We start from the raw sequence: 111,882 nt of genomic DNA, 5'->3' as shown, positions 1-111,882 counted from the left end.
TATTCGAAGAGGTCAGTGACCGTAGGCGATCAGTGAGCGTAGGACAGATCGAAACCACGGCCGAAGTAGTTCTTGTCGCCGATGAGAGTCCGGCTGTCAGCTCCGGTCTGTCTCACTGGGCTGCCGGGCCGGTGCTGAAGAACTCAACCATCTGCTCCAGGCCCCGCTTGCCGAACATCGTGTCCAGGCTGGCGGCGGACTCGGCGGCGGACGCCTCGCTGCGCGGGAAGAGCACCGCCTCGTAGGCGGACAGGGCGGCCTCGGTGTCGCCGGGGTGAGCGGCTATGGCCAGGGCGAGTTCCGCGCCGTCGAACATGGCCAGGTTGGCTCCCTCCCCCGCGAACGGGGACATCACATGGGCCGCGTCACCAAGCAGCGTCACGCCCGGGACACGGTCCCAGCGGTGCCCGACCGGCAGGGCGTGGATGCGGCGCGGGCTGATGGTCTCCGCGTCGGCGACCAGGTCGCGCAGGCCCTCGTCCCAGCCCTCGAAGTGGGCGAGGACCGCGGCCTTGGCGGCGGCGTGGTGGGTGAAGTCGATCGTGTCCAGCCAGTCCTCGTCGGCCTTGAGCGCGGTGTAAACGTGGAGCGAGCTGTCGGTCTCGCGGTGCGCGAGGAAGCCGCGCTCGTGTCCCAGGGCGATGAAGAACCCGCCGCCGACGAGCGCGGCGCTGTGCGGGTGGCGGGTGGCGGCCTCGAACAGGTCGGTCTCGACGAGGGAGATGCCGGTGTAGACGGGCTTGGCGTCGGAGACCAGCGGCCGTACGCGCGACCAGGCGCCGTCGGCGCCGATGAGGAGGTCGGTGGTGATGACCGAGCCGTCGGTGAACGTCACCTCGTGGCGCCCGTCGGCCAGCGGCCGGGCACCGATGACCTTCCGGCCCCAGTGGATCGTGCCGGCGGGCAGGGAGTTAAGGAGCAGATCGCGCAGGTCGCCGCGGTCCACCTCCGGCCGGCCGCCAGTGCCGTCGTCCTCCTCGGACACGTGCACCGTGCCGTCGGGGCTCAGCAGGCGCATGGCCTGGCCGCCCTCGTGGACGAGCTTGAGGAAGTCGTCGTGCAGGCCGGCGGCGTGCAGGGACTTCTGCCCGTTCTCCTCGTGGATGTCGAGCATCCCGCCCTGCGTACGGGCCGCCGCCGACGCCTCCAGGTCGAAGATCGCCGACTCGATGCCGTGGACGTGCAGGACGCGGGCGGCGGTCAGACCGCCGAGACCGGCGCCGATGATCGCGAGGGGGAAGTGGTCGGTGCTCATGGCGAACCTCTTCGAAGAAGTGAGGGATGCGTGTGCGCACCGGGGAAACGGCTACCGACACCGGCGCCGCCCATGGGCGGGACGGCACTGCACGCTGTTCGAGAAGCGATCCCACCGGCCGCTCCTACCGTAGCGAACATGTTCGTTGCGAACAAGTTCGCGAGGTGTCGCATGTGTCGACACGACGTGCCGGGACAGTCCCGGGCCCGGCGGGCGACGCCCACCGGCGTGGCGGTCGGCCCGCGGGGCTCAGTCGGCCGGGACGGGTACGGGAGTGCGCGTGATGCCGTTGACGAGGACGTCGAAACTCCAGCGCATCCGGTCCCGGACCGTGCCACTGATCAGGTCCGGCATGTGCGCGGTGATCGCCGGATGCGTGGTCTCGTCCACGGCGTGCAGCGCGCGGACGGCGGCGTTCCAGTCGTCCTCGGAGGTGGGGTCGTGCTCATGCGTCGCCTGCTCGGCGGCGGTGGCCGTCGCGTCCTGGAGAAGCTTGTCCACCCCCCAGGCGACCTGCTCGCGGCCGGCACCGCTGCGTGAGAGGAGGTCGAGGATGCGCTCCACCAGCCGCAGGTAATTCTCACCGCTCGGCCGGGCCACGAGCGCGGACCGGGCGAGCTGCGGGTGCTCGAACAACACGAGGGTGTACGACGTCATGACGGCGCGCAGCTGGCCGCGCCAGTCGTCGCCGCCGTCCCGGCCGGCCAGGTCGACCTCGCCGAGAAGGGCATCCAGGACGGCCGCGTGCAGCTCGGCGGTGTTGGCGACGTAGACGTACAGCGAAGCCGGGCCGGTGTCCAGTTCCTGCGCCAGGCGGCGCATCGTGACCTTCTCCAGCCCTTCGGCCCGCATGATCCGCACGGCCGTGTCCACAATCCAGCGCCGGGACAGGGCGGGCTTCGCCGGACGCTCCCGGCGGCTGATCGGCTCTCTTCTCGCACTCATGACATTGATCGTAACGAACGTGTTCGCAAAGGGGGGATGTCCGGTGCAGCCTCCGCTCGGCGGGTCACCTTCGCCGTAGCCTCGCTTGCCGCCCTGACCACCCAGGCCGCCGCCATGTTCGCCACGCAGGCGAAACACCAAGGCGGATTCCTGACCCCAGGACCCTCCCGGGCCGACCCCTACCGAGGCAGCTTCGAGGTGCGCTCCGGGTGGGCGGCGCCGACGTAGCGCATGGCGGTCTGCTCGGTGATGCCGAACAGACGCATCAGCCTGAGGGGATCGGCGCTCTCGGCTGCTTCATTGAGGATGCGGTCCTGACGCAGGCCGCTGAGCGTCAGCCCGCGGGGCAGGGCTCCGCTCAGGAGGCCGGTGCTGACGGCCGGGTGGTCGGGGTCGACCGCGGTCTTCTGGCTGACCAGCAGGTGGGGGTTGCTCTCAGCGACCTTACGGCGCCAGCCCGCAGTCAACCCGTGCTCGGCCTCCATCGCCTCGATCACCTGCCGGGCCTGCTCCCACCCGGTGACCGGCCGGCCGACGATCGCGCTGACCGTGGCGTCGCCCAGCACCCGGGGCACGGTGAAGAGCGGGAGCTGGCCGTGTACCTGCGCTTCCAGCACCGACAAGCCAGCGGGAGCGGCGCGCTGCTGCCGGAGCTTGGTCCACCACTCCCCCCACACTCAGTCCGTTCTTGGTAGGTCGGCGCAGCGGCCGGGCCGACAACGACCGGTCGCCGTGGGTGCCGCCGGCTATGAGCTGAACCGGCCGCGGCCGCGCCTCCTCGAGGCCCAGAGCCCACTCGGCGTCGTCCTCGGCCCGGATCGCCATGAGACACGGCTTGCACAGCCCGTCCGTGTTGACGTGGGCCTCGTGCCGACACCGCGGACACGCCCCACCCTCGGGGTACTTCCTCGCGCAGGGGCGGCATCCGTCGCACACCCGGTACCAGTGCACCACCAGCCACCCCAGGCACACCGGGCAGCTCCGCGCCAGCCCCGTCCCACGATCCACCGCCACCGGCCCGCTCCTCAGCTCGGCGGGAGCGAGCGCGGGCCGGCACCACGACGGCCGCGCGGCACCGGCCGCACCGGGCCCGATCCAGGCCCTTGTTCGGCACCGACCGCACGCTGACCGGATTCCGGCGCGGCCTGCCCGCCGCGAGCGGCTCCGCCTGGAGCAGATCGGCGACCGTGCAATTCAGCGCGGCACACATCTTGTCCAGGGTCATCGAGCCGCACCGTGACCGGCGTGCCACTCCACAGCGCGGCCACCTTGCTCAGCGACGGGTTGAACCCGACCTGCTGGAAGGCGGCGAGGACCTCGGTAGGCCGCCATAGGTCCGCTGGGCGGCCACCATCCGCAGATTCCCCTTCATCGAAGGTCTCCCTTGTCCATCACCAGTCGCTGGGCCGCCCCGGAGCTGGCCGCCAGATTCGCCAGCTCCGGGTCAGCATGCGCGGTCGCCATGTACCGAAGAGTCGTAGTTGCCCAGTCGTGTCCGAGGATCTTTTGGACCTCCCAAAGTGTCATCCCACGCTCGTAGTTGTGGGTCGCGCAGGCATGCCGCAGCAGATGCGGAAACAGGTCGGCGACCGGACCCGTCAGGTAGTGCGCGGCCGCGGTGTGCAACGCCTTCCGAAACGTCGAAGGCACGATCGCCGGTGCGATCGGCACGTTCAGGTCGGCGACCGCCTTCGACTTCCGCTCCGAAGGCCACAGCGGCGCCCGCGGATGTTCGGCGTCGTCCCCGAACTCACCCCGGATCTCTTCGATGTACCACCACAGCAGGGCACGGCCCTCCTGGATGAGGTATGCCTCCCGCGGCCGCGGGCCGGAGCCCCGCGCGCCCTGTAGCCCCGAGCCGTGGTTCGAGGCGGCGGTGCGGCACTCAGACGGTGGGACGGGAATGCACGCTGACGGCGTAGCCGCCGCCTGGACGGTAAGGGTCGCCGGTCCAGGTAGAGAAGCGCTGCCGCAGCGTCAGTCCGGCCTCCGCGCACCAGTGGTCGAACTCGGTCAGCGTCACTGTCGGTTCCGGCAAGGGCAGGTGTTCCGCGTCCAGTCCCATGCCGGTGATCAGCAGTCCGTCGGCGCGCAATACGGCGGCAAGTTGCCGCACAACTGCTGGTTCGGTACCGGGAGCCAGCAAAGGGATGACGTTTCCCGCAGCGAGCGCTAGGTCGAAGCCGGGGTCCAGATTGAGGGTGTCCAGATGTGCCAAGTCACCGTGGAGCCACTCTTGCGTGGGGGCGTCGCGGCGGGCGACGGCGAGCATGGAGGGGTCGACGTCCACGCCCGTGCAGAGGTGACCCAGCTCGGCGAGACGGATCGCGATCCGCCCAGTGCCGCAGCCGGCATCGAGTACCCGGGCCGCAGGTTTCAGTAGTGCGTCGCAGAAGGCGGCCTCGCCGTGGATGTCGTGGCCTGATGCAGCGAGCCGCGCAAACCGCCGGGCGTAGTCCTCTCCGGCTTGTCCGCCTGTCAGTTTCGCCCAGCGGTCGCGTTGGCTGCTCATGGTTTGCGTGCCTTCCGGTAGACAGGACGAGGACGGTGCCATCGCCTTCCAGGCGTTTTCCCGAGGCACAGCCCCGTCAAGGTGGCGATGCGATCAGTCCGACTCATCGCTCCTGGAACGGGACTGAGGGGCGATACGCAGGTATGCCCGATAGAGGCCGGTCAAGGAGATCACGTCGCCCAGGCCCTCGGCCACCTCGCCGTTCGCCAGGGCGCCCCTGTCCGCTTCGCGAAGACCGGCCGGATCCTCGCGGACCTGGCCGGCGGCCACGCGGACCGCACCTGGGACAACCGGATCCGCGAACTGGTACGGCCCGACGTGCTCATCCTCCACGACGACTGCGCCAGGCGCCAACTCGGAGCGTCTCAGGCTGACGACCTCTACGAGCTCGTCTCCGAGCGACAGAACAGGCCCCTGATCATCACCAGTAACCGGGCCCCCGGCCGTCACCGGGGCGAGCCGAAAGGCAAGGCTTTCCTGCCCGAATCGGCGCTCTGCCCTGTCGTGGCCGCCTCAGGCGTCTGGGAGTTCGGGCAGCTCCCCATTACGGCTCAGCACTGCCAGCGGGTCTTCGTCCTGGGCTCCCGAGTAGTGGAGCCAGATGCGCCACGCCGTTGGCAGGGCGTCCTCGATCCACTGCTCTCCCACGCCGGAGCGGTTGGTGGACGCGACCAGAGTCTGGCTGGCCCCGACGCGCCGCACCCTGCCTGCACGGCGACGAGCGGATGGCCGCCCTGGAAGCGGAGTGCGAGCGCCTCGTCGGTCACGGCTTCACCCGCTTGCTCCGCGACGAGCCGGCGCCTCCTACCAGCGCGGGCTACATCGTGATGGCCGATCCGGAGGGAAACGAGTTCTGCCTGGACTGAATGACGGGGAACTTCACCCCGGTGAGGTCTTCGGAGACGGCCCACAGCCGCTGCTGGACGGCTACCTCGTACGACTCCGGGCTGGAGGTGACCAGCCGGGGGTGGCCCTTGACCTCGTTGCGTCCGCCGGGACCGTAGTACTGGCCGCCGAACGCGGCGGGGTCGGTGGCGGCGCGCAGGGTCGGCAGCGCGCCCATCGCCGGCGTCTGGGTGATCAGCGGCGCGAGCCAGGTGAGCGGAAGCCGGAAGGCCGCGGGGATGTTGCGGGCGAGCTCGGTGCTGGACATGCCGGGGTGCGCGGCCACCGCGACGGTGGTGCCGTGCGTGGCGAGCCGGCGCTGCAGCTCGTACGTGAACATCAGGTTGGCCAGCTTGGACTGACCATAGGCGGCGGCCCGGCTGTACGACCGCTCCCACTGCAGGTCGTCGAAGTGGATCGCGGCCCGGATGCGGTGGCCGGTGCTGCTGACCGTCACCACGCGCGAGCCGGGTACCGGCAGCATCAGGTCCAGCAGCAGCCCGGTGAGCGCGAAGTGGCCGAGGTGGTTGGTGCCGAACTGCATCTCGAAGCCGTCCCGGGTGGTCTGCTTCGGGGTGTACATCACGCCGGCGTTGTTGATCAGCAGGTCGATCCGGTCGAGCCGGGACCGCAGCGCCGCCGCCGCGGCCCGGACGGAGTCGAGCGAGGTCAGGTCCAGCGCCTGCACGGTCACGTCGCCGGTCATGCGGGCCGCGGCCTGCTCGCCCTTCTCGACGTTGCGCACGGCGAGCACCACGGACGCCCCACGCTCGGCGAGCGCCTTGGCGGTCTCGTACCCCAGCCCGGTGTTGGCCCCGGTCACCACGGCCACCCGCCCGCGCTGGTCGGGAATGTTCGCCGTCGTCCACTTCTCGCTCATGTCAGGCTCCCCACTAACTAACGTACCGAAGGTATCTTGCGCCGACGACGTTAAAGTACTTTCGGTACGTTGTCAACGTACCGCAGGTACGTAAGTTAGGCTGGTGATCGTGACTTTCCAGCGGGCGCGAACCGAAGAGCAGCGGGAGATCCGCCGACGGGCGATCCTCGACACGGCGTCGGCGATGCTCGACGAGATGCCTGTGGCCGCGGTCACCCTGAACGAGCTCAGCCGCCGGGTCGGCCTGGCGAAGCCGAACGTGCTGCGCTACTTCGAGTCCCGCGAGGCGGTGCTGCTGGAACTGCTGGACCACTTCCTGCGGGAGTGGCTGACGGAACTGGCAGGCGAGTTGGCCGCCGGCATCGACGAAGATCTACCCATGGCCGAGCGGGCGGCAGCGGTGGCCGAGATCCTCAGCCGTTCACTCTCCGGCCGAGTGGTGCTGTGCGACCTCTTCGGCGCACAGGGCGGCGTCCTGGAACACAACGTCTCCGTCGAGGTCGTCACACGCTACAAGCGCGCCTCCCTGGACCGCCTGACAACCATGACCGCCCTGATCCAGAAGTACCTGCCGGAGCTGGGCGAGAACGCCACACTGTTCAGCCTGCAAACCATGGTCATGGCCGGCGCGCTGTCGGCGTACAGCACACCCCCACCCAGCCTGCAGGCGGCCTACCAGGCCGAGCCCGATCTGGCCCGCTTCCACCTGGAGCTGAAGGACTCCTTGAAGCTGGCCCTGACCGCGACCCTGCTGGGCGTGCTACCCCGCCGCTGACCGGCGTGGCACTGGACAGGCCAAAACCTCTGTATTTCTCGCGCTCGGACGGAGGAGGGGCCGGGGGCCCAAGCTCGGGCCGCCGGCTCTGACCACATCGGACTCCGCGTCAACGCTCTTCCTCGGGCCCGGCGGCGGCTGAGCCGTCACGCCGACGACGGCGGCAGCGCCCGGCGGACCGGTCGACCGAGGCGTGCAGAGCCGCGGCGAGCGCGGCCGTCTCGGACACGCTCACCGCCCGCTTACCCTGCTCGAGGGCGGCGTAGAGGCTGCGGCTGATGCCCAGCGCGGCAGCGACGTCGTCCTGGGTCAGCCCCAGTCGCGCGCGCATCGTGACCAGCGTGACCGGCATTCCGGGCGCCAGCAGCTGCAGCACGTCGACGCCGAGCACGGCCGCCGCGGGCGTCGACATCCTGCTCGTACCGGTCCACCCCAGACGGGCCAGACCTGGACCCCCGGCAGCTCGACTGCGCCGGCATACCTGGTACCGGTACCCCTGCCGCTGGGGGCGTGGCTGTGGCTGGTCTGTCCCCCAGCCCTACTTGCCGGTTCCCGCGTCGGGCCGCATACCCCACGACGTCCTCCGCGACGACCCGCTCCCGCTGCTCGCCAACCACCCCGCCGCGCTGCCGTCCCGTCGTCCCGTCGTCCCGTCGTCCCGTCGTCCCGCCGCCCCGCCGCCCCGCCGGTGAGCGTGACGCTCCATCAGGTCCTTGGCTGTTCCACGCCGTTCTTGGCTGTGCGCGGTGACGGTGCTGTTGTGAAGGCCGATGCACCGTTCTGAGATTCCCTCGTGTTCGCCGGGATCGACGACGTGGACGTCGATACGGTGACCGCTGCCTTCGCTCCGTCGATGGTGGCGAGAGGCCGGGCGGCCGAGGCGGCAGTCCGGACTGCGGTCGCTTCTCGGGCCGGGTGCACGACTGCTATCAGCGCAGGTTGAAGGATCTCCCGCTCGGTGAGCAGAGCGTCGTGATCCTCTTGACGGTCCGGCGTTTCATCTCTGGCACGGCTGACTGCCGGCGCCGCACGTTCGCCGAGCCGTTCACCCAGTTGACCGCCCCGTGCGCACGGTTCACCACTCGCCTCAACCACGTCCTGGAGCGAGCCGGGCTCGCGCTGGCCGGACAGGCCGGCGCCCGGCTGGCCGCCCAACTGGGCGTCGGCGCAGGGCGGATGTCCTTGTCGCGCGGGGTCCTGACCCTGCCCGATCCGCAGTTCAGCCCGCCGCGCCTGCTGGGCGTGGACGCCTTCACAACCCGCCGGGGTCAGACGAACTCCACCGTTTTGACCTGCGGAGAATCCCATCGCGTGGTCGACGTGCTCCCCAGAGGCGAAGCGGGGCCACTGGCCGGCGGGTGACCAGCCACCCGGGCGGTGAAATCATCTGTCGGGACCCGGCAGGTGCCTACGCCGAGGGTGCCCGACGCGGCGCCTCCGAAGCTCTCCAGGTTGCTGATCTGTTCAGTTGTGGCAGGGCCTCGGCCGTGCAGTGGAGACCTGTGTCGCCTCCCACCGTGAGTGTCTGCGTGCTCCGACGTCGCCCGAGCCGTCGAAAGTTGACACGCTGCAAGGCGACGCGGGCCGCCCGGCCCGGATCTGTCGGCCGACGGGCTGAGCTCAAGAAGGCCGCACACGCACTGGTCCACGAGTTGCTCGTCCAAGGCCACTCCCGCCGGGCGATCGCCCGGCGCCTGGGCTGGGGCCTCAACACCGTGCTCCGGTATGCGCGCGCCGCACGTTGCCAGGACACGTTCCGCGAGAACCGGCCCCGTTCGCGAGGACCGGCCCGGTCCAGCAGGCTGGACCCCTACGAGCCCTACTTGGAGCGACGGTTCACCGCGGGATGCACGAGCGTCACCCAGCTGCACAGCGAGCTGCTTACCGAGTACGCCGCGGTCACCTACGCCATGGTCCGCGCTCACATCACCACCCTGCGCACCGCCCCGCCGGGCACGCCGCCGTCGGTGCGGCAGGTGACCAGCTGGCTCACCCACCACCCCACGGCCCTGAGCGAGGAGGACCGCGCTGACTTGAAGGACGGGTCGGCGAGCAGGCTGATCATCGCGGTGGTGTAGACGTGAGCGGTGCCCACCGACATGCCGAAGCCGACGGCGATCTGGGCGAGCGTGTCGTGCTTACGCAGGTACGTCAGGCCGACGAGCGCACGCTGGTGCGGCGGGAGTTTGCAGGGTCGGTCACCCTCGCCGGTGACGATGAGCATGGTGACCCACTCGACCAGGGCATGGGGCAGGTCGAGTGCGGCAGGATTGAGAACCAACTGGGCTCCTGTGCCAGCTGGTTGAGACCTCGAACACCTCCCTCAACGGCACGGGAGCCTTGTCCGTTGCGGACACCGACGCCATCACCCGATCAGCGGCCGCGCTGAGAGCTCACTCATAGGCAAGTGCGATCTTCGCAGTACGGCCAATGGAAATTCGCCTTGGTCCGAGCCAGGGCGGCTTCGAGTTCCATGGTTGGGGGCTGGTTGGCGGTTCGTGGTGGTGGGGGGTGGGGGTGGGGAGCAGTGCAGGTGCGGGGTTCGTGATCATTGTGGTGTCTAAGGGGCCTGTGAAGGACTTTCACATGCGAGGTGCCTTGCTGTGAGCGGCGGATGGAAGCGTAGGAACTCCCATTCTCGCAGGTCAGCGGTTACCTCTTCTCATTTCGCCGTCCACAGGCCGACCCGACATGTCAACGAGCAACACCCCTGCCATCGCAGGGCGTTGCTCGAGATGGTCTGTTTCAGGATGCCTTTTGGTCGGCGGGCTTCTCGATCTCGGTGGTCACCCGTGCCCCTCGGAAGAGCACCGGGAGCCACAGGAGACATGCCAGCAGGGGGACCGCGGCGTAGGTGGCCATGCCCACACTGGAGCCCAGCCCGTCCATGAGCGCGCCGAGGACGAGATAGCCGATGCCGATGAGCACCGACTCCACGAATGCGATCATCGACAGCAGGCTCGCCCGATGGCGCGACGGCACGGCCTCGTTGAACACGTTGTCCACGATCACGGCGGTGATCTCGGGAATCCCGACCAGGGCCAGGAACGCGGCGATGGTGACCCAGACAAGGCCGAGGCCGCTCAGGCCGAGCGCCGCGGCGAGCGTCAGGAGAGACACCGGGACTATGACCCGATACCCGATGCGCCGGTTCGCGCGGTCCGACAGCAGCGGAGTGAGCCCGCCGGCGAAGAATCCCGCCGATATGACCACGCTGACCAATGCGGTGCCCGCTCCCTGATCGGAGAGGGTCTTCTGCGTAAAAATGATGTACGGCGTCAAAGTCGCATGCATCAATCCGGACACCACGACAAGCGTCACGAGCGCCGGCGTGGCGACCCGAAGCATCGCCCGCCATGCTGTGGCGTCGCCGTGCTCCTCCTCGGCTCCGTCCTGCTCGTCCACCGCGTCCGCGCCGCGGATCTCGGGCACTCGTGACATCAGCACCACCACGGCCAGGACGAGGCACGCCGCCGAGCCGACGTAGACGACTCCCCAGGAAATCTGCTGCAGTTGGCCGCCGAGGACGATGGCAGCTCCCGAGGTGACCGTCCCGAGCATGGTGAACCGGGATTTGATCTTGACATAGTGCCGCATCAGGCATCGTTCGCCCTGTTGTGACGCGCCGTCCGGGTGTCGGTCCGGGCGGCGCGGACACGCCATGCTGTCCTCGTGGCAGAACGAGTACAGGTTCGGGAGATCGATGACGACGAGGGCCGGCGGCTGCTGCGGATCATCCGCAGAGGCACCGGGTCGGTGGTGACCTGGCGGCGGGCCCAGATGATCCTGCTGTCCGCGCAGGGCATGCCCGTGGCGAGGATCGCCGAAGTGTCGTTCACCAGCGACGACCGGGTCCGCGATGTGATCCACAACTTCAACACCGATGGCTTCGACTCCCTCTACCCCAAGTACAAGGGCGGCCGGCCGAAGACCTTCACGCTGCCCGAGCGCCGCGAGATCAAGAAGATCGCCAAGTCCAAGCCCACCGAGCACGACCTGCCGTTTTCCACCTGGAGCCTGACCAAGCTGGCGGACTTCCTGGTCGCCGAGGGGGTGGTCGACGACATCAGCCACGAGGGCCTGCGCATCCTGCTCCGCGAGGAAGGCGTCTCCTTTCAACGCCTGAAGACCTGGAAGACCTCCCGAGACCCGGACTACGCCGCCAAGAAGGCCCGCGTCGAGCACCTCTACGCGATCGCCGACGGCGAGGTGATACCCGAGGACGACGAGCCCGAAGTGGTCTTCTGCATGGACGAGTTCGGTCCGCTCAACCTGATGCCCCACCCCGGCCGGCAGTGGGCCGAGCGCGGCGGCAGGCACAAGGACCCCGACCGCGACCCCCGCCGCAGACGCCGGGCCACCTACAACCGCTACGGCGGAGTACGGCACCTGTTCGCCGCCCTGGACCTGGCCAAAGACAAGCTCTACGGCCACATCAAGCCGATCAAGAGGCGGACGCAGTTCCTGGAGTTCTGCCGCTACCTGCGCACCCTCTACCCGGTCGACGTCCGCATCGCGATCGTCTGTGACAACTTCTCCCCGCACCTGACCACGAAGAAATGCCAGCGGGTCGGCACCTGGGCGGCCGCGAACAACGTCGAAATCGCCTACACCCCGACCAACAGCTCCTGGCTCAACCGCATCGAAGCCCAGTTCACCGCCCTGCGCTACTTCACCCTCGACGGCACCGACCACGCCACCCACAAGGAACAGGGCAGCATGATCCGCCGCTACATCATCTGGCGAAACCACCACGCCGACGACCAGCGCCTACGCGCCGTCGTCGACAGGGCGAACGTTGCCTGACGCGGCAATAGCTGGCGGTTGCACCACGACGCACGAGCAGGTCGTACAGCAGGGCGGTGTCCGAACCGGACACACATGCCATGCCCACGCCCTGCCCGATGAACAGCGCCAGGAACACCCAGTAGTTGGAGGACGTCACCTGACCGAGCAGGCATCCAGCTATCAGCACCTGGCCGATCACGATGCTGGCACGCCTGCCGATTCGGTCGGCGATGACTCCCGTCGGCAACTCCGCAAGTCCGCTGACCAGGTAGAGCAGTGTCTGCAGTAGGGCCACCTGCCCGGCGGAGAAACCCCGCTGATAAAGGAAGAGGACGAATACGCCACGCTGGAACAGCGAGTTGGCGAGCACGGCGTATACGTAGAACGGGCGCGTGACACTTCGTGCTGCATCGTCGACTGCAGCCGACCTGCCAAGGGCCTCCGTGGTGCCGGTCATGCTGCGGGCTCCCCCTGGTGACTCCGGTGATCATTAGTGTGGGGTCTCCGCCGCCGACCGGAACCTCCAGTGCATACTTCGCGCAGGATATTGGGCGGTGTCCAAGCCTGATGATCATGAGAGTGTCCTGTACCTGCTGTTGGATCTTCCCCTATCCCTGCCATGCTGGAGACCCTGGGTCCGCTGGCCGAGGGCCGGGGCCCCGTCGCGCCGATCGCTCAGGTCGAGTTCGGGTCGAAGAGGAACGAAACCCGGCACTTCCGCCCGTTGCTGGCGCCCCTGGAACTCGCGGGCACCATCGTCACCTTCGACGCCCTGTACTCGGTCAAGGCCACCATCACCTGGCTCGTGACGGCCAAGAAGGCCCACTACATCGCCGTGATCAAGACGAACCAGCCCACGACCTACCGGCAGCTCGCCGCCCTGCCCTGGACGCGATCCCGGTGCAGCACACCGCCTCCACCGCCGCCCAAGGCCGACACGAGTCCGCTCGATCAAGACCTGCGCCATCGCCGACAACCTCGGCGGCATCAACTTCCCCCACGCCCGCCTCGCCCTGCGCCTGCACCGGCGCCGACGATCCGCCGGCCAGCGGGAGACTCGTACGACCGTCTACGCCGTGACCAGCGTCGACGCCCACGAGCCCCGCCGGCCCAGCGAACGCGATCCGCGGACACTGGGGAATCGAAAACTCCTACCACAACATCCGAGATATCACCTTCGCCGAGGACGCCTCCCGCGTGCACACCGGCACCGCACCCCGCGCCCTGGCCACCTTGCGCAACCTCGCCACCGGCGCCCTGAAGATCCTGGGAGCCGACAACATCGCCAAGACCACCCGAGCCATCCGCAACGAACCCACACGAGCCCTCACATCCTCAGCATCGCCAACACCCAGACCAGTCACGGAACTTGAAACCGCCCTGGGTCCGAGCGACAACACCCCTCTACGAGATGGCCAGGCGTCGGAAGCGACTGTTGTGGAACACCAGGGGTTCTCGCTCGGGCTCGGCCTTCAGACCGTGGATTTCCAGAAGCACGATCGTGTGGTCGCCTCCCGGAAGTTCGGCGTGCAGTGAGCAGTTCAGCCAGAGACTTGCGCCGTGGATGTAGACACCGCCCTCCTCGTCGGCATCCCAGTCCACGCCCACGAACCGGTCGCCGGCCTTGCCCGCCAGTGAGCGGAGGAAGGCCGGCTGGCCGGCCGCCTGACTATCGGGTGCTACGCGGCCCTGACGCCCTTTCTCATCCCGCCCCTGGTGGACGGGTTCAGGCAGGTCCACCCGGCGGTCGACCTCGAACTGATCGAGAGTCAGCTGGACGAGATGCGACAGGCTCTGCTCCAAGGCGCATGCGACCTGGCCCTGTTGCACGAGTTCGGCGCCCAGCCCGGTCTGTCCTGCACGACGCTGCGCTCCAGCCGTCCGTATGTCATCGTGTCCGCCGGTCATCCGATGACAGAGCGCAAGGCCGTCTCACTCGCCGAACTCGCGGACGCACCTTTGATCATTTACTCGGAGCCGCCGGCCCGGCAGAACGCGGACCACTGGTTCTCCCTCGCGGGAGCACGCCCGAACATCCGGTACCGGACCTCAAGCATCGAGGCGGTCCGCAGCATGGTCGCCCGCGGCCTGGGCTTCGCCACGTTGATCCAGTCCTGGCCGACCGACACCAGTGTCGAGGGCCTTCCCCTGGCATCCGTGCCCCTGAGCGACCCGCTGGACGAAGTCGAGCTCGTGATCGCCCACGCGGCACACATCACCCCCACCCATCGGGCGCGTGCCTTCCTCCAGTACGCCAGGGACACGCTCGCCGGTCCGGACATCCTGCGGACAACAGACTGACCACCGTCGGACGTTGAGCCTGGGGTGGCTCGTACACAACGTGCATCGGTCACCTGCCGTCCGCAGCGGCATGACGGCAAGCCTGTTCCCCTCGACGCCGGAACCGCGGAGCCCGAGGACCGTGAACCGACTGCCGCGTCAGCCGTCGCGTTCCGCGCCGACGAGGACGAAGGCCATCGTGACCGGTCGGTCGCTGCGGTTGCGCCACCCGTGGCGGGTGCCGTTCTGGATCACGATGTCCCCGGCGCAGAGGTGGGTGCAGTGGCCGTCGTCGAGCTCAAGGACGATCTCGCCCTGCAGCACGATGCCGTAGTCCACGGTCGGCGTGGTGTGCATGCCATCGGGCTCCATGAGGTCGGCGATGCCGGGCGAGTCGGCCCGCTGCTCCCGGTCGAAGGCGATGGGGTCGAACGCCGGGTCGGCCATCGCGGTGTCCGGCGGGAAGGTCAGCACGAGGAACCGCGTGCCGCCGCGTGCCGGGAGCAGGCTGGTGACTTTCGGCGTGGGGTCCTCCCCGGTCCGGCCGACCGGTTCACCGGGTTCGGTGGCCCACGGCAGGCGGGACACCGAGCCCGGCAGGCTCGCGGACTCCCGGCTGCGCGGGACGGGACCGTCGCTGACGACGACCGACCTGCCGTTCTCGTCATGGCCGGTGACGACTCTGCGCATGTATCTCTCCTCGTTCGCGTCAGTGGGGTCGGTCCGTGGGATCGGCCAGGGGCGCCGGATCCGCCGGATCCGCCGGATCCCCCGGATCGGTCGGGTCAGTCGGGTCGGTCGGGTCGGTCGGGTCGACCGCTGCCGGGCGCGGTCGAGGGCCCGAGCTCGGTCGCCCAGGCGTCCAGGACGTCCGCCATGGTCGGGGCGGGTGCCCTGAGCAGAGCCGATGCCACCGTGCGCACGAACAGCCGGTGCCGGTCGTCCGTGAGGTACTCCACCGGGGACTTGCCGTCCACCCGTGCCAGCAGCAGCGCCGGCAGCAGTGACGCGGCCCGCGCCTCAAGGGCCGCCCGGGGCTCCCAGTCGACGCACCGGACGTACTCTCCGGCCAGCACCCGGGCGGACCTCAGGAGATCGCCGCGGTGCTCGGGCACCACCAGGCACTTGAGGAGCAGATGGTTGACGCAGAAGGCGAGGTCGAACGCCGGGTCTCCGTACCAGGCGCACTCGGCGTCCAGCAGCACCGGCCCGGACGGTCCGACGAGGATGTTCTTGGGACTGACGTCACCGTGCACCAGGGCCAGGTGCGTCGTGGCCGTGCGGTCGGCGAGGCCCTGCAGGACGTCGCTCAGACCGGGGTGCGCGGCAGCGGTGGCCAGCAGGTACGGCTCGATGCGCAACGCGTGGAAGTTGTCGTCGGTCGCGAACTCCGCGGCGAGGGCGGCGTCGTCGGCGCTTGCCGCGTGCAGGTTGCCGAGCAGCTCTCCGACGGCAGCCGCGGTCGCCGGCCGCACCTCGCCACGAAGCAGCTGCGCCTTCCACAGGGGGTAGTGCTCGGGGGGCAGGAACGCCATCGCGAAGAGGCCGGCTTCGGGGTCGTGGGTCAGCAGTTCGGGCACGCTGTCCGGGCGGTGCCGGGACGCGAACCGCATCCACGCCCACTCGTAGGCGTTGCGCGACACCGGTGCCTGCCAGTCGGCGGCGACCTTCAACTGGGCCAGGGCGCGTTTGACGCAGAGGGAACGTCCCGGCAGGTCCACTCGCCACAGATCGGACGAGACACCGCCGGTCAGCGGCGTCCACCGGGCGGCTTCGCCGGGTCCGGCGAGCCCGTGGGCGGTCAGGAAGTCGGCCAGCGCGCTGTCGGGCACGGGGCCCGGGCTCATCTGTGTGGAGGTCGGGCTCATCACCGGTCACCCGACCCGGTGGTTGGGCCGAGGGGACTGTTGCGGGCGTGGGCCGGTGCCTCACCCGCCAGGATCCGGACGACCTCCTCGGCTGCGCGTCGGCGCAGTTCCGTGACCGAGGCATCGGAGGAGAAGGCGATGTGCGGGGTGAGGAGCGCACCCGGCTGGTCCAACAGGGCGGCGGGGACGTGCGGTTCGGTCTCCAGTACGTCGAAGGCGGCTCCGTCCAGGTGCCCGCCGTCCAGCGCCTTGACGACCGCGTCGGTATCCACCAGGCCACCCCGGCTGACGTTGACCAGCAGGCCGCCCGGTGGCATCAGCTCCAGCTGCTCGGCACCGATGATGTGGTGCGTGTCCGGTGTGAGCGGCACGTGGAGGATCACCACGTCGCTGCGGCGCAGCAGCTCCTCCAGGCCCACCATCTCCACTCCGGGAGCGTCCTTCGGCGGATGCGGGTCGTGGGCCAGAACCCGGCAGCCGAACGCGCCCAGCTTGCGCACGGTGGCGCGTCCGATGCGGCCGAATCCGACGACGCCGCAGGTCAGCGTCGACAGCCTGCGCAGCCGGGCGCCGGCGGGGTCCCAGCGGCCCGCCCGGACCTGTCGGTCGGACACGGCCAGGCCCCGCGTCCAGGCCAGCACCATGCCGACGGCGTGATCGGAGACTTCCTCGACGCAGTAGTCCGGCACGTTGGTGACCCACACACCCCGCTCGGTGGCGGCGGCCACGGCGATGTTGTCGAGTCCGACGCCGAGTCTGGCCACGATCCGCAGGTCCGGCGACGTGCCGATCGCGGTGGCGGAGACGGGGGCCCAGCAGGTCAGGATCCCGGCGGGCCGGTGCTCGGCCACCAGTTCCTCGATCACCTCGGCGGAGGCGGGATCGGCAGGGCCGGTCACCAGGGTGTGGCCCGCCTCCTCGATGACCGATCGCTCGACGGAGTCGTCGGGCCAGGCGTAGTCGGTGAGCAGCACGGCGCCTGGGCGGCTCGATGGTTTCATGGCAGGTCGTCCTCGCAGAATCGTGCGGCCGCAGCGGACGGCCGGGCGTCATGCCCGGTCGCATCCGATGAGCGGGTCTGATCGCCACCCGGAAGGGCGGCCGTCGGCTTGTCCGGTTGGGCCGTCGGCCGCCAGGGGTGGGGTGGAGGGGTTCACTGGGCTCGGTCGGTGTCGCCGGCACGCGCCGACTTGTGGTCGGGCGGGCGCCGCAGGATGCCCCTGGAACGGTTCACGAGTATGTCGGGGCACGTCGAATCACTGTGTCACAGCCACGTCGTGCTAACGATAGCATTCCGGGCCTTCGGCACGTCAATAGTGCGACGCGCACCCGATCGCCGGCACCCCTGCCGCAGGGCCCGATCAGCGCCGAAAGGCCCGTCACCACGGGAAATCGAGAAACGCCGAAGAATTCCGGTGTTCACATCTTGACGCGCAGGAGACTTCGCCCTCATGGTTTCTGCCAGCGCCGACCGTGTGACCGATAAGTGTCCGCACGGGGTCCGGCTGTCGAAGACGCCATAGCCACGGACGTCCCCGACGGGCGATACACGGCTGAATTCCGCATGCGGTGTCCGACCGCGCGGCAGCCCGTCGCCCTCATTTCACCAGCCGACGACCGCCTCGCCGTCGTCGACTCGAGTCCGTGTTCAGCTCACCGCTTCTCGCCATCGCCCGTACGGCCCCGTACCGGCGATGGATCCGCCGCGGCCTGCCGTGGCCCATTCCTCCTCAGGAGCCGCTATGACTCACGCAGCGCAAGTCGACACCAGTGCGGTCCCCGCAAGCGAAACGCAGGAAAAGAGCCCGGCCCCCATTTCCCGCCCCATGATCGGGGTGGGGTTCCTGGTCGTGGTCCTCTCCTACATGGTCAACGCGATGGACCGTCAGGTCTTTCCTCCCCTGCTGCCCAACATCCGCGCGGAGTACGGGTTCTCCCTGGAGCAGGGAGGGTTGCTGGCGACGAACTTCACCCTCGGTATGGCGCTGGCCGGCCTGCCCGCGGGCTATCTCCTGGACCGCTTCCGCCGCAAGACCGTGCTGCTGGTCAGCATGGTGATCTACTCCCTGGGCACCATGGCCACGCCACTGGCCACCGGTTTCGCCGACATGACCGTCTACCGGGTCGTCTCCGGCTTCGGAGAAGGCATGCAGTCCGCCGCCATCTTCGCGGCGATCGGCGCCTTCTTCGCACACCGGCGGGGCCTCGCTTTCGGCGTCATCGGCATGGGCTACTCGATCGGCGTGTTCATCGCACCGCTCATCGGCGTCCAGCTCGTGAGCATGCACGGCACCTGGCACTCGCCCTTCTACCTGTTCGGCGCGGCCGGGCTGCTGATCGCGGCCGCCGCCGTCTTCCTCGTGAAAACGGGTCTGACCGAGCGCTCCGCCGAGAAGGTCGTCTCGACCAGGACCTGCGAGTACATGCCGGCCTCCGCCTACAACCGCAACACCATCGCACTGGCCGTCCACTCGGTTCTCAGCGGTGTGGCGATCTACGGGTTCCTCGGTCTCTACCCGACGTTCCTCATCACCTCGCTGCACTACACCTCCGGGCAGGCCGCACTGGCCATGAGCCTGCTCGGTTTCGGCGGCATGACGGCCGTGTTCGGCGGCTGGCTCGGCGACCGCTTCAACCAGCGCAACCTGCTGATCCTGAGCATGCTGGCCGTCTCCGTCATCAGCGTGTGCATCTACGAGACGCATGCCGGCGTCGGCATGCAGTGCGTGTTCGCCTTCCTCATGGGCGCGTTCGGCCTGGGCTTCATCTACCCCAACACCAACAGCGCGATACAGCGGGCCGTCCGTCCCGCGCAGATCGGACGCGCCTCCGGACTCTTCGTCACCAGCTACTACGGACCGGCGGCCTTCTCGGGCCTGCTCTTCGCCGCCCTGGTGGACTCCTTCGGCTGGGACAGGGCCGGGCTGCTGCAGGTGACCGTGCTGCCGCTGGTGGGCGCCCTGGCGCTGACCTTCGTCCGCCCCTCGAAGTTCAACAACGCGGTCGTCCGCTAGCGAGTCGGTCCGCAGGATCTCTGCCGCCGTGTCGCACCGGGAGCCCGCCCGGTGCGACACGGCGGCATTCCTCCGACAGGACACGCAGGCCGGCGCCGACACGCCACGGGGCCTGCCCACCGCCGAGCGGTGAGCAGGCCCCGTGGCGACATCGCCCGGCAGACGTCCGAGGTCAGAGGCTCTCGGCCACGACCGGATTGCGCAGGACGCCGATGCCCTCGATCTCCACCTCGATCTCGTCTCCGGGGCGGATCGGTCCGACGCCGGACGGCGTACCGGTCATGATCGCGTCTCCCGGAAGCAGTGTCAGATAGCGGCTGAGGTAGCTGATGATGTCGGGAACGGCGAGCAGTAGGTCGGCGGTGCTCGCCGACTGCGCGACGACGCCGTTCACACGGGTCGTCAGCGACAGTGCCGAGGGGTCGAGTCCGGTCGCGATGACCGGCCCGAGGGGAGCGAACGTGTCCTGCCCCTTGCCGATCAGCAGCGTTCCGAATGCGCTTTCCCTACGCTGGATGATGCGGTCGCTGACGTCATTTCCGCACGTGTAGCCGAGGATGTACTCATGGGCCTCGGAGGGCTTCACATGGCGGGCTTCCTTTCCGATGACGACGACCAACTCGCCTTCGAAATGGATCAGTTCACCATCCGCCGGATAGACGATCGCGTCATCCGGTCCAATCACGGCAGTGCTCGGCTTCATGAAGCACACGGGAACTTCCGGAACCTCGCGGTCGGTCTCGTCGACATGCGAGGCGTAGTTGTAGGCGAACCCGAAAATCCGGGGTCGCTCCAGCGGCGGGAGAACGACCACGTCGTCCACTTCGTCGACATGCCCCGCAGCGGACAGTCCTGTGAAGGGATCACCTTCGCATCGCGCGATTCTTTCGCCGCCGGATTCCAGCTCTCCGTAGTGACACACGCCGCCGACGGCATACCTGACGATCCGCACGGAAACCTCCGCAACTAGGCAGCCGCAGGCGGCTGCACGGCCCACACAGCAATGCTAACGTTAGCACAAAGGTGGTGACCAGCCTGTCGCCCCCACCTTTCCGACCACGGAGCGCGACGAGAATGCTATCGTTGGCATACGGAAAGTGACGACAGCGGGATCAGTCAGCTCGAGGGGGCCCTTACGTGATCACGACCAAGGACATCGCCGAACGCCTCGGTATCTCCGTCTCGACGGTCGGCCGGGCACTTTCCGACGATGCCCGCATCAGCGAGGAGACCAAGTTCCGGGTCCGCCAGGCCGCTTCCGAGATGGGATACGTCGGCAACCGGGCGGCACGGATGATGCGCGGAGCGTCCAGCAACGTGGTCGCACTGGTGATCCCGGACATCCGCAACAGCTTCTACTCGACGATCGCGCACGAGTTGTCCAAGAACATGGAAGCCGAGGGCTTCCAGCTGATGCTCTCGGAGACCGACGACGACCGGATGGTGGAGCTGCGCCATCTGCGCGAGCTGTCCGCCAACCGCGTGGCCGGCGTCATCATCGTCCCCACCGCACGCCCGCACGGCGACTCCGTCAAGCTCCTGCGCGGCCTGCCGCACCTTCAGTTGCTGCGCCGCCACCCGTCGCTCGGTTCCCAGTGGTTCGGTGTGGACGACCACGAGTCACTGCGCGAGGCCACGGCCCACCTGGTGACCCAGGGCCACACCCGCATCGCGTACCTGGGTGGTCCCACGGAGTTGCCCACGGGCGCGGAGCGTCTGCGCGGCTTTCACAGCGCCCTGAGCGAAGCCGGCCTGCCGGACGACGCCGGGCGCACGGAGCTGGGGCCGCCATCGTCCGTGGAGTACGGCCGCGAGGCGGTGCGCCGGCTACTGGAGGGCCCGGACGCGCCCACCGCTCTCGTCCTGGGATCGATCCAGCTCACCCTGGGGGTCCTGGAGGAGTTGTCCGAGCAGGGCGTGCAGGTGCCCGGGGAGCTGTCCGTGGTCGGGTTCGGGGACGAGCCGGGGTTCTCCTGGTGGGGTCCGGGACTGACCACGATCGGGCTGCCGATCCAGGAGTTGGCCACCGGCTGCGCGCTGTGGCTGATGCGCCGGCTCAAGACCAAGCCGGAGAACGACGGCCCGTACACGTCGGTCTCCCCCGGATCGTTGGTCCTGCGCGGCAGCACGGCGCCCCCTGACGGAAAGGCTCCGTCCGGCTCCGCCTGAGCCGGGGCCGCGTCACCCGGGAACACCGAAGGCGCCCGGAGCGATGTGCTCCGGGCGCCTTCGCATGCGCGGCGCGGGTGGGTCAGTACGTTCCGCTGCGCAGCCGCCGCATGACGCGGGCGGTGCGCGCGAGTTCGTCGAGCACCTGCTCGGCAGCGGCCTCGTGGATCTCGCCGGGCGTCAACTTGACCCGGCCCTGAAGGGCCGGGCTTGGAGGTAGTGCCCAGCTGGCTGCTGGGGTGGACTCCTCCGTCCAGACACCCCGTTATGGGGTGGCAGGGACGCGTGACTCACGCCCCGCATTCCACACGCTCTCGCCACGGGTGGCGATGTTGTGGGAAGCATTCCGGTCGGCGTGGGCAACGACCCCGCACCCCCGGCAGATGAAAAGCCCCTGGTCGACACGGTTGCGTTTGTCGACGTGGCCGCACTCGGCACACGTCTGCGACGTGTACGCGGGATCAACGAAGACCAGGGGTACACCGGCCCGCTTGGCCTTGTAGACGATGAAGTCTCCGAGCTGGGCGAACGCCCAGGAATGGAGTGCGACCCGTTGGGGCTTGCGGAGCCGTACCCGGTTGCGGATGCCCCCCAGTTCTTCGAGGGACAGGCCGCGCCCGGTGCGTTCAGCCTCGGTCACGATCGTCTTGGAGATGATGTGGTTGGTGTTCGCGGCGTGCCGCGCTTCCTTGCGGGCACGTGCCTTGAGCCGCCGCTTGGCGCTCTTGGTGCGCTTCTTCTGGAGCTTGGCACGCAGGGCAAGCTGTCGCTTGCGGTACCGGTTGAGCCCCCGCCCGGCGGCGAGGTAGCCGGTGGAGGCGGTGGCGATGTTCTCGATGCCGAGGTCCACGCCGATGAAGCCGTCCGGCTCGTACTGCTCGGCCTCGGGCACGTCACAGGTGGCGACGAGGTAGAACACGCCGTCGCGCTCGATCAGGTCGGATTCGCCCTGCCGGTGCGCCTGGAGCATCTTGAGCGCGTCGGCGGAGCACACGAACGGCACGTTCTTGACCCGGCCGTCCACGGTCCAGATGGACACGGTCCGCTGGTCGTACTGCCAGCTCAGGCACCGGTCGTCATACGGCTGGGCGGCCACGGGGCGAAAGGTGATCGGCTTGGACTCGGCCTTGCGGCGACGCTTAGAGCCTTCCGTGCCGAGGTTCCCGGCTCGGATGTTGGCCTTGAGCGTGGTGTACGAGTCGCGCACCTTCTTGATGACGTGTTGCGCGGCCTGCGCTCCCAGCCCCCGCGCTTTGAGTTCGGCGTAGGTGTGCTTGCGCAGCTCGTACTCACGCGGCACGCCGTGCTCGAACGTCACCTCCGATACCCAGTTCGCGGCGTCATTGACCGTGCGCAGGGTGCGCTCAAGCACGGATGCCTGCACGGCATCCGGTGTGAGTTTGACCTGCGTCACGATCTTCACGGGCGTGATCGTAGCATTGATCTATGTCACCACGCTGGGAGCCAAACCCCGATATCCGCAGGGGCCGTAGCGTCGTCTACACCCTCCACGCGCACTTGGTCTTCACCCCCAAATACCGGCGCGGACCATTCTCCGACGAGATCCTTCGGCGCTGCGAAGAGGTCATGCGCGACGTGTGCACCGACTTCGGCGCGGAGCTGCGGGAGTTCAACGGCGAACGCGATCACGTCCACCTCCTCGTGCACTACCCGCCCAAGGTCGCCATCTCCCGACTCGTAGGCTCCCTCAAGGGTGTCTCCGCCCGGCGCCTGAGGCAGGAGTTCCCCGGCCACATCCGCAAGTACCTGTGGGGTGAGCACTTCTGGTCGCCGTCCTACTTCGCCGCCTCGTGCGGGGGCGCCCCGCTCGCTGTCATCAAGGAGTACATCGAGAACCAGAAACGTCCCGGCTGAGGTCAACAGCGCAGCCAAGTACACCCGCGCGGGTCAGAGCAGCGTTAAGAAGCGCTTCCTCCCGGGCGTGAACGCCCGGGGTTCCGCGCTAGATCACGCTGAAATCGCCCTCGCCGACGAGTTGGCTGACGAACGGGATGCTCACGGTCGGACCGATCGGCAGCATCCTGAGGTTCGCCACGACCTGCTTGCCCATCTGCACCGCCCGGGTCCCCGCCGAGACGCCTCCGTAGCTGACGAACGCGGCCGGCTTGTGCTGCCACTCCACCACGAGGTAGTCCCACGCGTTCTTCAACGGGGCGGGGAAGCCGCCGTTGTACTCCGGGGTGACGAAGACGGACGCCTCCGACGCGTCGACGATCCGGCTCCATTCGCGGGTGTGGCTCTTCATGTACTGCCGCAGGGCCGGAGAGTGAACCAGTCCGCGACGGATCTGCCCACACGCCCGGGGCGAGTGCTGGCCACAACGGTGGTGAGGGTCATGGGCGCCACGGAGGGCTGGAGTGTCATGTCGGGCTCGCTTTCCTGTCGGCCGGGATCCGGCCCGACGGACCCACGCCGCCTGTGCTGTCCGTCCGTCCAGGAGAGCGCGGGTCCGCCGGAGTTCTCGCCGGAGCACCAAGGGCTGTGCGAACGATAGCATTGAGGTCTCGGCGAGTCAAGAGGGTGCAAAGCGCCACGATCACCGGATCGACTAGGACCCCCCTCTTGACAGAGCAGTCGCCGCTTTGCACGATTGCGCTATCGTTAGCACGAGAAGAGCCGCAGTGAACGAGCAACCCTCGCCGTCACCTTCTCGCTCGCGCCCGACGGCCGACGAGGACTTCCCCGTGCGCCGTCCGTCGCCTCCGGCCGCGGGGACACCCCCGAGCACAGGCACGGGCATCTCTCATCGACCCGATCGTCCGAACTCCGCCCTCCGAACCGAACTCCGAAAGGTTCCACCGCAATGACAGACGCGCGGATCGCCAAGCTCCACGGCCGCAGGGTGTGGGACTCCCGCGGTCGGCCGACCGTCGAGGTCGAGGTACACCTCGCTAACGGCGCGACCGGCCGGGCCATCGCACCGGCAGGGGCCTCGACGGGCCAGGGCGAGGCACTCGACCTGCGCGACGGCGGCAGCCGCTTCGGCGGGCTCGACGTCCAGCGCGCGGTGGGCTCGGTGAACCGCGAGATCGCGCCCGCCCTCGCCGGTCGTGACGCGGGTGACCAGGAGGCCGTCGACCGTCTCCTGGTGGACCTCGACGGCACCCCCGACCGCAGCCGTCTGGGCGGCAACGCGATCGTGGCCACGTCCATGGCGGTCCTGCACGCCACCGCCGCGTCGGCGGGCGTGCCCCTGTGGCAGCACCTGGCGGGCGGACGGCCGGTCCGCATCCCACTGCCGGAGATCCAGATCTTCGGCGGCGGAGCCCACGCGGACCGCCGCGTCGACGTCCAGGACTTCATGGTTGTCTGCCCGGCGGCACGGAGCTTCTCCGAGGCCCTGGACTGGACGGCGGAGATCTACCGGGCGGCCGGAACCCTGATGCGGAAGGCCGGCAAGGCGCAGGGCGTGGCCGACGAGGGTGGGTTCTGGCCCGCGTTCGACTCCAACGAGGAGGCGCTGGAGATGCTGACCCTGGCCATCGAGAGCGCGGGCTTCGAGCCCTCCTCCCAGGTGGGCATCTCGCTGGACGTCGCGGCCTCGCAGTTCGGCAGCGGCGGTCAGTACACGCTGGCCCTGGACGACCGCACGCTGGGCACCGAAGCCCTCATCGACATGCTGGGCGGCTGGATCGAGCAGTATCCGATTCTCTCCGTCGAGGACCCGGTGGGCGAGGACGACCACGAGGGCATGATGGAGTTCACCCGGCGCTACGGCCGACGCTGCCAGGTGATCGGCGACGACTACCTGGTCACGAACGCCAAGCGGGTGGAGGCGGCGGCCACCAGCGGGGCGGCGAACGCCGTACTCGTCAAGCCGAACCAGGCCGGTACCGTCACCGAGTCCTTCCAGGCCCTGCGCGCCGGAAAGGACGCCGGATTCGGCACCATCGTCTCGGCGCGTTCCGGCGAATCCGAGGACGTCACCATCGCCCATCTGAGCGTCGGCTGGGACGCCGGTCAGCTGAAGGTGGGCTCGTTCACCCGCTCCGAGCGAATGGCCAAGTGGAACGAGGTTCTGCGGATCGAGGAGTCCCTCGGCGAATCCGCGGAATTCAGTGGATGGTCCGCATTCACATTCGCCGGGGCCGGGCCCTCGACGACCAGGCCGTAAAACGGCGTCGGGATACTACGTCTCACGGCACCGAAATCCAGATTCGATCCGAGTACGGAGACCAGCATGCTGCCACCCGTCAATCTGCGCCCGAGTTTCAACATCACCCGCTCCAGTCACGTTCGCCTCACGGTCGCGGATCTGGCCGAGAGCCGGAACTTCTACGTGAACGTGCTGGGGCTGGTCGTCAGCGACGAGGACGAGCGCACCTGCTACCTCCGCGGCCTCGCCGAAGCCTGCCACCACAGTCTCGTGCTGGAGCTGGACGAAGAGGGCGGCGGCACCTGCAGGAGGGTCGGCTACCGGGTCTTCTTCGACGAGGACCTCGACCTCGCGTACGCCTGGTTCCGTGAGCGGGGGCTGCCCGCAGAGTGGGTCGACGTCCCCTACCAGGGCCGCACCCTGCACGTCAGCGACCCCATCGGCACGCCCCTCGAGCTGTGCGCGCACATGGAGACCCGGCCCCGGCTGCACATCAACTTCGAGCTCTACAAGGGTGCGCACGCCCAGCGGCTGGACCACTACCAGATCTTCGCGCCCGACACCTACGAGCTGTGCGCGTTCTACAGCGAGCTCGGCTTCCGCAACTCGGAGTACCTGGAGCACGGGAACAAGCTGCTGGGTGCCTTCATGTACCGCAAGGGCACCTGCCTGGACCTGGCGATCATCGAGAACACCGGGCCCGCCCTGCACCACTTCGCCTACACCGTCTCCGAGAGCCACGACATCTTCACCGCGTGCGACTGGGCGGGCATCCAAGGCTACGGCGACGGCGTGGAGCGGGGCCCGGGACGGCACGGACCGGGCGGGATGCTCTTCGCCTACCTCCGCGACCCCGACGGCCACCGGGTGGAGGTCTTCAACAGCCACTACCAGACGATCGACACCGAGATCGAGCCCGTGCGCTGGGACGCGGCGGCACTGAGCACCAACGCCCGCTGGGGCCTGCCGGCCCTGGAGAAGTGGTACTTCGAGGCGTCGCCCTTCGTCGGCGTGAAACAGATCCCGCCGGCCGAGCTGCCCAAGCCGATGTCGATGGAGCGGTACCTGCTCGAACAGTCCGCCCACTGACCCTTCGTACGATCACGTCCCCCCGAGGAGACACCATGGCACGAGTCCCCTACCTGCGTCGCGAAGACGCGGACGAGGCACAGAAGCCCCTGTACGACCGGCTGGAGGCCGAACGCAAGGTACCGACGGCGAACATCTTCCTCGCCCTCACCCATGCGCCGACCCAACTGGACGCCTTCCTGACCTACGCCAACTCGCTGCGCGCCGCCGACCTCAGCCCCAAGCTGCGTGAGCTGGCGATCCTGACCGTGGGCCACGCGACCCGGTCCGTGTACGAGGTCGCGCACCACCAGTCGCACGGGCTGGGGGCCGGGCTCACCGGGGAACAGCTCGCGGCGGCGGCCGACTTCGAGTCGTCGGACCTGTTCGACGGGGTGGAGAAGGCGGTGATGCGCCTCGCCAAGGAGTCCACGCTCCAGGTCGAGGTCTCGAAGGAGACCTGGAGTGCCGCGGCCGAGCACCTGACGGACAAGCAGATGGTCGAACTGTCGTTGTCCATCGCCTGGTACAACTCCGGCGTCCGCATCATGGGGCTGCTGGACATCGACCTCGAAGCCAACTACCCGAATCCTTTCGCGAATTCCTAGGTAATTCTCTTTTCAGGGTCTCCGCCTCCGGCCGCCTGGACGGAGCAGTTCCAAGGAGTATTTCAATGGCGAAAATGCTCGCTGCACGACTGCACGCGCTCGGTGAGCCGATGTCGATGGACACCATCGACGTGCCCACCCCGCGGCCGACCGACGTGCTGGTGCGGGTCAAGGCGTGCGGGATCGTGCCGAACATGGCCAATGTGATCAACAACTGGCCCACATGGTTCCCGCACCAGCCGTTGCCCAAGTTCCCCGCCGTCTTCGGCCTGGACGCCTCCGGTGTGGTGGAAGCCGTCGGCGAGGCGGTGCTGAACACCAGGCCCGGCGACCGGGTCTACGTCAATCCCCTGCGTGGCTGCGGAAGTTGCCAGGTGTGCCGGGGTGGTGAACAGAGCCGGTGCCGCTACTTCACGCTGAACGGCTACTTCAGCACCTCCCGTGACGGCCAGCGGATCTTCGACCTGTATCCGTACGGCGGTTTCGCGCAGTACATGACCGCCCCGCAGTCCTCGATCGTCAACATCCCGGACACCATGACGTTCGAGCAGGCCGGCAAGCTCGGCTACATCGGGACGTCCTACGGAGCCCTCAAGAACGCCGCGGCCGGCCCCGGCCAGGTCGCGCTGATCGACGGGGTCACGGGAACCCTCGGGGTCGCGGCGACCCTGCTCGCGCTGGCCTCCGGCGCCTCCCGGGTCCTCGGTACCGGCCGCAACGAGGAGCTCCTCAAACGCGTCAAGGAACTGGCCCCGGACCGGGTCGAGGTCTTCCGGCTGGGTGACGGTTCCACCGGCGAGTGGGCGAAGTCCCGCACCGGCGGCGAGGGCGCGGACTACGTGATCAGCGCCCTGGGCGCCAAGGCACCGGTGGAGACGATGCTCGACTCCATGCAGGGCGTGCGCAGGGGCGGTCGGGTCGTCAACGTCGGCGGCGTGGCCGACCGGCTGCCCCTGGACGTGAAGTGGCTCATGGACGAACAGGTCCAGCTGATCGGCTCCAACTGGTTCAGCACCGCACAGGGGCAGGAACTCGCCGACATGGTGGGCGCGGGCGTCCTGGACCTGTCCTACCTGCAGGCCAAGCCGTTCCCACTGGCCAGGGTCAACGAGGCGATCTCGGGTCTTAAGGATCGCGACGGCGGGTTCAGCAACTACGTCGTCATTCCCTGACAGGCAGGCCCCAGCGGGCGTGCGACGCCCCTTGGCCGGGCATGCCCCTGACGCCCCGTATTCACCCCGCGGCGGACTGTTCTGCCCTGACGCCGCCGCGGGGTGCTTCACACAAGCCGTGCACACGGTCGGTGCTCTCGTCAGCGCAGGCCCGGCAGGATGGAGGAGCCGGTGGAACTGCGCTGGCTGGAATCGTTCGTCACCGTCGCGGAGGAACTGCACTTCGCGCGGGCGGCGGACCGTCTGCATCTTGCTCCGTCGGCGCTCAGCGCCCAGGTCCGGGCGCTGGAGTCGCACTTGGGCGTGCGGCTGATCGACCGCGGACGGCGCAGCCGTCCGGCGCTGACCAGTGCCGGGCGGCTGTTTCTCGAAGAGACGCGGCTGACCCTCGCCCAGGTCTCCCGGGCCGAGACGGTGGGCCGGCGTGCCGGTCGCGGGGAGTTGGGGCACGCCCAGATCGGGTACGTCGCCTCGGCCACGTTCTCCGGAGTGCTGACCGACGTCCTCACCCGCTGCGCGGCTCCCGGCACCGAGCTGACCGTGCAGGTGCGCGAGCTGGAGACACCGGCCCAACTGGAAGCGCTGGCCTGCGGGGACATCGACGTCGGCTTCCTGCGCTGGAGGCCGGAGTACCCGCCCGAAGTCACGGCCACCCGCCTGCTCACCGAGGACGTCGTCCTGGCGCTGCCGGCGGGCGCGCCGCTGGCGGCGTACGAGGCGATACCGGCGGCGCAGCTGCGCGACGAGCGGTTCGTGGCCCCGCACTTCGACGAGGAGTACGGCTGCCGCGACCAGATCCTCGAGGTGGCGCGGCAAGGCGGGTTCAGCCCGCGGTGCGCTCCCCCGGTGCGGGACTTCATCGCGGCTCTGACGCTGGTGGGCGGTGGTCTCGCGGTGGCTCTGGTCCCTGATTCCCTGCGCCGCGTGCACATCCCCGGGGTGGCCTACCGTCCGCTGGCGGACGTGTCGCTGACCACGCGGCTGGTGGGTGCCTACCGCAGGGGCGAGACGTCGCCCGCGGTGCGCGGCCTGATCCGCCGCCTGCAAGAGGCCGCCGCCACGGTCACCGCCGGCTGAAGCCGCTCCTGCGTGCGGCCGACGCGGACCGCACTCCGTGATCCGCAGTCTGTCCAGGGTGTCTCCCCCCTCTCACCGACAGCGCCGCCAGGTCCGTCCAGGAGTGCCGTCCTCGACGCCTGCGACCGTCTCCTCGTGCCCGCCTCTCCGGCCGTCCGGCTCGCCCTGTTCGGCGTCGGCGTGCTTCTGCGCGACACGGCCGGCCGACGACGAAACGGCGCATGTTTGTGCGCGGATGACGCACTGTCGGAGCAGGTCAGAGGGGGTGTTCCAGGCCTACGCTCAACACGGCACCACAGACTGTGGCGGCGTCCATCGACTGCCGCCGGGCGGAAAGACAGGCGGAGGAACACATGACATCGATCAAGCGCGTGGGGGTCGTCGGCGCGGGGCAGATGGGCCGGGGCATCACCGAGATCTGCGCCCGGGCCGGACTGCACGTCACCTTGTGCGACGTGACCGAGGACAGGGCTCGTGCCGGACTCGCAGGTGTGGCGGATTCCCTGCTCAAGGCGGAGAAGCGCGGCACCATCGTCCCCGGAGACCGCGCGCATGCCCTGGCCCGGATCTCGGTCTCCGCCGATCTCTCCCGCCTGGCTGAAGCCGACCTGGTCATCGAGGCCGCCGTCGAGGACGAACAGGCCAAGACGGCGCTGTTCCGGCAGCTGGACGAGATCGTCACCGACCCGGACGCCATCCTGGCCAGCAACACCTCCTCGCTCCCCATCGCCCGGCTCGCGGCGGCGACGGGACGACCGCAGGCGGTGGTCGGCCTGCACTTCTTCAACCCTGTCCCCCTCATGCCACTGGTCGAGGTCATCCCCTCGTTGCAGACCTCGAAGGCCACGGAACTGCGCGTCCGTGCCTTCGCGGGCGAGACCCTGGGCAAGCAGACGATCGTCACGGAGGACCGTGCGGGGTTCGTGGTGAACTCCCTACTGGTGCCCTACCTGTTGGCAGCGGTGCGGATGGTCGGCTCCGGCACCGCGACGGCGGAGGACATCGACACGGGAATGACCGCCGGCTGCGCTCACCCCATGGGCCCGCTGCACCTCGCCGACCTCATCGGCCTGGACACCGTGGCGGCGATAGGCGAGGCGCTGTACGAGGAGTACCGGGAACCGCTGTACGCCCCTCCTCCGTTGCTGCGCCGCATGGTCGAGTCGGGGCTGCTGGGCCGTAAGTCAGGGCAGGGATTCTTCAGCTACCAGGCGGCCTGAGGGCCTGCGGTGACGCGGTGTTCCACGTGCCCCGGCTGCTGTACGTCCACCGTCGTCACCGCGGTCCAGGGCAGGACCGGCGAGGTCGGGCGGGCATCGCGCGAGACGTGGGTCCCCGGATCCGGCCCGAGACGGTACAGCCCTGTTCCGCCTGCGGCTCGTTCCGGTAGCGGCGGCAAATGCGATGGCGGCCGCACCGCCCACTGGGCTCAGCCCGGGGTGGGTTGGCCGCCGCTCAATGGGACCGAAGACGCGCCGGGCGAGCAGGTCCGGGCCTTCGTCCTCGGCTGCCGGGTCCGCCCCGGCTCAGTTCACGAGCGGGGTGCCGATCAGGTCGATCACGTTGGCGTCCGCGAGGCTGTGCGGTTCGGCCGTCATGAGCGGCATCTGCATCGGGCCGAATGGAGCGGCGCGCAGTCAGGCACGGAAGTCGGCGCACCCGCACGGCGGACCCTCAGCGGCACGAGGTTGCGGCTGAGGGCATCCCGTCAGCGGTCCGGCCTTTCGGCGTCCGTGCCACCGCTCGGCGTGATGATCCGCGGTATGGAGCTTTCTTCTGGCGTCTTCGCCCCCAAGGAGATGGACTGGGACGTCCCTCCTCCTCGCGGGAGGGTACTTTGCGCGGGGGCACCCCCAGAAGCGTCCGTCTCGGGTCGCCCGTCTCAGCCGACTGCGCGGCGGGCGGCAATTTCCTGCGTGAGCTGGGGAGCCACCGAGAAGAGGTCGCCCACCACGCCGTAGTCGGCAAGGCCGAGGATCGGTGCCTCCGGGTCCTTGTTGAACCGACCTGGTATTGGTGCGGGTAGTGCCCGGTGTCGACCGCGGCGCGCGAGGCGCCACGGCACCCCCAGAGCGTCTGCCAACTCCTCCACGACCTTGAAACCGCCCGCTCCTGCGACACCGCGGCCTCCGGAGACCACGACGGTCGCCTCGGTGAGTCCGGGTCGGTCGCCCGCAGGGGCGGCGCGGCGTGCGGTGCTGCGCGCGGACGCCGCGGGGGCGATCGGTGGCAGTTCCAGCTTCCGCTCCCCCGCCTCCACAGGGTGCTCCTCCGGCTCGAAGGCGCCCGGCCGCACGGCGATCACCGGTATGCCGTGGGTGACTTGTGAGCGCACGGTGCAGGACCCGCCGAAGACGATCTGGGTGACCACCCCGGACGAGTCCAGGTCGACCGCGTCGACCAGCAGCCCTGCGACCAGCCGGACGGCGAGACGCCCGGCCACCTCCCTGCCGTCCGTCGTGGCGGAGACCAGAACGGCGGCGGCAGCGGTTTCCCGGACCGCCAACTCCAGGGCGTCCACGGCGGGCGTGACGAGAAACTCGGCGGCGTCGGTTGACTCCGCCGCATGGACGCTCGTGGCGCCGTGGCGGGCGAGAGATTCCCTCAGACGCGTCGCTGTACCGGGAGTTCCCACGACGACGGCGGCCGGGTCCCCCAACCGCCGTGCGGCGGCCAGGAGTTCGTATATTGATTTGTTGACTTGTTCCCCATCGTGGTCGACGAGTCCGAGGACTTCGGCATGAGGGCCTGTTACCTGGTCGGGCGATTCAGACGAGCTTCTGGGCGATCAGGTACGCGGCGAGCGGCGGCCGGCCGAACCGTCGTCCGTAATTGTGTCCACCGGCTTCTTCTTGGCGGCCATGATCCCCTTGAAGGAGGGGTAGTGCGGCTCGTTGATCTTCTCGGTGACGCTGACCAGCGCGGGCAGCGGAGCGTCCAGTGTCGTCTCGCCGTCCTCGGTCTCGCGCTCGGCGCGCACCCGTCCCGCGTCCACGTCGAGCTTGCGCACATGGGTCACCTGCGGCAGGCCGAGCAGGTCCGCGACGACGGCGGGCACCGCGCTCGCGCCACCGTCCGTGCTCGCGTCGCCGGCGAGCATCAGGTCGACGTCCGCCACGGTCCGCACGGCCGCCGCCAGAACCTTCGCGGTGGTCAGCACGTCGGCGCCGCGCAGCCTGTCGTCGCAGATGTGGATCCCCCGGTCGCCGCCCATCGCCAGTACCTTGCGGATGGCGTGGAGCGCGGAGTCGGGTCCCATGGAGACGACGGTGACGTGAGCGTCCGTCGTCTCCTTCAGCGTCACCCCTCTTCGGTGGCACGCTCGTTGATCTCGTCCAGGACGAGTTCGGCGTCCTCGCGGTCCAGGGTGTGGTCGGCCTGGGACAGGGTGCGTTCGGCACCGGAGTCCGGGACCTGCTTGACCAGCACGACGATGTTCACGGGTGCCTTCTCTCAGCCGTCACGGTCAGCGTCGCGGCCGGCGTCCTGGTCAGCGGAACGCCGCCTGGCCGGTGATCGCCTGCCCGACCACCAGGGTGTGCATCTCGCTGGTTCCTTCGTACGTCAGCACGGACTCCAGGTTGTTGGCGTGGCGCAGCGGCGAGTACTCCAGGGAGATGCCGTTGGCCCCCAGGATGGTGCGGCACTCCCGTGCGATGGCGATCGCTTCCCGTACGTTGTTGAGCTTGCCGACGCTGATCTGCTCGGGCCTGATGCGGTGCTGGTCCTTGAGCCGGCCCAGGTGCAGGGCGAGGAGCGCGGCGTTGCCCAGGGACACGCTCATGTCGGCGAGCTTCTTCTGGGTGAGCTGGAAGCCACTGATCGGCTTGTCGAACTGGACTCGGGAGTCGGCGTACTGAATGGCTGCCTGGATCGAGTCGCGGGCCGCGCCGACCGCGCCGAACAGGATGCCGAAGCGGGCCTCGTTCAGACAGGACAGCGGTCCGCGCAGGCCTTCCGCGAGGGGCAGCCGCGCCGAGTCGGGCAGCCGTACGTTGTCGAAGTAGAGCTCCGAGGTGACGGAGGCGCGCAGGGACATCTTCTGCTTGATGTCCTGCGTGGTGAAGCCGGGCACCCCGCGGGGCACGAGGAAGCCGCGGATGCCGTCCTCGGTCTGTGCCCAGACGGTGGCCACATCGGCGATGCCGCCGTTGGTGATCCACATTTTGGAGCCGTTGAGGATCCAGTCGTCGCCGTCGCGGACGGCCTTGGTGCGCATCCCGGAGGGGTTGCTGCCGAAGTCGGGCTCCGTCAGGCCGAAGCAGCCGATGGCCTCACCGGCGGCGAGCCGGGGCAGCCACTCCTGCTTCTGCTCCTCCGAGCCCCACTTCCAGATGGAGAACATCGACAGCGAGCCCTGCACGGAGACGAAGCTGCGGAAACCGGAGTCCGCCGCCTCCAGCTCCAGACAGGCCAACCCATAGCTGACGGCGCTGGTGCCGGCACAGCCGTACCCTTCGAGGTGCATGCCGAGAACACCCAACTTGCCGAGCTCCGGGACGAGTTCGCGAGCGAAGTGGGCGTTCTCGAACCACTCGCCGATGTGCGGGCGCACCCGGTCGGCGAGGAACTTGGCGACGGTGGCCTGGATCTCGCGCTCCTCGTCGCTGAGGGTGGAGGAGAAGTCAAGCAGGTCGAGAGGGTCCTTCATCGGCTTGGCGCCGCTCATGGTGAGCTCCTGGAGGTAGCAGTGATCGGTTCGGTCGTGATGTCCGTGCCGGGACAGGTCAGGTGTCCGCTTCGTTCGGCGCGGAGACGTGGTCGGAAAGGCGGTGAAGAATCTCCGCGGTGTGCTGGCCCAGGCGCGGCGGCGGCAGGAGGTACTGCGCCGGGGTACCGCTCAGCGCGATGGGGCTCGCGACCTGCCGGGAGGCCGAGCACTGAGCTCCGGCTGCGGTGTCGGCGGGTGCGGCGGGGATGTCGACGATGCCGGGCAGGCCGAGCTTCTGGGCGAAGGCGAATGCCTCGTCGAGGGTGTTGACCGGTCCGGCGGGCACCCCGGCAGCCAGCAGGACGGCCGACCAGTGGTCTGCGCCGGCGCTCCTCAGCCGTTCGGTCAGGATGTCCCGTAGGGCGGCGCGGTGTGCGACCCGGTCGGCATTGGTGCGGAAGCGGTGGTCGGCGGCGAGACCGGGATCCCCGACAACCTCGGCGAGCGCCGCGAACTGCCGGTCGTTGCCCACGGCGAGCGCGATCGGGCGATCGGCCGCCGGGAAGGTCTCGTACGGCGCGATGCTCGGGTGCGCGTTGCCCATGCGGCCCGGAACCACACCGGCGACGGCGAACGCGGATGCCTGGTTGACCATGGCCGACAACAGCGAGCCGAGCAGGTTCACCTCCACCCGCTGCCCCTCCCCGGTGGCGTCCCGGTGCCACAGTGCCGCGAGGATGCCGAGCGAGGCGTGCAGCCCGGTGACCACATCGACCAGGGCCACGCCCGCCTTCACCGGCTCTCCGGCCGCGTCGCCGGTCACGCTCATCAGCCCGCCGACGGCCTGCACCAGCAGGTCGTATCCGGGGATCTCCGCACCCTCGCCGCTGCCGAAACCGCTGATCGAGCAGTAGATCAACCCCGGGTGCAGCGCACGGAGTTCGCGAGGGCCGAGCCCCAGCCGCTCCATCGTGCCGGGACGGAAGTTCTCCACCAGCACGTCGGACTCGGCGACCAGGGCTCGGGCCTGTTCGACGCCGGCGTCGGTCGTGAGGTCCAGGACGACGGACCTCTTGTTCCGGTTGACGCCGAGGAAATAGGTCGACGTGCCGTCGGGGTCCGCAGGAGGGTGCCAGGCCCGGGTGTCGTCTCCGATGCCCGGCCGTTCCACCTTCACCACGTCGGCGCCGAGGTCGGCGAGGAGCATCGTGGCGTAGGGTCCCGCGAGGACCCGGGAGAAGTCGGCGATGCGCAGACCGTCCAGTGCGCCGCGCCCCGCTCCGCCGGGAACACCGGCCCGTCCGTCCGGTGCGTTGTGCTGGGTGCCCACGCACCCTCCTCTCTGATCGTCGTGTGGGTGCGAGGTGCCTGTGTCTCGGCCGTTTCCCGCTATCACCAGCGCTCCAGAGGCGGTGCCGGCCGGCTGAGCTCGACGAGTAGCAGGCCTTGGCCGAGAGGGGCGGCGGACCGTACGACGCTCACGCGTGCCCCCACCGCGACCGCGGCCGGCGCCGACCCGGTGACCTGGCAGAGCAGGTTGAACCCCTCGTCCATCGCGACGAACCACGTGTTGTGCGGGACATGGCCGTACCGGCGCACGACGACCCCGGAGCCCTCGCTGCGCTCCCGTTCGAAGGCTGTGGACCCGCAGGCACGGCAGAACGAACGACGGTAGGCCGAGGTGCCGCACCACAGACAGCGCTGGAAGAGGAGATCGCGGAAGACCGCCGGCGCGTTCGGCGTGGCGGCCTCGGCCGTGACCGCAGCAGCGGCCTCGTCGTCGTCCGCGAGTTCGGTGTGTTCACGGGTGTCCGTCCGGAGCATCACGGCCTCCTGCACGCAGTTCGGTGACCGGAAAACGGCTGGTCGGGATCCGATGTGGCTCCCTCACCCTGACCCTGTGGCGGACCGCCGGTCAACGACGTACTGACGCATCTTTGTGCGCGGAATACGCGCCATTCGGTGAGGTCAGAGCGGGTTTCCCCGCGCTACTCTCCCCGGTGGGGGTTCTCGGAGTACACCCGGTGCGCGTCCCGTGACGCAAGACCGGTACCGCCTGGGTGGGAGAACCATACGAAGGGCTCGCCCCCTCCCGGTCATCAAGGTAGGGAAGGTTGAGTGGCTGGATCTTCCGGAGAGTGAGAGCCGCTCCGCCTGCCCCATCACTGTGCCTTCGCATGACCCACTCCGAGATCGAGATCACCTCAGGCCTGATCTACGACCTGCTTCAGGAGCAGCATCCGGACCTTGCAGGGCTGACCATCCGCGAGGTAGCGGGCGGGTGGGGCAACCAAATGTGGCGCCTTGGGGACGAGTTGGCCGTGCGCATGCCGCGCACAGAGAGTGCCCCGGACCTGCAGCGCAAGGAGTGCCGGTGGCTGCCTGTCTTGGCTCCGCGCCTGCCGCTCCCGGACCGGCTCCAGGACAGCGCGCCCGCATGGAGGCGACCACCAGCATCTCCCCCTGATCGTCGCCCGGCGCCGCACCCCCCGTCGGCTCCGGGCGACCACCACGAAGCCCTCGGCGGCCCGCTCTGCACCAGCGGTCGCCGGGGGCTTCTCATTGACTGCCGGGTCAGCTTCCGGTTGTGCAGCAAACGGACATCCACACCGCGCCGACCTGCGTTTTTAGGTCAGAAGACAAGGACCTGGCTGGGCATGCGCCTGTCAGACCATGCTGTGCGGAAGTGAGGGTGGGGGGCACACCGCTCCTCCGAAGCCCGCTGATGAGGAGACTCCATGAAGCGCATCCGCAATGCCGCCGTGTCGACCGCCTTGACCGCGATCGTCATAGCCGGTGGCACCGTACTGGCGGCCAGCCCGGCCTCCGCCGCGCCGGCCCGCGACGTGGCCGCCTCCGGCCCTGTCAATGCGTCCGCCTTTTACTGCGGCTACGACAACCGTGTGACACCGCCCACCATCCGCTACGGCAGCTCCGGCAACACGGTCCGCGAGGCCCAGTGTTTGCTCATTTCGCTCGGCTACTCCGTCGGCTCGTCCGGGATCGACGGCCAGTTCGGTCCCGCCACCCGGTCCGCCGTCTACGCCCTGCAGGCCGACTACGGGCTCTCGTACGACGGCATCGTCGGCCCCCAGACCTGGAACTGCCTGCGCAACTGCTGATCGCCGCGCGGCGAGCCGCCCCGGTCCCCCGGGGCGGCTTCCCCCGTTCCGCCACACCGAGGAAGGAAGCGCTCATGCCATCCCTACGCTCGATTGCGGTGGCCGCGGCAGCCGCCGCCCTGACCGCCGGTCTCGGCACGCCGGCCGCCGCCCTCACCGCCGCCCCCAACGCCGCGCCCGCCGACGTCCGGCCGGCCGCCTGGTACTGCGGCTACGACAACCGTCCCACGCCACCCTCCGTAAGCCCCGGCAGCACCGGCAACACAGTCCGGGAACTGCAGTGCCTGCTGACCCAGTGCGCCTACTACACGGGTCCCGTCAACGGCGTCTTCGACAGGGCGACAGCGGCCGCCCTCCGCGCCTTCCAGAACGACCACGGCATCCCCTATGACGGTGCCGTCGGCCCCCAGACCTGGACCGCGCTGCGCACCTGCGACGTGGCCTAGGTGTATTGCCCTGAGAGGTTGGGGACGCGGCTGGCGGGTGGTTGGCCTTTCAGCGCGGTGTGTCCGCGGTGGTGATTGTAGGTGTGCAGCCAGTCGGGGAACGCTTGGCGTCGTTCGGTCTCTGAGTGGTAGGGGCGGGCGTAGGCCCACTCGTCGAGCAGGGTGCGGTTGAAGCGTTCGACCTTCCCGTTGGTCTGCGGCCGGTAGGGCCGGGTGCGCTTGTGGGCGATCCCGGCTGCGGTGAGCAGGTCGCGCCAGTCTCGTGAGCGGTAGCAGGAGCCGTTGTCGGTCAGGACCCGTTCGACCGTGATGCCGGCCTGGGTGAAGAACGCCTGGGCACGGGTCCAGAAGCCGGTGGCGGTCTCCTTCTTCTCATCCGCGTGGATCTCGCTGTAGGCCAGTCGGGAGTGGTCGTCGACGGCGGTGTGGAGGTAGCTGTAGCCGGCGTTCGGGCGGTTCTTGCGTCCTGCTTGGCGGCCCAGCACTTTGTGTCCGCCGCCGTCGGGGATGTTGCCGAGCTTCTTGATGTCGACGTGCACCAGCTCGCCGGGACGTTCACGTTCGTAGCGGCGTATGACGCGGCCGGTGGCCCGGTCCAGGTGGGTGAGGCGGGCCAGGCCGTAGCGGGTCAGCACACGGTGAACGGTCGAGGGCACCAGGTGCAGCAGGTGCGCGATGCGGGCCGGTCCCCAGCGGCGCAGGACACGGACCTTGATGATGCGCCGCTCGGTGCGGGTCGGCGTCCTGCGCGGGCTGGTACGCGGGCGGCTGGAGAGGTCGCTCATGCCTGCTTCGCCGAACGTCCGGTAGCGGTCGGCCCAGCGCTGGGCGGTGGTCGGCGAGACCTGGAAGCGTTCGGCAGCCCGGCGCAGGGGCCAGCCGTCCTCGACCACGCAACGGGCCAGGCGCAGTCGTCCGGTCTCGGTCAGGGGTGCATTACGGTGGGACACGAGGGCCTTTCGGTCGGTGTCGACGTCGCAATCCACACCGAACTCGAAAGGCCCTCACCTGTTCAAGATCCCTCAGCTGAGACCTGCCTCACCGTCCACAACCTCCCGGGACAGAACACCTAGGCGTGGCCTAGGCGTGGCCTAGGCGTGGCCTAGGCATCAGGAGCCGGACGCCCTGAGCAGCGCCGATCCCAGCGGGGTCGGGGTGTGCACCACGGTGTTGCCCCGACGCGTCGAAGTGGTCAGGCCCGCCGCCCGCAGCGTCGTGGCGTGAAGACTCGCCGTGGGCGCGGTGACCCCCGTGCGGCGGGCCAGTTCACCTGTGGTGCAACTGTTTCCGATGGCCGTGAGGCACGCGGCCCTCGTCGGTCCCAGCAGATTCGCCAGCGCCCGGGCCCCGGGGGCGTGGTCGGGGCCTGACCACCGCTCCGGTCCCCGCTCGACCGGATACATCAGCACCGGCGGCAGCCCCGGGTGGACGACGGTCACGGGCCAGCGCCAGCAGAACGCGGAGGGCGCCAGCACCAGCCCCCGCCCGGCCAGCCGGATCTCGCGCTCGACCGGGTGGCCCACCTCAAGCACCGGTGCCTGCCACAGCATCGCCGGCCGCATCGCGGCCAGCAGCCCTTCGGTCCCGTGGTCGAGCACGGTGCGGGCCCGTGCGGCGCGTTCCGCGTCGACGAGTGACCGCACCCGCGGCCAGAAGGGGGCGATCGCCACGTGGTGGTACGCACGAAGTGCCGCGCCGAGCCGCGCCAACGCTGCCGGCTCGCCCTCCGTCAACGGCCGCAGCCACGACGGGGCCCCCGGCAGCGCCGACAGCTCCCGTCTCAGCCGGACGCGCGGAGTGCCGAGCACCGCTTCGATCCCCGCCTCCAGCCCCTGCCCCGCTCGCTGCGGAGTCAGGAAACCAGGGAGGTCGCCCGCCGGAGACACCAGATGGCGCAGCAGTCGCACATACCGCTGCGGCAGTTGACAGAGCCGGTCGCGGACCTGCGCCCGCCACGGGTCGAAGACAGCACCGCCCCAAGTGCCGCGGAGCAGCCTGATGCTCATCACGGTTTCCCATAGGGGGTCCGGTCCGCTCGCGAACCTGACCCGGCTGAGATCCTCATTGGTGATATGCACGCGCAGCATTGCATCCCCCGCAACACGGCTGTCCCCCGGCTTGCCGCGGCTCACTGTGCACCACATTCGTCACGGCCAGGAAGCTCTTTTACGCCACACCTGTCGGCGTACGGGCTTCTTTGGCTCTGGAAGATTTCTGTAGGGCGGAGATCATCTGAGTGCGGCGGTTGCCGGAGCCGCGTAACGGCGGCGTAGGTGGGCGATGAGCACGACGCGGTGGTGGAGCAGGGGAATCCCGGCGCGTCCCGCCATGGTGCGTTTCGGAGCTTGACGTCGGTGATGTGGCCGTCGTGACACCGGAGTTGTAGGGAGTGGTGATGAGCGTACCCGGCGACTCTTTGGAGCGATATCGATAGAGTCCCAGGGACCACTGGCCGATTCGCGCGCCGAGTTGGAGCATCCGTGCGCCGGATGCGTGGGACCGGCTGAGGACGGACCACAGCACTGTGTTGCGCCCCGCTCCGGCTGGATGATCATGATCTGCCAGGCCCTGGCGACCTCACGTACGGCCCGCCGGTCGCACGCCGGCGGGATTCGGTGCACCGCGCGGGGCGACACCCGGTCCCCATCCCAGTGTTGATCCGGGGCCCACCACTGTTGTGACGTCGACCGCGCCCTTTCGCCGTTCTCCTCGACGCGACTTCCCGGCCGGTACGTCCGTAGCCGTCCCATTCCCCGCGCGGCCGCGCCCCCGCAAGCCGGTCGACCACGACCGCCTCGGCCGACGCGCGGTCCGGCGCCGCGCGAAGGGATGACTGCGGCCGCCGTCGCGGCGGCCCTCAAGGACGCCCGCTTCGACGCGCGCCAGGACTCCCGCCACGAGCCTCTGGCCGGCGACGAACGCGTCCGGGCGAAGCTCACGGAGTGGGAGCGCATCAACCAGCTGCTCGCCGCCACGGCCCTGGACACCGCCTACGACCCGGACACCGGCCCGCGCGCCCAAGGGGCGCTCGAGCCCATGAATGGTACGGAGTGAGGACTCACTCATTGACGGAGTGAGTCCTCACTCCGTACTCTTGCGGTCATGACAGCGCCGAAGGAGAACCAGACCACCCGCCGCCGCGCCCCCGCCATGTCGCCGGAGCAGCGCCGCGAAATGATCATCCAGACCGCGATCCCGCTGATCACCGAGTACGGAGCCGCGGTGACAACCGCGAAGATCGCCCGCGCCGCGGGCATCGGCGAGGGAACGATCTTCCGGGTCTTCGCCGACAAGGACGAGCTGCTGCAGGCCTGCGTGGCCGAGGCACTCTCTCCCGAGCACGCGGTCCGCGAGCTCGACGCGATCGACGTATCCCAGCCGCTGCCCGACCGGCTCGCGGAGGCGGCCGAGGCGCTGCAGGCGCACCTGTCCAGGATGGGCGCGATCGCCGGCTCGCTCGGGCATGGCGGCGGCAAGCACCCCGGCACGGTGCGCGGCGCGGGCCGCACCGAGTCGACGACCCGTATCCGCGCGGCCCTCGCGGATCTGCTGGAGCCCGACAAGGCCATGCTGCGCCGGCCGCCGGAGCAGATCGCGGCCCTCTTCTTCGGGCTGCTCTTCACCCAGCCGCGTACGGAGGACGAGCCCGACCTGACCTCGCAGGAGCTGGTGGAGGTCTTCCTGCACGGGGCGTTCTCGGGAGGCGCCAAGTGAGCGCGCGGAGAAGGCGCCTGAGGGTTACCGCCCTGGCCGTCCTGGCCCCCGTCCTGGTGTGGCTGGTCGCGGACCCACTCCTGGGGCACCGGCTGCGGATCGCCGACGGCGAGCAGACGCTCGACATCGGCGCCGTGGCCGTGGCGGTACTCGCACTGCTCGCGTCGCTCTCCGGCTGGGGACTGCTTGCCGCCCTGGAGCGGTTCGGGGCGCGGTGCGCCCGCGCCCTCTGGACCGGGCTGGCCGGCACCGTACTGGCCGTGTCCTTCCTGCCGTTCCTCGGCGACGGCATGGACGGCGGCACCCGGGTCTCCCTCGCTCTGATGCACCTGGCGGTGGCGGCGGTGCTGATCCCGGGGCTACGCGGCAGGTCCCCCGGGGCGCAAGCCGGTCCCGCCAGGGGGTGACCGCCAGACCAAGTGCGCCGCGAACAGCACCAGATGGAGGCAGCCTGGCTGAAGGTTGCCCCGCAATGTCCAGCTGCTTGTTCCCGATGGCTGCTCAGGGGTGCAGTCGCGGTGCCTCTTGGCCTGCAGACGTCCTGGCATGGTCAGAGGTGTCCAGCCAGGCACGGATGAGTGTGATGGCTTCGTCCACGAGGGTGGGTGGGGCGCCGGAGGACTCGATCGATGTGCGGGCTATTGCGGCGAGTTGGTGGTCGCTGAGGGCGAAGGCTGAGCGGGCCGTTTCGTACTCCTCCAGCAAGACGGGGCCAAACAGGAGGGGATCGTCGGCGTTGAGGGTGCAGCGGATGCCGGCGTGCAGCAGCAGCGGGAGGGGGTGGGCGGACAGGGACTTCACGACGCCGAGGGCGACGTTCGAGGTGGGGCAGACGTCGAGGACTACGCCTTCCGCAGCCAGGCGGGTGAGGAGTGCCGGGTCCTCCACCACTCGTACGCCGTGGGCGATGCGCCGCGCGCCGAGGACGTCGAGGGCGGCGCGTACGCTCGCCGGGCCGGCGAGTTCACCTGCGTGCGGGGCGGAGATCAGCCCGACGTCACGGGCGATGGCAAAGGCCCCGGCGAACGGCTCCGGAGAATACCGGGCTTCGTCCCCGGCAAGGCCGAAGGCGACCACCCCGTTGTCTGCCCGGCGGGCCGCGAGCCGGGCGGTCTTGATGGCCTCGGAGGGATCGGCGTTACGCCGGGCGAACACCACTACGCCGAAGCCGATGCCCAACCGGGCAGCCGTTCGGCGTCCTTCGTCGATCACCGCGTCCAGCACGTCGAGCGCGGCATGCGGATCGGCCTCGTAGGTCAGGGGGTCGGGAGCTGCTGCCGGTTTACTGAGTATGAGTGACTTCTGGTGAGCGGGAGTGAGTGCCGGGGCTGGATGCGGTTGTTCCGCTGTGCGTCAGGGGCTCCTGTGGCCTGGGGTGTGCTGTAGGCCTTCGCCCTCGGGAGGGGAACGGGAGTTCTTGGGTCCAATGGGTGACCTTTGTGGCGGTTGCTCGTTGACTGTGGTGACGGGGATCTTCGGCTGGGCGGGTTGCGGGAGGTGGCGGCGTCGTTCGTGGTGCCCGGTCCGGTTGGGGTGGCTGTTCGGGACCGGCTGCGGGTGAGCGCCTCGGATGCGGCGGTGCTCGCCGAGGTCGGCGTGTACTTAGGGTCGCTGGCCGCGGGTGATCTGGCGGAGCGTTCCCGGCAGGGGCTGGCGCATGATGCGGCCGGGTGGGCGGTGCGCAAACGAGGGCTGACGGGGAGGTCGTCGGCGCGCTGGGCGGGCAGTATCACCAAGGCCACGCACGACCAGTGGGCGCTGGCGAGGCGCGGACAGGCCGCGTATCTGGGCTGGCTGCGCGGGCAGATCGCGTGCATCGAGGCGCGGCTGGCCCGGCCGCTGGGCGCCAAGGCCGACAAGCGGGAATGCCTGCCGCGCGGATATGCCTCGCGTGGTGAGTGGCATGCCAAGTCCCGCCGCCTGCAGGGCTTGAAGGACCGGCTCGTGGTGGTGGAGGCGGACTGGAAGGCGGGCCGCGTACACGTGGTGCGCGGCGGCAAGCGCCTCGCGAACACCCGCCACCACCTTGAGGCGGCCGGGCTGGACGCAGCGGCGTGGCGGGAGCGGTGGCGGGCGGAGCGGATGTTCCTGGCCGCCGACGGCGAGTCGGGCAAGCGGTTCGGCAACGAGACGATCCGCGTCGCTGACACCGGACAGGTCTCGGTCAAGCTCCCGGCCCCGCTGGCCCATCTGGCCAACGCCCCGCACGGCCGCTACGTCCTGGACGCGGCCGTACGGTTCCAGCATCGCGGGCAGGAGTGGCGTGACCGGGTCACCGCGAACCGGGCGGTGGCTTACCGCATCCACCACGACACCGCGCGCGGGCGCTGGTATGTCACCGCGTCCTGGCAGCGCACCGCCGCCCCCATGCTGCCGCTGGAGGCGGCGCTGGCGCGGGGGGTGGTGGGGGTGGACATGAACGACGACCACCTCGCCGCCTGGCAGTTGGATGTGCACGGCAACCCGGTCGGCGAACCGCAGCGCTACTTCTACGACCTCTCGGGCGGTGCGGAGCACCGGGACGCGCAGATCCGGCACGCGCTGACCCGGCTGCTGCACCACGCACGCCGGTGCGGGGCCGCCGCGATCGCCATTGAGGACCTCGACTTCACCGACGGCACCAGCCGCGAGAAGCACGGCCGCAACAAACGCTTCCGCCGCCTGCTGTCCCGTTTCCCCACCGCCAAGCTCAAGGCCCGGCTGGTGTCGATGGCCGCCGAACAGGCAGTGGCGATCGTTGCGGTCGATCCTGCCTATACCTCCCGCTGGGGTGCCCAGCACTGGCAGAAGCCGATGAGCACCCCACGACGCAAGACGTCCCGGCACGATGCGGCGAGCATCGCGGTCGGGCGACGCGCCCTCGGACACCCGATCCGGCGACGGACGGCACCGCCCCCGCATCACCAGAGTGATGGTGCGGGGCATCGGACCGCCCAGGCCCGACCGGAAACCCGACGGCGTGAGGAAACCCGCCCCCACCTTCCCGGACCGCGCACCGGATGCGCGCCGCCCGGTGGTGGAGCGAAAGCGGGCGACCAGGGTGCCCAACACCGTTCGGGACACCCGGTTGAGCAGCAGTCCTGGCAACAGGACTCACAGTGATGATTGCGGTGGCACCGCTCGGAGGTCTGACTCAAGGACTCACTGGCGCTTCGGCTGTCTGTCGGGAGAACCGTCGGCCTGTCGGGCGGTGCCACCGCGCGCGCGTGCCGGTCAGGCGTTCGTGACCTCATAGGAGCCCGGCCAAAGGTCCCATCACTGTCTTGTCCGTCCGCCCGACCGGCGCGTGCCCTCCCTGATGCGTCGTACGGAAGGACAGCACGTCCAGCATGGCAGCAGATGAGATAGCGGTCATTGGCGGGATCGACACCCACACCGACCTGCACCAGGCGGCCGCGATCGACACCGTGGGCCGGCACCTGGCCACCGAGCCGTTCCCGACCGGTCCCGCCGGCTATGAGCAGCTGCTCCACTGGCTGCGTTCGCACGGCGAGGTTCTGGCGGTAGGCATCGAGGGCACCGGCGCCTACGGGGCCGAGATCGCCCGTTTCCTGACCACAAAGGGTGTCACCGTCATCGAGGTCGACCGACCCGACCGCAAGGCCAGGCGGGACAATGGCAAGTCCGACCCGGTTGACGCCTACGCCGCCGCGACCGCCGTGCTGTCCGGCCGGGCCTCGGGCATTCCGAAGACCCGCAACGGGATCGTGGAGGCCATCCGCACCCTGCGGGTGGCCCGCAGTTCGGCCGTCAAGGCCCGCACCCAGACCATCAACCAGATCCGCACGCTCATCATCACCGCACCGGCCGCGGTGCGCGAGAGGCTGCGCGGCCTGGCCACCGGCGAGCTGATAGACGCCCTGGCCCGGTCCCGGCCCGTGGGCGACCTCGCGGATCCGGACTGCGCGGTCAGGATCACGCTGCGACGGCTCGCCCGCCGCTGCCAGCGGCTGGAGGAGGAAATCGCCGAAGCCGACGCGGACCTGGGCCCGCTGGTCACCCGGGCCGCACCACGGCTGATCGCTCTGCCCGGCGTCGGCCCCGAGAGCGCGGGCCAGCTGCTGACCACCGTCGGCGACAACCCGGACCGCCTGCGCTCGGAAGCATCCTTCGCCCACCTGTGCGGTGCCGCCCCGCTGCCGGCCTCCTCCGGCCGCACCAACCGGCACCGCCTCAACCGGGGCGGAGACCGCCAAGCCAACCGGGCCCTGCACACGATCGTGCTGGTCCGCATGCGCCACGACCAGCGCACCCGCGAGTACGTCGCCAGACGCACCGCCGAAGGCATGACCAAGAAGGACATCATGCGCTGCTTGAAACGGTTCGTCGCCCGCGAGGTCTACCAGCATCTACCCCGCCCTCACATCACCGCCGAACAGCTCAAACAAGCCGCTTGACGGTCTATAGGAGCTTCTCCCACTCAGTCTTTAGGAACGGTTCACGTGTGGCTCGATCCAAACCGCTCCGTCCGCGGCGGCGTCCTCAACTACTTCCCGCACCGACCGCAGCAGGTTCTCCCGCGGGCCCTCGCGGACCAGCCGCGCGGCGACACGGTACAAGGGCATGAAGTCCTCGAACGACGCGAAGTCGCCGGGCAGAACCGGCGGTTGGTCGCCATGCTCGTCGGCGAGTTCCGCGAGGGTGGCAGGGCGCATCGCGCCCTCGAGATGCACATGGAGATGGGCCTTCGGCAGACCGGCCAGGCTTCGCATGGTGTATCACTCTACGGTCATGTCGATGAGGGTCATTTGACGTACGACGGTCACCATGTGACCGGTGTGATTACGGTGTCGAAGCCTTCCTGGACAGCCCCGTTCACCAGGTTGAGCCCGCAGTTGTTCCGCAAGCTGATGACCGCACTGCGCCGTGAGGACGTTGGTGCAGTGCGGCCGGGCAGCCCCTGGAGCCTGCCGTTGCAGGACCGCGTGCTGCCGGTGGCCGCCTACTGGCGCACGACCCTGGCATGCGGCAGCTTGCTCCGCTCTTCGGCGTCTCGACACCGCAGGCCAGCAGGCATGCCGGAGATCAATCACGGGACAGTCTCAGCCCGGCTCACCAACGCCTGCCCTGTAACGACTCAACTGGCCGCGCGCATCCGGGGCTTCGTCCAGCACTTGTACGACGCTGCGAGAAGTCTGCTCAGCAGATCGCCGGCCTGTTCGGAGTGCCGAAATCCACGGTGTACGGCCCCCTTGAGACAGCCACTGGGCGCTTCGCCAGCCGATGGGCCCTGTTGGCGAAGGCACGTCCTCATCGGGCACCGCCCCGTGATCCAGGATGGTTCGTCGGGCATCGTTCAAGGTGCAGCCACGGCCTCGGCCTCGGCCAGCGGGGGCAGATGCCGGATGGTGCGGCTCAACGTGGCGCCCAAAGCCACGACCGCCATGACGGACGCGATCGACAGCAGAGCGGCCGTCACACCCCAGCGGTCCAGGATCAGTCCCGAGGCGAGCGGCCCGACCGGGGTCACCGCGCTGCCGATGAGGGCGAGGCTACTGATCACTCGGCCCTGCAAGTGGTCGGGCGTGATGGTTATCTGGTAGGTGTACAAGATCGCGTTGGCCGCCGGGGCCAGGAAGAACGCCACGGCCAGCAGCGGCCCGATGGCCCAGGCGGTGGGATGGACTGCCATGGCGGGGATAGCCGCGGCCGCCACCCAGAACATCGCCAGGACGACCGACGCCGGGTTGCGCCGCTGCAGCCGGGGGGCGGCCAGCGCGCCCAGTAGTCCCCCGGCGCCGGAGATCGCCATCATCAGGCCGACATCGGCCGGTGCGGCGCCGCTCTGCCGGGCGGCGACGATCACGGTGAAGGTCAGCGCGGAGAACACCAGGCTGAAGCCCGCGGCCGTCACCAGCAAAACGCGCAGGAACCGCTGCCGCCAGGTCCAGCGCAGGCCCTCGGTGATGTCGCGCAGGAGAGTGCGCGACCTGTCCGCGACCGGGGCGGCGGGCGTCGGGGATTTGATGGCGAGGACCGCGGCGAAGGACAGCAGGTAGGCCAGGAGCTCTCCGGCAAGAGGGACTGTTCTCCCCAGGTTGAACAGCAGGCCGCCCAGCGGAGGGCCGGCGATCGAGGCTCCGTACTGGCGGGCTTCGTTGTGCGCGAGGGCCTGAGGCAGGTGTTCGGCGGGAACCACCCGCCGTAGCATCGCCGTCTCCGCCGGTTGGAAGAACACGCCGCAGGCGCCGCTGATCACAGCCGCGGCGAGCAGCATCCGCCAGTCGAGCAATCTGAGCAGCGAACCGGCGACGGTGGCGGCGAGAAGAGCAGCTCGCATGAGATCGCAGCTGAGCATCGTGCGCCGCCGATCCCACCGGTCGACCAGGGCGCCCGCCGGCAGGCGCAGCGCGATGCCGGCGGTCATTGCGGCGGATCCGATCAGCCCGGCGTGGACGGCTGAACCGGTCAGCTCCAGCGCCAGCAGAGGGTAGGCAACGGAGGCGACCTGGGAGCCCAGCGTCGAGGCCAAGGCGGCACTCCAGAGGAGGACGAAGTCGCGGTTGCGGCGCAGTGGCTCAGCCATGATCGCGATTATGTACAATCTTTAAAGAAGGTACAACTAAGAGTGGTGAGGAACTGCCGTCCTGTGCAGACATCGATGCCACCGCAGTCCCCTTCACCGAGGCGAGTGGATCGTGCTCAGCCGCCATGGCAAGCCGGTGGTCGCTTCGGTGTCGATCGCCGATCTGGGAGGGCTTCAAGCGACGTCCAAACGGCGGCTGAGCAGGTCATCACCCCGGGGCGGTCGTCGTTCGTCCGTGACCGGCCGCCCCCGCGCTCCGCCACGCCGTTTGGACATCGCGGCCCAGGATGTCCGCCGGGCGACGCCTCCTGCTGCAGCTCGACTAAATGTGATGCAGCAGGACGTTGGTTCCACGAGGTCCTCGAACGTGAGCTGCTGCGGGACGGTGCCGAGGTGTTCCGGCGGATGGTCGAAGGTAGGTGATGCGGTAGTCGCTGCCGGAAGGTCGGCTGATCGGCGGCTTCCCGCCGAGAGCGGTGTGCGGGCGCTCACTACATCGTGAAGGTCTCGCTCGCCGACAAGGATGGCAAGCAGATCGGCACCTCCAGCACCGTCACCACGACCGTGCTGCCCGGGGTGAGTGTCGAGGAGCGAATCGTGCCGGTGGCGAAGGATGTGAGCGGTGGCAGCACCGCGGACACCAGCACGGCCACGGTAACCGTGGTGGACCGGCTGCCCACGCCGTAACGGTCGAGACGGTTACCGCTCCCGGACTGCGTAGGTCAGGTGGGTCACCCGCTGCGTCGGCTGCGCGCGGACCGGCTCCAGGGCCACGCGGCCCGCGTCCACGCCCTCGAACAGGCGGATTCCGGAGCCGAAGAGCACGGGTGAGAGCGCGATCGAGAACTCGTCGACCAGGCCGGCGTTCACGTACTCCAGGATCGTTGCGCCGCCGCCCGCGATGCGGACGTCTCGGTCGCCGGCGGCCTCGCGGGCCTGGTCGAGCGCGGTCCCGATGCCGTCGTTGACGAAGTGGAAGGTGGTCCCACCCGGCCGCTCCCACGGGTCACGCTTCTCGTGCGTCATGACGAAGACCGGCGTGTGGAACGGCGCCTCCTCCGGCCACGCCTGCTCGCCGAGGTCGAACATGCGCTTGCCCATGACACTCGCGCCGGTGCGCTCGAACGTCTCCCGCGCGACGTCATTGTCGCGCCCTTCCTCGCCGCCCTCGCCGAGCTTCAGGTTCTCCCGGAAGAACCGCTGCGGGAATATCCACTGCTGCAGTTCCATCCACTGCGCCGCCCAGCGCTGGAGCTGCGGGTCGTCCTGCCGCTCAGGCGAGACGACCCCCTCCAGCGACTCCGGCGCGATGAACCCGTCCAGCGACATCGACACGCTGAAGAACACCTTCCCGGCCATCAGCCCTCAACGCCCTTCCGAACGGTCTCGGTGACATAGGCAGCCAGGTTGCTCAGGGTCTGCTGGCCGCCCTCGATCGCGTGGTACTTCTCGACCGCCTCGTCGCGCAGTTCCTTGGTGGGGAACACCGTGCGCATCTCGATCCGGGTCGCCGCGCCGTCGGGCGCGAACGTGAGGACCGACTCGAAGGCGTTCGGGTCGCCGCGGGACTCACCGTGCAGCAGCGCGATCCCCTCCGGCGGGACGATCTCGGTCCAGGAGATCCACTCCTGGTAGTCCGTCCCGTCCGGCCCGTGCATCACGAAGTCCCACACCCCGCCGACGCGGAACTCGAAGGACCGCGTGGTGGTGCTGAACCCCTCCGGACCCCACCACCGCGACAGGTGCCGCACCTCGGTGAACGCCTCGAACACCAGCTCCCGTGGGGCGTCGATGACCCGGGAGATCACGATCTCGCGGTCGGCCGTCGGGGACTGCGCCGGCACTCCTCGTTCCGTCGCGCTCATCAGCTACTCCTCCTGCCTTGCCTGCTTGAGGTCCTGCACATACGCGTCCAGCCGGTCGAAGCTCTCGTTCCAGAACCGCTCGAACCCGCCGGTCCACTCGTGAACCGGTCGCAGCCCGCGGGCGTCAAGGCCGTACAGACGCTGCTTGCCTGCCTTGCGGTCCCGCACCAGCCCGACCTCCCGAAGCACCCGCAGGTGTTTGGACGCCCCCGGCTGGGTCATCCCCAGCTCCTGGGCCAACTCGGTCACCGGCCGCTCACCCGCCCGCAGCAGCAACAGGATCTCCCGGCGCTGCGGCTCCGCGATCGCGTTGAAGACGTCCGACGTCGTCGCTGCTCGTGCCATGGCAGCCATCATATTCCCATATCGGCATGCGTCAAGCCGAGAGGAATCAAGCGGGTCCTGCCGGATGACGATTGCAACCCTTGTCAGCGGCTGCGGGAAACGCGTATCCCGCAGATTGCACGGGCGACGGCGCCAGGGAGCGCGATGGGCGACCAGCACCCCACCGGCTGGCGCCCTACGCCACGGCCGGCGTCATCGCGAGTCACAGGCGCGACCCGCCCGGGCAACTGTCGACGGACTTCACGCCCACCCAATGCACCAGGCGCCCAGCATGTTAGGGCCAGGGACCCCTGATCTTCGGTGCTGGTGACAACTAGGCTGCTTCGACCGGTCCCATACGCCAGCTCATCCGGCCCTGCCGGTGACAACTCTGAGCTCCGGCTCAGGATCATGCGACCAGTCGGCGCCGCGCACGCACGCGGCCGGCCGGGCTAGAACAGGCGGTCTGGGTAGTCGGCGACTTGCCGGCAGGGAAGCGGCGTAGCGCTGGGGAGGTCACACACCGCTTCCCTGCTGCTTGCCGAAAACGGATGGGTAGATCCGCCTGCCGTGCGGGGTGCGGCCAGAATCACCACCATCAACTCAGAGACACCTTCCGGATCGCCATCGGCTCGATCGGCGGCACGTTGGCCTTCGGTGGCATCGGAAAGCCGCTGACTGCGTCGGCTGGAGGAGGAGCTGGAGCGATGAACGTTGAGCATCGTCCCTGGTGTTGCTGCCGCCGCGGGCCAAGGACCTCGCACACTAGCCGTCAGCGGCGGGGGTGGCCCTCTTCCAGCGGTCGTGGACGGGAGGGTCAGCCGGGCCAGGTGCCTGTGAGGCGGCGGGTGGCGGTGGCGCCGCCGCGGTCGACGGCCGCTTTGACGCCGGCGAAGATCGCGCCCTGCAGGACGGCTGCCGACACCACCTCGCGCCAGGTGCGGTGCTCGTCGGGGGCGTCGGGGGCGTCGGGGGCGTCCTCATCGTGCCCGAGCTTCTTCTCCGACCGGCTTGTAGGCGATCTTCGAGGCTTTCATCGGTGCCTCCTGGAACGGCGGATGAGCAGTACCGCGATGAGTGCGCCGGCGGCGAGCAGCGGGGTGCGCTTGTCTCGCGCCGCTTGCATGCCCTGGCCGGCCTTCTCGCGTACCGGTTCCGGGGCCTTGTCCCGGGCCAGGTCCGCGACGTGCACGGCCTGGCCGCGGACCTGCTCGGTGGCCGCGGCGGCCTTGGTACGCACCGGCTCGGGGGTCCTTTCCTGTACCGCGTGGGCCGCGTGCGCGGCCTTGTCCCTCAGCTGGGTCCTGACCTGGGTGGTCTTCTCGGTGACCTGCTGTTTGACGGCCGTCGTCTTCTCCTGGGCGCGGGTCTTGATGTCGCTCTTCGCCGCGAGCGCCTCGACGGTCTCGCCGAGTTCCTCGCGGGTCGCCTCCACCCGCTCCCGCAGTTCCTCAGGGGAAGGGGTTGCCTCATCGCCCGGGTGCGGCTTGTCCTTGGTCATCGCTGTGCCCTCTCCTTGATCTCGGCCGCATCGGCCTTGACGCTGTCCACGGTCCGCTGGGGCGTCGGTGGGGATGCCTTGCTGACTTGCTGCTTGCCGAGCGCCGCCATCAGCGCGGTGACGGCGGCCAGGACGCCGGTGACGATCAGCGCCGCCATCCACACATCCATGGCCAGCGACAGCGCGGCGATCACGGTGGCCACCAGGGCCTGCAGGGTGAGCACACCCATCAGGCCGGCGCCGCCGAACAGGCCACGGCCCTTGCCGAACCGCTTGCCCTTCTCGGTCATCTCCGCCTGCGCCAGCCGCATCTCGTCACGGACCAGCTGCGACAACTGTGAGACTCGTGGGGTGCCGCCGGGGGCCGGAGCCTGACCCGTGCGACAACTGGCCTCAGCTGCCTTGGAGTAGATCTGTCGGTTCCGGCCCCCCGGCGATGCTTGCTGCCGCCGGACCGGCGGGCGTGTCCCGATAGGGGCCTTGCCCTACAAGGCACCATCACAGTTCTGACCGCCCACCCGGCCCGGCGTCGGCCATCAGCCCCAGCCGATGAAGGAGCCGCGTGACCGTCACCAGCATGCCCCAGCCGACCCTGCCCGCACAGCGGGCAGCACAGCCCGCGGAGGACGTGATCCTCGGGGTCGACACCCACAAGGACGTGCACGTCGCCGCAGTGATCACCGTGCTCGGCGCACTGCTGGCTCACCAGGAGTTCCCGACCACCGCTGCCGGATACCGCCAACTCCTCGCCTGGGCCCGCTCCTTCGGCATCCTGCACCGTGCCGGAGTGGAGTGCACCGGATCCTACGGAGCCGCCCTGGCGCGCTTCCTGCGGCAGGAGAACATCCAGGTCATCGAGGTCAACCAGCCTGATCGTGCCACCCGGCGCAAGCGGGGCAAGACCGACGCCGTCGACGCGGACGCCGCTGCCCGTGCCGTTTTGTCCGGACGCGCCACCACCACGCCGAAGACGGGTGAAGGCCCGGCCGCGGACCTGCGCGTCCTCAGACTGGCCAAGGAACCGGCCGTCAAGGCCCGCACCCAGGCGATGAACCAGCTCAAAGCCGTACTCCTGGGCGTCGACCCCGTACTGCGCGAGTCCTTGTCCGGACTCAGGAACCCGGCGCTGATCGCGCGGTGCGCGGACGGCCTTGCCGACAGCAACGACGCGGCCGCCTTCACCCTCCGGCTCCTGGCCCGCCGCATCCAGCACTTGACCTGCGAGGTTAAGGATCTCGCCCGCCGAGTCACCCGGGCCGTCCGCGCACACCGCCCGCAGCTGCTGGAGATCGTCGGCATCGGGCCGGACAGCGCCGCAGCCCTCCTCGTCGCCGCCGGCGACAACCCCGACCGGATCGCCACCGAGGCGTCATTCGCCGCTCTGTGCGGCGTCAGCCCGGTCGAACAGTCCTCCGGCAAGACCCAGCGCCGACGGCTAAACCGCGGGGGCAACCGGCAGGCCAACGCCGCCCTCTACCGCATTGTCATGACCCGCATCCGCTGGGACGAGCGCACCCGCTCCTACCTGGAGCGACGCACCAAACAGGGCATGTCGAAGCGTGAGATCATCCGCTGCCTCAAGCGCTACGTCGCCCGCGAGATCTACCACCAGATCCAGCCGAAGACGGTCACCCCAAATCCCTCTCCCGCAACTTGACGAAACATAGGGGCATCTACTGCGAGGCACGCTGGACCAGGTCGCCCACCGGTTCCTGTGCTCCGGCATCGGTGCGGTGGGAGCTGTCTGCTGTCATGGGTGCTCACCTGCCCTTCGGCGGCGTGTGCGGCAGGCCCGGCGGCCGTTCGTTCGCCCTCGCGCGGTCATGGCCTGCCCGGTGGTTGGACCGGCTGTCCGAGTACCCCCACGTCAGCACATCACCGCCCGTCAGAACAGCCCGATCGCGCCCCCGCCGCCACGTCGGAGAGGTAGCGGGCACCGCTGTGCACCCGCTCGGCGGCCACCGTCAGCGCCGGCACCCCACAGGCGGCACCGGCTGCCGGCCACACCGGCGCGACGGCACCCAAGAAAGCGAAGGCCGCGCCGGTGCGCCCGGAAGGGAAGGAAGAGCTGTCCGGGCACTCCTGGAGTTCCTCCGCCGGGACCCATTCCCGTGGCGGACGGCGCCGCCGGTACAGCTTCTTGGCGACCGCATTCGACAGCACCTGGGCCACCGTCATGGCAGCCACCCCCGCGGCTGCAGCCGTACGGCCGCGCCACCCACCGAAGGCGGCCATCGCTGTGGCCGTCACCCACCACAGCTCGGTGTGCTCTGGCCGCTTCCTGCACCGCGGGCGCGAAGCGCCGCGCCCAGAGCGGTCCCGTCCGCTGCCATGGTCGACAGGCTCGCGGTCTTCCTGGGGTGGATGCACCATCACGGTCTCCGGCGGCTCGGCACGCAGGACCACCTCCGACTGCCCGGAGGTCTGCATCATCCCGGAACCCGCTCTCTCAGGTGACTCCCGAACGGACCTGCCAGGCGGGAGGCAGCCGTGCCACCCTCTGAGACGGATGCAGACATATCATCCGAAAACTGGCAGGCTGTGAGACCGTCACTCACCACGCTGAGGACCCCACCGCATGGCTCACGAAGCCCCGCCCACCCCTTCGGCCCCAACTCCTCGCCCCGACCTTGCCCTGGCTCAGAACTGCAGGCACTGCCATGAGTGGGGCACCGTCGTCACGCCCGCGGGCCACCACGAGCTGTGCCCGGCCTGCCAGCACCGCACCAGCGAAGTCATCGACACACGGCTGCCTGAAGAACCGGTCGACCGCGCGTCCGCCCACCCGTAAGTCGCCGGCGCGCAGAGCGGCGTCCACGTCGCCCGCCTGAGCCGCGGCCACGAATCGCTCGTTGGCCGAGCGCATCATGGCCGACACCGCCTACCGTCTGCTGCCCGCCAGACGGCCCCTGCCTAGGACGGCGCAGCCCCTGCCGACCGCCTCCAGCGAGGTAGCTGATCTCACCGCAGGCGTCGGTCAGGCGGTGAAGGGCGGCGTCTGCTGCCGTGTCTGTCACGACGACCCGCACGTCAGCCCGTTCCGCGATGCGATGACGACAGCCATCACGAGCAGCCACCCCACCGAAGCCTGCGCCAAGCGCAAGGCCGATAACAACCGCATGCGACACGCCGACCGAGACCTGGCCGAGCAACTCGACTTCGCCATCAGGCGGCTCAGCGGCTCAGCATTGGCAACGATCGCCTGTGACGTGGTCGGCGTTTGCCGCAGGCGACATCACTGCCTCTCCTCTTCGAGTGCAGTCTCGGTCGGCAGAACTGCCCTGCGCGACAGGCAGTTGCGGCCGCACGGCCGCCGGGCCGCTCACACGGCGGGCTGCAAGTCATGACAGCTGTGTTGCTTGAGGGCGGCAGGATTCGCCGTTCCACGACAGTGTTTCGGTAACGGCGATGCCGAACACGGCACATCCCTGGATTGGGCAGCTATGCCAGAAAGCTGGTGATCACGGGCGTCCCCGTCTTCCTCTGTGGATCAGTCGGGGTTGCTCACACCCCAGGGTCTCAGGGGCGCTCGGCGAAGTGGCCGCGCTCGCAGCGGGCTCCGGCGCGGACAAGAGCCACAAGGTGAATCCTGTTCACGGTCCGCCGACCGCAGGCCGACACGGCGATCAGCCGTGAATGGTGTTGAGGACAGAGGCAAGCTTTTCGGGCGCACTGATCATTGCCATGTGACCGGTGTCGAGATCGATGACGTCGGGCCGAAGCAGCGCGATGGATCGCTGCTGGAGTTCCTCGACGTAGCACTGGTCCCGCGTGAGGTGCACGTACGTCCGAGGGATCTCGCGTCTGTAGCCGCTCAGGTCCACGGTCTCGCTCAGCAGTGCGGCCGAATCGTCGGAAAGCCGGTCCAGGGTGGACGTGGCAGTCGCCTCGTCCATGTCGTTGCACAGCATTGCGGCGGCGCCCTCGCGGGTCTGATGGTAGACGCCGTCGACGATGGACTGCTCCACCAGATCCCGGACTTCGGGATCGATCTGGTCAAGCACCCGGGATCTGTCCGTCGGCACCACGGCCGACACGAGGACGACGTAGCGGATCCGGTCGGGTATGAGATCCAGGACGCGCGGGATCGTGACCCCCGCGAAGGAGTGACCGACCAGTACAACGTCCCGCAGGTCCTTTGCTTCGACATCCTCCCGGACCGCATCGGCGCAGTCCGCGAGAGTGACCGTGCCCAGGTCGACTTCGGCCCTGCTCCCGCGCCCCGGAAGATCGACTGCCAACGCTTCCGCACCGAGATGGGGGATCAGCTCGTCCCAGCAGTTCGCACCGAAGCTTGCACCGTGGATGAGAACAAACGCCATGGTTGACCTCCTCGTCAACGACTTTAACCGAACCTTAAGTGAATTCAGTTCTATTGGGGAGCTTTACGACAGAGCGAATGAGAGACGAGACGGAGCGGTTGGGGTTGCTCATGCCGCCAGGGTCTCGGAGGGCTCGACGAGGTGGCCGCGTTCGATGCGGACCCCGCCGCCGACGAGGGCGACGAGGTGGGGTGCGTTCACGGATCGCCAGCACGCCTGGGCGGACTCGACGAGTTTCAAGACCATCGCGCGAGCGGCGGCCGCACTGCCTGCTCCCTCGGTGACCTTGGTCCAGATGCCGGAGTTGATGCGCCAGGCCGAGAGTCTGCGCGAACTGCCGGCGCGGCGGCGGCTCGAGGACCGCGAGCGGGTACGCAGCTCCCCCAGCAGTGCATCCACGGCACCCTCGCGAGGGCGCGCCGGTGGGTACGGCACCGATGCGGGCGGCGAGCTGGGCAAGCTGGTCAGGGATGAGGGCGGGATCCTCGGCAGCAACCACCAGGCGAGGTCATACTCGCCGGCGAAGAGGTGCGCGTACCCGCCGGCGAGCCGGGTCTCGCCGATCCCACGCCGGTCGTGCAGGGCTGGACTGCTACGCGGCCGCCGGCCGCGAGGGTCTGGCGTAATCAGGTGACCGGCTGACTCACCCGCCGCATCGCCGCCGACGGTGCGGCAGGTGACCGGCCGGCTCACCCGCCGTCCCACGGCCCTGAGCGAGGAAGACCGTGCCGCACTGAAGGACGTCCCGGCCCGCCGCCCCGAGCTGGACACCGCCTCCGAACACGTCCGAGCCTTCGGCGAATTCCTGAGCGACCGACTCGGCGCCACGCTCCCTACCTGGATCAACGCCGTCGACGCCAGCCAACTGCCTGGCCTCACCAACGTCGCCCTCCACCTGCTCTGCGACCTCGGCACCGTGACCGCCGAACTCACCCTGCACTGGAGCTCCGGCGGTACCGAAGGCGCCGCGAACCGCACCAAAAGGATCAAAGGGCAACTCCACGGGTGAGCCGGATGCGAACTACTCCACAAATGATCTTGCTTCAGTGGCACTCCGCGAGCCGAACTGGCGCTACTCAGGCCGGGGTTGAGTACGTGTGCTCATACCCGGTGCCCCCTGCGCGGCCAGTATTGGTGCAACGGCGCAGCCGAGAGCGCCGGTCCGATCCAGCTAAGCCTGTTGGGGGAATTTCTCATGTCGCGACGTATCGTTTTGTCCGTGACCGCCGGTGTCGCCGTGCTCGCAGGTGCCGGAGCATTCGCCGTCGCTTACGCCGGGGACCAGCCGCTATCTGTGGCGCACAGCACCACCCGCTACGCCGCCCCCGACGGCGACCGCGGCGGCTCGTTCACCTTCACCACTGACGTCACGGCGTCCTCGGGCATCAAGGACGTGAAGGTCCTGGCCTGGCCGGCGAACTCGTCGTTCGCCAAGCAGCAGCTGACCGCGAAGGATATGGCCGCCGTGGAGTCGGCCGTCTGCAAGCCGTCCGGTGAGGACACCGTTCACTGCACCTATACCGTCACGGTCACCCGCGCCGAAGCCGACGCGTCGCCGCGCGGTCTGTGGCACGTCGCCGTCCTGGCCACCGCCAAGGACGGCGACACGACCCTGGACACCAAGGCAGCCGACTTCACCGTTGAGTGAGCCTGACACGCAGGTGATCGTGACATGGGTCCAGTTGGGGCCCATGCGCTCCCATCTCCGGGGCAGAGGAAAACAGGTCACGATGTCGGCGGACGAGCCGTAGCGGATGTCGGTCGACGGTGGGGAGTTCGAGGTCAGCCAGCCGGACGGCAGCCCGAGCGCCTACGACTCCACCCGGCTGACCGGGCCGACCCACAGGGGCCTCGGCCGAGGTAGCGAGTCCTTCAGGCCGACCCGCGAGGCGGACACCGTGTGCCTTCGTTCCCTTCAGCTGAGGCGGATGATGTTGGTTCCGGCGGCTGTAAGCACGTGCGGACGTACGTCTTGGCCAGGCGCCACAGTAGCCCCGATGGCGCAGGCCATGAGCGTGGACCGGTTCGGAGACAGTGGCCTCGCAGCCCGCGCGGATGGCATGGCGCTGCTGCCAGTGCCGGCCCTCAAGATCGAGACAGACCAAACGGAGTCCTACTCGCTAGTGTGCTGCGACCGGGAAGCTTCGCCGGTTTGGGCCAGGGCTGCGGCCAGCAGGGCTTGCGCTGACTCACGCATGAGGGTTGCGGCCTCCACCTGTGACACACCGGCGATGTCCACCATCCAGACCCACGCCTCGATTCCGCAGCCGGCGCGAATAGCGACAGCGAGCCGTCTGCGGTCGATGTGCGGGTGCGACTCGGCCAGCGGTGCCAGGGCGTCCTCGATCCATGCGATGGCCCTGCCTTGTCGCAGCACTGGGCGGGCCTCGCGCGGCGTCTGTGGTTCCTGATCCAGGGACAGCCGCAGTGCGGCTCGCAGCTGCGGCTCCCACCTGCGCAAGATCTCCGTCTGCTCGGCCATGACCAGGTCGAGGCGTGCGTGGACGTCATCGGGTGCGTCCTGGTCGAGCAGGCTGGGCCGGTCGATGGTCGGTATCGCGGCCAGGAGCAGGTGTCTCTGGTTCGGGAAGTAACGGTAGGCCGTGGTACGGGAGATGCCGGCGGCGTCAGCCGACTGTTCAACGGTCGGGGTGTGTCCGCTCTCCAGCAGAGACCGGGCGGCCTCGACGAGAGCGTCGCGAGTGCGCTGCTTCTGCCGGATCCGTCCCGTCGACTCATATGGTACTGCCATACCGTCATGGTACATTAGTCCCATGAATGATCCTGTGGTCACCGACCCGCAGCTGTACCGGGTCGTGTGGGAGAACGAACGTGTGCGGGTGTTGGAGTACCGCGATACGCCGGGCGATGCGACGCACCGGCATGCCCATCCGGACACCGTCATGGTGACCCTCTCCTCGTTCCAGCGGGTGATCTCGGCCGGAGGCCAAGACGTCCCGGTCGCCCTTGAGGCGGGACAGGTCCGCTGGCTGGACGCACAAGAGCACCAGGGCCGCAATGTGGGCCAGACGGTCACCCATTCCATGTTCATCGAGCTCAAGGAACCCCGGCCCGGCGCCCCGCGCACAGATGCCGCATTGGGGCCGTCCGCCTCCTGAACACGGCTCGTCACCCCTCAGGCACGGCGTGCCCAAAGGGCGGCCGCGTTCGGATGCGAGCGCGTTCCTTGCGTTCGGCGGCCAGGAGGTCGCGTTGGCGCTGCGCCAGCGCAGGCAGGCGTGCAGGGCCCGAGTCTGCACGGTGTGATTGGGATGGTCAGAGTTGGCGGGGGGCAACTGCCTCAGCAGTCCGAAGTGCATCTCGATCGGGTTCGCCCACGAGGCGTAGGCCGAGGTGAGGCACAACTCGCCCTTGTGCGTCTTCGCCAGCGGCAGATGCCGCCGCCCTTGTGGGCGGACTCAGCAGTCCGCGCAGAGCGGTTGCCGCTCCAAGCAGGCTGTTCGAGTACGGGGCTGCGATGCCTCCGGCGAACCGGTCCGTGAGAAGCGCCGGCTTGATCAATCGCCGATGTCCTCCACGATGTCCTCCACGATGATGTCGCCGAAACGGGCGAGTGCCCGCGGGCGGGAGCGTGAGCGGGAACAGCGAGAGCGCGGGGTGACCTTCGCCACATCGGAGGTCTTCCCGCGGGCAAGTGGTTTCATCCTGCACTTGTTCCCCGCCTGTTGCTCCTGGCGCACCGTTCCCGCACGACGGGCACGTGTCACCCGATCTCTGACACGACGTCAAATCAGCGCTCCGGAGCAGGAGTAGGCCGGAACGTCTTCGTCCGAGAGATCGGCGACAGTTGCCGACAAGAACTCTCATGGGCCGTTTCAGCCTCTAGTCTGCTGCCAGACCCCCCACAGGGCCTTCCCCCGCGGCGTGGGCGGGACTCCCGCCCGTACCACCGAGAACAGGCGGCCGAGGGCATGCAACCACTGCACCCAGAAGATCCCGAGCAGCTAGGGCCCTACCGTCCCGTGGCCCGCCTTGGAGCAGGCGGGATGGGCCGGGTCTATCTGGCCACCTCGCCGGCCGGCCGCACCGTCGCGGTCAAGGTCATCCGTCCCGAGATGGCCGAGGACAAGAACTTCCGGATCCGCTTCCGGCGTGAGGTGGCGGCCGCGGCGGCGGTCGGCGGCGCGTACACGGCGTCCGTGGTGGACGCTGCGCCGGACGACGAGACGCCATGGCTTGCCACCGCCTACGTACCCGGCCCCACCCTGGCCGAGGCGGTCGCCGCACACGGGCCGCTGCCGGTGGAGACGGTCCTCGCGCTGGGCGCGGGCATCGCCGAGGCGCTGATCGCGGTGCACGCCGAGGGGCTGGTGCACCGCGACCTCAAGCCGTCCAACGTGCTGCTCGCCGCGGACGGTCCGCGCGTCATCGACTTCGGCATCGTCCGGGCCCGGGACGGCTACCAACTCACCGGCTCCAGCGGACTGTTCGGCTCGCTCGACTACGTCTGTCCCGAACAGGCCACCGGCCATCCGGTGGGACCGGAGGGAGACGTCTTCTGTCTCGGCTCGGTGCTGGCGTTCGCGGCGTCGGGACACGCGCCGTTCAACGGGTCCGCCGCGGCCACCCTGCTCTACCAGGTGGTCCACGGTTCGGCCGATCTGACCCTGGTGCCCGAGCCACTGGACAAAATCATCAGCCTCTGTCACGCCAAGGACCCGTCCCTTCGTATCGACCCCGACCGGCTCTCTGCGGCCTGCGCGCCCGGCGGTGCCGAACAGGTGCTGACGGAGGGCTGGCTGCCCGCGCGGGTGGCCGCGATGGTCGACGACCGCCGGGCGGCCGCGACGGATCTCGACCGCCTCGCGCGGACCCTGGCACCCGCACGGCCCGCAGCCGACGCAGCCGACGCCGGGGCTCCCACCGCGTCCGCCCGATACGGGTCGGGCCGGACGCCGGTGGGGCCGTCGTCGCACGGGACCGACGGCGGAGTCGGCGTGGCGGACCCGGACCGCGTCCTCCCGGCCGGAGACGCCGACAACCGCGCCGCCGATGGAACCGGAGCCACCGGTGGAGCGCCGCCCACCGCCGAGCCGCCGGAGCGGAGACCCCCGGCGGCCGCAGCCGACTCGGCGGAACTGGCGGAACCGGCGGAACCGGCGACGGAACGTTCCGCCGCGGCCGCACACCGCCGTGCTCCCGAACGCTCCCATGTCGGCCGGCGCACCCTCCTCGCCGTAGCCGCCGGCGCGGCCCTCGTCGGCGGCACCGCCCTCGTCGTCAGAGGAAGAACCGGCGGGCAGCGGGCGCGTCGGCCCGGCCCCGCCCCCGAGCCGACCTGGGTCTACCGCGGCGGCCCGCTGCTCCAGACCCCAGCCGTCTTCAACGACGGCACGGCCCTGCTGAAGAGCCGCCCGGGCAACATGATCTGCCTCGACATGAGGAACGGATCCCAGCCCAAATGGGTCTACCAGGGCATCAGCCTCTCCCCCAGTCCCGTCCTGCTGGCCAACGACGCCGCGGTCGCCCTCGGCACCGGCGCGACTCTGATCGGCGTCGACCTGGCCGACGGCGCCGAGAAGTTCACCCTCAACTTCGGCCAGGACTTCCAGTTCGACCAACTCCTGGGTGGATACGACGGCCATGTCGTCTCTGTCCTCGGCGCCAGGCTGGAACGCCGGTCCGAGGAGCAGGGCGTGGCGACGTCCACCAGCGCGGTCTTCGGCGTCGACCTCAGGGCCCGCCGGGCCGTCGTCATACCGATCGACCCCGAGGACGTCGGAGTTCCCCTCAAGCCCGTCATCACTTCCGACTACTTCGTCTACGCCGACGGGCTGCGCAATGTCACGGCCCGCAGCACCCGCGATGGCGGTGGCCTGCGCTGGCGGTACCCGGTGGGCTACGACCTGCGGCCGGGTCTCGCGGTGCTCGGCGGAACCGTCTTCGCCATCGGCTCCGAGTTCATCGCCCTGGACCTCGCCACCGGAAAGCTCCGCTGGAAGGCGAAGGCGGAACGCGGCATGTTCGCCTCCCTCGGGACGGGCGGCAACACGGTCTACGCCACGGGCACCGATCCCTACGGCGTTCACGCCTTCAACGCGGCGACCGGCGCCCGGCGCTGGTTCTGCGAGACCCCCCTCCTCAACGTCAACCACCCGATCGCCGTGGGGGCGCACGCCGTCCACGTGCCGGCCTTCGAGAACAAAAACGGCTTCTACGCGATCGACACCGCCTCCGGCCGTCTGCTGTGGAACTTCACCGACGGCCGCGAGACCGGCGTCAACGACTGGCAGCTCTCCTGCGACGGGGCCGGACACCTCGTGGCCCAGCACTTCGACCGGACCTACGGACTGCCCGTCACCTGAGGACCGGGACCGGGACAGCCGGATCGCACCTGAACGGCTCGCCGCTTTCAGCGCCGACACCTGGGCCAGGGACGAGGCAATGCCGCCCGATGAGGAGATCACTCGTGTACGGCGGCTGATCCGGCGCGTCCGCACTGACCTTGACGACCTCTCCGACGAGGACCGAACACAGATCCAGCAAGCCGTCACAGTGATCTGCCGCAGCCGCCAGGTCGTCACCCTCGGCATGCCCCGTTGACTGAAGGCAGAGGTGCGGATTCCGGGCTCGGAGCGTCGGCCGATGTTGATCACCTCCAGCGGCGGATCACCACGCTGGAACAGCAGTTGTCGAACAAGCAGGGCGAACTCGACGAACGCACCGAAGAGCTCGAGGCGGCTCGTGCGGCCAATCGTGAGATGCCCCGGTCGCCGAGCCACCGCCCCGCTCGTTTGTGACTCCACATGGTGTCCGTCAACGATGCTGCAGGCAGACTGCCAAACACTATGTCAGGGCTCAGGGCTCAGGGCTCAGGGCGGCTGCAAGACGTGCAAGGGCCAAGGCACGGTTGAAGCCGCCGGAGTCGACGACTGCCAGGAGATACTCCAGCTCACGCATTTCCATCAGTCCTCCCCCAATGCATCACGACAGCGCCGGTCGCCGCGCGTCACGTCACGCGAATGCCCTCGCGGTCTTCGAGGGCGCTGATGGCCTGGCGGTGAGGCTGTGGGTGATGTGGCCTCGCATCAGCTGGGCGGCTTCCGCGGCGCGGCCGTCCACGATCAGGGAGACAAGTTGGTGGTGCTCCTGAAGGTCCCGGGTGCGGGGTTCGTCACCGGGCGGGAGTTCGAGGCCGAGGCGCCGGTAGCGGTCGGACTTGTCCCACAGGTCGTCCAGGAGACGGATGAGGACATCGTTGTGCGAGGCCCGGTACACCGCCTGGTGGAAGGCGCGGTGGGCCGTGAGTGCCTCTCCCCCCATTGGCAGGTGACGGGGAGGAGCTTGTCGACGGCGCGGCCTGCATCGTGGCGATGTCGTCGTCAGTCCGTCGCTGGGCGGCAAGTTCCGCGGCGGTCGGGTCCAGGGACAGGCGGACCTCGAACAGCTGGCGGGCCTCTTTCGAGTTCATGACGGAGACCCGGACGTCGCGGTGGGTGTCGACGTCGCGGTGAGTGTCGACGGTGACAAGTCCCTCGCTGCTGAGGCGGCGGATGGCCTCGCGCAGGGGCGTGATGGAAGAGTGCCAAAGAGGATCCGATCGCGGAGTTCTGCGTAGGCGAGGTCGCTCTTGCTGAAGAACAGGTTCTGTCCTGCCATAGCCCCCTGACCGTTCCTTTCTCCGCAGTGAAGATCACCAACTCTACGAAGGCGTCGTTCCGATCAGCTCCTCGATCCGCAACGCCTGGATCGACTCGCCCGCCAGTTCAAGGCCCTGGACGTGATCAGCCATGGCCGGGCCGGCTGGAACGCGGTGACCACCTCCGACCCCGCCGCCACGGCGAACTTCGGCGCGACGATCCCGCCGCGCGCGGAGAAGTACGAGCGTGCCCACGAGGTCATCCAGATCGTGCAGGGGCTGTGGGGCAGCTGAGAGAAGGACGCCTGGCTTCTTGATGTCGACGGCAAGCGGTTCGCCGACATGGACAAGATCCAGCCGGTCAACCTGCAGGGCAAGCACGCCGCCTCCTGCGGCCCGCTGCCCATCCCCCCGTCCGAGCAGGGCCAGCCAGTCATCTTCCAGGCGGGCGGCGGCAGTTACGGCCTGGAACTCGCGGGCCGTTACGCCGGCGGCGTCTACGCCAACCCGTACACCATCGAGGACGCCCGGGCCCAGCGCCAGGCCCTGCGGGACGCCGCCAAGCGCGCCGGACGCGATCCGGACGAGGTGAAGATGCTCGCCGGCTTCATACCGACCATCGCCCCCTCCCGCCAGGCCGCCCTTCAGCGGCGCCGTTTCCTGGACGAGGGCAGCCAGTGCGAGCCGGTCCGGGCCCTGAACCAGAACGGAGCCGCGCGCCGCTCGGTCTGGCCGGCCCGGTCGTCCAGCTTCCAGTCGAGGTAGCCCTTGGCCGCGCAAGGCGCGCCCCGGCCGGCGCCTCCCGCTTCGACCGCTGCCCCGAGGAGACCGACGCGACCGCGACCGATCTTGTGCGACCCGAGCGGCAGCAAATACTTGGCCAGCCACGCGAATACTTGGCCAGCCACATGTTTACTGGTACCTTGATTATGTGTCCAGCCACCTAACTGGGTGGTGACACGAAAGGAGTCGTCATGAAAGCCATCCTGTTCGACCGTTTCGGAGGCACGGAAGTGCTGCGTGAGGCCGACATCGAGGTCCCGCAGCCCGGCCCCGGGCAGGTCCGCGTCCGCGTCAAGGCGGCCGGGCTGAATGCGCTGGACGGCAAGATCCGCTCCGGGGCCATGGAGGCCGTGTTCCCCACGCCGCTGCCCGCCATCCCCGGTGGCGAGCTCGCCGGCGTGGTGGACGCCCTGGGTGAGGGCGTGCAGGACGTGCAGGTGGGCGATGAGGTGCTGGGCTGGTCGGACACCGGCTCGTACGCCCAGTACGCGCTGGCCACCACCGTGGCCCCCAAGCCCGCCGGCCTCGACTGGCAGCACGCGGCCGCGCTGCCCACGGCGGGCGCGACGGCCGAGCGGGTTCTTGACCTGCTCGGCGTCGTCGCCGGGGAGACCGTACTGATGCACGGCGCGGCCGGAGCGGTCGGCACCCTGGCGGTCCAGCTCGCCACGGCCCGCGGAGCACGTGTCATCGGCACCGCCGGCCCCGCCAACCAGGAATACCTCACCGCACTCGGCGCCACCGCGACCCTCTATGGCGAGGGCCTGGTGGAGCGCGTCCAGACGCTCGCCCCCGACGGTGTGGACGCGGTGTTCGACCTGGCCGGGAAGGGAGCCCTTGAGGACTCCATCACCCTGCGCGGCGGCACCGAACGCATCGTCACCATCGCCGACTTCAGCGCGTACCAGCTCGGCATCACCTTCTCCAGCAGTCCCCGGGAACGCTCCGCCGCCGACCTGGCCGCGCTGGCCCAGGACGCCGCGACCGGCAAGGTCGTCACCACCGTCACCGCCTACCCGCTCGCCCAGGCCGCCACGGCCCAGCAGGTCAGCGACGCCGGGCATGTCCGGGGCAAGCTCGTCCTCACCGTCGACTGATCACGCCCGCCACTCCTTCCGCCACGCCCCTGCCTTCCCAAGCCACCACATGTTCATCACCGCCCGAAGGATCATTCATGCTGAACTCCCTGTGGACATCGACCACCGTCGGTGACATGTCCCTCCAGCACCGCCTGGTCATGGCCCCCATGACCCGTGACCGCTCCACACCCGAAGGCGTACCGACCGAGCTGAACGCCGAGTACTACGCCCAGCGGGCCTCGCACGCACTCATCATCACCGAGGGAACCCAGCCCTCCACCGACGGCCAGGGCTACCTCCTCACCCCCGGCATCCACAATGACGAGCAGATCGCCGGGTGGCGCAAGGTCACCGACGCCGTGCACGCGGCCGACGGCCGGATCGTCATCCAGCTGATGCACACCGGACGCATCGCCCACCCCGACAACACTCCACACGGGCGCCAGCCGGTCGCCCCTTCGGCGATCCGGCCGGAAGGCGCGATGTTCACCGCGTCCGGGCCCCAGGAGATGCCGACACCCCGGGCTCTGTCGACGCAGGAGATCGCGGCGACCGTCGACGACTTCCGCCGCGCCGCGGCGGCTGCCGTCGTGGCGGGCGCCGACGGCGTGGAGATCCACGGCGCCAACGGCTACCTGGTGCACCAGTTCCTGTCCGACAACACCAACCAGCGCACCGACCACTACGGCGGCTCCCTCGACAACCGCATCCGCTTCGCCGTCGAGGTCGCCGCTGCCGTGGCCGGCGAGATCGGCGCCGACCGCACCGGCCTGCGTATCTCCCCCGGCAACCCCTTCAACGACATCGCCGAGTCCGACACCGCCGAGCTGTATCCGGCGCTTGTGCGCGCCCTCAGTCCGCTCGGTCTCGCCTACCTGCACGTGATGCACGCGGGCGACGACGCTCTGCTGGGCACCCTGCGCGCGCTGTGGCCGACCGCGCTGATCCTCAACCGGGCCGGCACCGACCTGCCCACCCGCGCCAAGGACATCGACCACGGCACGGCCGACCTTGTTTCCGTCGGCGCCCTCGCGCTCGCCAACCCGGACCTGGTCGAGCGGCTACGCTCTGACGCGCCGCTGAACACCCCCGACCCGGCGACCTTCTACGGCGGCGGAGTGGCCGGCTACACCGACTACCCCACCTACACCGTCTGAGGAACCGACCATGCCTGCCCCCACACCTAGCATCCCCTCTACGGCCGGCGAGGGACCGATGAGCTACGCGATCTACCAGCTCGCCCGCGCTCACCGCGCCCGCGCCGCCGCCATACTCCGCGAGATGGATCTGCATCTCGGCCAGGAACTGCTGCTGATGCACCTCTTCGACCGGGACGGCCAGACCCAGTCCGAGCTGCTCGAAAGCGTCGGCCTGGACCACTCCACCATCTCCAAGGCGCTACGCCGCATGCAGGACGCCGGCCTGCTCGTCCGCGAGCCGGCCGCACACGACCGGCGCGTCATGGTCGTCCACCTCACCGACAAAGGCCGTGCCATGCGCGAGCCCATCGCAGCCATGTGGCAGGCCCTGGAGGAGACCTCCACGCGGAACCTGTCGGCACAGCAGACAGAGTCCTTCATCCGCACCGCCTACGCCGTCGCCGACGCGATCAACAGCCGCGGCCTTCCGCGGGAAGAGTCCGAGTAACTCCCCTCGCCTTGCACCCCGGTTCCGGCCTGGAGTGCGAATCGTTTCCGGCGTTCCTGCGAAGTGGACAGTGTTGCAGCGCACTCGGCTCACGAAGGCCCGTGCTGAACGGAGCCCGACTCCCCGACTGTCGGAAGAAGCCCGGTGAGCCGAGCCGGCGGATGTGGCGGGGCCCCGCTCACCCCCGTACGTGAGGCAGAACGGGGGTGAGCGGCCTCAGCGTCAGGCCAAGGGCGAGCTGTCCCGGTGGAAGCAGGACGGAACTCGTCCGGGGAAGGGCAACGGCCCCGCGGGACAGCGAGCCCTTCCACCGTCGCCGGTCGGCTGTACATCGCGGACCGCCGCACCACCCGCCTCCGCTCCGGATCACCTCCGACCTCGGCAGGCCCCGAAGGCCGGCGGTGACTCGCGCCCCGCGCCGCGGATCCGCCCACCACAGACCCGCCCCCTGAGCGACCCGGGTCGACGGCGCCCACGTCCGGCCACCGCTTCCCCGCCCACCCAATCCCCCCACTCCTGACCTGATGGAAAGTGAGACCCCCCCATGACCACCACCCTCCCCGTCCTCGTCGTCGGCGCGACCGGCTCCCTCGGGGGCAAGGTCGTCGACGAACTGCTCAAGCGCGGCAAGAACGTCCGCGCCCTGGTCCGGCCGACCACCGACGCGAGCAAGCTGGAAAGCCGGGGTGTCGAGATCGCCCGCGGCGACATGCTCGACCTCGACTCCCTTGTCGCCGCCATGAACGGCGCCGACGCCGTCATCACCACCGCCGCCGGCTACACCCGCGGCGGCAAGAACGCCCACGACATCGACACCGTCGGCAACGCCAACCTCGCCGAGGCCGCCCACCGCACCGGCATCCGACGCTTCGTCCTGACCAGCATCCTCACCAGCGACCAGACACCCCACGTCCCGCACTTCTGGCACAAGAAGATCGCCGAGGACAAACTCGAACAGCTCGGCGTCCCCTTCGTCGCACTGCGCCCCGGGGCGTTTCTCGACCAGATCGCGACCATGGCGGGCGACCCGATCGACAAGGGCCGCCTGATCTGGATGAGCAAGGCCACCGTCCCGCTGACCTTCGTCCACACCTCCGACCTCGCGGCCTACCTGGCGGCCGCCGTCGACGCCGAGGCCGACAACGGTGAGCGCATCGACATCGGCTGGGACCGTCCCGTCAGCATGCGCGAGATGGCCGACCTGATGGGCAGCCGGGCCGGAAAGAAGATCAAGGTGTGGGCCGTCCCTTCGATGGTCACCCGCGCCGCAGGAGCCGTCGCCGGCCGCTTCATGCCCCTGGTCAAGGACATGGCCGCGATGTTCAGCTGGTTCGACACCGGCCGCTACGTCGCCGACCCCCGTCGCCAGGAACAGCTGTTCGGTCCCGTCCCCACGGCCGAAGAGGCCCTCGCCCGGTACACCGACGAGCTGACCAAGACACGGCACCGGTGACCGGCCCGCATCCCGATCCCGCCGCCCGGGCGGGGGCCAACCGATGAGTGCAGGGACCGCTGTGACAGATCGCCATACGTTCCTACCGCACCCGGAATGGGACCTGCCGGGCCGACTGCAGCCAGGCCACCCGAACCGGCGCTGAGCTGGATGAAGCCCTCTCGGCAAGCCTCGCACCACAGTCGCTCCCCAGAGAATCGAGCGCGACGCCCGCAGCCCGACCGAGCTCGTCCAGCTTCGATTGCTCGCCTGCTTCGGCCTGCGCAGTTCTGCATCCGCCAACTTGAAGCCGCAGGTCAAAGGGCTGGTGTGACCGGTTCTCGGCGTGCTCTGGCTGGTGGCGGGCGGCAGTCTACGGAGTAGATCGTCTGTCAGCGGTTGACTTCGAGGTTGGTCAGAACGAGCAGGGCGCGCAGGAGGCGGGGGGTGCAGGCAGGGTCGATGCGGAGATTGGTGAGGATCCGTCAGTTCTTGAGGTGAGCGAAGCCGTGTTCGACCGGTGCGCGTCCGGTTGAGATGGGGCGCTGGGACGAATTGGACTGTTCGGCGATCGAATGATCGCGAGTGGGCACCAGGGTGCCGTCCACGATGAGCACGGTGTCCTTGCGGAACCGCCGACGAGGCTGGAGCACGAGCCGGGGGCCGAGGTGGTCAAATGATGCGGTCGGCCGCGGACTCGACCGATTACGGGACGCGCTTACTCAACGGTAAAACGACAACAAGTCACTCGATACGGAACGCCGGCGTTCCCGGAGGTGGTGGCCGGGGCCGCGCAGTTGCCGGACGCGACGGCGCTGGTCGGAGTTATGTGACCTGTACGGGTGGCTCGGACGCGGGGTGTCTCGGCCCAGGGCTCCTGTCTCTCACCCACGGTGCAAAGTAGCCGCGCGAGGCGGCCGCTCACCCTGCTCGTGGGCCTCGCGCAGCCGCTCGCGCTCGTCGAGCGCCTCCGATTCCAGCGCGCAGCGGCTTCCGAGATCCGGTCCGCCTCGGGGCGGCCAGGATCAGCCGTCGACCGTGACCGGGACGGTGACGGTGACGGTGACCGGGAACAGCCGGGCCGCCATGCCGGATTCGCCCTCCAACCGCACGGGCCCGTTTGGAGTCGTGATCACCTGGCTGGGAAAGGATTGGACGGGGTGCTGTCGGGCTTGTAGCTTGCAGTTTGACTGTGACAGTGACACCGCCCGAGGAGGTGAGACCCATGAACGCTGTATCGATGTGGGTGCTCCCCCTTCCCGTCACGGTCGGGCGATTGACGTAGTTGTCGCCGGGAGTGCCTCGCCAACAAGGCACTCCCGAAAGGCAACACCTATGCCCTCTCCGCAGTTCACCGCCGAGCCGTCGTCGGACGACACGGTCGAGCGCGACTTCACTGCGGGCGACGTCCCCGGACTCCGGTCGTCGGCCTCCGGCCCCGATCGCGCGCCCCTCCTGTTCGACGTGATCATTGCCGGGTGCGGGCCGACTGGCGCGATGCTGGCCGCCGAACTGCGGCTGCACGGTGTGCGGGTACTCGTTCTGGAGAAGGAAACCGAGCCCGTGTCATTCGTCCGCATCGTCGGTCTGCATATTCGCAGTCTCGAGCTGATGGCCATGCGCGGACTGCTGGATCGCCTTCGCGAACACGGAAGGCAGCGTCCGGCCGGCGGATTCTTCGCCGCCATCAACAAACCCGCGCCCCAGGGCCTGGATTCCGCGCACGCCTACCTGCTGGGCATCCCGCAGCCGGTCATCGTTCACCTGCTCGAAGAACATGCCACCCAACTGGGTGCGCAGGTCCGGCGCGGTTGCGCGGTGGCCGCCTTCGAGCAGGACGACGAGGGGGTGACCGTCGAGCTCGCCGACGGCGAACAGCTGCGTTCGCGCTATCTCGTCGGCTGTGACGGCGGGCGCAGTACGGTGCGCAAACTGCTCGGCGTCGGCTTCCCCGGTGAGCCCTCGCGGACCGAGACGCTGATGGGCGAGATGGAAGTGGGTGTACCGCAGGAGGAGATTGCGGCCAAGGTGAGCGAAATCGGCGAGACCAATAAGCGATTCTGGCTCAGGCCGTTCGGCGGAGGGGCATATAGCGTCGTAGTCCCCGCCGCGGGAGTCAGCGATCGCGCGGAACCGCTCACCCTCGAGGATTTCAAACAACAGCTGCGCACCATCGCCGGAACCGACTTCGGCGTGCACTCCCCGCGCTGGTTGTCCCGCTTCGGGGATGCCACCCGGCTGGCCGAACGCTATCGGGTCGGGCGAGTGTTTCTGGCCGGCGATGCGGCACACATCCATCCACCCACCGGCGGACAGGGCCTCAACCTGGGCATTCAGGACGCATTCAACCTCGGCTGGAAACTGGCCGCACAAATCCGCGGCTGGGCGCCGAAACCCCTGCTGGACACCTACCAAGCCGAACGCCATCCGGTCGCCGAGGACGTGCTGGACAACACCCGCGCCCAGATGGAACTGCACTCCACCGAACCGGGCCCGCAGGCCGTGCGCAGGCTACTCACCGAACTGATGGACTTCGACGAGGTGAACCGCTATCTGATCGAGAAGATCACCGCGATCGGCATCCGCTACGACTTCGGCGAAGGCCCCGACCTGCTCGGCCGCCGCCTGCCCGACATCGAGGTGAGACGCGGCCACCTCTACGCTCTGCTGCATCGCGGCCGCGGCCTGCTGCTGGACCGCACCGAACGCCTGACCGTCGGCGGCTGGTCAGACCGGGTCGATTACCTCGGGGATCCCACTGCGGTACTGGATCTTCCGTGCGTCCTGCTACGCCCCGACGGCCACGTCGCCTGGATCGGCGACGATCAGCAGGAGCTGGACGACCACCTCTCCCGCTGGTTCGGCAAGCCGGCCAGCTGACTTTGCCTGAGCAACCGAAAGGGCTTTGAGGAATATCGAACGGCCAGTGGCGACTGCCCATCTGTTTCGGCTGTTCCTTATCCCGTTCACTCTCTGCCAGCGGTTCGCTTTGCTCTGACAGGACGTTTTACGGACGGGAGGTGGGCGACTTGGCCCTCATCGGGCTCGTGCGCGTCAGCACGGACGACGATCGCTGGAACTCACGTGCGCCTGTACCCGGGCGGCGCCGGTCGAGCGCAGACGGCGCCCAGGACGCCCAGGACGAGACAGGCCGGGTCGCCCGGGAGGGTCCGGGCGATCTGCAGAAGCTCCTGCGGGGCGAGGCACCGGTTCGCGCCGCGTGACCGTGCTGGTTCTCGTGCAGGTCGTGGCTGCCCATGGGTGCGGGTCAGGCACACGGCGGTGTCAGTGTCGGCTGCGTCCTCTGGGGACTTGCCGCCGACCAGGGACCACATAGTGCGCTCGGCGGCGAGTTCCCTGGGGAGGTCCAGGGCGGAGCCGACTCGACCAGCCTCGCCGGCCCGGCCCGGCCAGGCCAGGGCCCGGGCCGGCCAGGCCAGGCCGAGTGCGGCCCCATGACCGCCAAGCACCGCCGTTCCTGCGTCCCGTCGACAGGATCGCAGCCGAGCCTGAAGGCGCCGACAGTCACCTTGCCTACACGAACGACGCTGTGCCGCGCACGGCCGGGAAGACCACGTAATGGTCCACTACGTCGTAACGAGCTTCTTCCTGGTCGTCTTCGAGGCTGACATGTACGACGCCTCGCTGGCTTCACCAAGGTGTAATCGACCGCACCGCGCCGAAGCGCGAGAGGGACTCCATCACGAGTCGGGCCTTCCTGGTGGGCGAGACGACGTTGATCGGCAACGTGTCGGACGTGGCACCGCTGCGGATGGAGAAGCCCATCGGCGCCGCCAGCTCGGCGTGGACGACCTGGGCGGCACCCCTCAGAAGACGACCACGATCGCCGCCTCCCCCTCTGCCTCCTCTGCGCCGGTCTGCCAGGCCAGATGCGCTTCCAGTCCTGATCTTCACCCTGCTGCTGAATCGCGCTCATTTCTCGCGGGGCCACGGGGAGATCCGTAGTGTCGGTGTCCACTCCCCATGACGACACCCAACTGGGCACATCTCCACCCAGTTCGGGACGAAGCCCGGGCCGAGCACTTCACCGCCCTCGGTGTGCAGACGGGCCGTGCCCTTGACCAGAATCCCGCTCGGCGCCCAGGACGGCTCCACCTGCAGGTCGTCGACCACGAACGCGGCCTGCGGATTGGTTCGCAGATGCCGCACGTACAGGCGCTCCTGACCGCGATCGTCCAGCATGTTCGCGCCGATCCTGACGGCGCCGCGTTCGGCGTCGAACTGGTATCCGACGGCACCACATACGGCTTGCCGGTTGTACGCCGCCTACCGGGACGTGTTGCGCGTCCTGTTCTCGATGGCCCCGCTCGACGCCTCCGCGGTCGGTGGCGCGATCCAGCGGATGGAACAGGGCCGGGCCGACGGGCCGGCCCGGCCCTGCCAGGGGCCTGGCCGCCCAAGAGGCGCTGCGTCCGGACGCCACCGCCGACCAGGCCCCCGACCTGTTGTGGCTGCTGACGAGCTTCGACGGCTTCGACCTGCTGTACACCGGCCGTGGCCTGTCCGTGGAGGAGACCGCGACGGCACTGATCACGACCGCCGAGCGCAGCCTGTGCCGATGAGGTCCGAGCCCGATCATCGGGCACAGGCAGGGACGAAACACGCAGTACAGGGGCCCTACGAGGCGGCTACCGGGACCTGGTGATCCGGAACACCAGCCGGTCGGGATGCCGCTTGCGCCCCGGATGCCGGACCCGGCGCTCCACCTTCGCCAGCAGCGGCTCAAACACCGCCCACGGCTCGTCGTAGTGCAGCGCGACCACCGGAGACCGTATCGCCGTTACCCTTCATGGTGTCAACGGCGTCACATAGCGGGCGCCAAACCACTGGAGGCAACACCCCGTGCTGATTGCTCAGCGTCCGTCCTTGACCGAAGAGGTCGTCGACGAGTTCCGCTCCCGGTTCGTGATCGAGCCGCTGGAGCCGGGCTTCGGCTACACCCTCGGCAACTCCCTGCGTCGTACGCTCCTCTCCTCGATCCCGGGTGCGGCGGTCACGTCCATCCGCGTCGACGGCGTTCTGCACGAGTTCACCACCGTGCCGGGCGTCAAGGAGGACGTCACCGACCTGATCCTCAACATCAAGCAGCTGGTCGTCTCCTCGGAGCACGACGAGCCGGTCGTGATGTACCTGCGCAAGCAGGGTCCGGGTCTGGTCACCGCCGCCGACATCGCGCCCCCGGCCGGTGTCGAGGTGCACAACCCCGACCTCGTCCTCGCCACGCTCAACGGCAAGGGCAAGCTGGAGATGGAACTGACGGTCGAGCGTGGCCGCGGTTACGTCTCCGCCGTGCAGAACAAGCAGGTCGGTCAGGAGATCGGCCGTATCCCGGTCGACTCGATCTACTCGCCGGTTCTCAAGGTCACCTACAAGGTCGAGGCGACCCGTGTCGAGCAGCGCACCGACTTCGACAAGCTGATCGTCGACGTCGAGACCAAGCAGGCCATGCGTCCGCGTGACGCCATGGCGTCGGCCGGCAAGACCCTGGTCGAGCTGTTCGGTCTGGCCCGTGAGCTCAACATCGACGCCGAGGGCATCGACATGGGCCCGTCCCCCACGGACGCCGCCCTTGCCGCCGACCTGGTTCTGCCGATCGAGGACCTCGACCTCACCGTCCGTTCGTACAACTGCCTCAAGCGCGAGGGCGTCCACTCCGTGGGTGAGCTCGTGGCGCGTTCCGAGGCCGACCTGCTCGACATCCGCAACTTCGGTGCGAAGTCGATCGACGAGGTCAAGGCGAAGCTCGCCGGTATGGGCCTGGGCCTCAAGGACAGCCCGCCCGGATTCGATCCGACCGCCGCCGCACTCGGTGCGGACGACGACGTGGACGCGGGCTTCGTGGAGACCGAGCAATACTGAACACTGCGCTGCGCCGGTCTAGCGACACCTGAGCGGAGACAGGAGAACATCCACGCTGTTCCCTGCCCGCTGGGCGACGTCGGCCGGATCCGCGCCCACGCACAACCCGGGAGGAAGGCAGCCGGCGACAACGCGGCGCAGCTCCGCCACTTCACGTGCGGTCCGCTGCTCGGCCAGCGTACGGTCGCCGGCTTCCGGCCTTGCCTGCTGTGCTCGTCACACGGCTGATCTGACGCGAGGCGACCTCGGTCGGCATCGACCACTCGGGGGCGTACGTCAGAGGCCCGACCGCAGAGAAGCTGGGGACAGCGTGGTGTGCGGGCCTCGGACCGGCCGACACTGCGCCACGCGATGACCCAGTGTCGGCGGTCGGGCCGGCGCCCGGGGCGGGACCCCCGCCCCGGGCGCCCCGGCGTCGGCAGCCGAACCCGTTGCGGCGGCCGGGGTGCAGCAGCCCGTGCCCTGCCAGGCGTCGCGGCCTTCCTTGACCGCGATGGCCGCGATGAACAGGGCAGCGACGGGATCGGCCCAGGACCAGTCGAGCGTGGCGTTGAGGACCAAGCCGACCAGGAGCACAGCGGAGAAGTACGTGCACCTGCTCCCTGCTTCGCCGCGAACCAGCCCAACAGCTCCGCTTGGTCGAGATCCGCGACAGCCTCGTAGCCCGCAGCAGCGGGCCCAGGCAGAGGGCTGGCTCGGCGAGATCGAAGGACTGGCGCGCCATCGGCGACCTCGCGCGCGCTGAACGCGGCGCGGCACTCGAGGTCGCGGTGGCCTGCTTCCGATCCCTCTCGGATTCGTAACCTCGCGGCTCGCGGAGCGGCTCGCGGAGGGGAATGCAGGATCGTTGCGGCAGAGGACCCTCTGACCTGTGCGTATGCGCCTCTGAGGTACTCCGGGAGGGGCGACCGTCCGCTGTACGTCCAGCGTCCCGCTTCGGGCGTCGTGCTATCGGGTTCACTGTCGGCACATGCTGCATGCGTGAGCGATGAGTTCGGGCGGCGGAACGGGTCTGCCCTGGCATGACTCGAATCATCGCTGACATCTCGGTCTCCCTCGACGGCTTCGTCACCGGGCCCGACCCCGGCCCGGACAACGGTCTGGGCACCGGCGGCGAGGCCCTGCACACCTGGGCGTTTTCCGACGACCCCGACGACCGCCGGGTCCTGCGCGAGGCGACCGCCCGTTCGGGCGCCGTCGTCCTCGGCCGCCACCTCTTCGACGTGGTCGACGGGCCGAAGGGATGGGACGACAAGACCGGCTACGGCGCCGGCGAGGTCGGCAAGCCCGCGTTCGTCGTCGTGACGAGCTCGCCACCGGAGTCGGTGCGGCTCACCGACCTCGACTGGACGTTCGTCACCACCGGTCTGCCCGACGCCGTCACCGCAGCGCGCGAGCGCGCCGAGACGGCGTCGTCGGACAGCGGCAAGGATCTCGACGTCGTCCTCATGGGCGGCGGCGCCACGATCGGCTCGGCGATCGACGCCGGGCTGGTCGACGCGCTGACGCTGCACCTCGCGCCCGTCGTGCTGGGTGCCGGGACGCCACTGTTCACCGGCGGAGCGCCACGCACACTGGTGCAGCAGAGCGTGACCTCGACATCGACCGCGACGCACCTGACCTACGACGTCCTCCCGGTGATCCGATGACCACCGTCAACGTCAATGAGATCGCCTTGGGCATCGAGTCGTTCGGTGACGACGACGCGCCACTCGTCCTGCTCGCGGGCGGGACGACGATGCTCTCCTGGCCCGACGCGCTGTGCGAGCGCCTCGCCGCCGGTGGGCGCCGCGTGGTGCGCTACGACTTGCGCGACAGCGGAGAGTCGACGACGGCGGACCCGCAGGCGCCCGCCTACACCCTGCGCGACCTCGCCGCCGACGCGGCGGCCCTTGCTGACGCGCTCGGCGGCGGGCCCGCGCACCTCGCGGGGATCGGCGTCGGTGGGATGGTCGCCCAGGTGGCCGTGCTCGACCATCCGGGCTCGTTCTCGGCGCTCACCCTGGCCGGCACCCGCGCGGTTGCGCCCGGCCCGCCCGACGACGACCTCCCCGACCATGACCAGGCGACGATGAGCCGGCTGTTCGCGCATCCGATGCCCGACTGGACCGACCGCGAGGCGGTGGCGGAGTTCGCCGCCGCCGGCGCGGAGATCCTCGGCGACGACCCCGTCGCCGCACGCGCGATCGCCGCGCGCATCTGGGACCGCACGCCCGGCACCGCGCCCCCAGTCCAGATGGCCAACCAGCTGGGCATGGTGTTTTCCAGGCTCGACTGCAAACCCCGCTGGCGCGAGCGCCTGCCCGAGATCGAGACCCCCACGCTCGTCGTCCACGGCCGCCGCGATCGGTTCTTCCCCGTCGGCAACGGCGAGGCGATCGCGCGCGAGATCCCCGGGGCGCGGCTGCTCGTCCTCAAGGAGGCCGCCACCGCGATCCCCGATGCGGCGGTCGACGAGGTCGCCGATGCGATGCTCGCGCTCGGGTAGAGGGCGGCGCATGCCGCGCGGGTATGGCATCCGCGCGGCAGCGGGCGTCGGAGGCACGACCCGGCCGTGCGCCCGCGATCGGCGCCCGCGGATGACCGGCTCCACGGAACAGTCCACCGACGTCCCTGATCAGCGGATCTACAAGGCCGCGGCCGTGGTCTCCATCGACCTGAGTGGCTGCCGTACGGCAACGGCTCCACTCCCGGTGTCCATTACGCCTTCCGGGCGAGTCCGCCGTGCTCGGCGATGACCTCCGGGGTGGGCGAACCGGGCTCCGGGCGCCACTGCGTTACCGAGACGACGCCGGGTTCGAGGAGTTCCAAGCCGTCGAAGTACGTGGTGATCTCGTCGACGGTGCGCAGGATGTACGGGACGGCGCCGCTGTTGTTGTAGGCGTCCTGGGCCTGCTCGAAGACGGGGTCGATGCCGCGTGACCCGTCGTTGATGGAGAGGTAACTGCCCGAGGGCAGGGCGTCCATCAGCCGGGTGACAATGGAGCGGGCCTGATCGTAGTCGGCGACGTGGCCCAGGATGTTGCTGAGGATCAGCGCGGTGGGGCGGCCGAAGTCCAGTGCCTCGGCGGCGGCCGCGATGATGCGGTCCGGGTCCGTCACGTTGGCGTCGATGTAGGCGGTCGCGCCCTCGTGGCTGGAGTACAGCAGGGTGCGGGCGTGGGCGAGGACCATCGGATCGTTGTCGACGTAGACGATCCGCGTCTCGGGGGCGAGCCCCTGAGCGACCTCGTGGGTGTTCTGAGCGGTCGGAAGGCCGGTGCCGATGTCCAGGAATTGCCGGATGCCCGCCTCGGACACGAGATACGTGATGTTGCGGCGCAGGAAGGCACGGCTGCAGCGGGCGATGGTGACGATGCCGGGGAAGACTGCCGTGTACGCGTCACCGGCCTCCTCGTCGACGGGATAGTTGTCCTTACCGCCGAGCCAGTAGTTCCAGATACGGGCGGAGTGCGGAACCGACGTGTCGATCTTCTGATGCTTCGCTGGTTCGGGCGTCGTCACAGGGTCGGTCATAGCTCGCGTCCGTCCTTCAACCGAGGCGTGGATCATTCACGGCACAACCTACGTCCGAACACCCGGCGTATGCCCACTAGTTCAGGTTTTCCGGCTCGTCGGTCAGCGACGTCCGGTCCCCGACCCACCCGAGCCGTTCCGCCGATCAAGCGCACAGGCGCTCAGCAGCGCTGGTCATGGAGGGCTGAAATTCACTCAACGAGGTAAGGGCCGACGACACGCAGGGCGTAGCCGCCACGGAAACTCGGCCACCACCAATCAAGCCGCGAGGGTCACTGGCGCCGTCGACGCGGCGGGAAATGCCTTGCCGGGATCGAACTTCTGCCCGGTCTGCGCCAGTGAAAGTGGTGGAGGCATCCGAAGAAGCGATCTATCGCGTGGCGCAGGGATGCGTCGACGAGGACCCGAGGCCGGCCCAGGCGTCGGCCGCGTGAGAATGCGGCTTGGAGGAGCCGCTGATGCTGAAGAAGCGGTACTCGGCGCACCACACCGAATCCTGGTCCGAGGGCCCTAGAGACGGGGTGGCCTGTGGAGAGACGGGCTTGTCCACGGCCTTGGCCGCCGTGCCATGGAAACAAGCTGACGTAGCAGCAGGCGTGACGGGTGGCTTCACCGTTCTGGGAGGCGAGCGCATGCGTAGCTCGTCAGCCCTTCGGACAGAACCACACCGCGGTCTCGTCCAGAGCTGGGGACCGTTGTTGCGGATGTCGTTGGCGGCCAGGGAGACAGGCCGGGCGTCCGCATCAACCAACGTTCGACCTGGCGCATCTCCATCCCTGCCCCGCCCCGCCCCAGCCGACAGTGGGGCGCGCTCGGTAGGAAGCGCATGGCCTCCGACCGCGAGCCCCGGCCCCGCCACCGAGCGACCTACACCCGGCCGCACGGGGTCCGGCGCCTGTTCGCCACCACGACCTGGCCAAGGACAAGCTCTACAGCCACATCAAGTCGAAGAAGAAGCAGACGGGGTTTTCTCGGATACTGCCGCTGCCTGCGCAGCCTGCGCCCACCCGAGATCCGCAATGCCGGGCATGCCCGAGCGGCGCACGCACGACTACCGTCCTCAACGGCGCCATGATCCTCTCTGTCAGGCGATGTTCACGAGGCTCGACGGCGCTGAGGCGGGGCCGGTCTACTGCGACTCCGGGGCCGCGGCTTCCAGATCCTCGATACTGCCGGACATGATCGTGCGGATGTGCTCGGTGATGTATGGGGCCGGCCAGTCCCACCAGGCGACCGCCAGAAGGCGGGCGATGTCTTCGTCGCCGAAGCGACTGCGGATGAGTCTGGCGGGGTTGCCGCCGACGATGCCGTAGTCGGGGACGTCGTCGACAACGACGGAGCCGGAGGCGATGACCGCTCCGTGGCCGATGCGGACGCCGGGCATCACCATGGCCCGGTATCCGAACCAGACGTCGTTGCCGACCACGGTGTCACCGCGGCCGGGCAGGGCTGTGATCAGGTCGAAATGGTCAGCCCAGGAGCCGCCCATGATCGGGAAGGGGAACGTCGAGGGACCATCCATACGGTGGTTGGCACCGTTCATGATGAAGCGCACGCCCTCGCCCAGCGCGCAGAATTTGCCGATGACCAGCTTCTCCGGCCCGTAGTGGTACAGCACGTTGCGGGTCTCGAACGCGGTCGGGTCGTCCGGATCGTCGTAGTAGGAGAAGTCTCCCACCTCGATCAGCGGCGATGTGACCAGTGGTTTGAGCAGGACGACCCGAGGTTGGTCGGGCATCGGGTGCACCACGGTCGGATCGGCAGGAACAGCTGGCATCACGGTCGGCTTCCTCACACGTCGCAGACTGCTTGTGCCCATGATCGCAACCTGCGCCCCGGCGTCGCCACCGCATTTTCCGCGACGGCGCCCTCACCGCCGTCGCGAGAGGCGACAGGGGAGCGCACCGTCGCACACCCGCATCGATGACCCGCCCACTCCGCCGCGGTCCTGCGCGATCACTGAGGAGGCACCGCGCACCCGCCGTCGGCTACCGCATGCGCCAGGCCGGTGCCCGCGTCCAGGTCACCCACCACCACATCAACCGGCCGCCGGTCCCCCACACATACCCGCCATGCCCGAGGCCCGACTGACGGGGTTCACCAGCTGATTCCGGCCGCCACCGGCAGGTGGTCACTCCCCGTGGCCGGCAGCGACCACGCGCTCTCCGGCTTCACGCCGCGGACCAGGATCTGGTCGATCCGCACCACCGGGAACTTGGCCGGCCAGCTGAAGCCGAAGCCGTCCCCGGCCGCGTCCTGGGCAGAGCGCAGCTGCGAGGCGATGTCGGCGAACGCGCGGTCGTCCATGGTGCCGTTCAGGTCGCCGAGCAGCACCACGCGCTCATTCTGTTCGGCGGCGATTGCCTTGCCGAGCGCCTGCGCGTTTCTGTCCCGCGAGTCCGTCCAGAAGCCCGTCCTGGGAGTCACCCGTGCGGACCCCAGGTGGGCCACATACACCGCCAGCGGACCCTGGTCCGTGGCCACCGTGGTGCGCAGCGCCCGGTTGTCTGCCATCTTGACGTCGGCCGGCTTGGTGTCCGCCAGCGGCCCGACGTCCTGTTTGATGTCGACCGGCTGGGTGTCCGACAGCGGCAGCTTGCTCCACAGCCCGACCGTGCCCTGCACCGTGTGGTACGGGTACGCCTTCGCCAGGCCCTTCTCGTACGTGCCCCGGGCCTGCTCGGTCATCTCCTGCAGGGCCAGCACGTCCGCGCCGGAGGCGGCCAGGTCGCGGGCGGTGCCGGCCGGGTCGGGGTTGTCGGCACCGACGTTGTGGCTGGCCACCGTGAGGTCGCTGCCCGGGTGGGACTTGTCGCTGAGCAGCCCGCCGAAGAGGTTCAGCCACACCATGACCGGCAGCAGCAGCGCGGCCACCGCGGAGGCGGAGCGGCGCAACAGTGCCCCGGCAAGGAGCACCGGGACGAACAGGCCGAACCACGGCAGGAAGGTCTCCACGAGGCTGCCGAGGTTCCCGACCCGGTTCGGGATCTTCGCGTGCAGCAGCATGAGCAGGCCCAGCAGTAGGGCCAGCGCCGCGAGCACCGGGCCCCGCTTCCAGGGCCCCGACCGGAAGCCGGTGCGGATCGCCCGGCGGATGCCCGCGCGCCAGGCACCGGAGCCGGCTCCCCAGCGGCCGGAGCCGTCCCGTCCGGTCTCCGTCGTGCCCGCCGAGTCCGCCGCGTCCACCTGCGTCATCGTCTGTCCTCGCTCACTGCCGGTCACTGCTGCATTCTCGGGTCCTGGGTGGGGTCGGCATACATGCGCGGGCAACGACGGTCGATCGCATCGGCGCGCAATTCGTAGTGCCAGGGTTCGTTCTCGTAGATCTGGCACAGCCCGTACTCGGCACCGTGCTCGGACAGCCACTCCGTCGCATCGGATTTCCCTATGTCGACCGCGTCCCCCGACACGTGAGGAGACGTCGTCGCGGTGGCCACCCATCGGGCGGCCTCCTCGTCCGACCCGTACCTGAAGACCGCCTCACGAAGAAGCTCCTCCTGGTACTCCGGGGAACGCCAGCCGCTGTTGACGTAGAACTCGACTCCGTCGTCCGCGGCAGCCGTCGCAGCCTGGCGGAGGGCCTTGAGCAGACCTGGATCGAGGTTGGCCACAGCCGGAATCGCGTCGTCGAAGACCGTCACGCCATCGGGAACGACACCGTCGGCCGCACCGAACGCACCGAGCGCACCACGGTGTTCACTCCGAGGTGCATGCGAGGGTGCTGCGGCCGAGGGACTCGAAGGCGACGAAGACGGCAAGGAAGGCAAGAAGGGCAAGAAGGGCAAGGAAGGCAATAAGGACAAAGAAGGCAGGGAAGACGAAGAAGGAGACGAGGACTGCGGCGCCCGGTAGCCGAGGACTGCGGCGATCACTGCTGAGACGACCAGCAGACCGACGACCATCAGCCGGCGAACCCGGCGGGTCGTTGTTCGTGCTGAGGGTGGGGTTCGACTCATACCGCCAGTCAAGGCAGCGCGGTGTTGCCGGCACGTATGCGGTTTTCGATATGTCGACGATATGCGCCGACTCGTAGCCTTGATGACATGCGTGTGTTGATCGTCGAGGACGAGCTCTATCTGGCAGAAGCCATCCGCGATGGTCTACGCCTGGAAGCGATCGCCGCCGACATCGCAGGTGACGGCGGCACCGCTCTGGAACTGCTGAGCATCAACGCCTACGACATCGCCGTCCTCGACCGCGACGTTCCCGGGCCCTCAGGTGACGAGGTCGCCCAACGCATCGTCGCCTCCGGCAGCGGCATGCCGATCCTCATGCTCACCGCCGCCGACCGTCTCGACGACAAGGCCACCGGGTTCGAACTCGGTGCCGACGACTACCTCACCAAACCGTTCGAGCTTCGAGAGCTCGTCATGCGGCTCAGGGCGCTCGACCGCAGGCGCGCCCACAACAGACCACCCGTGCGAGAGATCGCAGGCCTGCGGCTGGATCCGTTCCGCAGAGAGGTCTACCGCGACGACCGCTACGTCGCGCTCACCCGGAAACAGTTCGCCGTGCTCGAAGTCCTCGTCGCCGCCGAAGGCGGTGTCGTCAGCGCCGAAGAACTCCTGGAACGCGCGTGGGACGAGAACGCCGACCCGTTCACCAACGCCGTGCGCATCACCGTCTCGGCACTGCGCAAGCGTCTCGGCGAACCCTGGATCATCGCCACCGTGGCCGGTGTCGGCTACCGCATCGACACAGCGCCCGGCACCGGACGTGAGGGAGAAGACCGTGGATAGAGCCCCTGGTTTGAGTGTCCGCCTCAAACTCACCCTCAGCTACGCCGGGTTCCTCATGGTTGCCGGTGCCTTGCTGCTCGCCGCGGTGTGGTTGTTCCTCCTGCGTTATGTCCCCGACCGTGCGATGCTCATCAACCCCGATGACCTGCCCGGGAATGGTGTTTTTCCCGTCCGCTCCGCCCTCCTGGACGTTTTCGCTCCGAGGGCAGCCGCAGTACTGGCGTTCCTGCTGGTGTTCGGCCTCGTGGGAGGGTGGGTCCTCGCCGGCCGCATGCTCGCCCCGCTGACCCGCATCACCGAGGCCACCCGTCTGGCCACGAACGGATCGCTCTCCCACCGGATCCGGCTGCCGGGCCGCAAGGACGAGTTCCGGGAACTCGCTGACGCCTTCGACACGATGCTGGTACGGCTTGAAGCACATGTCGCCGAACAGCAGCGATTCGCGGCCAACGCCTCTCATGAGCTGCGCACCCCGTTGGCGATCTCGAAGGCCCTTCTCGATGTGGCCCGCACCGATCCGAACCGCGACACCGGCGAACTCATCGACCGCCTGCACGCCGTCAACACCCGGGCGATCGCCCTCACCGAGACGCTGCTCCTGCTCAGCCGCGCCGACCAACGGTCCTTCACCCGCGACCACGTCGACCTGTCCCTCCTGGCGGAAGAAGCCACCGAAACACTCCTCCCCCTCGCGGAAAAACATGGCGTCACCATCGAGACCAGCGGCGACATCACCCCCACGATCGGATCGCCGGCGCTCCTGCTGCAGCTGACCACGAACCTCGTACACAACGCGATCGTCCACAACCTGCCTGAACAGGGCACCGTGTGGGTCCACACCGGCGTCCAGTCCAAGACCGCGGTGCTCACTGTCGAAAACACCGGCGGGCAGCTCACCCCACAGCAGGTCTCGCCCCTCACCGAACCGTTCCAGCGCGGCACCGAACGCATCCACACCGACCAGGCAGGCGTCGGCCTCGGCCTGACCATCGTCAGAACCATCACGCACGCACACGACGGAACACTCACCCTCACCCCGCGCCCTGCCGGTGGGATCCGCATCACCGTGGAACTCCCCGCGGTATCCGCTCATACCGACAGGTAGTCAACGACCACGGGAGCAATGCGCCGCCTTCGTTCACCGGCTCACCGCTCACCAAGTACGACCCGACAGACCGCGACGAACACGGCAGTTACATCGGCACTCAGGACGCGATCAGCGAGACTGGGGTCGGTCGAGGCGGCCAACTTGCAGGCGATTGCCGCGTTCGCCGAGGGCACCGGCGTCTACCGCCTGACGTACGTGAGCCGGGGATCGCCAGCACTGCCACGGCGCCGACCGTCTCGGTCTCCCGGCGCGCGCCAGGGACCATACGCCGAGCATGCCGCCGACCGCGAGCTGGTAGAGCAGGTTGCCCACAAGGGGGCGCGGGGCCGGACATGTCAGCGGTGGCGGTGTGAGAAGACCAGGACCAGGATGGAAGCCGAACGCGCCACCAGCGCCGCCCGTGCCTGACCGCGCAGAGTCCGAACGCCGCCTCATTGGCCCAGGAAATTCCACGCCAAGATCGGACAGTCCCTGACCGGGATCGCCCGCGAGGCACACGGTCTTGCCAGGCCGGACCGTGCTCCGCGCGGACAGCGGCCAGCGGACGGCGGACGGACTGGCCGGGCCGGCGCCAGTGCGCACGGGATGCAGTGAGGGCGCCCGAGGTGATCAGGTGACGGGCTCCAGCCGGACACAGCACCGGCCTGGGCTCGGCACCAGGCAGGCCGTGTATCCGGACTCGCCCAGCCCGTGAAGAACCCCGCGCAGCAGGTGCAGGTTCATACCGCACACGGTCTGCGTGTGCTCACGGGCCAGGGCGTGGAAGGGGCAGTTGGCCAGCACAACGGTGCCTTCCTCGTGCCGTGGCTCGAACCCGTACCGCTCCAGCAGGTCGAAGAGGCGTGCGCTGTTCTGCCCACCCAGGTGTGTGCCGAGTTCTTCTGCCTTGCGGTGCAGAACCTCCGTCACCGGTTCACCGGTTGCGCCGGATTCCTCCACGGCCTGTGCGAGGAGCCGCCCGGCCAGTTCGTACCGGCGGTCGGGCAGACTGACCGCGATCTGCTTCGACGAGCGCCGATACAGCTTTGCCGGCCTGCCCGCCCCCGGCCCGGTACGGCCGCTGCGTCGTTCGTAGACCACGTCCAGCAGGGACTCATCGGCGAGCCGGTCGAGGTGGAACGCCGCAGTCTGCCGCGCCAGGCCCAGGGCGGCGGCTGCCTCGTCTCGGCCGACGGGCCCCGACTGGCGCACCACGTGGTCGTACAGGCGCCTGCGCGTCGGCTCATCCAGAGCAGCGATGGCGGAGAGGTCGGCGTCGCGTACTTCGTTCGGGATGTCCACGAACACCAGTGTAAAACCCACGGCCATTGACTAAAGAAAACTTCCGCGCTTCTATAGTTAATGAAAGCTGTCAATAGAAGGAGAGGCCGCCATGTTGTCCTCCGCAAACACCAGCACGACGTCCGCCGCCCCGCGGCGTGCGCTGCTCGCCGACCCCGGCTACCAGGCGTTCCTGGTCCTGCGCACCGCCTTCACGGTGGCGCCGATCCTCTTCGGGCTGGACAAGTTCGCCAACCTGCTCGTGGACTGGCCCATGTACCTCGCGCCGTGGATCAACGACTTCGTCCCCGGCAGCGCCCAGGCGGCCATGTACGCGGTGGGCGCGATCGAGATCGCGGCAGGCATCGCCGTAGCCCTCGCGCCCCGCTTCGGAGCCTGGCTGGTGGCCGGGTGGCTGGCGGGCATCATCGTCAACCTGCTGACCATCCCCGACTACTACGACATCGCACTGCGCGACTTCGGCCTGCTCCTCGGCGCCGTCGCACTCGCGCGCCTCGCCGAGCGCTACCACGGCAAGCGGCAGCACTGAACAGGTACGGCGCACTGTGAACGCCTCCGGCGGGTGGTCTCCCATGGGTGCCACCCGCCATGGCTCGTAGACGCAAGCCTGAGCGGAAAGCTCTGTTGTCTCGGCCTGCGTCGGTGCCGGAACACGTCGTCAGTGGGCCAGGGGCCCGCGGACCGCTTCGGGTCCGCCTGACGTGTCGAGGCCCCGCCGCATCACCACCAGGCGCAGACCTCGTGCCAGGTCCTCGGTCTCCCGGCGCGCGCCAGAGAGCAGCGCCGGCGCGGCGCGGCCTTCGTTGCCGGCGGACTCTCAATACAGCAGTGCGCCGCGCCGGAGTCACGGTGAACTCACCGAGGCTGCCGTCGGCGTTGCGGACGCCCTGCCACCAGCCGTCGTCGAGATCGACGTACTGGTAGCCCGCTGCCGCCATGCCGGAGGAGACCAGGGCGTCCGTCTGCTGCTTGATGGCCTCGTAGTCGATGCTGCGGGCGAAGCTGTTCCAGGACGTCCAGGCCATCGGCGGCGGGCTGACGGCTGCCTGCGTGGTGCTGACCGCGGCCGGCTCGGCGGACAGCGGTGCCGACGACTCGTGGCCGGCTACCGCCGTCAGGCCTGCCAGGCCGAGGGCCAAGGCGACGACCCGCAGGGTGACACGTCTGGCTCACCCTCGTACGGAACCGTGCGCCATACGGGTGTCCTCCCTCGTCAGTATCCGACGCGGAAAGTGGCGTCCTGCCGCTCCGTGGTCGTGGAGATCGGGTCGATGCGCAGCACGTAGTTCGAGTGGCGGATGTACCGGGTCGAGTAGTTGTACGACCGGAACGACGCCCAACTCGCGTCCGCCAGGCCCGCCGTGCGGTAGAAGGTCGCGTCCGCCGAGAACGTCGACGTGCCGTCGTTGACGTCGAGTTGGAGCTGGTAGTTGTAGTGGCGCAGGTACCGCGTCGGGAACTTGACCGACTGGAACGAGACGCCGGCGGGGTCGGCGAGACCGGGGACGAGCTTCCACTGGGAGTCGGAGGGCGGGTCGATGGGGTACTCGTCGATGCGGCCGATGTAGTTGGAGTGGCGGATGTAACGGGCCGGAAGGTTGTAGGACTTCAGGCGGTTCCAGGCCGGCGCGCCCCACTTGGTGATGAGGTTGTCGTACTGGGCCGTGGTGATGGTCGCGATGCCGCAGTGCTTGGAGTTCAGGGGCTGGGTGTAGGTCTTCTGGTCGAGGGCGGTCCAGGTGCCCGAGGCGAGGTCGGTGGACTGCCAGGCGTAGAAGACGCCGTTGGGGGTGTAGGTGTCGCCCCACAGGTACCAGGTGCTGGACGTCAGAGACTTGACGAGGGTCGGGGCCTCGGTGCCGCCGTGGGCGACGCCCGTGGTGAACTCCTTGAAGCTGCCCGGGTCGAGGGAGGTGGATCGTGCCCCGACGAGCGTCTGGTTCTTCTTGAAGTACAGGTAGTTGACGCCGTTGACGCCGACGGCCATGTCGCCGTCGATCACGTCGTAGCCGGGGTCGAAGAAGACCTGGGGAGCGGAGGCGGTGAGGAAGTCGGTCGTGTAGTTGACCATGATGACGTTGTGGCCACTGCTGTTGACGGCGGAGTAGATGATCGCGTACTGGCCGCGGCCCGCGTCCCAGAACGCCTCGGGCGCCCAGCTGTGCGTGTTCATGTCGTGCAGCTTCAGCCGCCGGTAGCCGGTGAAGGTGCGCAGGTCGGCCGAGTCCCACACATGGATGTACTGGCTGACGTAGTTCCAGTCGGTGCCCTTGAGGTCGGTGGCGAGGACCACGAAGGTGCCGTCCTGCTTGCGCAGGATGAACGGGTCGCGCAGGCCCAGCGCGCCGGCGGTGGGGGTGACCACCGGGTTGTTCTGGTTGAGCGGCGTCCAGTTCAGCGAGTCCTTGCTGACGGCGAGATGGAGGCCGTAGTCGGTCCCCTCGCCAAGGCTGGTCGACTCGGTGAAGTAGCACATCACGTACGCCGAGTCGGCGGCGTACGCGGTGCCGGCACCGAGGGTCAGGGCGCCGGTCACGGCCAGAGGCGTGGCGGTGGCCATGCCGAGGAAGTGACGGCGGGAGGGGGCGGGGCGGGGAGTCATGCGCGCTCCAAGGGGTGTGCGGTGCCCTCAAGGTGACGATCAGTCGGAGAAACTGACAGTTTTGGTCGATATACCGAACGGAGTTCGGGGAGTCGGTCAGAAGGTAGAGTCACGCCATGAGCGCGTCAATCACTCTGTCCAATCTTTGTGATTCCTGTATCTCCCCTAACGCGCGTGCCCCTGCCGGAAAACGCGGCAGTGAAGGCACTTGGTGAAGAGTGCGGTGTGGGAACGATGCGCCACGGCGACCTCAGGATGAGGCGGCGCAGCCCGATCCGGCCCGGGGCGCGCGGACGCCTGCTGCTCGCCAGGGCGACCCAGCCGACGGCGCCCGCTGACGAGGAGCCAGTTTGGTCGGGAAGCTACGGATCAGGCTGCTCGGTGTGGTCGGTCAAGGCAGGATCTCGACGTACCCGTCGGTTCCGTGCACGCGGATCCGCTGCCCGTCCCGGATCAGCCGCGAGGCGTGCTCCACGCCCACGACGGCCGGCAAGCCGTACTCCCGGGCGATCACTGCGCCATGGGTCATCAGACCGCCAACCTCCGTCACCAGGCCCGCGATTCCGACGAACAGCGGCGACCAGCTGGGGTCCGTGGACGTCGTGACCAGGATGTCGCCCGCTTCGAGATCGGCCTCCGCCATGTCAAGGATGACGCGGGCCCGTCCCTCGATGGTCCCGGCGGAAACCGGCAGGCCGATCAGGGCCCCGGCCGGCACGTCGTCGCGCCGGTACGCCCCGGTGACGGCCTCACCGTCCGAGGTGAGCACCCGGGGCGGTGTGAGCGCGTGATAGGCCCGGAACGCCTCCTTGCGCTGCTGGACGAGCTGGTCATCCACCTGGTTCGAGCGCACGACGTCGTGGAGTTCCTGGAAGGTGAGGTGGAAGATGTCCTCCTTCTCAGGAAGCACGTTGGCCTGCACGAGACGCTCGGCCTCCTCCAGCAGGGCCTGCTTGTAGACGAAGTAGCGGCTGACGATGGCGTACTTCGGGTACTCCCGGTACCCGATGAAGGTTCGGACCCGGTCGATCATCCGCTTGGTCTCGTCGGCCTTCTGCTCCCCGTCCGGCAGAGCCCGCAAGCGTGACAGCACGTCCTGTTCCTTCTTCCGCGCCTTCTGCCGCCCTTGCTCGAAACGCCGCTGGGCGGCACCCGGCTCGAAGTTCCTGACGTTGTCGAGGATCACGGGCACGAGCGTGGTGGGGCGCTCGCGCCAACGTGGCCTCGTGATGTCGATCTCGCCGACGCAGCGCATGCCATACCGGTCGAGGTAGCTCTCGATGGCGTCGCGCGCTTCGGTCCCGCCCGCGAGCTTCGCCAGCTCGTCCAGGAAGCCCTCCCCCTCGACGCCCTGCAGGAATGCCACCACCTCCGCATGCGGGCGGATCACATCCGCGACGTCGAGCAGCGCCAGTCCCATCTCGGAGGTGACGTTGCCGGGGGCGGACAGGGTGAGCGTGTCAGCCGCGTTCTTCTCGCCCAGCCACTCCAGCAGCTTGTCGTTGAGCCACCACGTGGCCTCCATCCCCGCCATGATCGCCTGAAGGTTCAGCGGATCACCGAGGACCCGCTTGTGCTCCTCGAATGCTTCCAGCAGGAAGTCGAACAGCGCCGGTCCGGTCTTCGTCCGGATGTCGCGCTCCAAGGCGGCGATGGACGCCTGGCTGCGCTCCATCAGCTCGGTGACGATGGCCGGATCGGTCTCGATCGGGGCGGACGCATCGCCGGCCGACGGCGCGCCGGGACCCGTGTCCGGGAGCGACGGGACGAAATCGTCGCGGTCGAGGACGGTCTCCAGAGCGTCCCTGATCAGGGGATCGCCTCTTCCCATGGCGTCCAGGAGGCCGGCGCGGCTCGCGGGCGAGGCCAGGCGCCGGGTGACGTCGACGAACAGCCTCCCGCCGGCCTCGTGCATCGGCACCATGGCCGTCAGCTGCCACACGGAGAGCCCCAGAGGCTTCATGGGGTCGGTCATCATCTGCCCGTGACCAACGGAGACGTAGACGTGATTCTCCTGGTCACCTGTCTTGGGGACGGGGAACAGCGTCGTGATCGGCCGGCTCTGAACGATCTGGAAGCCATCGTCGACCAGGCACCATTCGATGTCCTGCGGGCGACCGAAGTGCGCTTCGATCCGCCGCCCGAGCTGCGCGAGCCGCACGACCTGCGCATCCGTCAGCGCCGGCTGCTCCTGCCGGTGCGAGTCGACCGCCACTTCCCGCGTACCGCCGGCCGGCAGGGCGTGAACGGCACGCTGTTTGGCGGCGATCGCCTTGGCGACGACTTCGCCGTCTCGCACCTTGAAGACGTCCGGATTCACCAGGCCGGAGACCAGAGCCTCGCCGAGCCCGAACCCGGCGTCCACGGTGGCGACCTTCCGGTTGCCCGTGACGGGGTCGGCGGTGAACAGGATGCCGGCAGCCTGCGGGAACACCATCTGCTGCACGACCACGGCCATGTGGACCGTACGGTGGTCGATGCCGTTTCGCCGGCGGTAGGTCACGGCCCGCTCGGTGAACAGCGAGGCCCAGCACCGGCTGACCTGCTGCAGGATCGCCGTCGGCCCCACGACGTTCAGATACGAGTCGTGCTGGCCGGCGAAGGAGGCCGTCGGCAGGTCCTCTGCCGTCGCGCTGGATCGGACGGCGTAGGCAGCTTGCTCGCCGCCCTGGGCGAGCGCGCGGGCGATCGCCGCCGCGACATCGCCCGGGATGGCAATCCCTTCGATGGTCCGGCGAATCTGCGCGCTGAGCGTGCGGATCGCCTCCCGGTCGTCCGGGTCCAGGCGCGACAGCTGATCGAGCCGATCGTCGATCGACGGCCCTTCCTCCATGATCCGCCGGAAGGCGTCCGTCGTCACGCAAAAGCCACCCGGCACACGGATGCCTTCGATCCGCGACAGCCTGCCCAGGTGTGCGCCCTTTCCGCCAACGACGGCGACCTTCGTCTCGTCAACCTCTTGAAGACCCAACACGTACGGCTCGATCACTGCGACACCTCCGAGGCAGCCGTGCTCCGTTGCACTGCGGTGGCCGATCGAATCACCGGCTCCTCCAACTCTGTCGAACCTCTTGTCGAGCACGTCCTCATCCCTGGTTGCCTTCCCTCTGACGAGTCGGCCGACCGCTCCGCCCAGGCGGGCGGCGCGCACCTCCGTGCCTCCGCGCCAGCGCCAGCAACCGCACCTGCCGGTCCCGCCAGTGCTTCGACGTCACCGCGTCCCCATGCGTCGCCAACAACACACGCACGTCGTGCTCCCATCTCCGCAGGTTGGGGCATCGGCCGACGATTCTCCGCCGTGACCCGGGTCTTGCGGCAAGCCCCCCAGCGCGCTATATGTTGAGAGTGGCAAGGAGAGAGTTCTCCTTGCCTTTTGCAACGGCCGCAGTGAGCAGGGCGGCGGCAGGCCACCAGAGCGTGAGCGGGGCGTACAGGACCGCCCAGCCGCCCACTGTGAGGGCCGTACGTGCGGCGGTGACCTCGGTCCCTACCTGACCGGACAGACGGAGCCAAAGGCACGGCCACACGACGCGAGGTCGAGGCGCAGCTCGTGGTTCAAGCGGATCGCGACTGGCGAGGCTCGGGACTTCGAGGCCGAGCTGCTGGAGTGGTGGGCGGCCTTCGCCCGGACCGACGGCGCTGTGCCGCCGCCGGGTGCCGACACACCTGGGTGACGTACAACCGGCCTTCGCGGCACCGTTCTTGCGGCGGTGTGACGCCTCACTGGCGGTCGTCGCCAACCTAGGACCAGACGCGAAAGCAGCGCACCCCTTCTACTCCTTCCCTCCGATCGCCTCGACCGGCCGAATCCTCAGCAGCACCCGCGTCGGCACCATCGTGCCCGCGGCCGCCAGCACCGCCGTCGCCCCCGCGATCGCCAGACAGCCGAGACCGGACACGGCCGGCCACGGCGAGTCGCTCAGTGCCAGGGACACGAGGATCAGCGGGAACGCGGACAGCAGCGTCCCGATTCCCACCCCGGCCACGATGACGATGACGGTCTCCCGGCGCATCATGCCCACGACCTGACGACGGGCGGTCCCGGACAGCCGCAGGAGCGCGAACTCCCGCCGTCGTGCGCCCGTACTCATCGCCAGCGTGTTGACGACGGTGATCGCCGTGTACGCGATGATCAACCCCACGACGAGGTAGTTGACCCAGGCGTTCGCCTGCTGCTCTGTCAGCTGGTCGTCGACGGCGAGCCCGTCCCGGAGCACGGTGCCCGGGTAGTCCGCCGCCACGTCGGAGAGAGCCTCGGGGACGCCGGATGCCGTGGGGTCGGAGCGTACGAGTACGGACGCGTCGACCTTTCGCGTGGTGTGGGCGAGCAGCAGGTCGTGCTCCAGGGTGACCTCGGCGAACCCGAAGCCGCGTTCGTAGACGGCGACGACCTGTCCCCGGAACGGGGTGCCGTCGCCCAGGTACAGCCTGGCCGTGTCACCGACGCCGAGGCCGAGCCAGGACGCGGTGGTGGTGCTGATCGCCACGCTGGTGTCCGACAACGTGGTCAAGTCCCCTGCGCGCGACCGCAGATCGAGTGCGGTGCCGAGGGCGCGGGGGTCCACGCCCTGCGCGCTGAGCGAGACGGACGCCTCTGCGCCCAGCAGCCTGCCCACCGCCACGACCTTGGATTTCACGATTCCGGTGGCGGACCGCACCTGCTTCATGTCCCTCACCTTGTGGGCCAGTTCGGGTGACACCCCGGACGGCGCCGTGAGGACGTGGTCAGCGACAAGGCCGGACCGCAGTTGGTCGGCCGACTCCCTCAGGCCGGTGGTCTGGGTGAAGACCACGGTCGACGCGAAGGCGACGGCGAGCACGAGCGGTGTGATCGCACCGGCCAGTCTGCCCACGTTGGCCCGCGTGTTGGCCGCCGCCAGGAAGCCCGTGACGCCGGTCCTGTTCACCAGCGGGCCGAGCAGGCGTACGGCGGCGCGGGAGACCAGCGGGCCGAGCACTGCGACGGCGATCACGAGGAGGAGTACGAGGGAGTTGGCGAGCCCGACAAGGGTGAAGAAGTCGGCGTTCTGCGCGAGGCCGGCGGCGAAGATGCCCGCCGCCAGGACAAGGAGCACACTGCCGGCGACCTTGCGTCCGCGGCCGAGACCGGGGGCCTCCAGCGCGGCTTCTCCGAGCGCCTCCGTCGGCCGTATCCGGGTCGCGCGCCCAGAGGCGGACAGTACCGCGACCAGCGCGGTCAGCACGGTCACGAGCACCGCCGCGAGGAAGGGCAACGGGCTGATGGCGAGCCCGAAGTCGGGCGGCACGATGCCGTGTCCGGCGAACCGGTCGCGCAGCCAGTACACCAGGACCAGCCCGACCGGACAGCCCAGCGCCCCGGCGACCAGGCCTGTGACGGCGGCCTCCGCGGCGACCAGGCGCCGGATCTGACCGGGTGTGGTGCCGATCGCGCGCAGCAGCGCGATCTCCCGGCGGCGGTGCCGGATGGACAGCGATGTCGTGGCGAACAGCACGAAGACGGCGATGAGCAGGACGTTGCCGCCGACCGCGGCCGCCAGCACCACGAGATTCGACCCGCTGGCGGTGATGTCGAGGAACTCCACCCGTCCGCGCCCCTCCCCCGTGTGCACGGCGAGCGTGTCGTCGTCGAGCGCCGCCTTGATGTCGTCGGCCAGTCGCTCGGGTGACGTACCGGGGGCGGCGAGGACACCGAAGGCGTACGCGGAGGGCGCGGGCGCCAGTTGGCGCAGGGCCGGTTCGGACATGAACGCGACCGACCGGCGGGGCGCCCGGCCGTCCTTCAGCGTGACGAGTCCGGCGACCTCGAAGGTACGGGGCACGGACGTGGTCATGAGGCGGACCTCGTCCCCAGGGCGGATGCCCGCCCGTCCGGCGATCTCGGTGTCCAGGGCGATCTCCCCGGCCGTGCGCGGTGCGTGGCCGGCGGTCAGTCGGAAGTCGCCGAGGGACAGGCCCGACCAGTTGTGCGCCTCCGGTGCCGAGCCGTGCCGCCCGGCCACCGGCTGCCCGTCCCCGGTCACCAGGCGCACCGCTGCGCCTATGTCCGCGATCACCGACCTGACGCCGTCGACGCCAGTGATCCGGTCGGCCACCGAGGCTGCCAGCGGTACGCGTTCCGGCAGCGGCTGCGACTCCTTGAGGGACGATCCGTCCAGGTCCTTCAGGGTCAGTTCCACTTCCTGCCGGCCCGCGACGACCGCGTCGGCCGCCGCGTATCGCTCGGGGGACGACCCGGCCCGTATGCCCGACTCCAGGAGCATGCCGCAGGCGCTGAGGACGGCGGCACCCAGCAGCAACGCGACGAACGTACCGGCGAAACCGCCCTTGCGGGCCTTCAGCGTCAGCAGGGCGAGGCTCAGCATCAGGCGGTCCTCCGCAGGCCGGAGAGGACTTCCGCGACACGGTCCGCGCTCGGTGCGCCCATTTCATCGACGATGCGACCGGTGCTCAGGAAGACAGCGTGGTCGGTGTGTGCGGCGGCCACCGGGTCGTGCGTGACCATGATCACCGTCTGGTGCAGATCGGTGACCGCCTGCCGCAGCAGGCCCAGGATGTCCCGGGCGGTCTGCGGGTCGAGTGCTCCGGTGGGCTCGTCGGCGAAAATCACCTGGGGGCGGGTGACGAGGGCGCGCGCGATCGCCACCCGTTGCTGCTGACCGCCGGAGAGCTGCGCGGGAAAGCGCGCGAGGCAGTCGCCGAGGCCGACGGTGGTCATGATGTGGTGGAACCAGGCCGCGTCCACCTCCTTGCCGGCCAGCCGCAGGGGCAGCGTGATGTTCTGCTCCACAGTGAGAGAGGGGAGGAGGTTGAAGGCCTGGAAGACGAAACCGATGCGGGTGCGCCGCAACTCCGTCAGCCGTCGCTCTCTGAGTGCCGCCAGGTCCTGGCCGCCGAGGCGGACCTCCCCCGAGGTGGGCCTGTCGAGGCCGGCCGCACAGTGCAGGAACGTGCTCTTGCCCGAGCCCGAGGGGCCCATCACCGCCGTGAACGTACCGGGCTCGATGCCCAGGCTGACCCTGTCCAGCGCCAGGACGGCCGTCGGACCCTCGCCGAACTGCTTGGTCAGGTCCGTCAGTTGCACCGCGTACCGGCCTTTGGCGGCGAACACGTCCCCTTGTTGGCCCCACGACCGCACCATGACTCCTCGACTCCTCGACGCTTCGTACGGCATTCCGTTATCGGATTCGGATTCCGTGCTCCCTCAAGTGCATCGGCGACAGCGGGTCGTAGCCTCGGCCGCACAGTCGAACTCGTGCGTCCCTCGGCCGGGCGAGACCCCTCGTGGTCTCCGCCGTACGAAGGAGCAGAGGGCGCCCCTGACCTGCCGCGCGCTGCGAGTTCCTCCTCCCTGCGGAGGATGCCTTCACGAAGGAGACGGCCGTCCCTCTTTCAGCCCCAGGACAGATCGACGCACCTGGCGATCCGTCTAACGTGGGGTCCATGACGCTGGATTCGTTCGCGGGGCGCCGCATACCCCCGGCCCTCACCGACGCGGGTCTGGCCCTGCTGCTCGCCGCCGGACTGCTGGCCGTGGCCGAGGCGATGCCGCCCGGCGGACCCGAACTGCGCACCCACGACGCGCGGTTCTTCGTGCTCGCCCTGCTGTCGATGCTGCCCCTGGCCGCCCACCGCCTCTTTCCGCTGCCCGCCCTGCTCGTGATGGCGGCGGCCGCGAGCGTCCTCCAGGGGCTCCACTACGTCCCGCAACTCTCCAGTCCCGACGGCACCTCCATCGGGCCGAGCTACCTGGGCGTGGCCACGGCCGTGTTCCTCACCGCCGTGCGGGGCACGCCGAGGACCGCCACCCTGGTGGTGACCGTGCTCATCCCGGCGGCGGCCGTCACCGAAGCGGCGCTCGCCTCGCCCGGCTACCGGATCGCCACACTCCTGACCGAGGCGATGATTCTGGTCGCCGCGTGGGCCCTCGGCCGGCTCCACCGAGCGCGCGCCGCCATCCGGAACCAGGCCGTGGAACGGGCCGCCGCGCTCGAACGCGAGCAGGTCGCCAACGCGCGCGCCGCCGTCATGGAGGAGCGCGCCCGGATCGCCCGCGAACTCCACGACATCGTCGCGCACAACGTCAGCCTGATGGTCGTACAGACCATCGCCGCCGACCGGGTCCAGGACCGCGACCGCCAGAAGGCGCACGAACTGCACGGCACCATCGAGGAGACCGGACGGGCAGCCGTCACCGAACTGCGCCGGCTCCTCGACCTCCTGCGTACGGACGAGGAGGCCGAGACCGATCCCAACAAGGAGCCGCCGCAGCCCACCGTCGAGGCCATACCGGAGCTGGTGGACTCGGTGCGCGCCGCAGGCCTCGCCGTCGACTTCGAGACCACGGGTACCCCCGCCGAGCTGCCGGCCGGTTCACACCTCACCGTCTACCGCGTCGTACAGGAGGCCCTCACCAACACGCTCAAGCACGCCGGCCGCACCCGCACCGACCTCAGCGTCGCCTGGGAACCGGAGCGTCACCGCCTCACCGTCCGGCTCTGCGACGACGGTCCACGGCCCGGCGACGGGACTCCGCGTCCGCCCGCCCTGTCCAACGGCTCGGGCCATGGACTGGTCGGCATGCGGGAGCGCATCGGCGCCGTGGGCGGCTCCCTGCACACCGGCCCCCGCCCCGGCGGCGGTTACTGCGTCCACGCCGTCATCCCCCTCCCCACGCCCGACTCACACCACGAAGGGCACTGCCCGCATGCAGGCCATCCGCGTCCTGCTGGTCGATGACCAGCCCATGATCCGGACTGGATTCCGGCTCATCCTCGAAGCCGAACCGGACATCATGGTCGTCGGCGAGGCACCGGACGGCGTTTCCGCCGTCGCGAGCGCCCAAGCCCTGCGGCCCGACATCGTCCTCATGGACATCCGCATGCCGCACATGGACGGTGTGGAGGCCACCCGGCTCATCGTGCAGACGGGATCACCGAGCCGCGTCGTCATCCTGACCACCTTCGACCTGGACGCACACGTCGTGGACGCTCTGCGTGCCGGAGCCAGCGGCTTCCTGGTCAAGGACGGTCCCGCCGACTCCCTAGTGGACGCCATCCGCACCGTCGCCGCCGGCGACGCCGTCCTCTCTCCCCGCGTCACCCACCGCCTGTTGGACCGCTTCGCCCATCTCGCCGCGCCCACGATTCCGGTCGTACCGTCCCGCCTCGACGCCCTCACCGGCCGCGAACTCGACGTCCTGCGCGCCCTCACCCGCGGGCTGTCCAACGCGGAGATCGCCCGCGAACTGGGCGTGGGAGAAACCACGGTCAAGACGCACATTGCGCACATTCTGGAGAAGTACCAGCTCCGGGACAGGGTGCAGGCCGTGATCCTGGCATACGACAGCGGGCTCGTGATGCCCCGCGGTCCCCGATGAACGGGCCAGGCGGGTGATCAGTACTCCGTCTCTCGGCGCAGCGGACCGCCGACCCCGTGGAGGTGCCGCAGCACCTCGGCGTTCCCGCGCCCAGCAGGCCGAGTACTTCCCGCTCGCACGGGGTGATGGCCGGCACCGGGGTATCCGTAGGGGTGTCGGAGGCGCAATGGGATCGGAGAGCCTGCGCAACGAGGCGGTCGAGCGTGTCCCGGCTGAAGGGGGCCTCTCCCTTGGCGGCCCGGCGTACGGCGTCCGGGAATTCGGTCGGTGGGGTGTCCTCGAGTTCGGCCTACGGAAAGGTGGCACGAGCCGCGCGCATCATCTGCCTGCCGAGCCTGGGGGCGGCGGCACGTGATGCGGGGGACGGGGGTACGCACGGCGGCGTCGTCGAGCAGCAGCAGCGGGTCATGTCCGCCGGCGGCCCCCGCTGCCGGCCCGGCCATCGTCAGACCGGTGGTGTGCAGACGCCCGCGGCAGAACGCCTCCAGGCTGTCGGTGTCGTGTACGGCTCCGCGGGCGACCGCGGCCTCGACGCCGCCGGAGTGGGCGTGCCCACCGGCAGGGAAGCGGCGGGCCATCGGCCAGGAGGAGCAGGGCTGCGCGGCTCATGGGCGAGCGGCTGTCTTCCACAGCGCCGTCCCCCGCGTGACGTCGCCGCCAACACCGGCGACTCCGAACAGGTTCAGGTGGATGATGCTGGAAGGGGGATGAACGAGGAGCGAGAGATGAGCAGCATGATCAAGCGGATCCCCGGCTCGCCCACGGTGCCCGACCTGCCCGACCTGCCCGACCTGCCCGACTGGGACGAGGCAGGATTCCCCGCACTGAACACAGCATCGGCAACGCACGGCATCCACGTCGAAGAACGCCTGACGCAAGGCACATACGAGCTGCGCGCGGAGCTGCCAGGCATGGACCCCGACAAGGACATTGAGATCACCGTCACGAACGGCATCCTGACGCTGCGCGCCGAGCATCGCGAGACCACGGAGAGGCACCCCGCCCACTTCCGCTACAGCCACTTCGAACGGCTGCCGGCCGGGGCGCAGTACGACGCAGCGGCGGCGGAGTACAGGGACGGTGTTCTGACCATCACGGTCCCGATCCCGGCGCCGGAGGCGAAGGCGGACTCCACGGCCATCCCGCTGCGGCATTCCTGAGCTCCGCTCCCGCCCCGCGGCACAGCCTGTACCTGACCGCGTCCTCCGGAGGCTGCACACTCACGATGTTGGCGGGCCTAGAACAGACGACCCTGGGTAGTCGGCACCTGCTGGCAGGGAAGCGGCGTAGCGCCTGGGGAGGTCGACGCCGCTTCCCTGCTGCTTGTTCAAAGAGGCCCCAACAAAGCCGTGGGACCTGTCGGTGGTTGATCAGGCAGGCGGCGAGGCCGAGGACAGCTTCGGGGATGTCGTCGCGTCGTACCCAGCCAATAAATGCGGGAGGTCTTCCGCGCCGACTGTCCCACCGGCCACCGCCGGCCGAGGACTCGCTCGGCAAACAGATGCTCGCCCTGCTGGGGCAGTTGGAGGCCGCCTGCGCAGATGCGGACGATCCTCAGTTCGCCCGGGCTCGGCGTCCAGCAGCAGGCAGCTTGACGTCCGGCTCCGTGAAATGTCTGTTTATGGTCCCCGGTCCTTAAGTAGCCTTGGGTCCTACGCTGGTGTGGTGTCCGAGCGCACCGGACGGGCTGGGGAGAGAAACTGAGGTCGACGAGGAAGCCGACGCAGTGAGCCGCGAGCCGTTCGCGCACGACACGGCCACTCGAATCGAACACCTGGCACAGACTGAGCCCGGGTGTTTGGGTCTGCCCGAGCAGACACCAGCGCCATCACCACGGAATAACCGAGTCCGGTTACTGGGACAGGGAGAGAGCTACACGGCCTGGCGCCTCGACGCCGACGGAAGTCCTCCCTTGGTCATCCGGGTCCCACGCAGGGCTCCCGAGGACCTGCCCCGGCCGATGAGCAAGGAGTTCGCCGCCCTCCCCCTCATTCCGGACGGCATCGGCCCCTCGGCCGTGCTGCTGGAACAGGCACGCGACAACCCTCTGGGATCTCCCTACATGGTGTGCGGGTACGTTTCCGGCCGGGTGCTCCACCCCGCAGAGTGGAACGACGGCCTTCTGGCCGCTCACGCCCGCCAACTGAGCAGACTTCACGCCCGGACCTTCGATCGGTGCGGTGACGTCGACGCACCGGCGGAGAAGCAGGGCACGAATCTGTCACTGACCCACCTGTTCACCACCAGCCTCACCTGGTGGAGCGAGACATTCCCGCACGTGGTCGACGACCCGGAGGTCAGCCGGCTGCTCCCCCGCGTGGAGGACTTCATGGCGGCGGCGGAACCCGCCTTCGGGCGCTTGGAGCGGTTCACCCTCGTCCACGGCGACCTCGTGGTTCCCAACATCCTGGTCGACGACGCCGGCACGCCACGCTACGTGGACTGGGAATGGGCCGAGATCGGCGACCGGGCCAAGGACCTGGCCTACATCGGTGGCTGCATACCGGCTCCGCCGTGGTACCTGCCGCTGGATCGCACGAGGATCCGCCGGTTACTGGAGACCTATCTGCGGCACGCCTCCGACACCTGCGACGAGACGCTGGACAGCCTGCAGACGCGCCGCGACGCCTGGGAGGTGTACGAGCGGTTCTTCTCCTCCCTGCACTTCCGCACCCGCCGCAACAGCCCCGAGGACCTGCAGACCGGTCTCTATACCCATGCAGTCGCTCAGCTCACAGCCGGTCTCCGCCACCACCTCGCACCGTTCTGATCCAGCCTCGAAACCGCCGGCATCGCCGTATCTCCACGACCATGCGTGGGTAGCCATCGCGGCCCGGCCCGGAAGCGGGATCTCGACCGCGCAGGGGCTCGCACAGGGGGTGCGCCGTGTGCGTAGCCGGTGGCCTCGCGGCGACGTAGTGGCGCAGCAGGACGGGGCGCTCGACTCCGCGATCTCCACGTAGGCGAGGTCGGCATGGCGGTCTCCTTCGTGGGCCGTGGTGACCCCACTATAGCGTTCACTTCTGATTCATTGCAACGACGCGAGCGGGACTTGTTGCGTTAGACTCCAGACCATTGCAATGAATTCTCCGCCGTCACCTGCATTAATAGCGATAATACGCAACGAGTATGTTGCCGGATCTATGAATGCAACGTAGCTTTTCTTCCATCGGAAACAATGAGCCGAAGGAGAGCACGATGCAGAAGTTCGCCACCCCCACCCCGGTCTCCGCCCTCCTCGACATCCCCGCCGGACGCATCCGCTTCATCGCCGCCGACCGGAGCGACGCCAAGGCGGCGGACCAGATCACGGTCACCTACGACGACGGCGACGGCGTCCTGCGGATCGAGGCCGGCCAGATCACAGTCGGCGCCGCCCGCGGCGTCTCCGCCTCCCTGGACGCCGGCACCGGCCACGGCCGGATCCACAACGCCCTCAAGAACACCGACGGCGCCGACGCCGCCCTCACCATCCACGCCACCACCGCCCGCAGCCTCTAAAAGCACCCTCTCTCCGGAAGGACGCAGCCATGAAGTCGCCCCTCGCACCGAAGTCCGAGACGGCGACTTCGGCCTCTCCCGGCCACATCGCCTCCTTCCTACGGTTTGTGATCTTCGGAGGTGGCGTCGGGATCCTCTCCAGCTTCGCGGTACCGCTGTTAGCCATGACCATGCCCTGGGCGGTGTCGAACGCGGCCATCACCATCGCCTCCACCCTGCTGTGCACCGAACTCCACGCCCGCTTCACCTTCGCCAAAGGGCGCAGCGCCGGATGGCGAGAGCACTGGCAGTCCGCGGGCTCGGCAACCGCCGCGTACCTGACCACCAGCGTCGCCATCTACGTCCTACATGCGGTGCAGCCCTCCCCCGGCACGCTGACGGAGCAGACCGTCTACCTCACCGCCTCCGGCCTCGCCGGCACAGGCCGCTTCATCATCCTGCGCCTCTACGTCTTCGCCGGCCGCCACGGCCGCACCACACAACCACTGACGCAGCAAGAGACCCCAGCCATGCCCCTCCCGACAGGAATGCGGCAACCGTCGTACACGAGCCGGCCCAACGGACCGCGGCCACAGCTGGCGGCGTAAAAGCCCCCGCCCCACCAGCCCAACACTCACCTTTGGAGCGCCTCGGCGGGCAGCGGAGCCCGGTACAGCGCCCACAGGTCTCCGATGTCGAGGGCCGCGGCCACCGGTGGCGAGCACGACGAGCAAGGGCGCCACCAAACCGGCCGCCTGATGCGCGGCCATGTGTCCGGTGAACGGCGGCAGCCATGCCTCCCATGGGACGGCGACCGAGCAAACCTGCACGACCTGTAGCGGAACTGGTGGAAGCGGAGCAGCTTGTGTTGGATCGTGCCCTCGTACAGCTGGAACCCGCCGATGCCCAGGCAGATCCCGGACCACCAGGCCGGGCGCAGCAGGCACGTCCCGGCGCCGCAGGTCGGCGTACAGGAACAGGCCCGCCGCATGGCCAGCCGGCCTCCGGCGTGGATCAGTCCGTCGGACACCAGGCCCACATCGGGGGTGGACTAGTCGTAGAAGTGGTGCCGGTGCAGCAGCAGGTGGAAGACGGTCTCGTCGACGAACGCCGCCTCACCTGTCCTTGCCCATGGCGTTGCGTACGGCGTCCCGGGTGCGGTCGATCAGCGCGGCGCAGGGCCCGAGCCTGATGTTCTTCGCTGCGGACTCGGTGCCCGGGTTGAGGTGAGTGGGTGCCATGGCCCGGCCGCCCTGATGCCACCGGCGAAGGAGGCGAGGCGTTCGGGGTCGGCGGTGCGGCGGATGTGGATGAACTCGTATCGTTCCTCCGCCCGCGCGTGTGCCATCACCTCGGTGCGCAGAGCGGCGAGTTCGGACAGGAACTTGGGGTCGCCGGTGCCCGCCCCGTCCAGCCGGGCGAGGGTCTCCTTGGCTTCCTTCTCCTCCGCCAGGCGGTCCTTGACCACCTCCTCGCCGCCGGTGACCGACTTCCGCGTGAAGGTGTGCACGACCTCTTCCTCGGCGGTCTTGTGCACGGCCAGCAGCCGTACCAGACGCAGGAAGGCGTCCCGGCGTTCGTCGCCCGTGGTCTGCTCGACCTCGTCGAACAGGTTGCGGATGTCGCCGTGCCGGCGCATCAGCAGAGCCACCACGTCGGCTTCGCTCGCGGCGATCCCGGCCATGTCAGCTCCTCTCCCTGGACGCCGCGTCAGGGTGCTCGCCCTCGGTCTGCGAGCGGTACTCGCGGCCGAACAGCTCCCGGTGCTGCGTCATCACCCGCTCGCTGGGCGGCTCCTCACCACCGTGGATCTGCTCCTGCAACCGCTCGAATCCGCTCGGGCGCGAGGATCTCCTGCGGATCACGGCTGTCGTGACGGCGCATCAGGTCGCAGGCGATACGCAGGTGTTCGAGCTCCATGTTCAGGTGCAGCTCCCAAGTGGCCTTCACCTTGGGGTCGGGCTCCTGCTCCATGAAGGAGTGGTAGAGGTAGCACTCGTTGTACTCGTGGCTGACGAGCTGCTCCCACCACGTTTCGCCCGGGTCGACCAGGGACTCGTAGTGGGTGACGTGCTCCGTCCGCTGCGAGATGGGTCTGCCGTCGCCGCGCCGTGCTCGACGCCGCGGCGACCTGCAGGAGCCATGCCGGTCCCCCAGGGCCTGTTCAGGCCCTGGGGGAGGCCACGGGTCAGGCGGGGGTGATGTTCTCCGCCTGCGGGCCCTTCTGGCCCTGGGTGATGTCGAAGGTGACTGCCTGGCCCTCCTGCAGCTCGCGGAAGCCGGAGGCGTTGATGTTGGAGTAGTGCGCGAAGACGTCCGGTCCGCCGCCATCCTGGGCGATGAAGCCGAAGCCCTTTTCGGCGTTGAACCACTTCACGGTTCCGCTGGCCATGCTCGTGCCTCTCAGTCAATGTTCAGGAGCCGCACCGCGCGGTCCTGGAGGTGATCGCCCTGGTTCGGCACCGCACAGCAAAGCGCCCGCGCCAAAGCGCGGGCAGGTCCTGCGAACCACGACAGCTGGCAGTGACGCTACACGGCAAAACCGGCCCCCACCAGAGAACAACACCTACGAGCCGCGCCGCACTTCGGGAAGCCTCTGCCTGGATCGAGTCCGCGCGCCGGGCAGACCCTCCATCACGCACCCCCGCTCCGGATGCGGCGCTGCACCTGCGCAGTCCGGATCGGACACGCACCGACGGCGTCGGCGCACGGCTGGAGTGAATCCAGGGGTCCGCGGATGACGGCACGGCACGCCGTGCCCGCTGGGGAGAACAGGCATACGTACAGCCGTGGCGCTGGTCGCCCGGCCGGGCACTTTGCCCGATCTCGCCGGCGAGGAGGCATGAGCGTGAGCACGCACGAGCAGACGTCCCCGAACGGCTGGCGCGTCGTCCGCACCGCGTCGTCCCGACCGGACAGGCCAGTCTGGGCGCCCCCGCCGTGCCCGCCGTACTGGAGGCACTGCGCACCGGAGCGCCGTACGACAACTGGCTGCTCGTCTTCGACAACGCCGCGGGCGTTGAGACGGTGCGCAACTACTTCCCCACCGACGGACCCGGCAAGGTCATCGTCACCTCCCGCAACCGCGTCTCGGAGCGGATCGCCACCCTGCTGCCGGTGCCCTGAAACGGTCGCCCGACCTGAGCACCGAGGACTCCGAGCAGGCGGGCGCCTGGCGCCCCTCGCCGGAGCTGGTCGCCCGACGGGGCTCAGGGCGATGGCTCCTGTTCGATGCTCGAACCGTGATCAACAGCAGGGGTGGCAGGAGTCGAACCTGCGGCATCCGGTTTTGGAGACCGGCGCTCTGGCCAGCTGAGCTACACCCCTTCGGTGGCGTCCCAGCGTGACACGCCCGGCCGGGCGGCCACCACGGGTTTTCCCCCGGCGTTCCGCCGCACGCGGGCACACCTACCGCCGGTTCGTCCTGCAAGACTCAGACATGGAGGGCGGGCCGGTAGATGAGTTCTTGGATGTGGCCGTCGAGCGTCCGGTGCTCGATCAGCTCGAGGTCGAAGTCGGCCGCACCCTGGAAGATCGGGTCCAGTCCGGTCTGACCGGTGATCACGGGGAAGAGTGTCACCTGGACGCGGTCGACCAGGCCCGCGGCCATCAGTGCCCGGTTCATCGACAGGCTGCCGTGCGAGCGCAACGGCACCTCGGACTCCTTCTTGAGCCGGGCGACGACGTCGACGGCATCGCCGCTCACGACGTTGGCGTCCGGCCAGTCGAGGGGTTCCGCCAGTGTGGTCGACACCACCGTTGTCAGCAGGTTCCTCATCCGGGTGACCCATGGGTCACGCACCTCGGACTCCTCGGTACTCGAGGCCAGCATCTGCGCGAACGCCCGATACGTGTTGGCCCCGAAGACCATCCGCTGCTCCTCGCCGTAGAGGGCGAGGCGGTGGTCGAGGAGCTCGGGGCCTTGTTTGCCCCAGTAGCCGGTCCAGTTGCCGCCGGCGGCGCCGAAGCCGTCGAGGCTGGAAAAGACGTCGAAGGTGTAGGTAGCGGTCATGGTGTTCTCCACGAGTGCGGTTGATCGCGTGTTGGGGCTGATGCTCCCTTCGGGCGACCGGACCCGCGACGCCCTGCAATAGGGAGACCGGCAACCACGGCGAGACTCATCGCTCTTGGACTCCTGAAGTTCTTGGACCCGTCCGCCCCAGAGCAACGCCGAGCACCGGACAGTGCCCTCACCGGGTGAGTCCGGCCTCGTCACAGGCGGGCCGGAGCTCCCGGGTGCAGATCTGGTCGACGCTGTACACGCCGTCCTTGACGAGTGTCTGCTTGATGGTGTCGGCCGTCACCGCGGTCGAAGTGAGCAGGACGGACGGGATGTTCTGGGTGGTGGGGCTGTCGGTTGCCGTCGTGGCGATGTCGCGGGCGTCCTCGCCGCGTCCCAGGGCGACAGCCATGGCTGCGACTGCGGCGGCTTCCGCTTTGAATGGTTTGTACACCGTCATGTACTGCTCGCCTCTGATGACGCGCTGCACAGCCGCGAGTTCGGCGTCCTGGCCGGTGATCGGTGGAAGTTCTCGCACCCGGGCGGCTTTGAGGGCGGCGATGACGCCTGCCGCGATGGCGTCGTTGGCTGCCAGGACCCCGCCGATTCGGTTCGGGCCCAGAGCCGACACGGCAGCGGACATGTTGGCGTGGGCGTTCGCCGTGGTCCAGCCCAGGGTGTCGTACGACCTGGCGATCTTCGTCTTGCCCTTGAGGACGGACAGGGCGCCCTCGCGGTACGACGCCGCGTTGGGGCTGGTGGGATCGCCGTTCATCATGACGACGTTCTCGTCGTCTGCTGTTTCACCCATGGCCTTCAGGAGCGCCTCGCCCTGGAGCTTGCCGACCTGAGCACCGTCGAAGCTGACGTAGCCGGAGATCGGCCCTTCGGCGAGCCGGTCGTAGGCGACGACGGGGATTCCCTCCTGCTGTGCCTGCCGGATGGAGGAGCGCAGCGCCCTGGTGTCGGCGGCGTCGAGGATCAGAACTCCGACCCCCTTGGTGATCATGGAGGTGACCTGCTGCAGCTGCCTCGTCGCGTCGTTCTCGGCGTTGGCGTACTCCATCGTGCAGCGGGGACAGAGTTTCTTCAGGTGCTGCTCGATGAAAGGCTTGTCGGAGTGTTCCCAGCGCGGGAGCGCTCGGCTGGGCAGCAGCAGGCCGACGGTGAAGCTGTCCGTGCTCGCCTCGTCGTCTCCTCCGCAGGCGGCCAAGGGGATCGTCATGAGGCCGGCGACCAGCGCCGCGACGACATGCCGGATACGTGTCCTCATGGCAGGACCCCTCGTTCTGGCCGGGGTTCCGAGTCCGCGGATGCGGACTCGGAACGCGGCACAGCGATCTCGCTCCACACCTGCTTTCCGCCGGCCACGGGCATCGAACCGAAGGAGTCCGACATCGCCTCGACCAGAAGCAGGCCCCGGCCGCCGGTCGACTCCCAGTCCACGATCACCGGTTTTGCGGGCGCCCGGGGCGAGGAGTCGCTCACACTGACGCGTACCCGGTCACCACGCAGCGTCAGATCCACGCGTACGGGCCCCTGGGTGTGCACCAGCGCATTGGTGACCAGCTCGGACACGACCAGGAGCACCGTGTCGGCTGCTTCCTCGGTTTTCCACCGGCGCAGAGTGCGCGCGGTGAAGCGGCGGGCGTGCATGACGGCGTCGGGCAGCCGCCACACCACCCAGTCGGCCCGGATCGGCCGCGTCTTCAGGCCGTCGTAGCGCAGCAGCAACAGCGCCACGTCGTCCTCACGTCGGCCGACGTCGCCGAGCAGTTCGTCGGCCATGCGCCCCGGGTCGGCCGGATCGGCCGCGGCGAGTGCGGTGCGCGTGCGGTGCATGCCCTCGTCCAAGGGCAGGTCGGAGGCCTCGACCAGACCGTCGGTGACCAGGGCGAGCACCGTGCCGGGCTCCAGCGCGAGCGCGGTCATGGGGAACTCCGCCTCGGCGAGGATGCCGAGCGGAAGCCCGCCTTCGACCTCCACCTCCTCGGTACGTCCGTCAGGATGGCGCACCAGCGGTGAGAGGTGGCCGGCCCGTACGAACAGGGTGTTGCCCTCCTCCAGGTCCAGTTCGACATAACAACACGTGGCGAACAGATCGGTCTCCATGCCGACGAGGAGGCGGTTGGCGTGGGACACGACCACGTCGGGCGGATGGCCCTCCACCGCATACGCCCTGACCGCGGTACGCATCTGGCCCATGATCGTCGCGGCTCCGGCGCTGTGTCCCTGCACGTCACCGATGACCAGTGCGACCCGCTCCTCGGACAGGGCGATGACGTCGTACCAGTCACCGCCCACCTGCAAACCCCTCATGGCGGGCAGATAACGTGCGACGGCCGTGCACCCGGGCAGTTCCGGAAGGCGTCGGGGCAGCAGGCTGCGCTGGAGCATCGTCGCGAGTTCCTGCTCCGCGTCGTGCGCGTGCGCACGCTGGAGGGCCTGTCCGACCAGCGCGGCGGTGGCGGTCAGCAGGGTTCGTTCCTCGGGGACGAACTCGTGCGGCTGGTCCCAGCCGACCAGGCACACGCCGGCGACCCGTCCCTTGGCGGGGAGCGGCAGCACGGCCAGACCGCCGCTGCCGATGCCTGCCAGTCCGGATTCGAGGGCCGACCCGGCGGGCCACAGGTCCATACGTCCGTCCTGCAGAGCCATCTGCAGGGTGGGAAGAGCGCTGACCGGCGCGTCGGGCCATTCCGAACGCCACTGGGAGCGCCACATCTCCGGCCAGGCGGCGGGCTGCGGCGGGTCCAGCACGGTGACCACGAGCCGGTCTTCGTGCAGTTCGGCGAGTGCTACGCGGTCGGCGCCCAGCGGCTCGCGCAGCGCGGTGACGGCCACTCGGCCGACGTCACTGACCGTGGCCGCGGCATCGAGTGCGGCGGTCAGCCACTGGATCCTGGAGACGTCATCGGCGCTCCGGCTCAGAACCGAGGTCGCCGTCACCACGCCCAGCACCTGCTCCGGCCGAGCGTCGGTGCCCGCCGCCGTTCGGCAGCTCAGACTCAGCCAGCGCATTTCACCGGTAGGGCGCCGGACACGGAACTCCAACTCCCGCCGGTCGTATGCCTGGCCTTTGGGTTCCAGGAGCGACATGAGTGCGTGCATGTCCTCCGGGAGGGCGTGCGCGAGCAGGGTGTCGGCCTTGCCGTCGAAGTCGTCCGGCGTGATGCCGACCAGTTCGAGCAGCGCCTCGTCCGCCTCGATCAGGCCGGTGTCCGGCACCAGGACGAAGGTGCCCACGCACAGACTCCGCAGCGCGGGATACAGCACGGCCGAAGGGTCGGGGCGGCCGGTCCCGGCCTGCAACAGGTTGGCGATCGCGTCGGCATAGCGCTCCAGGAAGCGCCGTTGCTCGGCCGCGAAGCCGTCCACGGACCCGCCCATGACGACCAGGCAGCCCAGCCGTCTGCTCCCGGACGCGAGAGGCAGCGCGCCGAGGGCCATCTCCGCTCGCGGTGGCGCCGGCGCGTTCTCGAAGTAGGAGGCGAGTACGGCCGGCGTGAGCCACACGGGCCGGTCGGTGTGGAAGGCGTGCGCCGCGGGTGAGCCACCGGACAGCGGCAGACGCTCCAGCACTCCCTCCGGCACGCCGTACGGGGAAGTGGCGCGTCCGGCCGTCTCCACCAGCCGAAGCTCTTCGTTGTCGGCGTCGGGCACATAGACCGCTGCCAGCTCCACGCCGGCGAATGTCAGGGCCCGATCGCTCACGGCGGCCTCCGGCATCGCAGGCTGAGGAGATCCACTGCCTGCCGTGCCGGCCTCGGCTGCCCGCAACTCGCTGACTCCGGCCCGGGCCCGGCCGTCATGAGGCATGTCCGCAACGTACCTCCCGCCCATGGCGCAGGTGCCGATGCGCTGGGAGAGCCAGGCACCCACCTACCAGAGTCTCATATACGAAGGAAACGGACAGATTCATGGTTGTGGTCACGGGCCGCGGAGGGCCGGTGCATTCGCAGATCACCGCCCCCGGTGCCACACTGACGACGTGGTCGTGTTGCTCCTTCCACGCGGTGCGTTGGAGCCTGACGTCGGGCTTCGGCATCGCGGCGGCCGGCCGACTGCCGATGCCGGGGCGGTCGGGCGGAGGCCTCAGCACGCGAGCAGACTCACCACAGCGATTGGCGTCGCACGCCGTCACGCCCTGCTGACAGGGCCTCGACCTCGTGCGGGCCCCGCACGCCGTGTCCCACACGCGCCCGCCGCCGGTTCTGCGTGCACCGGTCGTGCGCCGCCTGGCGAACGCCGGCGGGGCGCGGCCGTTGGATCTCACGCCCGTCGACGGCCGGTCACGGGTAGCCGACGAAGGAGGTCCCGCGCATGAAGGCCTGCACACGGGAGGCGGCCCTCGCCATGTCCGCCGTCTCCACGGCCGTCGCCCTCGCGGCCTGCGGGCCCGAGGCCGGGAAAGACAGCGGCGGGGACGAGGCACCGAGGATCGGCCTGCTCCTGCCGGACGCCACCACGGCTCGTTGGGAGGGGCAGGACCGGCCCCTGCTCGAAAGGAAGATCGACGAGCTGTGCGCCGACTGCGTGGTCGAGCACACCAACGCCAAGGGCGATGTGGCCGTCCAGCAGGAACAGATGAACTCGATGATCGCCAAGGGAGTCGATGCCATCGTGCTCGTGGCCGTCGACGCCAGATCACTCGGCGCCGCGGTCAGGAAGGCCGACGAGGCGGACATCCCGGTCATCGCCTACGACCGCCTCGCGGAGGGCCCGATCGCAGGCTACGTCTCGTTCGACGGCGAGGAAGTCGGCAAGCTCCAGGGCAGGTCGCTCCTGAAGGCCATGGGTGACACGGTGAGCGACGGCCAGATCGTCATGATGAACGGCGATCCCAGTGACCCCAACGCCGTGTCGTTCAAGAAGGGCGCGCTGTCCGTGCTTGAGGGGAGGGTGAGGATCGGCAAGGAGTACGACACCCTCCAGTGGCGGACGGAGACTGCGAACATGAACATGTCCGGCGCCATCTCGGCCCTCGGCGTCGGCAACATCAACGGGGTCTACGCCGCCAACGACGGCCTCGCCGCCGGCAGCATCACCGCCCTCAAGGCGAACAAGGTCGATCCGCTGCCCCCGGTCACCGGGCAGGACGCCGAACTGGCAGCCGTACGGCGCATCGTGGACGGCGATCAGTACATGACCGTCTACAAGCCCTTCGGCCCCGAGGCGTCCGCCGGAGCCGCCTTGGCCGTGGCGGCGGCCCGCGGTGAAACCCTCACCCCGGTTGCCCCGGACAAGGTGCGGACCAGCACGGGCGAGGAGGTTCCGGCCGTCATGCTCGCCCCCGTGTCCGTGACGGTCGACAACATCAAGGACACCTTGGTGAAAGACGGCGTGTACACGATCCGGCAGATCTGTACGCCCCGACTCGCCACCGCCTGCAATGAGGCCGGGCTGACCTGACTGGTCGGTTCCTCACGAGGTCCGGTCCGGGAAGGAGATGTTCTCCGTGCCGACTCCCCCCTTGCTGGCGCTGCACGGCGTGTGCAAGCGCTTCGGCGTCGTCGAGGTCCTCACGGACATCGAGCTGGAGATTCGCGCCGGTGAGGTCGTGGCCCTGCTGGGCGACAACGGGGCCGGCAAATCCACCCTGGTCAAAGCGATCTCCGGAGTGACGCCCGCGGACCGGGGCGTCATCAGGTGGGAGGGCCGGACGGTCCACATCAAGCGCCCCCACGACGCCCGTGACCTCGGTATCGCCACCGTCTACCAGGACCTCGCCCTGTGCGGAAACCTCGACGTCGTGGGCAATGTCTACCTCGGGCGGGAGATCCGCCGGTTCGGCTTCCTCGACGAGGTGGAGATGGAGCGCCGCACCAGACACCTTTTGGAGGGCCTGACCAGGAGCATTCCTGATCTGCGTGCCCCCGTCGTGTCACTGTCCAGCGGTCAGCGGCAGACGGTCGCCATCGCCCGCTCGCTCCTCGGTGACCCGCGGCTCCTCCTCCTGGACGAACCGACCGCGGCGCTCGGCTTCGACCAGACGACCGAGGTCCTGGACCTCGTCGACCAGTTCCGTGACCGCGGTCTGGGAGTACTGCTCATCAGCCACAACATGGGGGACGTCAAAGCTCTCGCGGACCGGGCCGCCGTCCTGCGGCTCGGCCGCAACAACGGCTTCTTCAACGTGAGCACCGCTTCTCAGGAACAGATCATCTCCTCCGTCACCGGCGCCACGGAAAACGTGCCGCGCCGGATGGCCCACCGGGAGGCTGGATGGTGAAAGGGATGCGCAACATGGCGGACGACACGCAGCCCGAACCCGCCGCGCCCACCGCCAAGACCCGCCAGCCGCACCGCGGGCAGGCCGTCACCCGCGCGGTGCAGGGCTGGGGTGCCGTCGTCCGGCGCAAGGTGAGGGCCGGCGAACTGGGCTCGCTCCCTGTCGTCCTCGTCCTCGTCACGGTCTGGATCATCTTCCAGGCACTCAACGAGAACTTCCTCTCGCCCCGGAACCTGTCCAATCTCAGCGTGGACATCGTGGGCACCGGACTGATCGCGGTCGGTATCGTCTTCGTGCTGCTGCTCGGTGAACTCGACCTGTCGGTCGGCTCGATCAGCGGCCTCGCGGCGGCTGTCTTCGCCGTCCTGAACGTGAACAACGGCGTGCCGGAATGGCTCGCCCTCATCGTCGCGGTGCTCGCGGGCACCGCGGCGGGAACCGTTCAGGGCTACTCCTTCGCCAGGACCCGGGTACCGGCCTTCGTCGTCACGCTCGCGGGGCTGCTCACGTGGAACGGCTTCATGCTCTCCATCCTCGGGACCAGCGGCACCATCAATCTCGACGAGAACGGGCTGGTGGCCAAGCTGACCAGCTACTACTTCACCCATGACGGCGTCGCCTACGGCGTGGCCGCGGGCGCGGCGGGCGTGGTCTTCCTCGTGTCCCACCAGGACAGACGGCGGCGCAAGGCCGTCGGCATGCCGCATCGCTCGCTGCGGGGAATCGCGGCGCGCAGCGGAGCACTCGCGGTGATCGCGTTGGCGGCCGCGTATGTGCTCAACCGGTTCCAGGGCCTGCCTCTCGCCCTCCTGCTCTTCCTCGTGCTCGTGGCCGGCCTCGACGTCGTTCTCCGCCGCACGCACTACGGGCGGCAGGTCTACGCCCTGGGCGGGGGCGTCGAGGCGGCCCGTCGCGCCAGCCTCAGCGTGACTCGGGTGCGGACCGCGGTCCTCGCGGTCTCGGGCACCATGGCCGCGGTCGGCGGCCTGTTCCTGGCCTCACGGATCACCTCCGTGAGCCAGAACTCCGGCTCCGGCATCCTGCTGCTCAACGCCATCGCCGCAGCGGTCATCGGCGGCGCCAGTCTGTTCGGGGGACGCGGCTCGCCCTGGAACGCGGTGCTCGGCATCCTGATCATCCAGTCGATCGCCTCAGGCATGTCGATCACGGACACCCCCACCGCCGTCCAGTTCATCATCACGGGCGGCGTGCTCTTCGCCGCCGTGGTCATCGACTCCCTGTCACGACGCTCGCATGAGGC

100 protein-coding genes, 1 tRNA gene and 21 pseudogenes (1 of these 122 only partly in view) are annotated in these 111,882 nt (G+C 69.1%); 56 read left to right on the top strand and 66 right to left on the bottom strand.

The features are described from left to right. Nucleotides 1–112: 112 nt before the first annotated feature. From QFZ76_RS48030 to QFZ76_RS48005, 6 genes and pseudogenes are all read right to left on the bottom strand, one after another. Nucleotides 113–1,255, bottom strand: a complete 1,143-nt coding sequence (locus QFZ76_RS48030; RefSeq protein WP_307679598.1) for an NAD(P)/FAD-dependent oxidoreductase — start codon at nt 1,253–1,255, stop codon at nt 113–115. Between the two features lie 249 nt (nt 1,256–1,504). Next, complete coding sequence (locus QFZ76_RS48025; protein ID WP_307679597.1) at nt 1,505–2,200, bottom strand: TetR/AcrR family transcriptional regulator; 696 nt, start codon at nt 2,198–2,200, stop codon at nt 1,505–1,507. Nucleotides 2,201–2,379: 179 nt separating this feature from the next. Beyond that, complete coding sequence (locus QFZ76_RS48020) at nt 2,380–2,817, bottom strand: hypothetical protein (RefSeq protein WP_307679595.1); 438 nt, start codon at nt 2,815–2,817, stop codon at nt 2,380–2,382. Nucleotides 2,818–3,225: 408 nt separating this feature from the next. Further along, nucleotides 3,226–3,572, bottom strand: a pseudogene (locus QFZ76_RS48015) (helix-turn-helix domain-containing protein). Continuing rightward, nucleotides 3,569–4,048 (bottom strand): annotated as a pseudogene (locus QFZ76_RS48010) (site-specific integrase); the annotation flags it as partial. The pseudogenes QFZ76_RS48015 and QFZ76_RS48010, both read right to left, overlap by 4 nt. 37 nt (nt 4,049–4,085) lie before the next feature. Further along, entirely contained in the window at nt 4,086–4,712 is a 627-nt protein-coding gene (locus tag QFZ76_RS48005; protein WP_307679594.1) for a bifunctional 2-polyprenyl-6-hydroxyphenol methylase/3-demethylubiquinol 3-O-methyltransferase UbiG, read from the bottom strand. 87 nt (nt 4,713–4,799) lie between these two features. Here QFZ76_RS48005 and QFZ76_RS48000 point away from each other — a divergent pair. Continuing rightward, a pseudogene (locus QFZ76_RS48000) lies at nt 4,800–5,090 on the top strand (ATP-binding protein); the annotation flags it as partial. Nucleotides 5,091–5,225: 135 nt separating this feature from the next. Here QFZ76_RS48000 and QFZ76_RS47995 read toward each other — a convergent pair. Further along, the gene (locus QFZ76_RS47995; RefSeq protein WP_307680398.1) at nt 5,226–5,360 is read right to left on the bottom strand and encodes a hypothetical protein; all 135 of its coding nucleotides are present in this window, start codon (nt 5,358–5,360) and stop codon (nt 5,226–5,228) included. Between the two features lie 44 nt (nt 5,361–5,404). On the opposite strand from QFZ76_RS47995, the pseudogene QFZ76_RS47990 reads away from it, so the two are divergent. Further along, a pseudogene (locus QFZ76_RS47990) lies at nt 5,405–5,578 on the top strand (VOC family protein); the annotation flags it as partial. On the opposite strand, the gene QFZ76_RS47985 reads toward QFZ76_RS47990, so the two are convergent. Continuing rightward, the gene (locus QFZ76_RS47985) at nt 5,530–6,477 is read right to left on the bottom strand and encodes an SDR family NAD(P)-dependent oxidoreductase (protein WP_307679593.1); all 948 of its coding nucleotides are present in this window, start codon (nt 6,475–6,477) and stop codon (nt 5,530–5,532) included. The pseudogene QFZ76_RS47990 and the gene QFZ76_RS47985 sit on opposite strands and share 49 nt — an antisense overlap. 109 nt (nt 6,478–6,586) lie before the next feature. Between QFZ76_RS47985 and QFZ76_RS47980 the strand changes: the two genes are divergently transcribed. Next, entirely contained in the window at nt 6,587–7,252 is a 666-nt protein-coding gene (locus QFZ76_RS47980) for a TetR/AcrR family transcriptional regulator (protein WP_307679592.1), read from the top strand. Nucleotides 7,253–7,361: 109 nt separating this feature from the next. Here the strand turns inward: QFZ76_RS47980 and QFZ76_RS47975 are convergent, their stop codons facing one another. Further along, nucleotides 7,362–7,664: a helix-turn-helix transcriptional regulator gene (locus tag QFZ76_RS47975; RefSeq protein WP_373464473.1), complete on the bottom strand. Its 303-nt coding sequence runs from the start codon at nt 7,662–7,664 to the stop codon at nt 7,362–7,364. Nucleotides 7,665–8,191: 527 nt separating this feature from the next. On the opposite strand from QFZ76_RS47975, the gene QFZ76_RS47965 reads away from it, so the two are divergent. After that, nucleotides 8,192–8,614, top strand: coding sequence for a hypothetical protein (locus tag QFZ76_RS47965; RefSeq protein ID WP_307679590.1), 423 nt, complete (start codon nt 8,192–8,194; stop codon nt 8,612–8,614). A 682-nt stretch (nt 8,615–9,296) separates the two neighbouring features. Here QFZ76_RS47965 and QFZ76_RS47960 read toward each other — a convergent pair. Together QFZ76_RS47960 and QFZ76_RS47955 are read right to left on the bottom strand one after the other, a co-directional pair. Then, nucleotides 9,297–9,533: pseudogene (locus QFZ76_RS47960) on the bottom strand (transposase family protein); the annotation flags it as partial. A 464-nt stretch (nt 9,534–9,997) separates the two neighbouring features. After that, a pseudogene (locus QFZ76_RS47955) lies at nt 9,998–10,840 on the bottom strand (MFS transporter); the annotation flags it as partial. An 84-nt stretch (nt 10,841–10,924) separates the two neighbouring features. Between QFZ76_RS47955 and QFZ76_RS47950 the strand changes: the two are divergent. Beyond that, a complete protein-coding gene (locus QFZ76_RS47950; protein ID WP_307672181.1) occupies nt 10,925–12,058 on the top strand; it encodes an IS630 family transposase in 1,134 nt (377 codons plus the stop codon). Here the strand turns inward: QFZ76_RS47950 and QFZ76_RS47945 are convergent. Together QFZ76_RS47945 and QFZ76_RS47935 are read right to left on the bottom strand one after the other, a co-directional pair. Continuing rightward, nucleotides 12,048–12,497: pseudogene (locus tag QFZ76_RS47945) on the bottom strand (MFS transporter); the annotation flags it as partial. The gene QFZ76_RS47950 and the pseudogene QFZ76_RS47945 sit on opposite strands and share 11 nt — an antisense overlap. 947 nt (nt 12,498–13,444) lie before the next feature. Then, complete coding sequence (locus tag QFZ76_RS47935) at nt 13,445–13,843, bottom strand: flavin reductase family protein (RefSeq protein WP_307679589.1); 399 nt, start codon at nt 13,841–13,843, stop codon at nt 13,445–13,447. Here QFZ76_RS47935 and QFZ76_RS47930 point away from each other — a divergent pair. Next, the gene (locus tag QFZ76_RS47930) at nt 13,730–14,341 is read left to right on the top strand and encodes a LysR substrate-binding domain-containing protein (protein ID WP_307680348.1); all 612 of its coding nucleotides are present in this window, start codon (nt 13,730–13,732) and stop codon (nt 14,339–14,341) included. The genes QFZ76_RS47935 and QFZ76_RS47930 overlap by 114 nt on opposite strands. Nucleotides 14,342–14,479: 138 nt before the next feature. Here the strand turns inward: QFZ76_RS47930 and QFZ76_RS47925 are convergent, their stop codons facing one another. The 3 genes from QFZ76_RS47925 to QFZ76_RS47915 all read right to left on the bottom strand — a co-directional run bounded on the left by QFZ76_RS47925 (nt 14,480) and on the right by QFZ76_RS47915 (nt 17,189). Beyond that, nucleotides 14,480–15,010: a cupin domain-containing protein gene (locus tag QFZ76_RS47925; RefSeq protein WP_307679588.1), complete on the bottom strand. Its 531-nt coding sequence runs from the start codon at nt 15,008–15,010 to the stop codon at nt 14,480–14,482. 95 nt (nt 15,011–15,105) lie between these two features. Further along, nucleotides 15,106–16,188 carry a phosphotransferase family protein gene (locus QFZ76_RS47920; protein WP_307679587.1) on the bottom strand — a complete coding sequence of 361 codons (1,083 nt, stop codon included), beginning with the start codon at nt 16,186–16,188 and terminating at the stop codon, nt 15,106–15,108. Further along, nucleotides 16,188–17,189, bottom strand: coding sequence for a C-terminal binding protein (locus QFZ76_RS47915; RefSeq protein ID WP_307679586.1), 1,002 nt, complete (start codon nt 17,187–17,189; stop codon nt 16,188–16,190). The genes QFZ76_RS47920 and QFZ76_RS47915 overlap by 1 nt, the downstream gene beginning before the upstream one ends. An 825-nt stretch (nt 17,190–18,014) precedes the next feature. On the opposite strand from QFZ76_RS47915, the gene QFZ76_RS47910 reads away from it, so the two are divergent. Beyond that, complete coding sequence (locus QFZ76_RS47910) at nt 18,015–19,202, top strand: MFS transporter (RefSeq protein WP_307679585.1); 1,188 nt, start codon at nt 18,015–18,017, stop codon at nt 19,200–19,202. Nucleotides 19,203–19,374: 172 nt separating this feature from the next. On the opposite strand, the gene QFZ76_RS47905 is transcribed toward QFZ76_RS47910, so the two are convergent. After that, nucleotides 19,375–20,154 (bottom strand): fumarylacetoacetate hydrolase family protein, encoded by a 780-nt coding sequence (locus QFZ76_RS47905; protein WP_307679584.1) that lies wholly within the window; start codon nt 20,152–20,154, stop codon nt 19,375–19,377. A 185-nt stretch (nt 20,155–20,339) separates the two neighbouring features. Between QFZ76_RS47905 and QFZ76_RS47900 the strand changes: the two genes are divergently transcribed. Further along, a complete protein-coding gene (locus tag QFZ76_RS47900) occupies nt 20,340–21,371 on the top strand; it encodes a LacI family DNA-binding transcriptional regulator (protein WP_307679583.1) in 1,032 nt (343 codons plus the stop codon). Between the two features lie 265 nt (nt 21,372–21,636). Here the strand turns inward: QFZ76_RS47900 and QFZ76_RS47895 are convergent, their stop codons facing one another. Beyond that, the gene (locus tag QFZ76_RS47895) at nt 21,637–22,794 is read right to left on the bottom strand and encodes a transposase (RefSeq protein ID WP_307672070.1); all 1,158 of its coding nucleotides are present in this window, start codon (nt 22,792–22,794) and stop codon (nt 21,637–21,639) included. Between the two features lie 23 nt (nt 22,795–22,817). Here QFZ76_RS47895 and tnpA point away from each other — a divergent pair, with 23 nt between their 5' ends. Next, nucleotides 22,818–23,246: an IS200/IS605 family transposase gene (gene tnpA, locus QFZ76_RS47890; protein WP_307672071.1), complete on the top strand. Its 429-nt coding sequence runs from the start codon at nt 22,818–22,820 to the stop codon at nt 23,244–23,246. A gap of 88 nt (nt 23,247–23,334) precedes the next feature. Here the strand turns inward: tnpA and QFZ76_RS52060 are convergent, their stop codons facing one another. Further along, the gene (locus tag QFZ76_RS52060) at nt 23,335–23,637 is read right to left on the bottom strand and encodes an NADPH-dependent FMN reductase (protein ID WP_373464472.1); all 303 of its coding nucleotides are present in this window, start codon (nt 23,635–23,637) and stop codon (nt 23,335–23,337) included. Nucleotides 23,638–24,195: 558 nt separating this feature from the next. Here QFZ76_RS52060 and eno point away from each other — a divergent pair. From eno to QFZ76_RS47855, 6 genes are all read left to right on the top strand, one after another. Beyond that, complete coding sequence (eno, locus tag QFZ76_RS47880; RefSeq protein WP_307679581.1) at nt 24,196–25,506, top strand: phosphopyruvate hydratase; 1,311 nt, start codon at nt 24,196–24,198, stop codon at nt 25,504–25,506. 66 nt (nt 25,507–25,572) lie between these two features. Further along, nucleotides 25,573–26,577, top strand: a complete 1,005-nt coding sequence (locus QFZ76_RS47875) for a VOC family protein (protein ID WP_307679580.1) — start codon at nt 25,573–25,575, stop codon at nt 26,575–26,577. Between the two features lie 35 nt (nt 26,578–26,612). After that, nucleotides 26,613–27,164 (top strand): carboxymuconolactone decarboxylase family protein, encoded by a 552-nt coding sequence (locus QFZ76_RS47870; protein WP_307679579.1) that lies wholly within the window; start codon nt 26,613–26,615, stop codon nt 27,162–27,164. Nucleotides 27,165–27,238: 74 nt separating this feature from the next. Further along, nucleotides 27,239–28,336, top strand: a complete 1,098-nt coding sequence (locus tag QFZ76_RS47865) for an alcohol dehydrogenase catalytic domain-containing protein (RefSeq protein WP_307679578.1) — start codon at nt 27,239–27,241, stop codon at nt 28,334–28,336. 159 nt (nt 28,337–28,495) lie between these two features. Continuing rightward, the gene (locus QFZ76_RS47860; RefSeq protein WP_307679577.1) at nt 28,496–29,413 is read left to right on the top strand and encodes a LysR substrate-binding domain-containing protein; all 918 of its coding nucleotides are present in this window, start codon (nt 28,496–28,498) and stop codon (nt 29,411–29,413) included. A 353-nt stretch (nt 29,414–29,766) separates the two neighbouring features. Continuing rightward, nucleotides 29,767–30,633: a 3-hydroxybutyryl-CoA dehydrogenase gene (locus QFZ76_RS47855; protein WP_307679576.1), complete on the top strand. Its 867-nt coding sequence runs from the start codon at nt 29,767–29,769 to the stop codon at nt 30,631–30,633. A gap of 662 nt (nt 30,634–31,295) precedes the next feature. Here the strand turns inward: QFZ76_RS47855 and QFZ76_RS47850 are convergent. The 6 genes and pseudogenes from QFZ76_RS47850 to QFZ76_RS47825 all read right to left on the bottom strand — a co-directional run. Beyond that, nucleotides 31,296–32,153 (bottom strand): annotated as a pseudogene (locus tag QFZ76_RS47850) (electron transfer flavoprotein subunit alpha/FixB family protein); the annotation flags it as partial. A 48-nt stretch (nt 32,154–32,201) separates the two neighbouring features. Beyond that, nucleotides 32,202–32,717: an electron transfer flavoprotein subunit beta/FixA family protein gene (locus QFZ76_RS47845; protein ID WP_307679575.1), complete on the bottom strand. Its 516-nt coding sequence runs from the start codon at nt 32,715–32,717 to the stop codon at nt 32,202–32,204. Further along, nucleotides 32,714–32,854 (bottom strand): hypothetical protein, encoded by a 141-nt coding sequence (locus QFZ76_RS47840; RefSeq protein WP_307679574.1) that lies wholly within the window; start codon nt 32,852–32,854, stop codon nt 32,714–32,716. Before QFZ76_RS47840 ends, QFZ76_RS47845 begins: the two co-directional genes overlap by 4 nt. 49 nt (nt 32,855–32,903) lie before the next feature. Continuing rightward, nucleotides 32,904–34,082, bottom strand: a complete 1,179-nt coding sequence (locus QFZ76_RS47835) for an acyl-CoA dehydrogenase family protein (RefSeq protein ID WP_307679573.1) — start codon at nt 34,080–34,082, stop codon at nt 32,904–32,906. A 58-nt stretch (nt 34,083–34,140) separates the two neighbouring features. Next, nucleotides 34,141–35,394 carry a CaiB/BaiF CoA-transferase family protein gene (locus tag QFZ76_RS47830; protein WP_307679572.1) on the bottom strand — a complete coding sequence of 418 codons (1,254 nt, stop codon included), beginning with the start codon at nt 35,392–35,394 and terminating at the stop codon, nt 34,141–34,143. Nucleotides 35,395–35,456: 62 nt separating this feature from the next. Next, the gene (locus QFZ76_RS47825) at nt 35,457–35,888 is read right to left on the bottom strand and encodes a Zn-ribbon domain-containing OB-fold protein (protein ID WP_307679571.1); all 432 of its coding nucleotides are present in this window, start codon (nt 35,886–35,888) and stop codon (nt 35,457–35,459) included. A 353-nt stretch (nt 35,889–36,241) separates the two neighbouring features. On the opposite strand from QFZ76_RS47825, the pseudogene QFZ76_RS47820 reads away from it, so the two are divergent. The 3 genes and pseudogenes from QFZ76_RS47820 to QFZ76_RS47810 all read left to right on the top strand — a co-directional run. Next, nucleotides 36,242–36,475, top strand: a pseudogene (locus tag QFZ76_RS47820) (aminoglycoside phosphotransferase); the annotation flags it as partial. 327 nt (nt 36,476–36,802) lie between these two features. Then, nucleotides 36,803–37,186: a peptidoglycan-binding protein gene (locus QFZ76_RS47815; RefSeq protein WP_307679570.1), complete on the top strand. Its 384-nt coding sequence runs from the start codon at nt 36,803–36,805 to the stop codon at nt 37,184–37,186. A gap of 74 nt (nt 37,187–37,260) precedes the next feature. Beyond that, nucleotides 37,261–37,632 (top strand): peptidoglycan-binding protein, encoded by a 372-nt coding sequence (locus tag QFZ76_RS47810; protein ID WP_307679569.1) that lies wholly within the window; start codon nt 37,261–37,263, stop codon nt 37,630–37,632. On the opposite strand, the gene QFZ76_RS47805 is transcribed toward QFZ76_RS47810, so the two are convergent. Together QFZ76_RS47805 and QFZ76_RS47800 are read right to left on the bottom strand one after the other, a co-directional pair. Then, nucleotides 37,629–38,582: an IS481 family transposase gene (locus tag QFZ76_RS47805; protein WP_307674073.1), complete on the bottom strand. Its 954-nt coding sequence runs from the start codon at nt 38,580–38,582 to the stop codon at nt 37,629–37,631. The two genes, QFZ76_RS47810 and QFZ76_RS47805, sit on opposite strands and share 4 nt — an antisense overlap. A 159-nt stretch (nt 38,583–38,741) precedes the next feature. Continuing rightward, the gene (locus tag QFZ76_RS47800) at nt 38,742–39,638 is read right to left on the bottom strand and encodes a transcriptional regulator (protein WP_307679568.1); all 897 of its coding nucleotides are present in this window, start codon (nt 39,636–39,638) and stop codon (nt 38,742–38,744) included. An 823-nt stretch (nt 39,639–40,461) separates the two neighbouring features. Here QFZ76_RS47800 and QFZ76_RS47795 point away from each other — a divergent pair. From QFZ76_RS47795 to QFZ76_RS47785, 3 genes are read left to right on the top strand one after another with little or no spacing between them, the layout of a single operon-like run. Continuing rightward, nucleotides 40,462–40,686: a hypothetical protein gene (locus QFZ76_RS47795; RefSeq protein ID WP_307679567.1), complete on the top strand. Its 225-nt coding sequence runs from the start codon at nt 40,462–40,464 to the stop codon at nt 40,684–40,686. A 48-nt stretch (nt 40,687–40,734) separates the two neighbouring features. Further along, entirely contained in the window at nt 40,735–41,346 is a 612-nt protein-coding gene (locus QFZ76_RS47790) for a TetR/AcrR family transcriptional regulator (RefSeq protein ID WP_307679566.1), read from the top strand. Further along, nucleotides 41,343–41,753, top strand: a complete 411-nt coding sequence (locus QFZ76_RS47785; RefSeq protein ID WP_307679565.1) for a DUF6069 family protein — start codon at nt 41,343–41,345, stop codon at nt 41,751–41,753. The genes QFZ76_RS47790 and QFZ76_RS47785 overlap by 4 nt, the downstream gene beginning before the upstream one ends. Before the next feature lie 94 nt (nt 41,754–41,847). Here the strand turns inward: QFZ76_RS47785 and QFZ76_RS47780 are convergent, their stop codons facing one another. Further along, nucleotides 41,848–42,570 (bottom strand): adenosine deaminase family protein, encoded by a 723-nt coding sequence (locus QFZ76_RS47780; RefSeq protein WP_307679564.1) that lies wholly within the window; start codon nt 42,568–42,570, stop codon nt 41,848–41,850. A 333-nt stretch (nt 42,571–42,903) separates the two neighbouring features. Between QFZ76_RS47780 and QFZ76_RS47775 the strand changes: the two genes are divergently transcribed. Then, nucleotides 42,904–44,448, top strand: coding sequence for a transposase (locus tag QFZ76_RS47775; protein ID WP_307679563.1), 1,545 nt, complete (start codon nt 42,904–42,906; stop codon nt 44,446–44,448). 227 nt (nt 44,449–44,675) lie between these two features. Continuing rightward, nucleotides 44,676–45,743 (top strand): IS110 family transposase, encoded by a 1,068-nt coding sequence (locus QFZ76_RS47770; protein WP_307672140.1) that lies wholly within the window; start codon nt 44,676–44,678, stop codon nt 45,741–45,743. Nucleotides 45,744–45,773: 30 nt separating this feature from the next. Here the strand turns inward: QFZ76_RS47770 and QFZ76_RS47765 are convergent, their stop codons facing one another. Continuing rightward, nucleotides 45,774–46,058: a hypothetical protein gene (locus QFZ76_RS47765; RefSeq protein WP_307679562.1), complete on the bottom strand. Its 285-nt coding sequence runs from the start codon at nt 46,056–46,058 to the stop codon at nt 45,774–45,776. A gap of 57 nt (nt 46,059–46,115) precedes the next feature. Here QFZ76_RS47765 and QFZ76_RS47760 point away from each other — a divergent pair. Then, nucleotides 46,116–46,360 (top strand): annotated as a pseudogene (locus tag QFZ76_RS47760) (transposase family protein); the annotation flags it as partial. Nucleotides 46,361–46,642: 282 nt separating this feature from the next. Here QFZ76_RS47760 and QFZ76_RS47755 read toward each other — a convergent pair. Continuing rightward, entirely contained in the window at nt 46,643–47,872 is a 1,230-nt protein-coding gene (locus tag QFZ76_RS47755; protein WP_307679561.1) for an MFS transporter, read from the bottom strand. 498 nt (nt 47,873–48,370) lie between these two features. Here QFZ76_RS47755 and QFZ76_RS47750 point away from each other — a divergent pair, with 498 nt between their 5' ends. Then, nucleotides 48,371–48,559, top strand: coding sequence for a hypothetical protein (locus QFZ76_RS47750; protein WP_307679560.1), 189 nt, complete (start codon nt 48,371–48,373; stop codon nt 48,557–48,559). Between the two features lie 12 nt (nt 48,560–48,571). Here QFZ76_RS47750 and QFZ76_RS47745 read toward each other — a convergent pair whose 3' ends face one another. The 6 genes and pseudogenes from QFZ76_RS47745 to QFZ76_RS47720 all read right to left on the bottom strand — a co-directional run bounded on the left by QFZ76_RS47745 (nt 48,572) and on the right by QFZ76_RS47720 (nt 51,975). Continuing rightward, entirely contained in the window at nt 48,572–49,231 is a 660-nt protein-coding gene (locus QFZ76_RS47745) for a dihydrofolate reductase family protein (RefSeq protein ID WP_307679559.1), read from the bottom strand. Further along, entirely contained in the window at nt 49,231–49,737 is a 507-nt protein-coding gene (locus QFZ76_RS47740) for an SRPBCC family protein (RefSeq protein WP_307679558.1), read from the bottom strand. Before QFZ76_RS47740 ends, QFZ76_RS47745 begins: the two co-directional genes overlap by 1 nt. 3 nt (nt 49,738–49,740) lie before the next feature. Then, complete coding sequence (locus QFZ76_RS47735) at nt 49,741–50,082, bottom strand: metalloregulator ArsR/SmtB family transcription factor (protein WP_168509396.1); 342 nt, start codon at nt 50,080–50,082, stop codon at nt 49,741–49,743. A gap of 796 nt (nt 50,083–50,878) precedes the next feature. Beyond that, nucleotides 50,879–51,098: pseudogene (locus QFZ76_RS47730) on the bottom strand (DUF4235 domain-containing protein). Then, entirely contained in the window at nt 51,095–51,562 is a 468-nt protein-coding gene (locus QFZ76_RS47725) for a DUF3618 domain-containing protein (RefSeq protein ID WP_307679557.1), read from the bottom strand. The pseudogene QFZ76_RS47730 and the gene QFZ76_RS47725 overlap by 4 nt, the downstream one beginning before the upstream one ends. Next, nucleotides 51,559–51,975, bottom strand: coding sequence for a phage holin family protein (locus tag QFZ76_RS47720; protein ID WP_373464578.1), 417 nt, complete (start codon nt 51,973–51,975; stop codon nt 51,559–51,561). Before QFZ76_RS47720 ends, QFZ76_RS47725 begins: the two co-directional genes overlap by 4 nt. A gap of 149 nt (nt 51,976–52,124) precedes the next feature. On the opposite strand from QFZ76_RS47720, the gene QFZ76_RS47715 reads away from it, so the two are divergent. After that, nucleotides 52,125–53,219, top strand: a complete 1,095-nt coding sequence (locus QFZ76_RS47715) for an IS110 family transposase (RefSeq protein ID WP_307679556.1) — start codon at nt 52,125–52,127, stop codon at nt 53,217–53,219. A gap of 218 nt (nt 53,220–53,437) precedes the next feature. On the opposite strand, the gene QFZ76_RS47710 is transcribed toward QFZ76_RS47715, so the two are convergent. Continuing rightward, complete coding sequence (locus tag QFZ76_RS47710) at nt 53,438–53,812, bottom strand: phosphatase PAP2 family protein (protein ID WP_307679555.1); 375 nt, start codon at nt 53,810–53,812, stop codon at nt 53,438–53,440. A 328-nt stretch (nt 53,813–54,140) separates the two neighbouring features. Here QFZ76_RS47710 and QFZ76_RS47705 point away from each other — a divergent pair, with 328 nt between their 5' ends. Together QFZ76_RS47705 and QFZ76_RS47700 are read left to right on the top strand one after the other, a co-directional pair. Beyond that, nucleotides 54,141–54,353 carry a hypothetical protein gene (locus tag QFZ76_RS47705; protein WP_307679554.1) on the top strand — a complete coding sequence of 71 codons (213 nt, stop codon included), beginning with the start codon at nt 54,141–54,143 and terminating at the stop codon, nt 54,351–54,353. Nucleotides 54,354–54,414: 61 nt separating this feature from the next. Further along, entirely contained in the window at nt 54,415–54,909 is a 495-nt protein-coding gene (locus QFZ76_RS47700; protein ID WP_307679553.1) for a hypothetical protein, read from the top strand. A 279-nt stretch (nt 54,910–55,188) separates the two neighbouring features. Here QFZ76_RS47700 and QFZ76_RS47695 read toward each other — a convergent pair whose 3' ends face one another. Next, nucleotides 55,189–55,884, bottom strand: coding sequence for an alpha/beta fold hydrolase (locus QFZ76_RS47695; protein WP_307679552.1), 696 nt, complete (start codon nt 55,882–55,884; stop codon nt 55,189–55,191). Nucleotides 55,885–55,992: 108 nt separating this feature from the next. Continuing rightward, nucleotides 55,993–56,175: pseudogene (locus QFZ76_RS47690) on the bottom strand (IS256 family transposase); the annotation flags it as partial. 385 nt (nt 56,176–56,560) lie between these two features. On the opposite strand from QFZ76_RS47690, the gene QFZ76_RS47685 reads away from it, so the two are divergent. Beyond that, complete coding sequence (locus tag QFZ76_RS47685) at nt 56,561–56,893, top strand: transposase (protein WP_307679551.1); 333 nt, start codon at nt 56,561–56,563, stop codon at nt 56,891–56,893. A 186-nt stretch (nt 56,894–57,079) separates the two neighbouring features. Then, nucleotides 57,080–57,532: a DUF5707 domain-containing protein gene (locus tag QFZ76_RS47680; RefSeq protein ID WP_307679550.1), complete on the top strand. Its 453-nt coding sequence runs from the start codon at nt 57,080–57,082 to the stop codon at nt 57,530–57,532. Between the two features lie 465 nt (nt 57,533–57,997). On the opposite strand, the gene QFZ76_RS47675 is transcribed toward QFZ76_RS47680, so the two are convergent. After that, nucleotides 57,998–58,636, bottom strand: a complete 639-nt coding sequence (locus QFZ76_RS47675) for a TetR/AcrR family transcriptional regulator (protein ID WP_307679549.1) — start codon at nt 58,634–58,636, stop codon at nt 57,998–58,000. Nucleotides 58,637–58,658: 22 nt separating this feature from the next. Here QFZ76_RS47675 and QFZ76_RS47670 point away from each other — a divergent pair, with 22 nt between their 5' ends. Then, on the top strand, nt 58,659–59,003 hold the full coding sequence (locus QFZ76_RS47670) for a cytoplasmic protein (protein ID WP_307679548.1): 345 nt from the start codon (nt 58,659–58,661) through the stop codon (nt 59,001–59,003). Between the two features lie 10 nt (nt 59,004–59,013). Here the strand turns inward: QFZ76_RS47670 and QFZ76_RS47665 are convergent. Continuing rightward, nucleotides 59,014–59,302, bottom strand: a pseudogene (locus tag QFZ76_RS47665) (hypothetical protein); the annotation flags it as partial. A gap of 100 nt (nt 59,303–59,402) precedes the next feature. Then, nucleotides 59,403–59,549, bottom strand: coding sequence for a hypothetical protein (locus QFZ76_RS47660; protein WP_307680397.1), 147 nt, complete (start codon nt 59,547–59,549; stop codon nt 59,403–59,405). 342 nt (nt 59,550–59,891) lie between these two features. Here QFZ76_RS47660 and QFZ76_RS47655 point away from each other — a divergent pair, with 342 nt between their 5' ends. Further along, on the top strand, nt 59,892–62,210 hold the full coding sequence (locus QFZ76_RS47655) for a PQQ-binding-like beta-propeller repeat protein (protein ID WP_373464471.1): 2,319 nt from the start codon (nt 59,892–59,894) through the stop codon (nt 62,208–62,210). A 79-nt stretch (nt 62,211–62,289) separates the two neighbouring features. Next, nucleotides 62,290–62,448, top strand: a complete 159-nt coding sequence (locus QFZ76_RS47650; protein ID WP_307679546.1) for a hypothetical protein — start codon at nt 62,290–62,292, stop codon at nt 62,446–62,448. 411 nt (nt 62,449–62,859) lie between these two features. Here QFZ76_RS47650 and QFZ76_RS47645 read toward each other — a convergent pair whose 3' ends face one another. Both QFZ76_RS47645 and QFZ76_RS52055 read right to left on the bottom strand, forming a co-directional pair. Continuing rightward, nucleotides 62,860–63,168 carry an FCD domain-containing protein gene (locus QFZ76_RS47645; protein WP_307679545.1) on the bottom strand — a complete coding sequence of 103 codons (309 nt, stop codon included), beginning with the start codon at nt 63,166–63,168 and terminating at the stop codon, nt 62,860–62,862. A gap of 76 nt (nt 63,169–63,244) precedes the next feature. Continuing rightward, nucleotides 63,245–63,316: pseudogene (locus QFZ76_RS52055) on the bottom strand (hypothetical protein); the annotation flags it as partial. Nucleotides 63,317–63,589: 273 nt separating this feature from the next. Between QFZ76_RS52055 and QFZ76_RS47640 the strand changes: the two are divergent. The 5 genes and pseudogenes from QFZ76_RS47640 to QFZ76_RS47620 all read left to right on the top strand — a co-directional run bounded on the left by QFZ76_RS47640 (nt 63,590) and on the right by QFZ76_RS47620 (nt 68,446). Then, nucleotides 63,590–64,249, top strand: a pseudogene (locus tag QFZ76_RS47640) (LLM class flavin-dependent oxidoreductase). A 209-nt stretch (nt 64,250–64,458) separates the two neighbouring features. Continuing rightward, on the top strand, nt 64,459–65,364 hold the full coding sequence (locus QFZ76_RS47635; RefSeq protein WP_307679544.1) for an NADP-dependent oxidoreductase: 906 nt from the start codon (nt 64,459–64,461) through the stop codon (nt 65,362–65,364). A 77-nt stretch (nt 65,365–65,441) separates the two neighbouring features. Further along, the gene (locus tag QFZ76_RS47630; protein WP_307679543.1) at nt 65,442–66,503 is read left to right on the top strand and encodes an alkene reductase; all 1,062 of its coding nucleotides are present in this window, start codon (nt 65,442–65,444) and stop codon (nt 66,501–66,503) included. A gap of 10 nt (nt 66,504–66,513) precedes the next feature. Continuing rightward, entirely contained in the window at nt 66,514–66,993 is a 480-nt protein-coding gene (locus tag QFZ76_RS47625; RefSeq protein WP_307679542.1) for a MarR family winged helix-turn-helix transcriptional regulator, read from the top strand. 544 nt (nt 66,994–67,537) lie between these two features. Next, nucleotides 67,538–68,446, top strand: a complete 909-nt coding sequence (locus QFZ76_RS47620; protein ID WP_307679541.1) for an SDR family oxidoreductase — start codon at nt 67,538–67,540, stop codon at nt 68,444–68,446. A gap of 530 nt (nt 68,447–68,976) precedes the next feature. Here the strand turns inward: QFZ76_RS47620 and QFZ76_RS47615 are convergent. Continuing rightward, a pseudogene (locus tag QFZ76_RS47615) lies at nt 68,977–69,124 on the bottom strand (IS5/IS1182 family transposase); the annotation flags it as partial. Between the two features lie 636 nt (nt 69,125–69,760). On the opposite strand from QFZ76_RS47615, the gene rox reads away from it, so the two are divergent. Then, entirely contained in the window at nt 69,761–71,305 is a 1,545-nt protein-coding gene (gene rox / locus QFZ76_RS47610) for a rifampin monooxygenase (protein WP_307679540.1), read from the top strand. A gap of 1,053 nt (nt 71,306–72,358) precedes the next feature. Here rox and QFZ76_RS47605 read toward each other — a convergent pair. Next, complete coding sequence (locus tag QFZ76_RS47605) at nt 72,359–72,628, bottom strand: hypothetical protein (RefSeq protein ID WP_307679539.1); 270 nt, start codon at nt 72,626–72,628, stop codon at nt 72,359–72,361. 143 nt (nt 72,629–72,771) lie between these two features. Between QFZ76_RS47605 and QFZ76_RS47600 the strand changes: the two genes are divergently transcribed. After that, nucleotides 72,772–73,008, top strand: a complete 237-nt coding sequence (locus QFZ76_RS47600) for a hypothetical protein (RefSeq protein WP_307679538.1) — start codon at nt 72,772–72,774, stop codon at nt 73,006–73,008. A gap of 66 nt (nt 73,009–73,074) precedes the next feature. Here QFZ76_RS47600 and QFZ76_RS47595 read toward each other — a convergent pair whose 3' ends face one another. Then, nucleotides 73,075–73,209, bottom strand: coding sequence for a hypothetical protein (locus QFZ76_RS47595; RefSeq protein WP_307679537.1), 135 nt, complete (start codon nt 73,207–73,209; stop codon nt 73,075–73,077). Between the two features lie 79 nt (nt 73,210–73,288). Between QFZ76_RS47595 and QFZ76_RS47590 the strand changes: the two genes are divergently transcribed. Beyond that, nucleotides 73,289–74,305, top strand: a complete 1,017-nt coding sequence (locus tag QFZ76_RS47590; protein WP_307679536.1) for a DNA-directed RNA polymerase subunit alpha — start codon at nt 73,289–73,291, stop codon at nt 74,303–74,305. A gap of 276 nt (nt 74,306–74,581) precedes the next feature. Here the strand turns inward: QFZ76_RS47590 and QFZ76_RS47585 are convergent. Further along, a pseudogene (locus QFZ76_RS47585) lies at nt 74,582–74,899 on the bottom strand (hypothetical protein); the annotation flags it as partial. Nucleotides 74,900–75,327: 428 nt separating this feature from the next. On the opposite strand from QFZ76_RS47585, the gene QFZ76_RS47580 reads away from it, so the two are divergent. Next, nucleotides 75,328–75,954: a dihydrofolate reductase family protein gene (locus QFZ76_RS47580; protein ID WP_307679535.1), complete on the top strand. Its 627-nt coding sequence runs from the start codon at nt 75,328–75,330 to the stop codon at nt 75,952–75,954. Then, nucleotides 75,951–76,793, top strand: a complete 843-nt coding sequence (locus QFZ76_RS47575) for an alpha/beta fold hydrolase (protein WP_307679534.1) — start codon at nt 75,951–75,953, stop codon at nt 76,791–76,793. The genes QFZ76_RS47580 and QFZ76_RS47575 overlap by 4 nt, the downstream gene beginning before the upstream one ends. Nucleotides 76,794–77,005: 212 nt before the next feature. On the opposite strand, the gene QFZ76_RS47570 is transcribed toward QFZ76_RS47575, so the two are convergent. The 4 genes from QFZ76_RS47570 to QFZ76_RS47555 all read right to left on the bottom strand — a co-directional run bounded on the left by QFZ76_RS47570 (nt 77,006) and on the right by QFZ76_RS47555 (nt 81,723). Continuing rightward, a complete protein-coding gene (locus QFZ76_RS47570; protein ID WP_307679533.1) occupies nt 77,006–77,821 on the bottom strand; it encodes an SAM-dependent methyltransferase in 816 nt (271 codons plus the stop codon). 1,129 nt (nt 77,822–78,950) lie between these two features. Then, nucleotides 78,951–79,598, bottom strand: a complete 648-nt coding sequence (locus tag QFZ76_RS47565; protein WP_307679532.1) for a CatB-related O-acetyltransferase — start codon at nt 79,596–79,598, stop codon at nt 78,951–78,953. 320 nt (nt 79,599–79,918) lie between these two features. Further along, nucleotides 79,919–81,016: an endonuclease/exonuclease/phosphatase family protein gene (locus QFZ76_RS47560; RefSeq protein ID WP_307679531.1), complete on the bottom strand. Its 1,098-nt coding sequence runs from the start codon at nt 81,014–81,016 to the stop codon at nt 79,919–79,921. 23 nt (nt 81,017–81,039) lie between these two features. Further along, complete coding sequence (locus tag QFZ76_RS47555; RefSeq protein ID WP_307679530.1) at nt 81,040–81,723, bottom strand: M15 family metallopeptidase; 684 nt, start codon at nt 81,721–81,723, stop codon at nt 81,040–81,042. A gap of 141 nt (nt 81,724–81,864) precedes the next feature. Between QFZ76_RS47555 and QFZ76_RS47550 the strand changes: the two genes are divergently transcribed. After that, a complete protein-coding gene (locus QFZ76_RS47550) occupies nt 81,865–82,560 on the top strand; it encodes a response regulator transcription factor (RefSeq protein ID WP_307679529.1) in 696 nt (231 codons plus the stop codon). Continuing rightward, on the top strand, nt 82,553–83,665 hold the full coding sequence (locus QFZ76_RS47545) for a HAMP domain-containing sensor histidine kinase (RefSeq protein ID WP_307679528.1): 1,113 nt from the start codon (nt 82,553–82,555) through the stop codon (nt 83,663–83,665). Before QFZ76_RS47550 ends, QFZ76_RS47545 begins: the two co-directional genes overlap by 8 nt. Nucleotides 83,666–84,277: 612 nt before the next feature. Here the strand turns inward: QFZ76_RS47545 and QFZ76_RS47540 are convergent. Then, entirely contained in the window at nt 84,278–84,955 is a 678-nt protein-coding gene (locus QFZ76_RS47540) for a metalloregulator ArsR/SmtB family transcription factor (RefSeq protein WP_307680347.1), read from the bottom strand. 88 nt (nt 84,956–85,043) lie between these two features. On the opposite strand from QFZ76_RS47540, the gene QFZ76_RS47535 reads away from it, so the two are divergent. Next, on the top strand, nt 85,044–85,478 hold the full coding sequence (locus QFZ76_RS47535) for a DoxX family membrane protein (RefSeq protein ID WP_307680346.1): 435 nt from the start codon (nt 85,044–85,046) through the stop codon (nt 85,476–85,478). 684 nt (nt 85,479–86,162) lie between these two features. On the opposite strand, the gene QFZ76_RS47530 is transcribed toward QFZ76_RS47535, so the two are convergent. The 4 genes from QFZ76_RS47530 to QFZ76_RS47515 all read right to left on the bottom strand — a co-directional run bounded on the left by QFZ76_RS47530 (nt 86,163) and on the right by QFZ76_RS47515 (nt 94,671). Then, entirely contained in the window at nt 86,163–87,551 is a 1,389-nt protein-coding gene (locus QFZ76_RS47530; RefSeq protein ID WP_307679527.1) for a glycoside hydrolase family 43 protein, read from the bottom strand. 391 nt (nt 87,552–87,942) lie between these two features. Beyond that, nucleotides 87,943–90,540: a rifamycin-inactivating phosphotransferase gene (rph, locus tag QFZ76_RS47525; protein ID WP_307679526.1), complete on the bottom strand. Its 2,598-nt coding sequence runs from the start codon at nt 90,538–90,540 to the stop codon at nt 87,943–87,945. A 784-nt stretch (nt 90,541–91,324) separates the two neighbouring features. Further along, complete coding sequence (locus QFZ76_RS47520; RefSeq protein WP_307679525.1) at nt 91,325–93,895, bottom strand: FtsX-like permease family protein; 2,571 nt, start codon at nt 93,893–93,895, stop codon at nt 91,325–91,327. After that, nucleotides 93,895–94,671, bottom strand: a complete 777-nt coding sequence (locus QFZ76_RS47515; protein ID WP_307679524.1) for an ABC transporter ATP-binding protein — start codon at nt 94,669–94,671, stop codon at nt 93,895–93,897. Before QFZ76_RS47515 ends, QFZ76_RS47520 begins: the two co-directional genes overlap by 1 nt. 302 nt (nt 94,672–94,973) lie before the next feature. On the opposite strand from QFZ76_RS47515, the gene QFZ76_RS47510 reads away from it, so the two are divergent. Then, on the top strand, nt 94,974–96,269 hold the full coding sequence (locus QFZ76_RS47510; RefSeq protein ID WP_307679523.1) for a sensor histidine kinase: 1,296 nt from the start codon (nt 94,974–94,976) through the stop codon (nt 96,267–96,269). Further along, complete coding sequence (locus QFZ76_RS47505; protein ID WP_307679522.1) at nt 96,238–96,909, top strand: response regulator transcription factor; 672 nt, start codon at nt 96,238–96,240, stop codon at nt 96,907–96,909. The genes QFZ76_RS47510 and QFZ76_RS47505 overlap by 32 nt, the downstream gene beginning before the upstream one ends. 292 nt (nt 96,910–97,201) lie before the next feature. Here the strand turns inward: QFZ76_RS47505 and QFZ76_RS47500 are convergent. Next, nucleotides 97,202–97,518: pseudogene (locus QFZ76_RS47500) on the bottom strand (urease accessory UreF family protein); the annotation flags it as partial. Between the two features lie 98 nt (nt 97,519–97,616). Between QFZ76_RS47500 and QFZ76_RS47495 the strand changes: the two are divergent. The 4 genes from QFZ76_RS47495 (at nt 97,617) to QFZ76_RS47480 (ending at nt 100,997) form a co-directional block, all read left to right on the top strand. Next, nucleotides 97,617–98,069, top strand: coding sequence for an Hsp20/alpha crystallin family protein (locus QFZ76_RS47495; RefSeq protein ID WP_307679521.1), 453 nt, complete (start codon nt 97,617–97,619; stop codon nt 98,067–98,069). Nucleotides 98,070–98,569: 500 nt separating this feature from the next. Further along, nucleotides 98,570–99,679, top strand: coding sequence for a phosphotransferase family protein (locus QFZ76_RS47490; RefSeq protein ID WP_307679520.1), 1,110 nt, complete (start codon nt 98,570–98,572; stop codon nt 99,677–99,679). A 428-nt stretch (nt 99,680–100,107) separates the two neighbouring features. Further along, a complete protein-coding gene (locus QFZ76_RS47485) occupies nt 100,108–100,410 on the top strand; it encodes a hypothetical protein (protein WP_307679519.1) in 303 nt (100 codons plus the stop codon). Between the two features lie 29 nt (nt 100,411–100,439). Then, nucleotides 100,440–100,997, top strand: coding sequence for a GtrA family protein (locus QFZ76_RS47480; protein WP_307679518.1), 558 nt, complete (start codon nt 100,440–100,442; stop codon nt 100,995–100,997). Nucleotides 100,998–101,023: 26 nt separating this feature from the next. Here the strand turns inward: QFZ76_RS47480 and QFZ76_RS52050 are convergent, their stop codons facing one another. The 4 genes and pseudogenes from QFZ76_RS52050 to QFZ76_RS47465 all read right to left on the bottom strand — a co-directional run bounded on the left by QFZ76_RS52050 (nt 101,024) and on the right by QFZ76_RS47465 (nt 102,781). Further along, on the bottom strand, nt 101,024–101,428 hold the full coding sequence (locus QFZ76_RS52050) for a DUF2243 domain-containing protein (protein WP_373464468.1): 405 nt from the start codon (nt 101,426–101,428) through the stop codon (nt 101,024–101,026). 76 nt (nt 101,429–101,504) lie between these two features. Then, nucleotides 101,505–102,073: pseudogene (locus tag QFZ76_RS47475) on the bottom strand (hemerythrin domain-containing protein). Nucleotide 102,074: 1 nt separating this feature from the next. Beyond that, a pseudogene (locus QFZ76_RS47470) lies at nt 102,075–102,465 on the bottom strand (hypothetical protein); the annotation flags it as partial. 112 nt (nt 102,466–102,577) lie between these two features. Further along, complete coding sequence (locus QFZ76_RS47465; RefSeq protein ID WP_037751662.1) at nt 102,578–102,781, bottom strand: cold-shock protein; 204 nt, start codon at nt 102,779–102,781, stop codon at nt 102,578–102,580. 545 nt (nt 102,782–103,326) lie between these two features. Between QFZ76_RS47465 and QFZ76_RS47460 the strand changes: the two are divergent. Next, nucleotides 103,327–103,509: pseudogene (locus QFZ76_RS47460) on the top strand (hypothetical protein); the annotation flags it as partial. 133 nt (nt 103,510–103,642) lie between these two features. Here the strand turns inward: QFZ76_RS47460 and QFZ76_RS47455 are convergent. The 4 genes from QFZ76_RS47455 to QFZ76_RS47440 form a co-directional block, all read right to left on the bottom strand. Next, a tRNA-Trp gene (locus QFZ76_RS47455) sits at nt 103,643–103,716 on the bottom strand. A gap of 106 nt (nt 103,717–103,822) precedes the next feature. Continuing rightward, complete coding sequence (locus tag QFZ76_RS47450) at nt 103,823–104,401, bottom strand: dihydrofolate reductase family protein (protein ID WP_307679516.1); 579 nt, start codon at nt 104,399–104,401, stop codon at nt 103,823–103,825. A 178-nt stretch (nt 104,402–104,579) separates the two neighbouring features. Next, on the bottom strand, nt 104,580–105,662 hold the full coding sequence (locus QFZ76_RS47445; RefSeq protein ID WP_307679515.1) for a sugar ABC transporter substrate-binding protein: 1,083 nt from the start codon (nt 105,660–105,662) through the stop codon (nt 104,580–104,582). Next, complete coding sequence (locus QFZ76_RS47440; protein WP_307679514.1) at nt 105,659–108,208, bottom strand: SpoIIE family protein phosphatase; 2,550 nt, start codon at nt 108,206–108,208, stop codon at nt 105,659–105,661. Before QFZ76_RS47440 ends, QFZ76_RS47445 begins: the two co-directional genes overlap by 4 nt. 504 nt (nt 108,209–108,712) lie before the next feature. On the opposite strand from QFZ76_RS47440, the gene QFZ76_RS47435 reads away from it, so the two are divergent. The 3 genes in view from QFZ76_RS47435 to QFZ76_RS47425 are tightly spaced (at most 37 nt apart) and all read left to right on the top strand, a layout consistent with a single transcriptional unit that may run on beyond the window. Beyond that, nucleotides 108,713–109,801, top strand: coding sequence for a substrate-binding domain-containing protein (locus QFZ76_RS47435; protein ID WP_307679513.1), 1,089 nt, complete (start codon nt 108,713–108,715; stop codon nt 109,799–109,801). Between the two features lie 37 nt (nt 109,802–109,838). Next, a complete protein-coding gene (locus QFZ76_RS47430) occupies nt 109,839–110,621 on the top strand; it encodes an ATP-binding cassette domain-containing protein (RefSeq protein WP_307679512.1) in 783 nt (260 codons plus the stop codon). A gap of 5 nt (nt 110,622–110,626) precedes the next feature. Then, nucleotides 110,627–111,882 carry the 5' portion of a sugar ABC transporter permease gene (locus QFZ76_RS47425; protein ID WP_307680345.1) on the top strand. Its footprint extends 16 nt past the window's final position, so 1,256 of the gene's 1,272 nt are visible here — the first part of the coding sequence; the start codon lies at nt 110,627–110,629; its stop codon lies off the right edge, out of view.

It is taken from the genome of Streptomyces sp. V4I2 (assembly GCF_030817655.1).
Taxonomy (GTDB): domain Bacteria; phylum Actinomycetota; class Actinomycetes; order Streptomycetales; family Streptomycetaceae; genus Streptomyces; species Streptomyces plumbiresistens.
This window is presented reverse-complemented; position numbering and strand designations above follow the sequence as displayed.

Coding starts and splice junctions, on each gene's coding strand:
- QFZ76_RS47735 (WP_168509396.1), bottom strand. CDS start 50,082: ATGGCACGAGCAGCGACGACGTCGGACGTCTTCAACGCGATCGCGGAG.
- QFZ76_RS47530 (WP_307679527.1), bottom strand. CDS start 87,551: ATGACTCCCCGCCCCGCCCCCTCCCGCCGTCACTTCCTCGGCATGGCC.
- QFZ76_RS47910 (WP_307679585.1), top strand. CDS start 18,015: ATGATCGGGGTGGGGTTCCTGGTCGTGGTCCTCTCCTACATGGTCAAC.
- rox (WP_307679540.1), top strand. CDS start 69,761: ATGCCCTCTCCGCAGTTCACCGCCGAGCCGTCGTCGGACGACACGGTC.
- QFZ76_RS48025 (WP_307679597.1), bottom strand. CDS start 2,200: ATGAGTGCGAGAAGAGAGCCGATCAGCCGCCGGGAGCGTCCGGCGAAG.
- QFZ76_RS47495 (WP_307679521.1), top strand. CDS start 97,617: ATGAACGAGGAGCGAGAGATGAGCAGCATGATCAAGCGGATCCCCGGC.
- QFZ76_RS47765 (WP_307679562.1), bottom strand. CDS start 46,058: ATGCGAAGCCTGGCCGGTCTGCCGAAGGCCCATCTCCATGTGCATCTC.
- QFZ76_RS48030 (WP_307679598.1), bottom strand. CDS start 1,255: ATGAGCACCGACCACTTCCCCCTCGCGATCATCGGCGCCGGTCTCGGC.
- QFZ76_RS47675 (WP_307679549.1), bottom strand. CDS start 58,636: ATGGCAGTACCATATGAGTCGACGGGACGGATCCGGCAGAAGCAGCGC.
- QFZ76_RS47565 (WP_307679532.1), bottom strand. CDS start 79,598: ATGCCAGCTGTTCCTGCCGATCCGACCGTGGTGCACCCGATGCCCGAC.
- QFZ76_RS47755 (WP_307679561.1), bottom strand. CDS start 47,872: ATGGCTGAGCCACTGCGCCGCAACCGCGACTTCGTCCTCCTCTGGAGT.
- QFZ76_RS47870 (WP_307679579.1), top strand. CDS start 26,613: ATGGCACGAGTCCCCTACCTGCGTCGCGAAGACGCGGACGAGGCACAG.
- QFZ76_RS47855 (WP_307679576.1), top strand. CDS start 29,767: ATGACATCGATCAAGCGCGTGGGGGTCGTCGGCGCGGGGCAGATGGGC.
- QFZ76_RS47875 (WP_307679580.1), top strand. CDS start 25,573: ATGCTGCCACCCGTCAATCTGCGCCCGAGTTTCAACATCACCCGCTCC.
- QFZ76_RS48005 (WP_307679594.1), bottom strand. CDS start 4,712: ATGAGCAGCCAACGCGACCGCTGGGCGAAACTGACAGGCGGACAAGCC.
- eno (WP_307679581.1), top strand. CDS start 24,196: ATGACAGACGCGCGGATCGCCAAGCTCCACGGCCGCAGGGTGTGGGAC.
- QFZ76_RS47485 (WP_307679519.1), top strand. CDS start 100,108: ATGCAGAAGTTCGCCACCCCCACCCCGGTCTCCGCCCTCCTCGACATC.
- QFZ76_RS47505 (WP_307679522.1), top strand. CDS start 96,238: ATGCAGGCCATCCGCGTCCTGCTGGTCGATGACCAGCCCATGATCCGG.
- QFZ76_RS47815 (WP_307679570.1), top strand. CDS start 36,803: ATGAAGCGCATCCGCAATGCCGCCGTGTCGACCGCCTTGACCGCGATC.
- QFZ76_RS47550 (WP_307679529.1), top strand. CDS start 81,865: ATGCGTGTGTTGATCGTCGAGGACGAGCTCTATCTGGCAGAAGCCATC.
- QFZ76_RS47630 (WP_307679543.1), top strand. CDS start 65,442: ATGCTGAACTCCCTGTGGACATCGACCACCGTCGGTGACATGTCCCTC.
- QFZ76_RS47465 (WP_037751662.1), bottom strand. CDS start 102,781: ATGGCCAGCGGAACCGTGAAGTGGTTCAACGCCGAAAAGGGCTTCGGC.
- QFZ76_RS47915 (WP_307679586.1), bottom strand. CDS start 17,189: ATGAAACCATCGAGCCGCCCAGGCGCCGTGCTGCTCACCGACTACGCC.
- QFZ76_RS47555 (WP_307679530.1), bottom strand. CDS start 81,723: ATGGTCGTCGGTCTGCTGGTCGTCTCAGCAGTGATCGCCGCAGTCCTC.
- QFZ76_RS47985 (WP_307679593.1), bottom strand. CDS start 6,477: ATGAGCGAGAAGTGGACGACGGCGAACATTCCCGACCAGCGCGGGCGG.
- QFZ76_RS47645 (WP_307679545.1), bottom strand. CDS start 63,168: ATGGGGGGAGAGGCACTCACGGCCCACCGCGCCTTCCACCAGGCGGTG.
- QFZ76_RS47660 (WP_307680397.1), bottom strand. CDS start 59,549: ATGAAACCACTTGCCCGCGGGAAGACCTCCGATGTGGCGAAGGTCACC.
- QFZ76_RS47510 (WP_307679523.1), top strand. CDS start 94,974: ATGACGCTGGATTCGTTCGCGGGGCGCCGCATACCCCCGGCCCTCACC.
- QFZ76_RS52060 (WP_373464472.1), bottom strand. CDS start 23,637: ATGAAGAGCCACACCCGCGAATGGAGCCGGATCGTCGACGCGTCGGAG.
- QFZ76_RS47450 (WP_307679516.1), bottom strand. CDS start 104,401: ATGACCGCTACCTACACCTTCGACGTCTTTTCCAGCCTCGACGGCTTC.
- QFZ76_RS47680 (WP_307679550.1), top strand. CDS start 57,080: ATGTCGCGACGTATCGTTTTGTCCGTGACCGCCGGTGTCGCCGTGCTC.
- QFZ76_RS47975 (WP_373464473.1), bottom strand. CDS start 7,664: ATGTCGACGCCCGCGGCGGCCGTGCTCGGCGTCGACGTGCTGCAGCTG.
- QFZ76_RS47920 (WP_307679587.1), bottom strand. CDS start 16,188: ATGAGCCCGACCTCCACACAGATGAGCCCGGGCCCCGTGCCCGACAGC.
- QFZ76_RS47560 (WP_307679531.1), bottom strand. CDS start 81,016: ATGACGCAGGTGGACGCGGCGGACTCGGCGGGCACGACGGAGACCGGA.
- QFZ76_RS47625 (WP_307679542.1), top strand. CDS start 66,514: ATGCCTGCCCCCACACCTAGCATCCCCTCTACGGCCGGCGAGGGACCG.
- QFZ76_RS47570 (WP_307679533.1), bottom strand. CDS start 77,821: ATGACCGACCCTGTGACGACGCCCGAACCAGCGAAGCATCAGAAGATC.
- QFZ76_RS47435 (WP_307679513.1), top strand. CDS start 108,713: ATGAAGGCCTGCACACGGGAGGCGGCCCTCGCCATGTCCGCCGTCTCC.
- QFZ76_RS47655 (WP_373464471.1), top strand. CDS start 59,892: ATGGGCCGGGTCTATCTGGCCACCTCGCCGGCCGGCCGCACCGTCGCG.
- QFZ76_RS47670 (WP_307679548.1), top strand. CDS start 58,659: ATGAATGATCCTGTGGTCACCGACCCGCAGCTGTACCGGGTCGTGTGG.
- QFZ76_RS47740 (WP_307679558.1), bottom strand. CDS start 49,737: ATGAGCGCGACGGAACGAGGAGTGCCGGCGCAGTCCCCGACGGCCGAC.
- QFZ76_RS47925 (WP_307679588.1), bottom strand. CDS start 15,010: ATGCGCAGAGTCGTCACCGGCCATGACGAGAACGGCAGGTCGGTCGTC.
- QFZ76_RS47430 (WP_307679512.1), top strand. CDS start 109,839: ATGTTCTCCGTGCCGACTCCCCCCTTGCTGGCGCTGCACGGCGTGTGC.
- QFZ76_RS47770 (WP_307672140.1), top strand. CDS start 44,676: ATGGCAGCAGATGAGATAGCGGTCATTGGCGGGATCGACACCCACACC.
- QFZ76_RS47810 (WP_307679569.1), top strand. CDS start 37,261: ATGCCATCCCTACGCTCGATTGCGGTGGCCGCGGCAGCCGCCGCCCTG.
- QFZ76_RS47520 (WP_307679525.1), bottom strand. CDS start 93,895: ATGCTGAGCCTCGCCCTGCTGACGCTGAAGGCCCGCAAGGGCGGTTTC.
- tnpA (WP_307672071.1), top strand. CDS start 22,818: ATGTCACCACGCTGGGAGCCAAACCCCGATATCCGCAGGGGCCGTAGC.
- QFZ76_RS47635 (WP_307679544.1), top strand. CDS start 64,459: ATGAAAGCCATCCTGTTCGACCGTTTCGGAGGCACGGAAGTGCTGCGT.
- QFZ76_RS47725 (WP_307679557.1), bottom strand. CDS start 51,562: ATGACCAAGGACAAGCCGCACCCGGGCGATGAGGCAACCCCTTCCCCT.
- QFZ76_RS47790 (WP_307679566.1), top strand. CDS start 40,735: ATGACAGCGCCGAAGGAGAACCAGACCACCCGCCGCCGCGCCCCCGCC.
- QFZ76_RS47515 (WP_307679524.1), bottom strand. CDS start 94,671: ATGGTGCGGTCGTGGGGCCAACAAGGGGACGTGTTCGCCGCCAAAGGC.
- QFZ76_RS47695 (WP_307679552.1), bottom strand. CDS start 55,884: ATGGCGTTTGTTCTCATCCACGGTGCAAGCTTCGGTGCGAACTGCTGG.
- QFZ76_RS47745 (WP_307679559.1), bottom strand. CDS start 49,231: ATGGCCGGGAAGGTGTTCTTCAGCGTGTCGATGTCGCTGGACGGGTTC.
- QFZ76_RS47440 (WP_307679514.1), bottom strand. CDS start 108,208: ATGCCTCATGACGGCCGGGCCCGGGCCGGAGTCAGCGAGTTGCGGGCA.
- QFZ76_RS47800 (WP_307679568.1), bottom strand. CDS start 39,638: ATGAGCATCAGGCTGCTCCGCGGCACTTGGGGCGGTGCTGTCTTCGAC.
- QFZ76_RS47445 (WP_307679515.1), bottom strand. CDS start 105,662: ATGAGGACACGTATCCGGCATGTCGTCGCGGCGCTGGTCGCCGGCCTC.
- QFZ76_RS47620 (WP_307679541.1), top strand. CDS start 67,538: ATGACCACCACCCTCCCCGTCCTCGTCGTCGGCGCGACCGGCTCCCTC.
- QFZ76_RS47480 (WP_307679518.1), top strand. CDS start 100,440: ATGAAGTCGCCCCTCGCACCGAAGTCCGAGACGGCGACTTCGGCCTCT.
- QFZ76_RS47580 (WP_307679535.1), top strand. CDS start 75,328: ATGACTCGAATCATCGCTGACATCTCGGTCTCCCTCGACGGCTTCGTC.
- QFZ76_RS47650 (WP_307679546.1), top strand. CDS start 62,290: ATGCCGCCCGATGAGGAGATCACTCGTGTACGGCGGCTGATCCGGCGC.
- QFZ76_RS47865 (WP_307679578.1), top strand. CDS start 27,239: ATGCTCGCTGCACGACTGCACGCGCTCGGTGAGCCGATGTCGATGGAC.
- QFZ76_RS47575 (WP_307679534.1), top strand. CDS start 75,951: ATGACCACCGTCAACGTCAATGAGATCGCCTTGGGCATCGAGTCGTTC.
- QFZ76_RS47860 (WP_307679577.1), top strand. CDS start 28,496: ATGGAGGAGCCGGTGGAACTGCGCTGGCTGGAATCGTTCGTCACCGTC.
- QFZ76_RS47705 (WP_307679554.1), top strand. CDS start 54,141: ATGGCTCACGAAGCCCCGCCCACCCCTTCGGCCCCAACTCCTCGCCCC.
- QFZ76_RS47835 (WP_307679573.1), bottom strand. CDS start 34,082: ATGAGCGGCGCCAAGCCGATGAAGGACCCTCTCGACCTGCTTGACTTC.
- QFZ76_RS47795 (WP_307679567.1), top strand. CDS start 40,462: ATGACTGCGGCCGCCGTCGCGGCGGCCCTCAAGGACGCCCGCTTCGAC.
- QFZ76_RS47605 (WP_307679539.1), bottom strand. CDS start 72,628: ATGCTGGACGATCGCGGTCAGGAGCGCCTGTACGTGCGGCATCTGCGA.
- QFZ76_RS47825 (WP_307679571.1), bottom strand. CDS start 35,888: ATGCTCCGGACGGACACCCGTGAACACACCGAACTCGCGGACGACGAC.